Here is a 110,974-nt window from a genome sequence, read left to right on the forward strand (position 1 = left end):
CCCGCGGACACCTCGCCCCGCGGACACCTCGCCCCGCGGACACCTCGCCCCGCGGACACCTCGCCCCGCGGACACCTCGCCCCGCGGACACCTCGCCCCGCGGACACCTCGGCCCATGGCGGCGGGAGGCAGCATTCTTGGGCCGACGCCCCGGCGCAGCCCGCCAACGCTCCGCACCTGGCAACGCCCGCTGGGCACGCCAACCGCGCCCCGGCCGACATGCCGTGCATCCCGCGCCGCATGCCGGGCCTGCCTGCATGATGGGGCGCTCGCCCGGTCCCCGGTCAGGGTGCACAAGCAGCCGATCCCGCCGGCTGGCGCACGTACCCGGCAAGGCGAACGCACCGGGGCTGTGCGCATCCCCCTGCCGGTGCGCGTGTCCGGTCTGATGTGCGCCGGGGCGGCTACCTGACTTCAGCGGAACGGACCCCGCCGTGAGCGCCCAGCCCGGCGTGCCGCACCTCAACACCGCGCCCAGCCAGCCACACGCGGCCAGTCCAGCGCGCATTGCCGGTCCGGCGCGCATGGCCACCGGCGGAGCCAGCGGGTACGCGTCGAAGCAGGTGTCCAGCGTGGTGCACGTGGCCGGGCGGCGTGGGTGAGCGGGGGCAGTGCACCGTCGGCGGGTGGACCGGCACGGGGGTGGGCGGGCGGAGGCAGGCGGCAGGGCGAAGGCAGGATGCGGCAGGGCTCGATGTGGGTGCGGGCGTGTCCCGAGAAGTGCTCCGATCGGCATGCTTCGTTGACAGAGTGTTCTTGACCTGTCGCAGGGGGTGGATGGTGACGGTGGAGGATGTGTCAGAGCTGGAGCGGAAGCGGGCGGGATAGCCGCAGCCGCAACTGGCGCCGCGATCGGAGAGGAAGCGGCGGTAGCGACGAGAACGGCGGCAGGCACCGGAGCCAGATCTATCAGCGTGGGTGCAGGCGCCGGCGTCAACGCCGTGGTCGAAGCTGTGGTCGAAGGTGGCACTTCGGCGGCGGGAGCCGTGATCGGAGCTGCGGCGGGAGCAGGCGTCCCGGCTGTGCCCTGCGGCACGGCCCGAGTCGCTGCCGGGCACGGAACGGGAGCCGCAGCAGCACGCGGCACCGGCGCAGCCGTCGGACGTGAGACCGGTGGGGCGGCAGCACGCGGTACCGACGCAGCAGCAGGATGAGAGCGCGGCGGCGGACGGGGGTGGGGCCGTGGTTGTGGAGGGCGGGGGTACTGGGGCGGCGAGGGGCGGGAGCGGGACAAGGCGTCGAAGGGTGGGCTCGCCGGCGAGGATGCGGGCGTTGCGGAGGCGGGTCAGTTTCGTGGCGTGGCGGGCGGCCAGGCCGCGGGCGCGGGCTTCGGCGAACTCCGCCCTGGCGCGGGAGCGGGCCTCGCGGCGGCGGGCGAACTCGGCCGCGGTGGCGGCGCGGCGGGCGGCGCCGTCGAGCTCGGCGATGGGTGTGGGTGGGCGTGGATCTGGTGCGGACAACGAGAAGTACGGGCGTGGCATTGGCGGCCTCCCCCCGGCCGGCGCTCGCCTCAATTTTCCCGGCCCGACAACCCTGCGTCCAGCGCCCACCGTCGCCATCCACTCCCTGCGACAGGTCAAGCACCCTCTGTCAATGGAGGCGGCGGGAGCGGAGGCGGCGGAGCATGCGGGCGTCTTCGAAGCCGGCGGCGCGGGCGGCGGATTCGACGGTGGCGCCGTGGCCGATGAGGTGTTCGGCGCGTTCGACCCGGAGGAGCTGCTGGTAGCGCAGCGGGGTGAGGCCGGTGGCGTCGCCGAAGAGGCGGGTGAGGGTGCGTTCGCTGACGCCGGCGGTGGAGGCGAGGTCGCGGAGCGGGAGGCGGTCGGTGAAGTGGGCGTCGATGACGTCCTGGACGCGGTGGACGACGTCGGAGAGGTGGGCGCGGTGGCGGAGCATGGCGCTGTCCTGCGGGTCGTCGCCGTTGCGCCGCGCGTACACGACCATCTCGCGGGCGATCTGTGCGGCGAGGCCCGGGCCGTGGCGGGTGGCGACCAGGTGGAGCGCGAGGTCGATGCCGCTCGCGATGCCGGCCGAGGTGACGACGCGGTCGTCGATGACGAAGAGGACGTCCTTGAGGACTTTGGCTCGTGGGTACCGCGTAGCCAGCCGATCCTGCAGCACATGGTGCGTGGTGCACCGGCGGCCGTCCAGGAGGCCGGCCTGACCGAGCGCGTCCGCGCCCGAGCACACGCTGGCGCAGGTGCCGCCGGCCGCGTGGTGCGCCGCGAGCCACGCGCGGGTGGAAGGACTGAGCCGGCCGTTGGAAGGGAAGCCGTGGCTGCGCCACCCGGCGACCACGATGAGGTCCGACGGTGTGAGCGGCGAAAGGCCCGTGGTCCGGCGGACCGGCAGGCCCTGCGCGGAGGGGATGTCGTCCCGCTCGGCCGCGTACTGCAGCTCGTAGTCCAGGCCGAGGTCACGGGCCGTGGAGAAGACCTGGGCGGGGCCCGCCAGGTCGAGCAGGTGCAGCTGCGGCACGAGCAGGAAGACGACCTTCATCAGCCGATGAGCTCCTTCACCGTCGCGATCGTGGCGAAGCGGCCGGCGAGGGCGTACTCGGTGCGGGCGATGACCTCGTCGGTCGACAGGGTGCGGGGGCTGGCGAGGATCTCGTCGTAGGGCAGGTGGCGCTCGTCGCGGTGCGGGATCGGGAACGTGGCGGTGGCCTCGGTGACGAACGTGACGTCGTAGCCCAGGTCGCCGGCGACGCGGGTGGTGGTCTCGCAGCACAGCTCGGTCTGGATGCCGGTGACGATGAGGTGGCGGATGCCTTCGGTGGTGAGCAGCTGCTGCAGGCCGGTGGTGGTGAACGCGTTCGCGGAGGTCTTGGTGAGGACCGGCTCGTCCGGCAGCGGCTGCAGGCCCTCGATGGGGCGGACGTGCCCGTTGCGCGGGTCGAACACGGTGTCGACCTCGTGGTGCAGCACCCAGACGACGAGGTCGCCGCGGGTACGGGCGGCGTCGATCAACGGGTTGACCGTCGCGACGATGTCGGGGTTGGAGACGGCGGCCCAGCTGGGGCGCTGGCGGAAGGACTCCTGGATGTCGATGACGAGCAGCGCGCTTCTCATGACGACGATCCTGCGCCGTCCGGTGCCTCCCCGACAGGCACGGCCGTGCCGGGCACCGGACCGATCTGGTCACGGGAAGGGCCTGCCGACATGCGCAGGGTCAGCCAGTACAACATGAGCAGCAGCAACGCGAGGGCCAGCAGCGCCGACCCGAGGACGTTGACCCCGGCCCGCGCGAGCAGGACGCCGATCGCGGTCGGGACGAGGGCGCCACCGAGGCCGGCGCCGGCGATCTGCAGCCCGATCGCCCGATCGGCGTGCGCGGCCCCGACGCGGGCGGCGGTGGTGAGCGTGAGCAGCGGGAACACGGGCGCCGCGGCGAACCCGATGATGCCGAGGCCGGTCGCGGCAAGCCAGCCGGGGCCGGGCAGCGCGACCAGGAACGCGCCGGCCGCCATGCCGGTCATGCACCCCACGATGACGCGGTTGACGCCGATGCGGTCGGCGACGGCGCCCTGCACGACGCGGCCGAGGAAGAGCATCGCCCAGTAGCCCGACACGCACACACCGGCGACCGCGTCGCTCACCCCGCGACCCTCGGTGAGCAGCAGGAACGCCCACAGGCCGGCGCCGGCCTCGACCGCCACGTAGACCCCGAACGCGACCACCTGGACCCACACCACGGGCAGCTTGAGGGTGTCCCGTCCGCGTTGTGGCGTCTCGTGTACGGGCGCCGGGGCCCTCCCCCAGCTGCGTGCCCTGACGACGAACGAGATCGACAGTGCCAGCTGGGCGGTGGCGACCAGGACGTACCCGAGGCGCCACGGCGAACCGCCGCTGATCACGGACGTCATGATGAGCGGTCCGATCGCGACACCGAGTCCGAAGCAGGCGTGCAGCCAGTTCATGTGCCGGGCGTTGAAGTTCGCGGCCGCGTACGCGTTGAGCCCGGCGTCGATCGCGCCGCCGCCGAACCCGCCGAGCAGCGCGCACGGCACGACGAACCAGAGGCTGGGCGCGAGGGCGTACCCGGCGAGGGCGAGGCTCGTCGCGGCGGTGCTGCCGGCGAGGAGCCAGCCGACGCCGACCCGCCCGAGCAGGAACCCGGCGGCGACGCTGGAGGTGAGGTAGCCGGTGGTCGCGGCGACGAGCAGGTAGCCGACCGACTCGGTCGGCACGTCGAAGGTGCCGGCCATGAACGGCCAGCCGACGCCCAGGAGGCCGTCGGGGAGCCCGAGGCTGATGAACGCGAAGTAGGCCAGCACGAGCAGCGACGTTCTCACTTCGGCGATCTTAGTCGTTTCACTATGCGGGAACGCTCTCCCAATATTAGAGACGCGAATATTAGAGTCTGGGACATGGCCAACAACGTCTACACCCACGGACATCACGAGTCGGTCCTGCGCTCCCACCGCTGGCGCACCGCTGCCAACTCCGCCGCGTACCTGCTGCCGGTGCTCCGGCCGGGCATGTCCCTGCTGGACGTCGGCGCCGGACCCGGCACGATCACCGCCGACCTGGCCGCCGCTGTCGCACCCGGACCGGTCACCGCCCTGGAGGCGACCGCCGAGGCCCTGGAGGTCACGAAGGCCGGGGTGCAGGGCGTCGCGTACGTCGTCGGCGACGTCCACGCGCTGGACTTCCCCGACGACAGCTTCGACGTCGTGCACGCCCACCAGGTGCTGCAGCACGTCGCGGACCCCGTGCAGGCACTGCGCGAGATGCGCCGGGTCTGCAAGCCGGGCGGTTACGTGGCGGCCCGGGACAGCGACTACGCGGCGTTCACCTGGTTTCCGCAGCTGCCGGAGCTGGACGACTGGCTGGCGCTGTACCAGCGGATGGCTCGCTCGAACGGAGGCGAGCCGGACGCCGGCCGCCGCCTGCTGTCCTGGGCGCGCGCCGCGGGCTTCACCGACGTGACGGCTACGGCGAGCACGTGGTGCTTCGCCGACGACGAGGACCGCTCATGGTGGGGCGGCATGTGGGCGGACCGGGTCCGCGCCTCGGCGATGGCGACGCAGGCCCTGGCGAGCGGCTCGAGCCCGTCGGATCTGCAGCGCCTGTCCGACGGCTGGCGCGCCTGGGCCGCCTCCCCCGACGGCTGGCTGTCCATCCTGCACGGCGAGATCCTGGCCCGGCCGTAAGCTCTACGGGTGGATCGCCCCCTCGTCACCGTGTGCCGCGACTGCTGCTGCGGCTCGCCGCGCAAGCACCCGGACGTCGACCACGCGGGTCAGGTCGCGCGGCTCCGCCAGGCGCTCGGGGCGGCGGGAGTGCGGGTCAGCGGGTGCCTGGACGCGTGCGCCCGGTCCAACATCGTCGTCGTGCACCCGACCCCGTCCGCCCGGCGGGCGGGTGCCCGGCCGGTGTGGCTCGGCTACCTGCTCGACGACGCCGTCATCGACGACCTGACCGCCTGGGTCGACGCCGGCGGCCCAGGGGTGGCCCCGCTGCCCGCGATCCTGGAGCTGTACCTGACGAAGGCACCCGCGGGAGGCCTGTAGCATGGACCCGTTGCGTGGGGTAACCGGGTGACCACGGGTTTGAAGATCGATTAGGAACGTTGAGGTACGGTGGAAGACAAGCGGAGCCGCCGCCGAGAACGTCAGCGCCGCCCCCGCCGCCACACAACGAACGCCTGAACGACAGCACTGCCACGAACCGACCTGCGACGCCACCACGCGCGCGTTGGTGCGGTGGTGGCTCGATCGAACCGGCGACACCCTGGTGTCCCACACGATCGAGCACCCGCCGGCCATCCTGACGCGGCCGTCCACCGGTCACCGCTGACGGCAGGAACCACTGCGGGCGTCTCCTACTCGACACCGGTGAGCTCAGGCCGGCGAATCACGAGGGTGATGACGACGAACGCGTGGGGCAACCGGGGACCGCTGGGCGGCCAGCGAGTGTGGGCGGCCAGCGAGTGTGGGCGGGCGGGGAGCGCTGGGCGGGCGGGGACGCCGAGCGGTCAGCGGGCGTGGGCAGCGGGTGTGGCGAGAAGGCCGGACGGACGGCCAGCAGACTCGGACCGGCCAGCGAGCGCGGAACGGCCAGCGGGCTTGGGTAGCGGGGACGCCGGACGTACGGTCAGCAGACTCGGGACGGCCAGCGAGCGCAGGCGGCAGGCGCGGCGGGGGCGCCGGGCGGGCGGTCAGTGTGCGCGGGGCGGTCAGTGGGCGTGGGCAGCGGGTGTGGCGGGGACGCCGGACGAACGACCAGCGGGTCGGGGCAGTCAGCAGGCGCAGACCGGCCAGCAGGCGCGGGGCGGCCAGCAGGCGCGGACCGGCCAGCAGGCGCGGACCGGCCAGCAGACGCGGACCGGCCAGCAGACGCGGACCGGCCAGCAGACGCGGGCGGCAGGCGCGGGCGGCAGACGCGGACCGGCCAGCAGGCGCGGGCGGCAAGCGCGGCAGGGACGCCGGACGGGCGATCAGCAGGCGTGGGGCGGTTGGGGATGCCGGGCGGTCAGGAGCCTAGGGCAGGTGGCGACGCCGGGCGGCGGTCAAGGGTAGCGGCGGGGGGTGAAGACGACGGGGGCGCCGTCGCCGCGGGTCAGGGAGCGGGTCTGGGACGAGCCGACGATGAGCAGGGTCCGCATGTCCACCTCGGACGGGTCCAGGTCGGCGAGGCGCACCACGCGCACGCGCTCCTGCGGGCCGCCGACGTCGCGGCCCAGGACGACCGGGGTGTCCGGGGAGCGGTGGCGCAGCAGCAGGTCGCGGGCGGCCTCGACCTGCCAGGTGCGGCTCTTCGAGCCCGGGTTGTAGATGGCGATGACGAGGTCGGCGCCGGCCGCGGCCTCGATGCGGGCGGCGATGACGTCCCACGGCTTCAGGCGATCGGACAGCGACAGCACGCAGAAGTCGTGGCCGAGGGGCGCGCCCGCGCGGCTCGCCACCGCCTGGGCGGCGGTCAGGCCGGGCAGGACACGGACCGGAACGTCCTTCCAGCGGGGTTCGGCGGCGACCTCCAGTACCGCTGCCGCCATCGCGAACACGCCCGGATCGCCGGACGACACGACGGCGACGCGGCGGCCGTCCTTGGCGAGGGACAGGGCGAACTCGGCGCGCTCCGACTCCACCTTGTTGTCGGAGGCGTGCCGGCGCTGCCGCGGGTTGGCCGGGATCCGGGCCAGGTACGGGGCGTAGCCGACCAGGTCGGAGGCGGCCTCGACCGCGGCCGCCGCCTCGGGGGTGAGCCAGTCCCGGCCGGCGGGGCCGAGCCCGACGACGACGACCTCGCCGGCGGCGACCGCGGGCGGCGCGGACCGCAGCGCCGACGCCGTCTCCGAGTGCACGCGGCTCGGCAGCAGGGCGAGCGAGAAGTACGGCACATCCAAAGGGTCCACAGTGGACAAGGGGGCGACGCGCTCGCGGGCGGTGGTGGCGCGCTCGACGTACCAGGCGTCGTCGAGGCGGCCGGCGCGCTCCAGGGCGTCCCGTACGGCCCCGAACGTGCGGCCGAGCTTCATGACGGCGGCGGAGTCGGTGCCGGCGAGCCGCGCGGCGAGGTCGTCGGCGGGCAGCGTGCCGGGCAGCACGGTGAGCACCTCGTCGCGTTCGACGAGCGGCCGGCCGAGCACCGCGGACGCGCCCGAAACGGAGGTGACGCCGGGCACGACCTCGGTCACGTAAGCGTGCGAGAGCCGCTTGTGCATGTGCATGTACGACCCGTAGAAGAACGGGTCGCCCTCGCAGAGCACGACCACGTCACGGCCGGCGTCGAGGTGCGCGGCGAGCCGGGCCGCCCACGCGTCGTAGTGCTCCTCGATGACGGCCCGGTAGTCGGGGACCTCCTCGGTGGTGACCGGATAGACGAGCGCCTCTTCGATCTGGCCCTCGCGAAGGTACGGCGCAGCGATCGAACGAGCGATGCTCCGCCCATGGCGGGCGCTGTGGAACGCGACGACGGGTGCGGCGCCGATCAGCCGGGCCGCCTTCATCGTCACGAGCTCCGGGTCGCCGGGGCCGAGTCCTACGCCGTACAACCGACCGGTGTCCACTGTGGTCATTCCTTCTCGTCCGCGATGGCGTTGACGGCGGCGGCCGTCATCGCGCTGCCGCCCCGGCGGCCGTGCACGACCAGATGCGGCAGGTCGGACGCCGCGAGCGCGGCCTTCGACTCGGCCGCGCCGATGAACCCGACGGGGATGCCCAGCACGGCCGCGGGCCGGGGCGCGCCGGCCGCGATCATCTCCAGGAGCCGGAACAGCGCCGTCGGCGCGTTGCCGATGGCGACGACCGCGCCGTCGAGCCGCGGACCCCACAGGTCCAGGGCGGCGGCGCTACGGGTGGTGCCCAGCTCGCGCGCGAGCGCCGGGACCCGCGGGTCGCGCAGCGTGCACAGGACCTCGTTGTCGCGGGGCAGCCTGGCGCGGGTCACGCCGGAGGCGACCATCTCCGCGTCGCACAGGATCGGGGCGCCGTCGCGCAGGGCCGCGCGGGCGACGCGCACCACGTCGGCGCTGTACCCGATGTCGGAGGCGAGGTCGACCATGCCGCACGCGTGGATCATGCGGACGGTGACCTGGGCGACGTCGGCGGGCAGCGCGGACAGGTCGGCCTCGGCGCGGATCGTCGCGAACGACTGACGGTAGATCTCGGCGCCGTCCTTGACATAGTCGTACGCCGTCATGACTGAAGACGGTAGCCGTCGGCGGTCGCGAGCATCTCCACGTGCCTTCCCTTCGGTGCGCCGCAGCGCCGTTCGCAGCCGACCCAGTGCACCGGCAACGCATGGTCAAGGCCGCTGAGGACGGCGGCGCGGGCGTCGGCGCGCACGTCGGCGAGGGCCTTGGCGCAGCCGGGCCGGCCGGCGCACGCGGTGACCCCGGCCCACGGCGACGCGGGATCGGTGACGAGGCCGGCGGCCGTCAGCAGTGACTCGAGAGGTCCAGCTTCTTCGACCGGCACGTCGGGCACGACGACGGTCCGCCACGGCGTGACGATGATCTCTCCCGGCGCGGCCGCGACGAGCGCCGCCGACTGCTCCGGTGTCAGCAGCCCCAGCGGTACGACCACCGTCAGCGCGACCAGTCCCCCGACCTGCGGGGTCGATCCGATCGCCGGCCCCGGCGAGCCCGCGAGCCGGCCGGCGCCCGAGCTGAGGGCGCACCCCAGGCGGGCGGCCACCCGCGCCGGGCCGTCGGTCAGCTCGGCCAGGCGCCACGCGGTGCCGCCCTGCGCCGCGCGCTCGTCGAGGAACGCCCGGGACGCCCGGAGCAGCAGCTCAGCGGAGTTGTCGCCGGCCCGGCACTCTGTCGGGGCCCCGGCGAGGAGGAGGCGGTCGCCGTGCAGGCCGACGTCGCCGCCGAGCGGGGACACGTCGCCGCGCCCGTCGTCGACGGTCACCAGGAACCGGCCGGGCAGCGCCGCCAACGCGGGGTCGGCGCACAGGCCGGCGTCGAACGCGGCCACCACCGGCCGCACGTCCAGCTCGCCGCGGCCGTCGCGGCCGCTGAGCGGGCTGGCGACGATGTTGCGGACCCGCTCGTGGGTGTCCGACGGCAGCAGCCCCGCGGCGGTGAGCCTGGCCGCCAGCTCCGGCGATGCGTCCGGCCGCAGCGCCCTGACCTGCACATTTCCGCGTGAGGTGAGCTCCAGGGCGGGGTCGCCGAGGTCCGCGGCGGCGGCACGGAGGACCGCGAGGGCGGCGACGGTCAGCCGCCCGCCGGGCAGCCGGACGCGGGCCAGCCCGCCGTCGGCCGCCGCGTGGACCTGCACGGCGCCCGGGCACCGGTCCGGAGCGTCGCGTCCACTGGCAGCCTGCACGGGCCGGATACTACTGCGCAGCGCCCCACCCGGCCCACGAAAGCCGACCGAGCGAGCCGCCCAACAGGTCACAGAGGGCCAGCTTGACTCAAGGAAGCGGGGAACGGCAGAGTTGGCGGTGCTGTACGGCGACGTGTGGAGGAAGCCGGTGTGAATCCGGCGCGGTCCCGCCACTGTGACCGGGGAGTGGACCTCCGACGACGGCCACCGGGCCCAGCGCCCCGGCGGCCGGAGACGACGGCCACCGGGTGCGAGCCCGGGAAGGCCGGAGGCGAGCGCCGATCCGGGAGCCAGGACACTCTCCGCCGCCGGACCTTTCCCGACCGACTTGGGGCGCGGACCCCGAGGGAGGACCCCGGCGTGATCCTGCTGCTGTCGACGTCCGACACCGACCTGCTCAGCGCCCGTGCGAGCGGCGCGGCGTTCCGGCTGGCCAACCCGTCCCGCCTCACCGTGGAGGAGCTGCCGGCCCTGGCCGACGGCGCCGACCTGGTCGTGGTCCGGTTCCTGGGCGGCTACCGCGACTGGCAGGAAGGGTTCGACACGCTGCTGCGCCTGTCACTTCCGGTGGTGCTGCTCGGCGGTGAGGCGCTGCCCGACGCGGAGCTGATGCGCCACTCGACGGTGCCCGCCGGCGTCGCCGCGGAGGCCCACGCCTACTTCACCGAGGGTGGCCCCGCCAACCTCGCCGAGCTGCACAACTTCCTCTCCGACACGGTCCTGCTGACCGGTCACGGGTTCGCGCCGCCGGTGAAGACCCCCGCGTGGGGACCGCTGGACCGGGATTCCAAGGCTGAGGGCCCGACCGTCGGGATCATCTACTACCGGGCGCACCACCTGGCGGGGAACACCGCGTTCGTGGAGACGCTCTGCGAGGCGGTCGAGGACGCGGGCGGGCGGGCGCTGCCGGTGTTCGCCTCGTCGCTGCGGGCCGCCCCGGCGGAGCTGCTCGACACGCTGCGGCAGGCCGACGCGCTCGTCGTCACGGTCCTCGCGGCGGGCGGCACCCGGCCCGCCGACGCGCAGGCCGGCGGCGAGGACGGGGCATGGGACGTCGGCGCCCTGGCCGCGCTCGACGTGCCGATCCTGCAGGGGCTGTGCCTCACGAGCTCCCGCGACACCTGGGACGCCAACGACGACGGGCTGTCGCCGCTGGACACCGCGACGCAGGTCGCGATCCCGGAGTTCGACGGGCGGATCATCACGGTGCCGTTCTCGTTCAAGGAGATCGACGCCGACGGGCTCACCGTCTACGTCGCCGACCGGGAGCGGGCCGGCCGGGTCGCCGGGACCGCGGTCGCGCACGCCCGGCTGCGGCACCTGCGGCCCGAGGACCGCAAGATCGTGCTGATGCTCAGCGCGTACCCCACGAAGCACGCGCGGATCGGCAACGCGGTCGGCCTGGACACGCCCGCGAGCGTCGTGCGGCTGCTCGAGGCGATGCACGCGCAGGGGTACGTCGGCGCCGACGGCTTCCCGAAGGACGGCGACGCGCTGATGCACACGCTCATCGCCGCCGGCGGGCAGGACGTGAACTGGCTCACCGAGGACCAGCTGCGCGGCAACCCGATCCGGATCTCCGCCGCCCGGTACCGGAGCTGGTTCGACACGCTCCCCGCCGACCTGCGGGAGGGGATGGAGCGGCACTGGGGACCGGCGCCCGGTGAGCTGTTCGTCGACACGTCCCGCGACCCCGGCGGCGAGATCGTCCTGGCGGCGCTGCGCGAGGGCAACGTCGTGGTGATGGTGCAGCCGCCGCGCGGGTTCGGGGAGAACCCCGTCGCGATCTACCACGACCCCGACCTGCCGCCGAGCCACCACTACCTGGCCGCGTACCGGTGGCTCGCCGACGAGTTCGGCGCGCACGCGGTCGTGCACGTCGGCAAGCACGGCAACCTCGAGTGGCTGCCGGGCAAGACCGTCGGGATGTCCGCCTCGTGCGGTGCCGACGCGGCGCTCGGCAACCTGCCGCTCATCTACCCGTTCCTGGTCAACGACCCCGGTGAGGGCACCCAGGCGAAGCGGCGGGCGCACGCCACCCTGGTCGACCACCTGATCCCGCCGATGGCGCGCGCGGAGTCGTACGGTGACATCGCCCGCCTCGAGCAGCTCCTCGACGAGCACTCGACGATCGCGGCCCTCGACCCCGCGAAGCTGCCGGCGATCCGCGGGCAGATCTGGACGCTGCTGCAGGCCGCGCGGCTCGACCACGACCTGGGCCTGGCGGACCGGCCGGGCGACGACGGGTTCGACGAGCTGATCCTGCACATCGACGGCTGGCTGTGCGAGATCAAGGACGTCCAGATCCGCGACGGGCTGCACGTCCTCGGTGTCGCGCCGTCGGGCGAGGCGCGGATCGACCTGGTCCTGGCGATGCTGCGGGCCCGGCAGCTGTGGGGTGGCACGGTCGCGCTGCCCGGCCTGCGCGAGGCGCTCGGCCTGACCGAGGGCTCGACCGCCCGCGTCTCGGTCGACGAGGCCGAGTCGCAGGCCCGCGCCCTGGTGGCGGAGATGGAGTCCAGGGGCTGGCCCACATCCGACATCACCGACATTTCGGATTCGCCGGATGTGGTACGGGTGCTGGAGTTCGCGGCACGGGAGATCGTGCCACGGCTGGCCCGTACCGGCGACGAACTGACGATGGTCCTGCACGCCCTGGACGGTGGTTATGTGCCGGCGGGGCCGAGCGGGTCGCCGCTGCGCGGGCTGATCAACGTGCTGCCGACCGGGCGCAACTTCTACTCCGTCGACCCGAAGGCCATCCCGAGCCGGCTCGCGTGGGAGACGGGGCAGGCGATGGCCGACTCGCTGCTCGCCCGCTACAAGGCCGACCACGGCTCGTGGCCGCGCTCCGTCGGCCTGTCGATGTGGGGCACCAGCGCCATGCGCACCGCCGGCGACGACATCGCCGAGGCGCTCGCGCTGCTCGGCGTCCGGCCCGTCTGGGACGAAGCGTCCCGCCGGGTGGTCAGCCTCGCCCCCATCGACCTCGCCGAGCTGGGCCGCCCCCGCATCGACGTCACGATGCGCATCAGCGGCTTCTTCCGCGACGCGTTCCCGCACGTGGTCGCGCTGCTCGACGACGCGGTGCAGCTGGTCGCGGCGCTGGACGAGTCCCCTTCCGACAACTTCGTCCGCGCCCACGTCGCCGCCGATGTGGCCGCGCACGGCGACGAGCGCCGCGCCACGCTGCGCGTCTTCGGGTCCAAGCCGGGCGCGTACGGCGCCGGCATCCTCCCCCTCATCGACAGCCGCAACTGGCGCGACGACGCCGACCTGGCCGAGGTGTACGCGGTGTGGGGCGGCTACGCGTACGGCCGCGGCCTGGACGGCCTGCCCGCCCGCGGCGACATGGAGGGCGCGTACAAGCGGATCAGCGTGGCGGTCAAGAACACCGACACCCGCGAGCACGACATCGCCGACTCCGACGACTACTTCCAGTACCACGGCGGCATGATCGCCACCGTCCGGGCGCTGACGGGCCGCGCCCCCGCCGCCTACGTCGGCGACAGCACCAACCCCGACGCCGTGCGCACCCGTACCCTGAGCGAGGAGACCGCCCGTGTCTTCCGCGCCCGCGTCGTCAACCCCCGCTGGCTCGCCGCCATGCGCCGCCACGGCTACAAGGGCGCCTTCGAGCTCGCCGCCACCGTCGACTACCTGTTCGGCTTCGACGCCACCGCCGGCGTCGTCGCGGACTGGATGTACGAGAAGCTCGCCGAGTCCTACGTCTTCGACCCCGAGAACCGCAAGTTCCTCGACGAGTCCAACCCGTGGGCCCTGCACGGCATCACCGAACGCCTCCTGGAAGCCGCCGACCGCAACCTCTGGGAACACCCGGAACAGTCCACGCTCGACGCCCTGCGCCAGGTGTACCTCGAAACCGAAGGCGACCTCGAAGACAACCACTGAGCTGCGCTGCGCTGCCGCCCCACCGCCGCCGCGGCGGGTCCCGGCGGTGATGCTCACCCGCACCCCGATGCGCCGCTCCGCGGCGTGATGCGACTGCTGCGTGCGTCCTGACCCGGGGGTAGGCCGTGCCCTCCCCGGGTCGTGTGATCGAAGTTGTCGGGGTGGCCGTCTTCGTCCTTCGAGCATCATCGCGGCGGCCCGCGCCGGCGCCGCCTGGTCAGGAGGCGGCGAGGCGGAGGATCACCTCGGCGGCGCGGTCGATGTCCGACTCGTCGGTGGAGTGGTTGCTGACGGAGAAGCGCATGGCGGGCTGGCCCTGCCAGGTGGTGCCGCTGACCCAGCAGGTGCCCTCCTCGCGGACATGGTGGATGAGGGCCGGGGTCTGCGGGCCGAAGGTGAGCAGGACCTGGTTGAGGACGACCTCGTTGAGGACGGCGTCGCCCATGTGGGTGGCGAAGCGGGTGGCGAGCGCACAGGAGCGGTCGACGAGGGCCTCGACGCCGGTCCGGCCGAGGGTGCGCAGGGCCGCGTACACGGGGAAACCGCGCGCACGGCGGGAGAACTCCGGGTTGTGGTCGAGGGCGTCGCGTTCGTTGCCGCCCGCGTGGACGAGGTACGCGGCGCGGACCCCCATGGCGGCGCGGTGGGCCTGGGGGTGGGCGCAGAAGACGAGGCCGGAGTCGTAAGGGACGTTGAGCCACTTGTGGGCGTCGGTCGTCCAGGAGTCGGCCCGGTCGACGCCCGTCACGAGGTGCCGGTGGCGGGCGCTGGCCGCGGCCCACAGGCCGAAGGCGCCGTCGACGTGGACCCAGGCGCCGCGCGCGTGGGCCATGTCGCAGATGGCGGCGATCGGGTCGCACGCGCCGGTGTTGACGTTGCCCAGCTGGGCGCAGACGATGACCGGGCCGTCGATGTCGTCGAGCGCGGTGTGCAGCGCGTCCGGCCGCATGCGGCCCTGGTCGTCGACGCCCACCGGCACCAGCGCGGCGGTGCCGATGCCGAGGAACCGCAGCGCGCGGTCGATGGTCGAGTGCCGGTCGGCGCCGGCGACGACCGTGATGCGCGGGGCGCCGTGCAGGCCGCCGGTCTCGACGTCCCAGCCGACGCGGCGCAGGACCTCGTGACGGGCCGCGGCGAGCGCGGTCACGTGGCTCATCTGCGCGCCGGTGACGAAGCCGACCGAGGTGTGCCCCGGCAGGCCGAACAGGTCGCGGAGCCAGCCGCCGGCGACCTCCTCGACGATCGCGGCGGACGGGCCGGCGGTGTAGAGGCCCGCGTTCTGGTCCCAGGTGGCGGTGAGCCAGTCCGCGGCGAGCGCGGCCGGCGTCGCGCCGCCGATGACGAACCCGAAGAAGCGGCCGCTCGGCGACGCGACGATCCCGGCGTCGGCCGCGGCGGCGAGCCGGGCGATCACCTCACGCGCGTCGGTGCCCGCGTCGGGCAGCGGCCCGCCGAGCGCCGCCCGCAGCTCATCCGGGCCGGCGCTGCTGCCGACCGGGCGGGAGGGGAGGCCGGTCAGGAAGCGGGTCGCCTGTTCGTACGCCTCGGTGAGCGGGCCGTGCCAGTCGGGTTGCTCCATGCGTCCCATACTGTCCGGCCCGCCGGTCGAGAGCCAGAGAATGCGGAGGATCGTGCTGTGCCCGCAGACGTCGGCCGGGATTTTCTGTCGTACCCCTGTGCTTGAGTGTCGGTATGCCTCGACGACGCGCTGGTGACGCTGTCCGGGTGGTGCATCGCACCACCCGTGGGGACAGCTGGCGGGCTGAGGCCGATCAGCAGCGGTTCGGCCATCGCCGCGGCCGGCTCACCCCTCCGTCGGGGGCCGCCGGACCGCACACCGCGACGAGGAACCACACCACCGTCAGCCCGGTGAACGTTCCTGATCACAACGAGACTCGTCCTTCGATCACACCCACCAGCGGAGGGGATCGCCCCGGCGCTCAAACGTCGGGAATGGCTGCGAGCCGCACGCGCGAGCGGCATTCCGCTGCGATCACGGCCACCAGCGGACGGATCGGCCCGCGCCCGAACGCCGAAGCCGCCGCGGGAGGTACGCGCGAGCGGCATCCCGCCACACGCGCACACACGGACAGATCAGCCCGCGCCCGAACGCCGAAGCCGCCACGGGAGGTACACGCGAGCGGCATCCCGCCACACGCACACACACGGACAGATCAGCCCGCGCCCGAACACCGAAGCCGCCACGGGAGGTACACGCGAGCGGCATCCCGCCACACGCACACGCGGACGGATCGGCCCGCGCCCGAACACCGAAGTCACCGCGGAACACACGCAAGCGGCATCCCGCCACGCACACACACGGACAGATCAGCCCGCGCCCGAACACCGAAGCCGCCACGGAGGTACGCGCGAGCGGCATCCCGCCACACGCGCACATGCGGACGGATCGGCCCGCGCCCCGAACGCCGAAGCGGCCGCGGGACACACGCGCAAGCAGCACCCCGCGTCAATCACACACACCAGCAGACAGCTCGGCCCACTCTCGAACACCGAAGTCACCGCGGAACACACGCAAGCGGCATCCCGCCACACGCGCACACGGACAGATCAGCCCGTTCTCGAACGTCGAAGTCGCCGCGGGACACACGCGCAAGCAGCACCCCGCGTCAATCACACACACCAGCAGACAGCTCGGCCCGCTCCCGAACGTCGAAGCGGCCGCGGGACGCGCGCGCGAGCGGCATCCCGCCGCGCACGCGCAGGCGGTGCGCCGCGGAGCGGCGCATTGGGGTGCGGGTGAGAATCCCCGCCGGGACCCGCCGCGACAGCGGTGGGGCGGAAGCACAGCGGTCGGGTGAGAATCCCCGCCGGGACCCGCCGCGCCAGCGGTGGGGCGGAAGCGCAGTGCGGCACGACAGTGAGGTGGGACACGATGGTTGTCGGGTGGCATACATCCGGGATTCAACGGGGCGGTGGGGTGCGTAGGTTCATGGGCGTCGCAAGGAACGAACCCCAAACACCTTCCGTGCCACCACATATAAGGAATCGAATCCCCATGAAGCGTCTGCTGATCGCGTCCGTTGTCGCCGGTGCCACCCTGCTGCTGACCGCCGCCTGCGGGGGTGATGACAAGAAGGCCGACGACAAGAAGGCCGAGCCCGCCGCCGCTGCCTCGACGGCCGCCAGCGCCGCGCCCGCCGCGAGTGGGCAGCCGTCCGGGAGTGCCAGCGCGAAGGCGAGCGGTGCGGCCGGGAAGGGCCTGCAGTACCAGACGGTGGCGAAGCTGACCGGTGACCTGTTCACCAAGGACCCGCTGTGCCCGGTCGGCCAGTGGGACACGAACTCGACGGGCGTGCCCTCGAAGTACCGGTCCGCGGTGGCGAACTTCAAGCAGTTCGACTGCTACAAGAAGAAGGGCGACTTCATGCCGTCGCGCGGGCAGCAGGCGATCTTCGTGGAGTTCAAGGCGGCCAACGCGGCCAAGGCCTACGCGCAGGACGAGGCGAAGCTCTACCCGACGCTCATCGTGGGCAACACGGTCGTCGTGGCGGGCACGGGCCTGGAGAACACGGACATGAAGGCCTACCTGGAGGCCGTGAACGAGACGGTCGGCGGCGCGGGCGAGATCCTCGCGAAGGCCTGAGTTCGCAGGCCAACACCTTAATTCGGGTCGCGTATTGACTAGGGCACCGGGGCGGGAATAGCCTCCGATGGATCTGTAAGGCAACTTCACAGATCTCGGCCTCCGTCGTCACCCACCGGCGTCGGAGGGCGGCTCCCCGCCCGCCCCGGACCTACCCCCGACATGGGTCTCGGAGGCGGGCGAACCGCCCAGAAGGGACCCCCGTGACCCGCATCTCACGACGCAGGATCGGTCTCGCCATCGGCGCGACCGTCCTTGCCGTCACCGGCACCACCGTGGTCGCCATGACCACCGCCTCGGCCGCCGCCACCGGCCAGATCACCGGCTACGGCGGCAAATGCGTCGACGTCGCCGCCGCCAGCTCCGCCAACGGCACCCAGGTCCAGCTGTACACCTGCAACGGCACCGGCGCCCAGCAGTGGACCGTCGGTGACGACGGCACCATCCGCGCGCTCGGCAAGTGCCTCGACGTCAACGCCGCCAGCACCGCCAACGGCACGAAGATTCAGATCTGGGACTGCAACGGGACCGCCGCGCAGCAGTGGTCCAAGCAGAGCGACGGCACGCTGCGGTCGCTCGGCAAGTGCCTGGACGCGACCGGCCCCAGCTCCGCCGACGGGACCAAGCTGCAGCTGTGGGACTGCTTCGCGAGCGCCAACCAGCAGTGGACGCTCCCGGGAGGCACCACGAACCCGCCGACCAGCACGCCCCCGAACAACCCGAACAACCCCGACCTCGGCCCGAACGTGTCGGTGTTCGACCCGTCGATGTCGCAGGCGACGATCCAGAACCGGCTCAACACCGTGTTCAACCAGCAGGTGACGAACCAGTTCGGCAACGCCCGGTTCGCGCTGCTGTTCAAGCCCGGCACGTACAACGTCAACGCCAACGTCGGGTTCTTCACCCAGGTCGCCGGCCTCGGCCTGAGCCCGGACTCGGTGGTCATCAACGGCGCCGTGCACGCCGAGGCCGACTGGTGGCCGGACGGCTCGCAGAACGCGACGCAGAACTTCTGGCGCTCCGCGGAGAACCTGTCCGTCACCCCGACCGGCGGGCTCGACCGGTGGGCGGTGTCGCAGGCCGCGCCGTACCGGCGGATGCACGTGCGCGGGAACCTGGCGCTGTCCGACGGCGGCTGGTCCAGCGGCGGCTGGATCTCCGACAGCAAGATCGACGGCCAGATCCAGTCCGGCAGCCAGCAGCAGTGGATCACCCGCAACTCGCAGATCGGCAGCTGGTCCGGCTCGAACTGGAACCAGGTCTTCGTCGGTACCAGCGGCGCACCGGCCAACAGCTTCCCGAACCCGCCCTACACCACGGTCGGCGCCGCGCCGGTCGTGCGGGAGAAGCCGTTCCTGTACGTCGACGGCGCCGGCGCCTACCAGGTGTTCGTGCCGTCGCTGCGGACCAACGCCAGCGGCAACAGCTGGTCCAGCGGCAGCACCGCGGGCTCCAGCCTGCCGATCAGCCAGTTCTACATCGTGAAGGCCGGCGCGACCGCCGCGTCCATCAACGCGGCCCTGGCCGCCGGGCAGAACCTGCTGTTCACGCCCGGCGTGTACAACGTCGACGACACGATCCGGATCACCCGCGCGAACACGGTCGTGCTCGGCCTCGGCCTGGCCACGATCGTGCCGCAGAACGGCGTCACCGCGATGACCGTCGCCGACGTCGACGGCGTGAAGGTCGCCGGCATCCTCTTCGACGCCGGCACCACCAACTCGCAGGTCCTCATGGAGGTCGGCCCGAACGGCTCGGCCGCCGACCACGCGGCGAACCCGACGTCGCTGCACGACGTGTTCTTCCGCGTCGGCGGCTCGATCGCCGGCAAGGCGACCGTCAGCCTGCGGGTCAACAGCAACAACGTGATCGGCGACCACATGTGGATCTGGCGCGCCGACCACGGCAACGGCGGCACCGTCGGCTGGAACATCAACACCGGCGCGAACGGCCTCGTCGTCAACGGCAACAACGTCACCATGTACGGCCTGTTCGTCGAGCACTACCAGCAGTACCAGACGATCTGGAACGGCAACGGCGGCCGGACGTACTTCTACCAGAACGAGATCCCGTACGACGTGCCGAACCAGGCCGGCTGGTCCAGCGGCGGCGGGGCGCAGGGCTGGGCCGCGTACAAGGTCGGCGCGAACGTCACCAGCCACGAGGCGTGGGGGCTGGGCAGCTACTGCTACTTCAGCACCAACCCGAGCGTCGTGCTGGGCCACTCGTTCGAGGTCCCGCAGACCGCGGGCGTGAAGTTCCACAACATGGTCACCGTCTCCCTCGGTGGGACCGGCACCATCGCGCACATCATCAACAACACGGGCGGTCCGTCGAACTCCTCGACGAACGTCGCGAACTGGGTCAACTACCCGTAACCGCTGCCGAGCAGACCGGCGACGCTGTTCGTCGCCGGTCTGCTCGCGGTCTGCGCCGCGGCCCAGGTCGCGGTGGTCCTGGCGCCCACGGCCGGCACGATCGCGACCGTGGGCGCCCTCACCACGCTGCTCGCCCTCGCCACGAACATCCGGCTCTTCTCGCGAAGGCGGCCGGGAAGGGACGCGTCGAGCTGCACGCCGCCGCGTGACGACCCATGACATCCTTGCCCCCGTGCGCACTGTGCTCATCCTCGGCGGGACCGGTGAGGCGAGACGGCTCGCGGAGGCGCTGACCGGCGGCTCCCGGGTGATCAGCTCCCTCGCCGGGCGGGTCGCGGACCCTTCCCTGCCGCCCGGCGAGGTCCGCGTCGGCGGGTTCGGCGGCCCCGCGGGGCTGGCCTCCTACGTGCGGGCCGAGGCGGTCGACGTGGTCGTCGACGCGACCCACCCGTTCGCGGCGGGGATCAGCGCGTCGGCGGCGGCGGCGGGTGTACCGCTGGTGGTGCTGCGCCGCCCGGGGTGGGTCGCCGGCGACGGCGACGAGTGGCACCGGGTGCCGTCCCTCGACGCCGCGGCGGCGTACATCGCGGCGTCCCCCTACGAGCGGGTGTTCCTCACCACCGGCAGGCAGGGGCTCGGCGCGTTCGCCTCCCTGGAGGACCGCTGGTTCCTCGTGCGCAGCGTCGACCCGGTGGCGCCGCCGCACCCGCCGCGGCTGGAGTCGATCCTCGACCGGGGGCCGTTCACCGTCGGCGGGGAGACGGCGCTGCTCACCTCGTACGACATCCAGCTCCTCGTGACGAAGGACAGCGGCGGGTCGATGACGGCCGCGAAGCTGGCGGCGGCCCGCTCGCTGCGGCTGCCGGTGCTCATGGTCGACCGGCCCCCCGTCACGCCCGGCGTGCCCGTGGTGGCGAGCGTCACCGACGCCCTCACACACCTGCGGGGCCTCGGCATCTCCTGACACGATCACCGGCATGCTCCCCGCGGACCTGCACACGCACACCGAGTTCTCCTGGGACACCGCGACCGGCGACATGGAGGGCTCGTGCGCGCGGGCCGTGGAGCTCGGGCTGCCGGCGATCGCGTTCACCGAGCACACCGACTTCATCGTCTGGGACGTCGACGCCGTCCCGGGGCGCCAGTTCTCGCACATGGCCGACGACAGGAACCTCGCCCCGCCGCCGCTGGACGTGTCCGGCTACCTGGCGGCGATCGACCGCTGCCGGTCGAAGTTCCCGACGCTGAAGATCATCACCGGGGTCGAGCTGGGCGAGCCGCACTGGTTCCCGGCGCAGGCGGCCTCGCTGCTGGCCTCGGCGCCGTTCGAGCGGGTCATCGGCTCGCTGCACTCGCTGCGGGTGGACGGCCGGTTCCGCCTCGTCGAGGACGAGTACCCGCTGCGGGGCGTCGCGGACGTGCTGCGCGACTACTTCGCCGAGGCGATCCGCATGATCGAGTCGGGCCCGCCGTTCTCGGCCCTGACCCACCTCGACTACCCGGTCCGCTACCTGCCGCCCGGCGTCACGTTCACGATCGCGGACTTCGAGGAGGAGATCCGGGCGGTGCTGCGCGCCCTCGCCGGCACCGGCCGTGCCCTGGAGGTCAACACCCGCCGCGGCCCGGAGCCCGAGTTCGTCACCTGGTGGCGCGACTGCGGCGGGCGCGTCGTGTGCTTCGGCAGCGACGCGCACCGGCCCGACCTGGTCGCGACCGGCTTCGCCGAGGCGGCCGCGATGGTGGAGGCCGCCGGCTTCCGCCCGGGCCGCCACCCGCACGACCACTGGCTGCTCTAGGGTCTGCGGATGGGTTGGAACACGTCGGCGCTGTTCGTGCGGGGCGTCCCGGCGGCGGACGCTGTCAAGCTGCTCGGGTCCCCCGCGGTCGCGGAAGGCGCCCCGGTCCCCGTCGACGAGGCCACGAGCGGGCTCGCCGGAGGGGTGCTGTTCGCCGCGGAGACGGGCGGCTGGGCGCAGGTGTGGGACCCGTCGATGACGCTCGCCCCGGCGTGCGACCCGCCCGGCGACGCGCTGAGCGTCATGTTCTCCAGCGTCGCCAGCACCTACGCGTACACGCTGTCCAGCGGCGGCGAGGTCGTGCGGCAGCTCGTCCACGCCGACGGGGAGGCGGTGGTCGACGTGGGCGAGCCGCTGCCCGTGGAGGCGACCGTGGAGATCCCGTCCTGGGGCCCCGACGAGGACTTCCTGTGGGCCGTCATCGAGGCCGTGACCGGCACCGGCTACCCGTCGTCGCTGGAGTTCCAGCCGTACCGGCTCGGCTGAGGCCTCCGTCGGCCCGCCGGCCGGGCTCGGCGTCCTGCGGCAGCAGACGGCCGGCGTCAATCCTGTACCGGCACACGAAGCCACGCCCACACGCCCTCCGGGTCGGCCGCAGGAGGCATGGCCTTGACGTCAAGGGCGTGCGGGTTGCGAGGCTGGGGTGGTCGTCTGGTGGCGGCGGGACACGAGGTGCTGGGTGGCGGCGATCGCGGGGTACAGGAGGACGGCGAGCGGGAAGGCCAGCAGGGTCCAGTCGTCGAGGGCGTCGAGGGCGTCGGTGGTGGAGACGACGAGGAACAGGGCCGAGCCGAGCAGGGTGCCGCCGAGGGCGACGGTCGTGCCGCGGCGGCGGGGGCCGGGGCGGGGTGGGCCGGCGTGGCGGTCCAGGGCGGCGGCGAGGGCGGCGGCGCCGAGGAGGGCCGGGGCGGCGAAGAAGAGCGCGGGAAGAGCGCCGAGGAAGACGTACAGCGCCAGGCCCGGGACGGTCACGACGACGGTGAGGGCGGCGCCGAGCAGCAGGGCGAGCCACAGGTGCAGGCGGCGGCTGCCGGGCGGGGGCGGGGCGGGGACGGCGTCGCGGCGCAGCCAGGTCGTGGCGAGGAGTGCGGCGCCGGCCAGTACCGCCGCGGCCGACACGGCCAGGAGGACGGTGCCGGTCAGGGTGGTGGTCGAGGAGAGGTATTCGAAGGTCTGTCCGTCGTCGCGGACGCAGGTGACCTGGGGCGGGAAGGAACGCTCGACGGCCGTGAACGTGCGGGTCTCGTCGAAGCGGTAGTGGCACGAGCGCGCCGGGTCGAACTTGGACGGGCCGACGGCCCAGAGGGTGAGGGTGGTGCCGAGTCCGAGCAGGGCGCCCGTGCCGGTGAGCGCCCATCCGCCTGCCAAGGTCTTCATGCGGGACATGATGGCAAGGGACCGCGACGCGAACTGTATCGATCTTCGCAGGTCGCGACACGACTTTCCGCAAACGGCGGTCAGAATTGCGACACGGGGCTCAGGGGCGGGACGCGCGGCGCAGCAGCTCGGCCATCGGCAGGGTCGCCGCGCCGAACGCGACGGCGTCGGGGCCGAGCTCGCACAGCTCGATCGACACCTGGCCGAACGGGTGCTCCAGGGCCTGCTCCCCCGCCGCCGCGCGGATCTGCGGCAGGAAACGGGCGCCGAGGGCGAGGCCGGCCCAGCCGCCGAGGACGACGCGCTCGGGGTTAAACAGGTTGACCAGGTTGCCGATGCCGGCGCCGAGCATGCCGGCGGTCTCGGCGAGGATGTCCTCGGCCTCGGGCGTGCCGGCCGCGATGAGGGCGGCGACGTCGGCGAGCTCGTCGGCGCTGCGGACCAGGCCGGGGTTGACCTGCTGGTACCGGTCGAGGATGCCCTCCGCGCCGACATAGGCCTCCAGGCAGCCGCGGGCACCGCACCGGCACTGCCGGCCGCCGTAGACGACCGTGGTGTGGCCCCACTCGCCGGCGCTGCTGCTCGCGCCGCGGTAGAGGGTGCCGTTGGTGATGACGGCGGCGCCGACGCCGGAGCCGACGAGGACGATGACGGCGTTGGCGGCGCCGCGACCCGCGCCGAACCACATCTCGGCCTGGCCGAGGGACTTCGCGCCGTTCTCGATGAAGAGCGGCGCGGTGACGCCGCCGTCGCGCAGCAGCCCGTCGAGGGACGTGCCGCGCCATCCGATGGTCGGGGCGTGCACCCGGACCGGGTCGGACTGCTCGACGGTGCCGGGCACGCCGATGCCGACGCCGATGACGTCGGCGGGGTCGGTGTCGCCGAGGACCTCGCGGATGCCGGCGAGCAGCTGCCCGGCGACGGCCTCCGGAGCGGGCCGCGACGACGGCAGCGGCTCGTCGACGGTCGCGAGGCGGGTCATGGACAGGTCGAACAGCTCGACCTTGACGCCGGTCTCGCCGACGTCGGCGCCGACGAGCCGGCCGAAGTCGGGGTTGACGCGCAGCAGCACGCGCGGGCGGCCGCCGTCGGACTCGATCTGGCCGGCCTCGACGATGAGGTGCTCCTGGAGCAGCTCGCCGGTGACGCTGCTGGCGGTCGCGGCGCTCAGGCCGGTGATGCGGCTCAGGTCGTGGCGGCTCAGCGGCCCCCGGAAGAACAGCTCCGACAGCAGCGTTGACCGGTTGCGCCGACGCATGTCACGGGTCGTGGCCCGCTCGACCTCGATGCGCACCACCGCCGCGTGCCCCTCCCCCGACTGCTGCTTGTCGGTGAATCGTGTCATGTGAGCGCTCCAGCGTCGACACCGTGGGTGCTCATCGTCGCCTGGCGCGTCGTGCTACGGCCGCGACCAGCATCAACGCGACCACCGTGAAGGCGCCCAGCAGCAGCGGGGCGCGGGCGGACCGCTTCGGCTCCGGTGCCGTCCGGGTCTGCGCCTGAGCCTGCGCCTGGGCCGGCGGGGATGGTGCGGCACTGGTCGGCGGGGTGGCTTTCAGGCCGCTCGGATACCGGAGGATCACGGCCGGACCGTCCTGGTCGGAGACGGTCAGCAGGCTCGCGCCGTCGGCGGTGTAGGCGATCGCCTCCCCCTGCGGCTCGTCGGGCAGGGCGGTGACGGTGGCCTTGCCGGAGGTGATCGCCGCGGCGACGTCGCCGCCCTTGACCTCGAACTCGTAGGCGTCGGCGTAGGTGCGCACCACCGCCTTGGTGCCGTCGGCGGACACTGCGGCGCCGGTGACCCAGGCGATGCCGAGGAACCCGAGCGGGTTGGACGTGCCGGTGCGCTGCGGCTCGAACGCGCCGACCCTGGTGAGCTTCGCGCCGGCGGTGTTGTCGGTCGGCAGCGGCGTGTCGAGGCGGAACACCTCGCCGTTGGGGTCCTTGGTGACGATCACCGGCCGGCCCTTCCCGTCGATGAGCAGCGCCTCGGCGTCGCGGGGCACCCCGTCCGGATACACCAGGCGGTGGATCTTCAGCTCCTTCGAGCCGGCGGCCATGGTCCACAGCGCGATCGTGCTGCGGCGGGTGCCGGAGCCGCCGGTCATGGGGCCGTTGTCGCCGATGTCGGCGATCCACAGCGTGCCCTTCCTGTCGACGGCGAGGTCTTCGGGGTCCCGGGCGGTCGTGGGGTACTGGACGCTGCCGGTCACCCGGCACGCCTTGTCGAGCGTGAAGACGCGGGTCTTGGCCGGGTCGGGGTTGCTGTCGTTCTCCACGAGGTAGCCGGTGGGGGTGACCGCGAGCCCGGACACCTCGGTCACGCCCGGGTCGGTGATCCGGCACATCTCGGTGGGCGCCGCAGGCGCCCGTGCCGGCAAGGGCGCCTGCGGAGCCCGCGCCGGCACGGCGGCGTGACCGGTGGAGGGCATCAGCACGATCAGCACAGCAACCACCGCCGCCCACCGCATGGTTCAAGCTTCCCAGAACCGCGCGGATCATGTCCGGGCATCCAGTTTGGGTGACCGTGCGTCAACCGTTCGGTTACGGAATGCGGCCGACACGTTGGGGGAAATGCTCGAAGGTTACGGCGTCAATATGACACATTTCGGGCATGAAGACATGGGGGAACACGTATGGCGGACGGATGAGCGTCATCCGGCCGGCGGCGCTGGCGGCCGCGGCGCTCGGCACAGCACTCTGCACGCTCGGCGGGGCCGGCCCCGCGTCCGCCGCCCCGGGCCGGCCCGCGCCCGAGCCGGCCGCCACCGCCGCCGAAGCGGCCGCGCCGGTCATCGTCGCCCGGTACAGCTTCGACACCGCCAGCAAGGGGGCCGGCGGCGCCACCGTCGTGGACGACTCCGGGCACGGACACACGCTCACCTCGTCGGCCGGTCACGGTGGCAAGGTCCGCCTCACGGCGCTGCCCGGGAAGCTGACCACCGGCCTGGCGGCGGACTTCCCGTCCCGGTGCGCCGGCAAGAGGTGCCCGCACGCGGTGCTGCAGACGCCCGACTCGCCGGAGCTGAACCCCGGCACCGGCCCGATCCGCTACGGCGCGACCGTGCGCCTGCCGAAGAAGGAGGCCGGCTCCGGCCAGAACATCCTGCAGAAGGGCTACTCGGCGTCCGGCACGCAGTACAAGCTGCAGATCGACGGCGCGGCGGGCAGGCCGAGCTGTGTGTTCGCCGACGCGGCCGGGCCCGCGATCCACGTGGCGCTGTCGGACGTGTCGGTGTCCGACGGCGCCTGGCACCGCCTGGAGTGCCGCCGCGAGGGCACATCCCTGACCCTGCTCGTCGACGACGTGGTCCGCGGCTCGGCGACCCTGCCGGCGACGCTGTCGGTCGTCAACACCGTGCCGCTCAGCATCGGCGGCAAGGGCAACGGCAAGGACAACGACCAGTTCCACGGCACGCTCGACGACGTCTGGATCGCCCGCGGCTGAACCGCTCCCCCGGTCCCTCAGGCCTTCCGGGCCCGGGGGACCAGGGTCGCGATCACCGCGGCGGTGGCGAGCATCGCGGTCAGCACCGCGAAGGCGTACGTGTAGCCCGTCTCCAGCGGCAGGCCCGCGGGCGTCTCGTGGGCCGTGATCACGGCGCTGGCCACGGCCGCGCCGACGGAGCCGCCGATGGTGCGGATGTTGGCGTTCATGCCGCTGGCCACGGCCGTCTGCCCGGCGGGGACCGTCGCCACGATGAGGTTGACCATCGCCGTGAACGTCAGCCCGAGCCCCACCCCGAACGCTCCCGTCGCGACGGCGACCTGCCAGTACGCGTCGTGGAACAGCGTCAGCCCCGCGCACGACACCGCCGCGGTCGCGGTGCCGATCAGCAGCTGGACCTTCGACGACACGAATGCGGTCAGCGGGCCGCTCACGGACCCGGCGACCGCCATCGTGACCAGCATCGGCAGCATGGCGAGGCCCGCCCCGGTGACCGTGGTGCCGAACCCGTAACCGGTCGACCGCGGCGTCTGCAGGAACTGGGGCAGGAACGCGTAGGTCGCGAACATCCCGGCACCGAACAGCAGCGACACCAGGTTCGTCGTCCACACCGCGGGCAGCCGCATCATCTGCATGTCGATCAGCGGCTCGGCCGAGCGCAGCTCCACCAGTACCCATGCGGCGGCGAGGGCGAGGGCGAGCAGCAGCGGTCCGACGACCCGCGCGGAGGTCCACCCCCACGCCGGGGCCTTGCTCAGCGGCAGGATCAGGGCGACCAGCCACGCGGACAGCAGCACCCCGGCCGGCCAGTTGATCCGGCCCCGGCCTCGCTCCCGGCCGTGGACCGGCGACTCACGCACGAACCGCAGCGTCAGCAGCGCGGTGCCCGCCACGACGACGGCGGGGATCCAGAACAGCGCCCGCCAGTCCAGCGCGCCGGCGACCGGGCCGGCGAGGACCACGCCGAGGCCGCCGCCGACGGCGATCACCGCGGACAGCCCGCCGATCGCGGACGGGACCCTGGCCGGCGGCAGCTCGTCGCGGAGGATGCCGAACGAGATCGGGAACACCGCCCCGCCGAGGCCCTGCACGACCCGCCCGACGATCAGGACGCCGACGCTGGGCGCCGCGGCGGCTATCAGGCACCCGGCCGCGATGGCGGCGAGCGCGACGAGGAGGGTGCGGCGCTTGCCGTACATGTCGCCGATGCGGCCCATGATCGGCGTCGCCACGGCGGCCGACAGCAGCCACGCGGTGAGCACCCAGGTGACCGTGCCCTGGCTGGTGTGCAGGTCGTGCTGGATCTTCGGCAGCACCGGCGTGACCAGCGACTGCAGCAGGGAGAACGACGCGGCCGCGGTGGCCAGCGCGACGAAGAGGAACCGGCTCGCCCGCGGCGGCGCGGTGGCGAGCGGCGACGGGCTGAGGGTGAGTGCGCGTGTCATCGGTGTTTCCCCCGGACGCGGTACAGTAGTGGAGGTACGCCTCCACATTAGCGGAGGGGTGCCTCCGCTTCTACCTGATTCCACTTTGCGTGCTGGAGATCACCCATGTCGGCCGAGTCCCCCGTCGCCGTCCGGCGCCCGCAGCGCGCCGACGCCCGGCGCAACTTCGACGCGCTCCTCGCCGCGGCCCGTGACGCGTTCGCCGAGCACGGCACCGACGCGTCCCTGGAGGACATCGCCCGGCGCGCCGGCGTCGGGATCGGGACGCTGTACCGCAACTTCCCCACCCGCCAGGACCTCTTCGAGACCGTCTACATCGGCGAGATCGAGCAGCTGTGCCAGACCGCCGACGACGTCGCCGGCCTCCCGCCGTGGGAGGCGCTGGAGTCCTGGCTGCACAGGTTCGTGGCGTACGCGGCGACGAAGCGCGCCATCTACGAGGCCCTCAACCGTGACTCGGCGATGTTCCGCAGCTGCCGCGAGGAGATCTACCGCGTCGGCGAGCCCCTGATGGCCCGCGCCCAGTCCGCCGGCGCCGTCCGGCCCGACGTCACGTTCGACGACACCGTCCGCATGCTCAGCGGCCTCACCTCGGCCGGCTTCCGCGACGACACCCAGCGCGACCGGGTGCTGCGGATCGCCCTGGACGGCCTGCGCACCCGCTGACCGGGCCCGGCCTCGGCGGCGCAGCAGCGGGCCGGGGAGGTCCGGGTCGTCCAGGTGGGCCGCCAGGTGCAGCAGCGTGCGGCCCCGGTCGTCGCGGACGTGCGGGTCGACGCCCGCGTCCAGCAACGCGGTCACCCCTTCCGCGGCGCCGTGCGGCGCCCGCCGCATCAGCTCGCGGCGCGGCTCCCGCGACCGCCGCGGAAGCCGGCCCGCGCCGGTGCGGGTCAGCCGGAGACGAGCATCTCACCGGCCTCAGGTACGGCTACCAGTACGACTTCCGGAAGCTCATGCGCATCGACGCCTGACATCCCCCGACTGTCCACTGTAGATGTCCGCAAGCCGACAACCACGCGGCCCTCGGAGACGACAGGATTCCGCGTGTGATGACACGAGCGTTGCTCCCGATCGCCGTCGCGGCGATCGCCCTCACCGGCTGCTCCTCGGAGGACCCGGCCGGCACCACCGCGGCACCCGCCGCCACCACCGGCACCGCTCCCGCCGCCGGCACCTCCAGCGCGGCGGCACCGTCCAGCGCGGCACCGGCCGCATCCAGCGCGACGGCGGCCGGCGGGGGCTGCCCCGTCGACGCGGCCACGCTGCAGAAGGCGTTCCAGGCCAACGCCGAGGTCGCCGGGGCGATCATCCTCGGCAAGGGCTTCAAGGACATCAGCTGCTACCAGGGGTACGCGACGGCCCTGACGCAGCCGGAGGCGATGGACACCGCCGTCGTCGTGTTCAAGTACGACGGCACGAACAAGGTCTGGAAGGCGCTCATCGGCGGCACCGACAACGTCTGCGAGGACACGGTGCCGGCGTCGATCCGCCCGAAGCTCAAGCACTGCACCTGATTCCATTCCGGGACAGGCATTCGGGGCAGGCATCCGGACAGGCACAGAACGGGCCGGCCGCGCCTCAGCCGGCCCGTTCGCGGGCCGCGCCTCAGCCGGCCCGTTCGCGGGCCGCGTAGACGCCCGGGGTCTGGCCGGTCGCGCGGCGGAACGTGTCGACGAAGCTGCTCGGCGTCGCGAACCCGCACCGGTGCGCGACCGCTGTGACCGGCAGGCCGCCCGCGAGCAGGATCATCGCGTGGTACACGCGGACGTTGGTGCGCCACTGCGGGTACGTCATCCCGAACTCGGCACGGAACAGCCGGGCCAGCGTCCGCTCGCTCGCGCCGGCCTCCCGGGCCAGGGACGCCAGGGTCCGCGGCTCGTCGAGACGGTCCGCGGCGGCCGCGCACGCCGCGGCGAGCCTCCCGTCGCGGGCGGTGGGCAGCGCGACCGGCTCCTGCGGCGCGCGGTGCAGCCGGTCCCGGATCACCGCCCTCAGCCGCGTCTCCTCGTCGTCCGGCAGTTCCGCGTCGGTACAGGCGACGAGCAGCTCTCGAAGCAGCGGCCCGACCGCGACGACGGTCGGCGCGCCGGCTGGCAGCGGCGGGTCCTCCTCGTCGGCGAACCCGACGGTGTGGAACGCGCTCGCGCCGTGGAACCGGTGCTCGTGCCAGCAGCCGGCCGGGATCCACACCGCCCGGTCCGCCGCCGCGACCCACCCGCCGGCCTCCGTCTGCACGGCGATGACCCCGCGGCTCACGTACACCAGCTGATGCTGATCGTGGCGGTGCCGGTCGATGTGCGTGCCGGAGCCGTGCTCGGTGGCTGTCGTCGGCGCGACCGGCATGTGGCGGATGTTCGACATCGATCGGCAGAATACCGGAAGCCCGCACCGTACACCCGCTGCGATCTTGAACGGGTGACTGTTGCTACTGCTGCCACCGCGATCCCCTCCCCGTGGCGGCGCATGCGGGTGTGGGCGGCGGCGCACGCCGTCGACGACTTCTACCAGGGGCTGGTGCCGGCCGCGGTGCCGTACTTCGTCCTCGACCGCCACTACGGCTACGTCGCCGCCGCGGGGCTCGCCATGGCCGCCGCGCTCGGCAGCTCCCTGCCGCAGCTCGTCTTCGGCGTGCTCGCCGACCGGCGCCGCCTGCCGTGGATGTCGCCGGTGGGGGTGGCCCTGGCCGGCACCGGCGCGGGCCTCGCCGGGGTGGCGCCGTCGTACCCCATGGTCTGGACCCTCCTGCTGCTGTCCGGGCTCGGCGTGGCGATGTTCCACCCGGCGGCGGGGCGCGACGCGCGGCTCGCGGCGGGGTCGAGCGCCACCGCGATGAGCTACTTCGCCGCGGGCGGCAGCGTCGGCTTCTTCGTCGCCCCCGCCCTGGCGACCCCGGCCCTGGACGCGTGGGGCGTCGGCGCCACCGCCCTGTTCATCCCGCCGGCCGTGCTCATGGGCTTCGTCCTGCTCCGCCACCAGCGCCGCGCCACTGGCCAGGCCGCCGCCCGGGCGGCGGCGACGGGCCGGGACCGGCCCGCGCAGTTCGCCGTGCTGGCGTCGGTGGAGATCGTCCGCTCGGCGGTGTCGTTCGGCGTCAACACGTTCGTCGCCCTCTACTGGATCAACACCCTCGGCGCCTCCCCCGCCCTCGGCGGCACCGCCCTGGCCCTGCAGCTCGGCGGCGGCGTCCTCGGCACCCTCGCCGGCGGCCGCATCGCCGACCGGATCGGCCTCGTGCGCACCGTACGCCTGGGGAACCTGCTGCTCGGCCCGGCGATCGCCGGCATGCTCCTGTGCCCGTCGCCCTACCTGGCGCTACCGCTGGTGCTGCTCGTCGGCCTGGTCACCAACATCCCGTTCGCCGTGCTGGTCAAGCTGGGCCAGGACTACCTGCCGACCCGCCCGGGCACCGCCGCCGGCGTCACCCTCGGCCTGGCCGTCAGCGCGGGCGGCCTGGCGATGCCGCTGCTCGGCCTGATCGCCGACCACCACGGCCCTCGCGGCGCCTTCATCGCCCTCGCCGTCGTGCCCCTGCTGGCCGTCGCCCTGTCCGCCGCGCTCCGCGAACCGGCGCACCCGGAGGTGCCGTAGGTCAGCGGCCGCTCAGGGTGCCGGGCAGGCCCGCGGTACGCAGCGCGAGGATGTCGGTGGTGGCGCGCAGTGCGGCCAGCACGCCCGGGTCGGGGGTAGCGAAGACGGGCTCGTAGTCGCGCTCCCCCGCCGCCGGGTCGATGGTGAAGGCCAGCCGCGGGCCGTCGAGCGAGAACCGCGCGTCGACGCCCGGCTTGTTGCCGCGCGGGTCCTGCCGGTGCCACCGGCCGTCGAGGTGCACCGCGACGAGGCCGTGCAGCACGAACCCGCCGCCGGCGAGGTAAGGGTCGAGGCTCATGGGCGGTGGCGGGTGGTGGAGTACAGGTGGCTGTCGGGGAACTCGGCGGCGGTGAGGACGCGGCCGACGACGATGACGGCGGTGCGCTGGATGCCCGCCTCCCGGACCTGGTGGGCGATGTCGGCGAGGGTGCCGCGGAGGATCAGCTCGTCGGGGCGGCTGGCGCGGGCGACGACGGCGGCGGGGCAGTCCTCGCCGTACCAGGGGATCAGCTCCTCCACCAGCCCGGCGATGCGCTGCACGGCCAGGTGGAGCACGATGGTGGCGCGGCTGGCGGCCAGTGTGGACAGTTCCTCGCCCGGGGGCATCGGGGTGGCGCGGGCGGCGGTGCGGGTGAGGATGAGGGTCTGCGCGACGCCCGGCACGGTCAGCTCGCGACCCAGGGAGGCGGCCGCGGCGGCGAACGCGGGGACGCCCGGCACGATCTCGTAGGGCACGCCCGCGGCGTCGAGGCGGCGCAGCTGCTCCGCCATCGCGCTGAAGACGGACGGGTCGCCGGAGTGCAGGCGGGCGACGTCGAGGCCGGCGGCGTGCGCGGTGGTCAGCTCGGCGAGGATCTGGTCGAGGTCGAGGTTCGCGGTGTCGACGAGCCGGGCGCCGGGCGGGCACACGTCGAGGAGCTCGACCGGCACGAGGCTGCCCGCGTACAGGCAGACCGGGGTCCGGGCGAGGACGTCGCGGCCGCGGACCGTGATGAGGTCCGCGGCGCCCGGTCCGGCACCGATGAAGTACACCGTCATTTCCACACCACCCATTGCGTCACCGGCATCATCGGCCGCCAGGCGAGGAACCCGCCGACGGGTGCGGCACGCTGGACCGCGATCCGGGTCAGGGAGCCACCGTGCGTCTCGTGGAGCTCGGCGACGAGCCGCTCCGAGGCGATGGTGACCGCGTTGACGACGAGCCTGCCGCCCGGGCGCAGCGCCGACCAGCAGCGCTCGAACACCCCTGCCGCGGTGAAGCCGCCGCCGATGAAGACGGCGTCCGGTGCCGCCTCGGACGGGGGCAGGCCGTCGAGCGCGCCGGGCGCGGCACCGACCACTGTGGACAGATGCGGGACGCCGAGGGTGCGGGCGTTGGCGGTGACCCGTCCGGCGCGGACGGGGTCGCGTTCGACGGCGACGGCGCGGCACGAGCGGTGCGCGCGCAGCCACTCGATCGCGATGCTGCCCGAGCCGGCGCCGACGTCCCACAGCAGCTCGCCGGGGCGGGGGCCGAGCGCGGCGAGGGTGACGGCACGGATCTCGCGCTTGGTGAGCTGGCCGTCGCTGCTGTACGAGTCGTCCGCGAGACCCGGAGCCACGGAGACACCGCTGCCCCGGCAGTCGACGGCGACGATGTTCAGCGGACCGGCGGCCGTGACGTCGTGGTGGATCCGCTCGTCCGGGCCGCCGAGCGACTCCAGGACGGTGACGGTGCTGTCGCCGAACCCGGTCTCGGCGAGGATCCCGGCCACCGACGGCGGGGTGGCGGCGCCGGAGCTGAGGACGAGCACCCGGCGTCCATTGTGGAGGACCCGGCGCAGCGCGTCGACGGACCGGCCGACGGCGCTGACGACCTCGATGTCGTCCTGGGCCCAGCCGAGCCGCGCGCACGCCAGGGACACCGCCGACGGGTGCGGCACCACGTGCACGTGCGCCGCGCCGAGCAGCCTGACGAGGGTGCTGCCGATGCCGTAGTACATGGGGTCGCCGCTGGCGAGGACCACGACCCGGTCGGCGTGGTGCTCGGCGAGCAGCCGCGGCAGCGCCGGCACGAGCGGCGACGGCCACTCGACCCGCTTCGCGGTGACGGCGGCGAGATCGAGCTGCCGCCCGCTGCCGAACACGACGGTGGCCCCGGCGATCGCGGCACGCCCCGCCGCCGGGACGGAGTCCAGGCCGTCGGCGCCGACGCCGACGACGGTCACCTCGGGCGCGACCGCCGCGACGGCGAGGGTCGCGACCGCGGAGGACTGCCTGGCGACGACGAGCACCGCCGGGCCGTCGAACGGAGTCGTGGTGGCCGACGTCCGTGCGGGGGCGGTGCGGGCGGTGAGCAGCGCGGCGGCCTCGGCGACGCTCGGCGTGCCGGTGTGGGCGGCGACCCGTGGCGACGGGTTCGGCACGGCCACGGCGGCGAGCGCGGACGCCGGGTGGGTGACGACGTCCCAGCCGTGGCGGGACGCGAGCTCCTTCGCCAGATCCGCCCTGGTGTCCACAGTGGACAGGGCGATCACCACGTCGCCGGCGAAGGCGGGCAGGAGGGCCTCGACGTCAGCGGCGGTGGCGGTGGCGCGGGCGCCGAACCCGAGCACTACGCGCATGCCGAGACCAGCCGGTGCGCGAGGTGCGGGGCGCCGGCCCAGTGCAGGTGCAGGTACGACGCGTGCACCGACCCCGCCGTGAACCCCTCCCGGACCGTCCCGCCCTCGCCGTGCCACGCCCACGCGGGCCCTCCCACGGAGCCGGCGCCGAAGGACGGGGTGACGGCGGTGCGGTGGAACTCGTGGCCGCTGACCCGGGTGCCGGCGGGGGCGAGGACGCTGTCGCCGACCGCGACGGCGTCGCGGTAGCCGAGGGTCAGCTTCGGGGTCATGGCGGCGTCGACGGGCAGCACCCCGCACATCGGCCGGCCGTCCAGGGTCCGCGCCAGCCACAGCAGCCCGGCGCACTCGGCCGCGATCGGGGCGCCGCCGGCGGCGAGCCGGGCGACCGCCTCGCGGAGCGGCGCGTTGTCCGACAGCTGCTGCGCGTACACCTCGGGGAATCCGCCACCGACGACGAGCCCGCGCGTGCCGGGCGGCAGCGCCTCGTCCCGCAGCGGGTCCACGATGGACACCGCGGCGCCGGCGGCGGTCAGCAGCTCGACGGTCTCGGCGTAGCTGAACGAGAACGCGGGCCCGCCGGCGACCGCGACGACGGGCCGTCCCGCGACGGGCTCACCCACCGACGGCGTCCACGGCGAAGCGGCGAACGAGGGCGCCGATCGGGCGACGGCGAGCAGCGCGTCCAGGTCCACGCCGAGCGTGACCACGGACGCGAGGGCCCGCACGGACTCGACGGCCTCGGCGTGGCGTTCGACGACGGGGACGAGGCCGAGGTGCCGGGACGGGGCGGCGACCGCGTCGTGGCGGCGCAGCACCCCGAGGACGGGCGTGCCGACCTCGGCGCACGCGTCGCGGAGGATCTGCTCGTGCCGGTCGGAGCCGACCCGGTTGAGCACCACCCCGGCGATGCGCACGCCGGACCCGAACGACCGGAACCCGTGCACGACCGCGGCGATCGACCGGGCCTGCGCGGTCGCGTCGACCACGAGGACGACGGGCGCGTCGAGGAGCTTCGCGACGTGCGCGGTGGAGCCGAACTCGCCCGCGCCGGTGCGCCCGTCGAACAGGCCCATGACCCCCTCGACGACGGCGACGTCGGCGCCGGCCGAGCCGTGCGCGAACAGCGGCCCGATGCGCTCCTCGCCGACGAGGACCGGGTCGAGGTTGCGGCCGGGGCGGCCGGCGGCGAGCGCGTGGTAGCCGGGGTCGATGTAGTCGGGGCCGACCTTGAACGGCGCCACGCGCAGGCCCCGGGCCGCGAACGCCGCGAGGAGCCCGGTCGCGACGGTCGTCTTGCCGTGGCCGGAGGCGGGTGCCGCGACGACGATCCGGGCTACCACTCGATGCCCTGCTGGCCCTTGCGCCCCGCGTCCATGGGGTGTTTGACCTTCGTCATGTCGGTGACGAGGTCGGCGATGGCGACGAGGTCGGGGTGCGCGTCCCGGCCGGTGATGACGACGTGCTGGTTGCCCGGCCGGTCCCGCAGGGTGGCGACGACGTCGGCGACGTCGACCCAGCCCCACTTCATCGGGTAGGTGAACTCGTCGAGCACGTAGAACCGGTGCGCCTCCGCGGCCAGGTCGCGCTTGATCTGCTCCCAGCCCTCGGCGGCCTCGGCGGCGTGGTCGCGTTCGGTGCCGGGGCGCTGGATCCAGGACCAGCCCTCGCCCATCTTCTGCCACACGACGGTGCCGCCCTTGCCCGTCTCGCCGAGGGCCTTGAGGGCGGTCTCCTCGCCGACGCGCCACTTGGGGCTCTTCACGAACTGGTAGACGGCGATCGGCCAGCCGGCGCTCCAGGCGCGCAGCGCCATCCCGAACGCGGCCGTCGACTTGCCCTTGCCCTGTCCCGTGTGGACGGCCAGGATGTGCTGCCGGCGGCGCTGGCGGGTGGTGAGCCCGTCGTCCGGCACGCTCTCGACCTTGCCCTGCGGCATGTTCAGCTCCCCGTGTGGATCGCGGCGGTGGACAGTGCCGACAGCGGCAGGCAGTCGGCGGACAGGGCCCGCGCGAGGCGTCCGGCGAGGCCGAGCCGCACCGGGCCGGACTCGCAGTCGACGACGACGGCGGGGATGCCGGCGAGCGCGGGCGCGACGGTCATCGGGTCGGGGCCGCTGGTCGCGCGGCCGTCGGTGACGACGACGAGCAGCGGGCGGCGGCGGGCGTCGCGGCGCTTCTCACCGTGCAGCGTGCGGGCGGCCTGGCGCAGTCCCGCCGCAAGGGGGGTCCGGCCGCCGGTGCGCAGCTCGGCCAGGCGGAGCACGCCGACCTCGTGGCTGGCGGTCGGCTCGAGGACCGTCGTGGCCTCCGCGCCCCGGAAGGTGATCATGCCGACCTTGTCCCGGCGCTGGTACGCGTCGCGCAGCAGCGACAGCACGGCCGTCTTCACGACGGTCATCCGCTGCCGGGCCGCCATCGACCCGGACGCGTCGACGACGAACAGCACGAGGTTCGCCTCCCGGCCGACCTTGACCGCCTCGCGCAGGTCGCGGGCGTGGACGCTGCGGGACCCGCGCAGCGCCGCGGCGCGCACGCTGTCGGGCAGGTGCAGGCTGACGAGCTTGCCGCTGGGCTGCCGGGACCGCACGACCCGCCCGTGCCGTCCGTGCGCGGGTGAGCGCCGGCCGGCGTGGGCGCCCTGCTGCCGGTTGGCCCTCCCACCGATCTTCAACAGCCGCGTCTTGTACGGCGCCTGCGCGAACGCGAGCTCGCCGGCCGGCTGCGTGCCGGGGCCGGCATCCGGCGGGACGGAGGAGTCACCGCCGCGAGGGTCGCGACCATCGGCACCGGCACCGTCGGACAAATCCGAAGAATCGGAAATATCGGGAATGCTCGGCAAGGGAGGAGAGCTGGGAGGGGTTGCCGCGGGCGGGGCACCGCCAGCAGGGCCGCCGTCCGGAGCGTCACCGTCGGGGCCGCCGCCAGGACCGCCGCCGGAGTCAGGACCACCGCCGGAGTCAGGGTCACCGCCGGAGTCGGGGTCCCCGTCAGGACCGCCGCCGGTGTCGGGGTCGTCGTCGGGGCCGTTGAGCTCCTGGTCGAGGATCTCCTCCAGGCGCTCCTGGTCCGCGCCCGGCGGGTCCAGGGGGTCGCGGCGGCGCCGGTGCGGCAGCGCGAGCCGGGCCGCGTCCCGCAGGTCGTCCTTCGTCACGACGGTCCGGCCGTGCCAGGCGGCGACGGCGACCGCCGTGCGGGCCACGACGATGTCGGCGCGCAGGCCGTCCACGCGGTACGCGATGCAGATCCGCGCGATCCGGTCCAGCTGCGCGTCCGGCAGCGTGACCCGGGGCAGGAACTGCCTGGCGGCGGCGATCCTGCCGGCCAGGGCCGCGTCCTGCTCGACGTAGCGGGCGGCGAACCCGGCGGGGTCGTTCTCGTACTGCAGCCGCCGCCGCACCACCTCGGCCCGCGGCTCCACCGTGGCGGGCGCGGCGACGCCGACGACCAGGCCGAACCGGTCGACGAGCTGCGGCCGCGGCTCGCCCTCCTCCGGGTTCATGGTGCCGACGAGCAGGAAGCGGGCGGCGTGCTTGACGGAGACCCCGTCGCGCTCGACGTGGGCGCGGCCCATCGCGGCGGCGTCGAGGAGCAGGTCGACGAGGTGGTCGGGCAGCAGGTTGACCTCGTCGACGTAGAGGACGCCCCGGTGCGCGGCGGCGAGCAGGCCGGGCTCGTATGCCTTCACGCCCTCGCCGAGGGCCCGCTGCAGGTCGAGGGTGCCGACGACCCGGTCCTCGGTGGCGCCGACGGGCAGCTCGACCAGCGCGGCCCGGCGCCGGGCGGCGGGCGTGTCCACGGTGTGCGGACCGTCGGGGCACGACGGGTCGGGAGACGAAGGGTCGCAGGCGAAGCGGCAGCCGGCGACGACGTCGACCTCCGGCAGGAGCGCGGCGAGGCCACGCACGACGGTCGACTTGGCGGTGCCCTTCTCACCCCGGACGAGCACCCCGCCGATCGCGGGCGACACGGCGGTGAGCAGCAGGGCCAGGCGCAGGTCGGGCAGGCCGACCACGGCCGAGAACGGATACGGCGACGTCACGGGCACATCCTCCTCGAGCGGGTCCGCGCCCGCTGGGTCATGGAGCACGAGCGGCTGGAGTCTCCTGACTCCCGGATCGCCGCCATCCCCCGACCTTCCGGCTTGCGGCCGTGGCCCTTGCGCTGGAGGGTGACTCCCCGGTCACAGTGGCGGGACCGTCCCAGATTCGCACTGGGTTCCTCCCTATGACCGCTCGGGGTTCATCGTGTCCCACCGCTCCCAGTGACGTCAACGTGACCCAAATCCTTCGGGCCGGGCACGACCGGCCGAACAGATGACATGTGGAGGAGCGCCGCGCACGCCGCCCTGTGCGTCGTGCTGACCCTGGGCCTGCTCGTGGCGTCCGTACGGCCGCGCCTGCCGCCCCTGGCGCCGGAGACGAGCGTGGCGCCGCCGGGCACCCGGGCCATGTGGCTGTGGGGGCGCGAGCCGCCGGAGGCCGTCGTCGGCTGGGCGAAGGCACGCTCGGTGACGACGATCTTCGCGTACTACGACCCTCGCGCCGACGTGACGGAGCTGACCCGGCTGCGAGCGCTGTGCGACGACGCCGGGATCACCCTGGACGCGCTCGGCGGCGAGCCGGCCTGGACGACCGACCACGCGACCGCGCTCGACTGGGCCCGGGCCGCCGCGGCGTCCGGCCTGTTCCGGGGGCTGCACGTCGACGTCGAGCCGTACCTGTTGCCGACCTGGGAAGAGCGGCACGCGGCGCTCGCACCGCAGCTGCTGCGACTGCTGGACGAGCTGTCGCGGATCGGCCCGCCGGTCGAGCTCGACGTGCCCTTCTGGCTGCCGACGGTGCAGGTCGGCGGGGAGAACCTGGCCGACGCCGTGCTCGCCCGGGTCGACGGCGTCACGGTGATGAGCTACCGCAACACCGCGACCGGCGGCAACTCGATGCTCGGCGTCGCCGACGACCTGCTGCGGCGGGCCGGGAAGGCGGCGAAACCGGCCCGGCTCGGCGCGGAGACGCAGGCGCTCGGTGACTGCCCGCACTGCACGTTCCACGGCGGCACGGACAGCGCCATGCGGGCCACGCTCAGTGACGTCGACCGGGCCGCGCAGCGCTACGCCGCGTTCGAGGGAATCGCGGTGCACCAGTACGACACCTGGACAGCGCTCACCGGCTAGCTCAACCGGCCGCCGGCCCGGCCGATCTGGACTGCGTCATCAGGCAGCCATCATCAACAGAGAAGGACCTCTCCGATGCGCCGTTCAGCCTCGATCGCCCTGGCCTGTGCCGCCGGCGCGGCCGCCATCCTGCCCGCCGCGTCGCCCGCCAGCGCCGCGACCCCGGACCTGGGCCTGGTGGTGCCGCTGCTTGCGCCGATGCTGCCGGGGCAGTCGGGCTGGGTGGGCACCCTGTGGGGCGCCGCCGACGACGTCTGCGACGTGCGGGTCACCGCCTCCGGCGCGGGTCTCACCATCACGTACCCGTCGAACACGCAGAGCTACTCGTCGCTGTCGAAGGGCGACTCGCTCGCCGCCGGGCACGTGGACTACGTCGCGTTCAACATCAGCGTCGCCACGAACAAGCTCGTGTCGCTGAACCCGGTGACGCTGAACTACTCGTACACCGAGAAGGCCGGCGGCGCGACCACCTGCACCGGCACGAAGCGCACCGGCTCGCAGGTCGCGACGCTGCCGGTCGTGTCGGTCACCGGGGACGCCGTCACCCAGAAGACCTCGTCGGTGACCGTGCCGAAGAAGACCCCGGTCTGGACGCAGCTGGTGTTCCAGGCGCGCAAGGGCGGCGTCGACGACCTGCGCGTCACCGTCTCCGGCGGCCCGGCTGGCCTGGTCGTGAGCTACCCGCAGGAGCGCGCGTACACCCAGCCCAACCAGGCCGCGGCGCTGCCCGTCGGCACCGACGACTTCGCCGCCGTGAAGTTCGACGCCACGAACGTGGCCGTGGGCACCTACAAGCTGACGGTCAAGCAGACGTACGCCGGCATCACCGACACCAACGACCTCACGCTGGTCGTCGTCTGACGGAGGGACCTGCCATGATCCGCTCGAGAGCGCTGCTCACCATCGCCACCCTCGCGGTCACCGCCGGCCTGGCCGGCTGCGGCGACGAGGGCGCGAAGACCCCGGCGAAGATCACCGCACCGTCGGCCGGACCGTCCGCCAGTGCGCCGTTGGCACCCGAACGGATGGAGGCGATCTTCCTGGACACGACGGCGGCGCACCTGTGCTCGGTCCAGTCGCGGGTCTACACCGACCCGGCGGCGATGGCCGAGGCGTACGCTAGCAAGCCCCTCTACACCGGGCTCGCCGACGCGCAGGTCGAGCAGTACCAGCAGCGGGTCATCGCCGACCCCGCGTTCGCCGGGCGGCTCACCGCGCAGATCCAGGCGACCTGCGGCACCTCCGGCTGACCGGGTCCCGTCGCGGCCGTCCTCCTCACCGGAGGGCGGCCTTGCGGCGTTTCTTCTCCGGCTGCACCGGCGCGCGCCTGGCCGCGAGCCCGACCATGAGGCCGACACCCACGATGAGCAGGGCCGGGATCAGCCAGTCGGTGAGCACGAACGGCGTCTTCACCGGCGCAGGCACCGGCGGCTGGGCCTGCTGCGGGCCCTGCGTCGGTCCCTGTGTCGGCGCGGCCGTCGGTGGGGCGCCCTCCTTGTTGAGCGCGCGGGTCAGCGCCTCGGACGGGCCGGTGGCCGGCGCGGTCCAGCCCGCCGGCGCCGGCGTCACCGGACCGCTGTAGGTGAACCGCAGCTGCCCCTTCACGGCCTCGCCGTCGGAGGCGACCGTCTGGTAGGCGGCCGTGTAGAGGCCCTGCTCCGGCCAGTGCGACACCGGCACGAGCGCGGGGAAGCCGGTGTTGTACGACCTGGGCTCGAACTTCCCGTCGACCATGAAGTACTCCTGGACGGGCTTGTCGAGCCGCTTCGGCTCCCCGGTCCGCCAGCCGCCCTCGACCCGCAGCCCGGACGGCGCGGTGACCGTGAACCAGGCGAACGACGCCGGCTGCTCCGTGAAGTACAGCGCCACCTCGGCGCGCGGCTTGTCGACGGTGCTGTCCTGCACCGGGTCGGACATGGCCAGCTGCCCGTGGGCCGAGGCCGGGTGTGCGGGCAGGACGACGCCGAGCACGGCGACGAGCGCCAGCACCGCGATCTTCGACGCGCTGACAACCGATCGCATCGGCACATGATGCCGGGTTCCCCCATGAGCGACAAGACGCTAAATTCACAGCCCTGACAAACCCCCCGTCACCTCGGGAGCCTCTCCGTGCCTGCAGCTCGTGCCACCGTCCTCGCCGCCGCGCTCGTCCTGGCCCTCGCGGGGTGCTCCGCCGACCCTGAAGCACCTGCTCCGGCGCCGTCCACCACGACCGCGACGGCCGCCGCCGGCACCGACGCGCCGTCGCCGACCACGGGCACCTCCTCGGCACCGCCGTCGCCCGTCGCGACCGTCGCCACCGTCGACAAGGAGATCGTCGTCACCGTCGCGAAGAAGAAGGTGACGCCGCCGACCGGCCGGGTCGAGGTCGCCAAGGGCAACCTGGTGCGGATCACCGTCACCTCCGACGTCGCCGACGAGCTGCACGTCCACGGCTACGACAAGAGCCTGGCGTTGCCGGCCGGGGCGCCCGCGTCGCTCGAGCTGCGGGTCGACCGGACCGGGCTGTTCGAGGTGGAGACGCACGCGTCGCATCTGGTGCTCTTCCAGCTCGTGGTCCGTTGAGCACGGACCTCGCGCCGGTCCTGGCCCACGGTGTCGGCGGCCGCCAGGACCTGCCGCTCACGCTGGGCCAGCTGCTGGCCGGCGCCGCCGCCGCGCTGATCGTGTCGTTCCTGGTGCTCGGCGTCGCGTGGCGCACCCCGCGGCTCGACCCCGCCGCCGGCCGGCCCGTCCCGGCCCTCCGGGTGCCCGCCGTCCTCCCCCGGCTCCTGGGCATCCTGCTGCTGGCCGTCCTGGCGTGGACGTTCACGCTGCCCGACACGGCCGACAACCCGGCGGCCGGCATCGTGTACGTGCTGTTCTGGGTCGGACTGGTGCCGCTGTCGCTCCTGCTCGGCCCCGTCTGGCGGGCCCTGAACCCGCTGCGCACGTTGTCGCTGGGCTTCGCCGCCCGCCGCCCGCTGCCCGACGGCCTCGGCTACTGGCCCGCCGCCGCGGGGCTCTTCGCGTTCGCGTGGCTGGAGCTCGTCGCCCCGGACCGGGCCACCCTGCCCGTCCTCGGCACCTGGCTGGCCGTGTACGCCGTGGCCATGCTCGCCGGCGCGTTCGTCTACGGCCCCGACTGGCACACCCGCGGCGACGCGTTCGAGGTGCTCAGCGACCTGGCCGGCCGGCTCGCCGTGATCGGCCGCCGCCCCGACGGCACGCTCGCCTGGCGCAACCCCCTCGACGGCATCGCCGGCCTGCGCCCCGCACCCGGGCTCGTCGCCGTCGCCGTCGTCCTGCTCGGCGCCACCTTCTACGACGCGATGTCCGGCGCGCTCTTCTGGCTGCGGTTCACCCAGGAGAACGGGCTGCCCGCCCCCGTCACCGGCACCCTCGGCCTGCTGGCCGTCATGGGGGCGGTGGCGCTCGCGTACACCGTGGCGACCCGCACCGCGGGCCGGCGCGGCCACACGTCGGCGGACCGCATGCCGGGCGAGCTGGCCCACTCGATCGTGCCGATCGTCGTCGGCTACGTCGTGGCGCACTACTACTCGCTGTTCGTCCTGGAGGGCCAGCGCACCGTAGCGCTCCTGTTCGACCGGCCGGACTTTGACCCGTGGACCGGCGTGATCACCCCGACGGGCGTCGCCAACGTCCAGATCACCGCGATCATCCTCGGCCACCTCGTCGGCACCGTCCTCGCCCACGACCGGGCCCTGAAGCTCTTCCCCCGCGCCCAGGCCATGACCGGCCAGCTGCCGCTGCTGGGGCTGATGGTCGCCTACACCGTCGCGGGCCTGCTGCTGCTCTTCACCGGCTGAACCGCTGCCGGAATGCTTGACGGAATGCTTGGTAGAGCGGCGCGAGGGAGGAGCGCCGCTCTACCGGTCCAGCGATATATGTGTATCGAAGGGAGGCCTTCGAGCTAGTCCGTGCGAGGGTCCCGGGGGGTGAGACCCTTTCGGTTGCCGCTGAGAAGAGCATGCAGGTCGCCACTTGGCGCGGACTTGGCGAACACTTGCGCTGATCTGTCACCCACCCGACACAGCTGACCGGTATCGCCCACCTTGATCCACCCCTCCGCGGAGGGTTCAGACGGCCTCCGCTGTCGAGGGGACTCCGGGGTCGGACCCGGTGGGCTCGGCGACACCGGTGGTGACGAGCAGGACGACGGCGGCGACGGCCATCGCGGTCAGGCCGGCGGTGACGAGGGCGCCGCCGCCGCCGAGCCAGGCGACCAGCGGGGCCGCGGCCGCGGTGCCGCCGCCGATCGCGGTCTGGTTGACGGCGCCGACGGTGGCGAAGAGACGGCCGTGGCGCTCGGCCGGCGTACGGGCGGTGATCAGGGCGTTCTGGGCGACGTTGAGGATGCCGTTGCCGACGCCGCCGGCGGCCGCGGCGGCGTAGGCGACCAGCAGGCCGGGGGCGACGCCGATGCCCGCGATGCCGGCGCCCATGGCGAGACAGGCGACGGCGACCGCGACCCGGTGGCTGAGGCGCAGCAGCGGCAGCAGCTGCGAGCCCACGAGGGCGCCGGCGCCCCAGACGGTGAGGTACATGCCGTACTGCGCGGAGGAGGCGCCGAGCTGGTCGACGAACCGGAACGGCGCCGCGACGTTGTCGACGACGGCGGCGCCGATGCTGACCGCGACGCCGACCACCGCGACGGCCAGGACCCGGTCGGCGAGCAGCAGCCGCAGGCCACCGGACCGGTCACCGGCCGCGGCCGACGGGTCCGGGCGGCGGCGGACGGTGAGCAGCGCGCACGCGCCGGCGAGCACCGCGAACGTGGCCGCGTCGGCGAGCACCGCGGCCCGCACGCCGAGCCAGCCGGTGAGCAGCCCGCCGGCGGCGGGGCCGGCGATCCAGCCGAGGCCGAAGCCCAGCGACAGCCGGGCGTACCCGCGCTCCCGCCCGACCGGCCCGGTGATGGCCGGCACCAGCGCGCTCGTCGCCGGCCGGACGAACGCCGCCAGCCCCGCGAGCACCGCGAACAGCAGCACCGTCGGCAGCGGACCGTCCAGCAGCCCGAGCGGCACGGCGACCAGCGCCTGGCCGAGCAGCGCGACGATCAGCACGCCACGCGTCTCGAGCCGGTCGACGACGCGGCCCACCACCGGTGCCAGCACCACGACCGGCACCAGCTCCGCGGCGAGCAGCGCGGCGACCCACCCGCTGCCGTGCGGCTGGAGGCGCAGCAGCAGCGCGATGAACGCGGCGGCGTCGCCGGCCACCGACACGGCGAGCCCGGCCGTGAGGATCCAGAGGTCCGCACGCCCGCGCCGCGAATCGACGGTCCTCACGGTCGTCATGTCCGCCACCGTACCGCCGCCGCATCCGCCGGAAGTGCCCCTGATCCCGTATCCTGCGCGGGTCCAAGGGTGGTGACGCGGGGGGTCGGTCGCTGTGGTGGTGCCGGAGTCCGGGCACGGCTGGTGACCGGGCAGGCCGGCGCGCGCTTCACGCGGGACGGCCCGCAGGCGGCGGTCGACGCGTGGCTCGCGGCGCAGGACCCGGCCCGCGCGCAGACCACGCTGTGGGCCGAGGAGATGGTGCGGCGCGCCCCGCTCGCGATCGGCGGCGTCGCGCTGTGCCGGAACTCCGTCGGGCTCCCCACGCCCGAGGCCTGGTGCGCGTGGGCGTCCGACGGCGTGGTGGTCGAGTTCGTGTTCGTCCGGGTGCCGGCGCCGGTGGCGTGGGACCGGATGGCGGAGATGCTGCCGGCCATCGCCACCTACTCCTGACGTCCGGCTCCCCCCGAACCGCGGAACGCCGGCCGGCCCGAAGGCCGACCGGCGTTCCTAGCGCAGTCGAGACGCACCCGGCGGGTGGTCAGGCGCTGCTGTCGGAGATCTCGTAGTTCGGGCCGTCCATGACGTTCCCGAGGAAGCTCTCGAAGCGCTCCGTGAGCGACATGACGTGCGCGTCCGAAGCCTCGGCACCCTCGATCTCGGCCGCACCGAAGCCGGCGGAGCCCTCCTGGCCGTACGCGGCGAAGGTGTGCTCCTGCTCGATCTCGGTGTGCTCGTAGTGCGTGTACTCGGTCACCTCGTAGTGGTTGCCCGCGGCGTCCGTGTACTCGATGTGCTTGACGTTCTCGTACTCGGTGTGCTCGATGCTCTGGTGCTCGGTCTCGAGGATGCCGTACTGCGAGTTGTAGTCCTGCTCGCTGCCGCTGGCCTCGTGCGCCTCCGCGAGGCTGCCGTGGCCCTCGCTGGTCTCGATCTCGCCGTACTCGCTCATGGGGGTGGTCCTCTCGGATGCGTTTTCTCGGTGTTGCGCTGTTGGACCTAACGGTACGGGCGTCCGCCAGACCCAAAATCCCGGAAACGTGCCACCCGCACATCCCCGGATCGGCCCGTTTCTGGGCTCGACGTGCCGCGATCGATTTCTTGCATTCCTCCAATTATTTGTTGCATGTGCGGGTTCGTTCCGGTTCTGGCACACTGCCGGACCATGCTGGAGGAACTGGTGCAGCCGAACGAGACCGCCGTGCCGTTGCTGCCGTGTGTGGCCCCCGAGGAGACCGTGGTGTTCTGGCGTTCCCTGGGGTTCGCGGTCACGTACGAGCAGCGCCGGCCCTACCTGTACCTGGCCTTCCAGTGGCGCGGGGTGGGGTTGCACTACAAGCAGCCACCGGCCGGCATCGACGCGGCGCGGGAGGACATCGGCGGCTGTCTGGTGATGGTCGACCTGGTCGCGCCGTACCATGCCGCGTTCACGGAGGCGATGCGCCGCTCGTACGGCAAGGTGCTCGCGAACGGGCTGCCCCGCATCACCAGGTTCCGCTCCGGCGCGTCGCGCTTCACGGTCATGGACCCGTCCGGCAACTCGGTCATCTTCATCCAGCGCGACGAGCCGGCCGAGCTCGAGTACGGCGGCGCCAAGCACCTGCAGGGCCTGGCCAAGGTCCTCGACAACGCCCGGATCCTGCGCGAGTTCAAGCACGACGACCGGGCCGCGTTCCGCGCCCTGAACTCCGGCCTGCGCCGCCACGCCGACGGCGCCACCGCCCTCGAACGCGCGGTGGCCCTGGCCTCGCTCATCGAACTGTCGGCCGCCCTGGACGACCCCGGCCGCGTCCCGGAGTGGGGCGCCCAGCTGCAGGGCCTGCCGCTCACCACCGAGGAACGCACCACCGTCCGCGCCGCCGTGGCCGACCCTCTCATGCTCGACCCCTGGCTGCCCATGACCCCGGAAGGCTGACGCCCGCGACGAGCTCTCCCGCCCACTGCTGATGCTCCTGGGCCGGGCAACTCGCGTGCCGTCCGAATCCCGAGGCCAGAAGACGGAGACCGGTAGACGGAGACCGAACGCCCGGGGCCGGAAGACGGAGGCCGGACGACCGGGACCAGACGACCGGGGCCGGAAGACGCGGCAACCCGGTGGATCGACGGATCCACCGGGTTGCTGAGTTGCTGGGTCAGCGCGTCGGGGTGGTCACCTTCTCCGAAGCCGGATCCGTCGCCGACGGGGCGGGGGCGGCCAGGTCCAGGGTGCTGCGCAGCGCGGTCGGGCGCATCAGGGCCGCGGCCACGACGCCGACGAGCGCGATGCCGGCCGAGATGAGGAAGATGTGGCCGGTCGCGTCGCCGTAAGCGGCCCGGACGATGTGCTGCATCGCGGGCGGGAGGGCGTTGAGGTTGAGGTTGCTGGTGCCGCCGCCGGAGCCGGCCGGGACACCCGCCGCGGCCAGGGAGTGCGTGATGTTGTCGGTGACGCGGCGGGCGAGGACGGCGCCGAGGACGGAGACGCCGATGGTGCCGCCGAGCGAGCGAAAGAAGGCGATCGTCGAGCTCGCCGCGCCGATGTCCTTCAGGGGCACGGTGTTCTGCACGGCGAGGACGAGGTTCTGCATGGAGGAGCCGACGCCGACGCCGACCAGCAGCATGGCCGCGCCGACGAAGACGAGCGACGTCTCGTGGTCGATGGTGGCCAGGGCGGCGAAGCCGAGCACGAGGATGACGGTGCCGGCCACGATGTACGGCTTGATGTTGCCCGAGCGGGTGATCAGCCGGCCGACGATGATCGAGGCGGCCAGGACGCCGGCCATCATCGGGATGGTGAGCAGGCCGGCCTCGGTCGGGGTGTAGCCGCGGCCGATCTGGAAGTACTGGCCGAGGAAGACGGCACCGCCGAACATGGCCATACCGACGGCGAGGCTCGCGACGATCGACAGGGCGGTGGTGCGCTGCTTGACGATGTCCAGCGGCACCACCGGCTCCGCCGCGCGGGCTTCCACCAGTACCGCGGCGGCAAGGAGGACGAGTCCGGCGCCGACCATCGCGAAGGTCTGCCACGACAGCCACGCGAACGAGCCGTCGACGAACGAGACCCAGATGAGCAGGATGCTGACGCCCGCGGCGATGAGCGAGGCGCCCAGGTAGTCGATCTTGACGGGGCGCTTGACCGTGACCAGGTGCAGGGTCTTCTGCAGCACGAACAGCGCGATCACGGCGACCGGCACGCCGACGAAGAAGCACCAGCGCCAGCCGAGCCACGACGTGTCCACGATGACGCCGCCGAGGAGGGGGCCACCGACGGTCGCGACGGCCATCACGCCGCCGAGATAGCCGTTGTACCGTCCGCGCTCCCGCGGCGGGATCATCGCCGCGATGACGACCTGGACGAGCGCCTGCAGGCCGCCCACGCCGATGCCCTGGAAGGCGCGCGCGGCGATCAGCTCACCGGCGTTCTGCGACAGGCCGGACAGGATCGAGCCCACGACGAAGATGACGATGGAGATCTGGACGAGCAGCTTCTTGCTGTACAGGTCGGACAGCTTGCCCCAGATGGGGGTGGAGGCGGTCGCGGTGAGCAGGGTGGCGGTGACGACCCACGTGTACTGGCCCTGGGTGCCGTTGAGCGCCCCGATGATCTTCGGCAGGGCGGTGGAGACGATGGTGGAGCTCACCAGCGCCACGAACAGCACGAGCAACAGCCCGCTCAACGCTTCGAGAATCTGCCGATGCGACATCGGCTTGGTGTGACTCATCGTGTTGCCTCCAGGTGCAGGTCGTTCGTGAAGCGGCGCAGGTAGCCGCTGAAGTGCTCGAGGTCCGCCGGGCTCCAGTCGCGCAGCGCGCCGGCGAGCAGGTCGTCGTACCAGGCGACCGCGTCGGCGAGGGTCTGCCGGCCGGCGGGCGTGAGCTCGAGGAGGGTGGCCCGGCCGTCGTGCGGGTCAGGGACGCGCCGGACGAGGCCGGCCTGCGAGACCGCGCTGACCGCCCGGCTCGTCGTCGACTGGTCGAGCGCGCACCGCGCGGCGACCTCCTTCAGGTGCCGGCCGCCGTCCGAGCGGTCGATCGCCTGCAGCAGCCCGACCGTGCCGGAGGGCAGGACCGGGTGCCGGCGCCGGTGCTTGAGCACGCGGAGGACCTTCATCAGCTCGTACAGATCGTCGCGCAGCTCCATCGGACACCTCCTCCAATTACTTGCCTTCTACAAGCATCAGAAAAAGTTGCCCAGTGCGCAAGTTTTCTCAGTGAGAAGTGGGTAACATTCGGGGCGTGAGCACCGGGCTGCGGGAACGCAAGAAGACCGCCACCCGGCAGGCCCTGCACGAGGCCGCCGTCAGGCTGGCGATCGAGCACGGCCTCGACCGGGTCACCGTCGAGGCGATCGCCGACGCGGCGGACGTGTCCAGGCGGACGTTCTCCAACTACTTCGCCAGCAAGGAGGAGGCGTTCCTCTACGGCGACCACGCCCGCATGTGCCTGCTCATCGACGCGGTGCGGGCCCGGCCCGCCGGCGAGGCGCCGTGGCAGGTGCTGACCGCCGCCGCCATCGAGGTGTTCCAGGTGCTCGGCGCCCGCGACCCGCGCTGGATCGCCCAGGTGCGGCTCGTCCGCCGGCACCCGGCGCTCGCGGCGCAGCAGGTCACCACGTACACCTCGATGGAGGACGGCCTCACCGCCGAGCTGGTCGCCCGCGGGGTCGGGGCGCCGATCCGCGCCCGTCTGATGGCCGCGGCGTTCATGGCGTCGCTGCGGGTCGCGATCCAGGCCTACCCGGACCACACCGAGGGCGCCGCACTGATCGACGTCATGCGAGAAGCCCTCGCCGTGACGGGCGAGGGCTTCCGCGGATAGGGAACGGTCAGCGACTTCAGCGCGGCGGGGGTCAGCGGGCGCCGGTCAGCTGCGGGCGCAGCATCAGCAGCACGCCGAGCGTCATGTAGCCGATGAGCAGGTGGGCGCCGCCGACGTAGTCCGCGATCGGCGAGCCGAAGATGCCGAAGATCGGGACGGTGACGACGGCCCAGCTCTCCGCGACCACCGGCCACACCCGCACGACGCCCTTCCACCGGCCGGTGATCGCCAGCTTCACGCCGATGACCGCCATGCCGAGCATCGACAGCGGCCAGAAGATGTCCATCGGGACGAGGAACGCCTGGTCGCGCAGCGCCGGGATGGCGTGCAGGACGCTCCACAGCGTGGCGATCGCCAGCAGCACGTGCTCGACCACGAGCATGCCGCGGGCCACCTTCGTGAGGCCCGTGGCGCGGGTCCGGACCTGAATGGCGAGCAGCGCGAACAGCCCCAGCTGGAACAGCCCGCCGGTGGCGTCGGTGATGGTGAGGCCGAGGGAGTCGGTCGGGTTGTTGCCGACGGTGAACATGCTGGCCGCCCAGGCCGCCGTGCCGGCGGCCAGGGCCAGGCCCAGCTTGCGGACACCACCCACGGTGATGGCGACGGGGGGCTGCTGGCCGGTGAGGTCGTCGGTGCGGGCGGGGACGGGCTCGGTGCGGATCGTCATGGCAGGTTCCTTTATGTGAGGCGGCGGGGTCGCCGGGTATGCCGAGAATCCTGCGTCCTGCCGCGACCCGGGCGGCAGGGCCGGGCGCCCCCGATGGCGTCCCTTCCCGAGTCCCGGCCGGCACGGGACTCCGGTCCCCGGGACCGCGGGACTGCCGGGCTGACACGATGGCCGCATGCGCACGCGGCTCCCCACCCTCGCCGGCGGGCTCTTCGTCCTGCTGGCGCTCGCCTCGACGGTCATCTCGATCGTCCTGGACGCCGCGATCAGCGCCGAGCGCCGCGCCACCGACGGCATCGAGGCGGGCTGGATCTCCGGCCTCGCCGGCCTGGCCCTCGCCGTGCCGGGCGCGCTGCTGGCCCGCAAGGTCCCCCGCAACGCGGTCGCCTGGATCCTGTGCGTCACCGGCCTGCACTGGTCCAGCGACGGCACGTTCGCGTCGTGGGTCGCGTACGCCACCGCCCACGACCCCTGGCTGCCCGGCGTCACCATCTCCTGGTGGCTCTACCAGCGGCTCGGCGCGGCGCTGCTGTTCTCGCTGCCGCTGCTGCTGATCTTCTACCCGGACGGCCGGCCGCCGGAGGGGCGCTGGCGCTGGGCCTCGTTCGTCAGCCTCGGGTTCACCGCGGTCCTGCCGGTCACGCTGCTGTTCGTCCCGACCCGGCTCGCCGAGGCGCAGGGCGGCGGCGACGACCCCTCCGCGGCGCTGCACCTGTCGATCGACCTGCTCACCCTCCCGCTGCCCGACAGCGTCTGGGTCGTCCTGCTCCGCCTCGGCTACGCGGCGCTGCCGTTGAGCCTGCTGGTGCCCTTCGCGGTGGTGTTCCGCCGGTACCGGCAGGCAAAGGGCCTCGCCAAGACCCGCATGCGCTGGCTGGTCTGGGCCGGCGTCGTCGACCTGCTGGTCATGCTCTCCGCGCTGCTGCTGCCCCAGTCGGCGCTGTCGGCGGGCCTGTTCGTGGCGATCGTCGTCACCGGCGGTGCGATCGCGGTCGGCATCCTGCGCCCGCGTCTCGTGGACATCGACCGGCTCCTCGGCGGGACCGTCCTCTACGGCGCCCTGGCCACGCTCGTCGTCGCCGTCGACGCGGTCCTGCTCGCCGCGGCGACGACCCTGCTCGGCGAACAGGGTGCGGCCCTCGCCGGACTGCTCGTCGTGATGCTGGTGTACGGTCCGCTGCGCCACCGCCTCTGGCTGCTGGTCCAGCGGGTGGTGCTCGGGCGGCGGCACGACCCGTACCGCGTCGTCTCCGGCCTCGCGGAGCAGCTCGAACGCACCGACAGCCCCGAGGACCAGCTGCTCGCCGTCGCGCGCAGCGTCGCCGAGGCGTTCAACGCCCCCTATGTCGCGGTCGAGGTCCACCGCGGCGGCGACTCGACCCTCCTCGCCGAGCACGGGCAGCCGGTCCCGGACTGTTCTACGCTGCCCATCACGTACCGCGGCGAAACCGTCGGCAGGCTGATCCTGCCCGCCGGCGGGCCCCGCACCGACCTCTCCCCGCGCGACGAGCGGCTCCTCGCGGACGTGGTCCGGCAGGCGGCGGCCGCGGCGCGCTCCAGTCACCTCGCCGCCGAGCTGCAGCTGAGCCGGGAACGCCTGGTCGGGGCCCGCGAGGAGGAGCGCCGCCGGGTGCGCCGCGACCTGCACGACGGGCTCGGCCCGGCGCTCGGCGGGGTGGCGCTGCGCATCGACACCGCCCGCAACCTGCTGAAGTCCTCGCCGTCCAGGGCCGACGACATCCTGCGGCAGGCCCGGGAGGACGTGTCGACCGCGCTCGCCGACGTACGGCGCCTCGTGCACGACCTGCGCCCGCCGGCCCTCGACGACGTGGGCCTGATCGGCGCCGTCGACCAGGTCGCCGACCGCCTCCGCACGCCGGCCCTGACGATCCACGTCTCGGGCGACCTGCCTGCGGGCCTGCCCGCCGCCGTCGAGGTCGCGGCCTACCGGATCGCCTCGGAGGCCCTGACCAACGTGTCGAAGCACGCGCGGGCCTCGGCGGCCTCCGCCGACTTCTCCGTCGTCTCGGACAAGCTGGTCGTGACGGTGACGGACGACGGCGCGGGGATCTCCGCCGGCACGCCGTCCGGCGTCGGGCTCATCTCGCTGCGGGAACGCGCCTCGGAGCTCGGCGGCCACTGCGAGATCTCCTGCCCGCCGTCCGGCGGCACGACGGTACGCGCCACACTGCCGCTAGGATCTTCACCGCAGGAGGTGGCCGATGGCCGATGAACCGGTCCGGGTCCTGGTCGCCGACGACCACCCGATCTTCCGCGACGGCCTCGCCGTGCTCCTCGGCTCGGTGGAGGGCATCGACGTCGTCGGCACCGCCGCCACCGGCGCGGAGGCCGTCACCCTCGCCGTCGACCTGCTCCCCGACGTCGTCGTCATGGACGTGCAGATGCCCGGCCTGAACGGCATCGAGGCCACCCGCCGCCTCGCCGCCGAGGCCCCCTCCGTCGGCGTCGTCGTGCTCACCATGTCCGAGGACGACGGCACGGTCTTCAGCGCCGTCCGGGCGGGCGCCCGCGGGTACCTCGTGAAAGGCGCCGAACAGGAGGAGATCGTCCGCGCCATCAACACCGTCGCCTCCGGCGGCGCGGTCTTCGGCGCCACCCTCGCCCGCCGCATCGCCGAGTTCTTCGCCGCCGGCCCCCCGACGGCGACGACGGCCTTCCCCGAGCTCACCGCCCGCGAACGCGAGATCCTCGAGCTCCTGGCCGCGGGCCGCTCCAACGCACAGATCGCCCAGGCCCTCTACCTGTCCCAGAAGACCGTCCGCAACAACGTCTCCAACGTCTTCGCCAAGCTGCAGGTCGCGGACCGTTCCGAAGCCATCGTCCGCGCCCGCGAGGCAGGCCTCGGCCGCCCCCAGTAGCCCCACCGCCATCGCGAACCGCCGGCCGGGCGGACCCGCCACGCGCGGCGGCCGGGTCAGCGGGAGGTGATCGAGGAGATCAGCCCGTACCCGACGGCCTCCTCGGCGGACAGGACACGGCCGGTGGACAGGTCGTCCTCGATGCGGGATCGGGGCTGGCCGGTCGCGGCGGCGATGCGCAGGACCAGGTCCTCCAGGTCGCGCAGGTAACGCCCGGCCTCGGCGACGACCTGGTCGGCGGTGCCGCCCGGGCTGGTCACCTTCGGCTCCGACAGGCGGAACCTGGCGTGCGCGAACGCGGTGCGGGTCGCCGCGGCGCAGAACACCCCGATGGCGGCGCCGCCGACCTGGCCGACGGCGGTCGCGTGGACCGGGGCGTGCACGGCGTCGAGCGCGTCGACGAGCGTGAACACCGCCGCGAGCTGCCCCTCCTCCGCCGACAGGTGCAGCGTGATCTGCTCGGTGCCGAGCGCGTCGAGCGCGAGGAGCGTCGCCGCGGCCCTGCCCGCCATCTCCGGCTCGATCATCCCGCGCAGAAACACCATGCGCCGGCCGAACAGCTGCTCGTCGAGCCACGGCGCGTGCTGCGTCTGCGGCGGCTGCGGGTCGTCGTCGGGCCGCCACTCGGGCCGGAACCGCAAACTGTGCTCCATACGCCGACCCTAGGCGACCCCACCCGCACCCGCCGCACCCCGAGCCCCCATTCCGCTGCGGGCAGAAGCCGAAGCCGCGGTCGAGGAGGAAGCCGAAGCCGAGGACGAAGCTGCCGGGCCGGGCATGTTACGAGTGACGCCCGCGGGGGCGGTCGAGGCCGAGGTGGTCGAGCCAGTCGTCGACGGGGTGGCCGAGGTCCTCGGCGGTGTCGAGCCAGTGGGCGGCGGTGCCGGCGTCCTCGGGGACGCCCTCGCCGGTGAGGTGCATGTAGCCGAGCATCGCCGCGGCGCGGGGGTTGCCGGCGTCGGCGGCGCGGCGGTAGTAGGCGGCGGCGAGGGTCAGGTCGGCGGGGAAGCCGGATCCGGTGGCGTGGGCGGCGCCGAGGTTGTACAGCGCCCGCGGCTGGCCGAGGTCGGCGGCGCGGATCAGCCAGCGGCGGCCGAGGTCCTCGTCGCGGGGGACGCCCTCGCCGGTCGAGTGCAGCACGTACAGCTCGAAGGCGGCATCGGCGTCGCCCCGCTCGGCGGCCCACTCGTGGTGCGGCACGGCGGCGGCCGGATCGCCGAGCCACTGCTCCAGCAGGCCCAGCCGGTAGCGGGCGGCGGGGTCGGTGGCGGCGTGCGGGCGCAGGTGCTCGCGGGCCGCCCGCTGCGCGTCGGCCGGGCCGTCGGCGCACGAGCGGGCGAAGAGCAGCGCCCCGTCCCGGTCGCCGAGCGCGGCGGCCTCGGCGAAGCACTGCCGGGCCTGGTCCAGCGTGGTCTCGCCGGAGGGGAAGGCGGGGGCGAGCACGTCGCCGCTCGCGCCGAGGTAGCAGCTGCCGAGCTCGATCCAGGCGCGGGCGCTGCCCGACCGGCCGGCGGCGCGAAGCCCCGCGACGACCTCCTCGGCCACCGAGAGCGGCAGGATGCCGATCATCAGGTCGCCACGGTTGATGCGGCCCGCGAGGGCGATGCAGCGGGACTCGTCGAACTCCACCCGCGCAACCTAGCAGCCGCCGGGCCGCGACCGTCCGCGATCGTCTCAGAGTGATTTTCCCGTTTCCGCCGGGCTGCCACTTTCGGCTGCCACCATGCGGGTGACGGGTACAGCTTCGACAGACCTCTGGAGTGCGCATGGTGGACGCCTCGTTCAACGAGTCCGGCCTCGCCGACAAGGACCTCGTCGAGATCGTCAACGAGGTCTGGGACGCGTACCTGCAGCAGCCGGACGCCCAGCCGACCGATCACGAGCCGGTGCTGGACATGCGCCCGATCACCGCCGCCGTCTCGATCACCGGTGCCTGGGAGGGGCATGTGCGGGTGCTCGTACCGGCGGCGGCGGCGAACGACATCACCGGCCTGATGCTCGCCATGGAGCCCGACGAGGTCACGGACCAGGACGTCACCGACGCCATGGGTGAGCTGATCAACGTCGTCGGCGGCAACCTGAAGAACCGCGGCGCCCAGCCGGCGAAGCTGGGGCTACCCGTCGTCGCGACCGGCAAGATGCTGTTCCCGTCGACCCGCGAGACGCACCGGCTCGCCGTCGGCTGGCAGGGCAAGCCGGACGAGCCGATCACGTTCAGCGTGCTGCACGTGCACCGGGAGCGGCCGGTCACCAACCGCATGGCGTGACCGTGACGGTCACCAGGTTCGCTGCCGCACCAGGGCGGCCTCGATGCGTTCCGCCGGTGCCGGCGTGCCGTAGTAGTGGCCCTGGCCGTAGCGGCAGCCCGCGGTCCGCACGACCTCCAGGTGCCGCTCCACCTCCAGACCGTGGGCGACGACCGTCACGTTGAGCCGCTGCGCGAGCTTCACGACGACGTCCATGATCGGCGCCGCTCCCCCGCCGGCCGCCGGCTGCGACACGAAGAGGGCACCGTCGACCTTCAGCACGTCCGTCGGCAGCCGCCGCAGGTGCGCCAGCGACGTGGCGCCCGTGCCGAAGCCGTCCAGCGCGGTCCGCACACCGACGGCCCGCACCGTGGCGAGGGGCTCGACGGCCCGGTCGAGGTCCGCGCCGATCTCCCGCTCCGACAGCTCCACCACCAGGTCCGGCGGGTCGATCTGGTGGCTGTCGAGGGTGAGGCTGAGCCGGCCGGCGAACCCTTCCGCGACGAGGTCGTCGATCTCGACGTTGACCGACATCCACAGCCGGTACCCCTCGTGCTGCCACGACGACAGCTGCCGGCACGCCCGGTTGAGCACCCAGTCGTGGATCTCGCCGGTGATCCCGAGCTCCCGCGCCACCTCCAGGGTCTCCTTCGGCGGGACCGTGCCGAGGGTGGGATGCCGCCAGCGCAGCAGCGCCTCCACGCCGACCGGGTGCCCCTCGACGAGGTCGTAGACCGGGTGGTACGCGAGGTCGAGCTCGCCGCGCTCCGCCGCCTGCGGCAGGTGCTGCTCGAGCGTGGCCCGCCGCACGTAGGCGTCCTCGACGGCGGCGTCGTGCCACTCGACCTTGCCGCGCCCGCCGCGTTTCGCCCGGCGCAGCGCCAGCCCGGCCCGGCGCAGCGACTCCTCGGCGCCGCCGCCGGCCGGGGCGAGCCCGATCCCGGCGGACAGCTGCAGGTCGGCGCCGGGCAGCCGGTACGGCTCGCCGAGGTCGCCGAGCAGCCGCGTCGCGAGCGTGAACGCGTGGACCTTGTCGACCTCGGTGTACACCGCGAACTCGTCGCCGTTGAGCCGTGCCGCGACGTCGCCCGTGCCGATCGCGCCGCGGATGCGGGCGGCGGCCTCGACCAGCATCGCGTCGCCGACGTCGGCCCCGTGCAGGTCGTTGACGCCCGCGAAGCCGTCCAGGCCGATCATCACCAGGTGGCCGGTCCTGCCCTCGAGGTGGGCCAGCAGCGTCCCGCGGTTGGCCAGGCCGGTCAGCGGGTCGGTCCGCTGCGTGCGCTGCAGGCTGTGCTCCAGGTCCTGCTGCGCGGTGACGTCCCGCAGGTGCACGACGACGCCGTCGACCTCTGGGTTGCCGCGTTCGTCGGTGACGCTGACCTCGACCGGCCGCCACGCGCCGAACCCGTCCTGGAGCCTGGCCCGCACCGGCTGCGGCGACGTCCGGTCCAGAACGACCGCGGCGGCGTCGCCGGGGTGCAGCAGCTGCCGGAGCGGCCGGCCGACCACGTCCTGGTCCGACAGCCCGAACTGCCGCGCCGCGGCCGCCGACTGCCACCGCACCGACAGGTCCCGGTCCAGCACCACGATGACGTCGGAGGAGCCCGCGACGAGCGTGCGGAAGGTCGCCTCCTGCGCGTCGAGCCGGCCGCTGTACCGCCGCAGCGCGACCGCCTCCAGCAGCTCGCGTACCGCGACGGCCAGCACGGCAAGCGTGCCGACGGCCATCGCGGGCGTGCCGATCTGCCCGCGGCTGACGAGCGCGTACAGCACCGCCGCGGCGCCGGCGAGGACGGGCGCGACGAGCAGCGGGTCGCCGATCAGGATGCCGTCGGTGGCGGGCCGGCCGGGCTGGCGGTCGACGTACACCGACCGGCACGCGCCGGCCCAGACCAGCACCGACCCGAGGACGAGCAGGCCGCCCGCGACGAGCAGCCAGGTGCCGTTGCCGGCGGGCCGCAGCCGCAGCACCGCCAGGCCGAGGACCAGGAGCGCGACGCCTCCGGCGGCGGTGACGGCGGCCCAGCGCGGCAACGGCGCCCGTACGCCGCTGACCACCGCGACCGTGATGCCGACGACCGCGAGCAGGCAGGTGGTGAAGACGGTGGGGCCCGGCTCGCCCTGCTGTTCGAGCACGAGGACGAGCAGGGTCAGGAACTTCCACAGCGCGACGCAGACCCCGTCGAGCGCCCGCCGGATCGCGCCGGGCGTGTCGACGGTGACCCCGGGCAGCTTCAGCAGGCCGGCCACGAGCGCCGCCCCCGCGACCGGCGCCAGGTACCCGGCGAGGGGCGTGGCCACGGCGGAGACCCCGGCGCCGAAGACCCCGGCGGCGAGCGCCGCGAGACTGAACACGGTGCCGCGGGGCAGCGGCTTCGGCGTGACCGCGCCGGCTCCCTCCGCGCCGGGCCCGTCCGGGTGCCGCCGGCCGGCGCCGGCCGCGAGGCGCAGCAGCCAGGCGGCGTGCAGGGTCGCCGCGGCCGCGGCGGCGACGAGGACGGCGACCCCGGCCGGCAGCCCGAGCGGCGGCCCGCCGACGAGGACGGCCGCCGCGACGGTCAACGTGAGCGGTGCCGAGGCCATGAGCGTCCGGCCTCGTGATCTGTGCGCGCCACCGATACCCGGTTTCATCGCATCGGTCCGTTCGCTCGCTCGGCAGGGGGTCCTAGCTGCCCCCAGCAACGACGAGCACCGCCGGGGGTGACGTCAAGGTCACCCGATCGGACGATATTGCGTCCATTTTGCGGTAGTTTATGGGCATCGATCGGGAAGGCGATGTGCGTGGCGCCCAGGGACGGGTACAGGGACCGGTTGACCCGCCGGTCGCGGGGGCCCTGCCGGGCCGGCCCGGCGTGCCAGGATGAGCCGATGGGGAGCGTCGACGAGGTACGCGCGGTGGCGCTGAGCCTGCCGCGGACGACGGAGCACCTGATCCGCGACCGGGTCAAGTTCCGGGTGGGCAGCATCGTCTATCTGGCGCTGTCGCAGGACGAGACGGCGCTGGGGTTCGCGTTCCCGAAGGAGGAGCGCGACGCCCTCGTCGCGGCCGACCCCGGCCGGTTCTTCCTGCCGCCACTGTCGGACCTGCGGTTCAACTGGGTCTGCGGCCACCTCGCCGGGCTCGGTGGCGAGGAGCTGCGCGACCTGATCGTCGACGCGTGGCGGATGGTCGTGCCGAAGCGCGTCCACGCCGCCTGGCACCAGAGCCTGTCGTGAGCTTGTCATGAGCCTTGCCGAGCCGCCGCTGTTCGCGGCCCTCGCCGGCGCGCGCAGCGTCCTGGTCGCCGGGGCGGGCGGCGGCTTCGACGTGTACGCCGGGCTGCCCCTCGCCCTCGCCCTGCGCGCGCAGGGCAAGGTCGTGCACCTGGCGAACCTGTCGTTCACGGCCCTGGAGACGCTCGACCTCGACGTGTGGCTCGCGCCCGGCGTCGCGCTGGTGACGGCGCGGACGGAAGGGCTCGAGGACTACTTCCCGGAGCGGGCGCTCGCGCGGTGGCTGCGGGGGCAGCGGGAGCCGGACGTCGTGTACGCGTTCCCCCGCACCGGGGTGCGGCCGCTGCGGGAGGCGTACGCGACGCTCGCCGAACAACTCGGCCTCGACGCGGTCGTGCTCGTCGACGGCGGCACCGACATCCTCATGCGCGGCGACGAGGCCGGGCTCGGCACCCCCGCGGAGGACATGACCAGCCTCGCCGCGGTCGCGGGTCTCGACGTGCCGGTGAAGCTGGTGACGTGCGTGGGGTTCGGGATCGACGCGTACCACGGCGTCCGGCACACCCAGGTGCTGGAGAACATCGCCGCGCTCGACCGCGACGGCGCCTACCTCGGCGCGCTGTCCATCCCGTCGGCGAGCCGGGAGGCCGCCCTGTACCGGGACGCCGTCGCGCACGCGCAGGCCGCGACGCCGCTGCGGCCGAGCATCGTCAACGGGCAGATCGCGGCGGCGAGCCGGGGCGAGTGCGGCGACGTGCGGTTCACCAGCCGCACCGGCGGCAGCACCCTGTTCGTGAACCCGCTGATGACCATCTACTTCAGCTTCACCGTCGACGGCCTGGTGAGCCGGGTGCTGTACCTGGACACGCTGGAGGACACGGTCCGCATGGAGCAGGTGGTGGCCCGCATCGGACGGTTCCGCGCCGGCATCACACCCCGGACCGCGCGCCCCTACCCGCATTAGCAGGTAAACTCGGGGATTCGACGAGCGGGCGGAGGTGAGGCGTGAGGACTGCGTTGCGCACGACCGCCGTCAGCCTCGCGCTCAGCATCTGCGCCATGCTGCTCGGCCTGACCCAGGCCCACCACACGCTGCCCGGCGACACGTTCCAGGTCGCGCGGACCGGCAGCGTCATGTCGGCGGTGCCGGGCGCTGACGCGCCACAGGGGCGCAAGCTTCCCCGTACCGGCGAAACCACCGCCGACGGAGCGCACTGGCTCGTCGTGCTGCCCGCCGCGCTCGACGTCACACCGCCGGCGGCCGTCTGGTCCGCGGCGGCCGGCACCGCGCAGGTCCATCGTGGACGGTGCGGCGCCACCCCGGGCTGCCGGGGCCCGCCCACCTCCTGAAGTTCACGTTCTCCGCAGCCGTGGCCCCGCCGGGGTCGACGGTTTCGTCGCGTTGCCCTTCAGGAGGTTTCCGTCATGTACCGCATACCGCCACGCCCACGTCAGCTCGTCACGCCGCACGGCCCGCCGGGCCGCCGGTGAGCGCCGTCGCCGCGATCGTCATCTTCACGGTCGCGTTCGCCCTCATCGCCACCGAGAAGGTCCACCGGGTCGCCGTCGCCCTGTTCGCCGCCGGCATGATGGCCCTGCTGGGCCTGGTGCCCGGCAAGGACGTGTTCTTCTCCGAGCACGCCGGCATCGACTGGAACGTCATCTTCCTGCTGCTCGGCATGATGATCATCGTCGGGGTCATCAAGCAGACCGGCATCTTCGAGTTCCTCGCCGTCTGGGCGGCGAAGCGCTCCGGCGGCCGGCCGTACAAGCTCCTCGTGATGCTCATGGTCATCACCGCGGTCGCGTCGCCGTTCCTCGACAACGTCACCACGATCATGCTGGTCGCGCCGGTGACCGTGCTGGTGTGCGGCAAGCTGGGCATCCCGGCCGCGCCGTACCTGATCGCGGAGGCCCTCGCCTCCAACATCGGCGGCGCCGCCACGCTCATCGGCGACCCGCCGAACATCATCATCGGCAGCCGCGCCGGCCTGACGTTCAACGACTTCGTCGTGCACATGGCGCCGATCGTCGCGATCCTGTTCGTGCTGTTCGTACTGCTGGCCTGGGTCATGTTCCGCAAGCGCTTCGAGTACCACCCGGAGCGCGTCGCCGAGGTCATGGCCCTGGACGAGCGCGCGTCGATCACCGACCGGCGGCTGCTCGCCCGGTGCCTGGCGGTCCTCGCGCTGGTCGTCACCGGCTTCGCGCTGCACGCCGTCATCCACGTCGAGCCGGCCATCATCGCGCTGCTCGGCGCCGGGCTGATGGTGCTCGTGTCCCGGGTCCCCACCGCCGCCTACCTGGAGGAGGTGGAGTGGTCGACGCTGGTGTTCTTCATGGGCCTGTTCGTGATGGTCGGCGGCCTCGTCGAGACCGGCGTCATCCACCGCATCGGCACCTGGGCGACCGGCCAGGTCGGCGACGACTACTTCCTCGCCGCGACCGGGCTGCTGTTCGGCTCCGCGGTGCTCGGCGCGTTCTTCGACAACATCCCGTACGTGGCGACGATGGCCCCGATCGTCGAGGACATCGTCGCGACCACCCCCGACCCGGCCACCGGCCAGTCGCTGTGGTGGGCGTTCGCCCTCGGCGCCGACTTCGGCGGCAACGGCACCGCCGTCGCCGCCAGCGCCAACGTTGTCGTGCTCGGCATCGCCGCGCGCGCCGGCCAGCCGATCAGCTTCTGGCAGTTCACCCGCTACGGCATCGTCACCACCGTGATGACCACCGTCATCGCCTGGGGCTACGTCTGGCTGCGCTACTTCGCCTGACCCGCACAGGAGCCCGTCCAGGGACCCGCACAGGGGTGACCGCACCGGCCTGCCGGGGCGGTCACCCCGCGGCGCGACCAGGCCCGGTGTCGTCCACGGGCGCCGCACATCGCCGGGTTGGCCGGAGCGGCGGATGGGGCGAAACGGTGAGATATTCGACGGGTGGAGCATTTCACAACGGTTGCGGGGTCGCTGTCACAGGCCCTTAACATCCGTTCATGAGTGAGGCTGACGGGCTGCGGCTGGGTGCCGATTTCCCCGGTGGCGACCTGGAGCAGTGGCAGCGGCTGGCCCTGGCGGTGCTGCGCAGGACCGGCGCCGCCGATGACGGCACGCCGCCGGAGGCTGTCGCGGAGCTGCTGGGCAGCGTGACCTACGACGGGATCGCGGTGGCGCCGCTGTTCACCGCCGCCGACGCGCAGGGGCTGCCCGCGACCGGGTGGCCGGGGCAGTCGCCGTTCATCCGCGGCGGCAGCGCGCAGCCGCGGGCGTGGGACGTGCGGCAGCGGCATGCGGACCCCGACGCGAAGGCGACCCGCGAGGCGATCCTCGCCGACCTCGAGAACGGGGCGACGTCGATCTGGCTCGACGGGATCGCGCCGGGCAGCATCCCCGACGTCCTCGACGGCGTGTACCTCGACCTCGCCCCCGTCGTGCTCGACTGCGGCGCCGCGACGGAGGACGCCGCGCGCGTGTTCCTCGGGCTGCCGGGCGACGACAAGCGCGGCAACCTCGGCGCCGACCCGCTCGGGTGGCAGGCGAAGACCGGGGAGCCCGCCGACCTCGGCATGCTGGGCCGGCTCGCGAAGCAGGCGCCGCGGCACGTACCGGTGGCGACGGTCGACGCGACGCCCTACCACGAGGCCGGTGGCAGCGACGCCGAGGAGCTCGGCTTCGCCGCCGCGACCGGGGTCGCGTACCTGCGGGCGCTGGTCGACGCGGGGATGAGCGCCGGCATGGCGCTGCGCCAGCTGGAGTTCCGCTACGCGGCCGGCCAGGACCAGTTCGCGACGATCGCGAAGCTGCGGGCGGCGCGGCGGATCTGGTCGAGGATCGCGACGGTCTGCGACGTGCCGCACCTCGGCGCGCAGGTGCAGCACGCGGTGACGAGCGCGGCGATGATGACGGCCCGCGACCCGTGGGTGAACCTGCTGCGCACCACCGTCGCCTGTTTCGCCGCCGGGGTCGGCGGCGCCGACGCGGTGACGGTGCTGCCGTTCGACGCGCGGCTCGGGCTGCCCGACGGCTTCTCCCGGCGGATCGCGCGCAACACCTCGACGCTGCTGGTCGAGGAGGCGCAGGTGGCACGGGTCGTCGACCCGGCGGGCGGCTCGTGGTTCGTGGAGTCGCTGACCGACGCGCTCGCGCACGCCGCCTGGGACGTGTTCGTCGACGTGGAGCGGGCCGGCGGGATGGGCGCCGCGCTCGGCAGCGGGCTCGTCGCCGACCGGGTCGCCGCGACCTGGCAGCGTCGCGCCGACCGGCTCGCGCACCGCCTCGACCCGATCACCGGCGTCAGCGAGTTCGCGTCCCTGGAGGAGCGGCGGCCGGTCCGCTCCCCCGCGCCGCAGGCACCCTCGGGTGGGCTGCCGCGGCACCGGTACGCCGAGGCGTTCGAGTCCCTGCGGGACGCCGCCGAAGGCTCGGACCAGGTCGTCAGCCTGGTCACGCTCGGCCCGGTCGCGTCGCACACCGCGCGGGCGTCGTTCGCGGCCAACCTGTTCGCCGCCGGCGGCATCCGGACAGTCCACAATGGACCTTCCCCGGCCGTCGCGTGCATCTGCGGCTCCGACCGTTCCTACGCCGAGGAGGCCGAGGACACCGCCCGCCGGCTGAAGGCCGAGGGCGTCAAGACCGTCTGGCTGGCGGGGAGACCCGCCGGCTACGAGCACGTCGACGACTACCTGTACACCGGCTGCGACGCACTCGCCGTGCTCCGCCGCACACATCTGGACCTGGGACTGGTGACGCCGTGATCCCCGACTTCACCGAGGTCGCCCTCGGCACCCCCCGCGTCGACGCCACCCCGCCGGAGCCGGCCGAGGCGTGGCAGACCCCGGAAGGCATCGACGTCGCCGGTGTCCACGGCGCATCCGACCTCGACGGGCTCGACTTCCTCGACACGTACCCGGGGATCGCCCCGTTCCTGCGCGGGCCCTACCCGACGATGTACACCACGCAGCCGTGGACGGTCCGCCAGTACGCCGGGTTCTCCACCGCCGAGGAGTCCAACGCCTTCTACCGGCGCAACCTCGCCGGCGGACAGAAGGGCCTGTCCGTCGCCTTCGACCTCGCCACCCACCGCGGCTACGACTCCGACCACCCGCGGGTCGCCGGCGACGTCGGCATGGCCGGCGTCGCGATCGACTCCATCCTCGACATGCGGCAGCTCTTCGACGGCATCCCCCTGGACAAGATGAGCGTGTCGATGACGATGAACGGGGCCGTGCTCCCCGTCCTCGCGCTCTACATCGTCGCCGCCGAGGAGCAGGGCGTCGCGCCGGAGCTGCTGTCCGGCACGATCCAGAACGACATCCTCAAAGAGTTCATGGTCCGCAACACCTACATCTACCCGCCCGCGCCGTCGATGCGGATCATCAGCGACATCTTCCGGTACACCTCGGAGAAGATGCCGAAGTTCAACTCGATCTCCATCTCCGGCTACCACATCCAGGAGGCCGGGGCGACCGCCGACCTGGAGCTCGCCTACACCCTGGCCGACGGCGTCGAGTACCTGCGCGCCGGGCGCGACGCCGGCCTCGACGTCGACGTGTTCGCGCCGCGGCTGTCGTTCTTCTGGGCCATCGGCATGAACTTCTTCATGGAGGTCGCGAAGCTGCGCGCCGGCCGGCTGCTGTGGGCGAAGCTCGTCCGCGAGTTCGGCGCGAAGAACCCCAAGTCGCTGAGCCTGCGCACGCACTGCCAGACGTCCGGCTGGTCGCTGACCGCGCAGGACGTGTTCAACAACGTGGTCCGCACCTGCGTCGAGGCGATGGCCGCCACCCAGGGCCACACCCAGTCGCTGCACACCAACGCCCTCGACGAGGCGCTGGCGCTGCCGACCGACTTCTCCGCCCGCATCGCCCGCAACACGCAGCTGCTGCTGCAGCAGGAGTCCGGCACGACCAGGGTCATCGACCCGTGGGGCGGCAGCGCGTACGTGGAGCGCCTCACCCACGACCTCGCGGCCCGCGCCTGGCAGCACATCCAGGAGGTGGAGGCCGCCGGCGGCATGGCCCGCGCCATCGACGAGGGCATCCCGAAGCTGCGCATCGAGGAGGCGGCGGCCCGCACCCAGGCCCGCATCGACTCCGGCCGGCAGCCGGTGATCGGGGTCAACAAGTACCGCCCCGACGCCGACGAGCCGATCGAGGTCCTGAAGGTCGACAACTCCTCCGTCCGCGCCCAGCAGCTGGCGAAGCTGCAGCGCCTGCGCGCGGAACGCGACCCGGACCGCGTCGCCGAAGCGCTGGCGGCGCTGTCGGCCGGCGCCGCCTCGGACGGCAACCTCCTCGAACTGTCGGTCGTGGCTGCCCGCGCGCACGCCACCGTCGGCGAGATCTCCGACGCCCTGGAGCGGGTGTTCGGGCGGCACACGGCGCAGATCCGTACCATCTCCGGGGTGTACCGCGACGAAGCCGGCAACGACGAGCTCATCGACCGGGTGCGCGCCGCCACCGCCGAGTTCGCCGAGGAGGAGGGGCGCCGGCCCCGAATCCTCGTCGCCAAGATGGGCCAGGACGGCCACGACCGCGGCCAGAAGGTCGTCGCGACCGCGTTCGCCGACCTCGGCTTCGACGTCGACGTCGGCCCGCTCTTCCAGACGCCGGACGAGGTGGCCCGCCAGGCGGTCGAGGCCGACGTGCACATCGTCGGCGTCAACTCCCTCGCCGCCGGGCACCTCACCCTCGTCCCCGCGCTGCGCGACGCCCTCGCCGCCCTCGGCCGCGACGACATCCTCGTCATCGTCGGTGGCGTCATCCCCCCGCAGGACTTCGACGAACTGCGCGCCGCCGGCGCCGCCGCGATCTTCCCGCCCGGCACGGTGATCGCCTCGGCGGCCCTGGACCTGCTCGCACAACTCCGCCGGTGACCGCCCTCCTCGAGGGGGTGCTCGCCGGGCACCGCGCGTCGATCGGGCGGGCGATCACCCTCGTGGAGTCGACCCGCCCCGACCACCGGGCCCAGGCGCAGGACCTGCTCGTCGCGCTGACCCCGCACGCCGGCCGGGCCCGCCGCATCGGCGTCACGGGCGTCCCCGGCGTCGGCAAGTCCACGTTCATCGACGCGCTCGGCACGTTCCTCACCGGCGCCGGGCACAGGGTCGCGGTCCTCGCCGTCGACCCGTCGTCGACCCGCACCGGCGGCAGCATCCTCGGCGACAAGACCAGGATGGCCCGCCTCGCCGTCGACGACGCCGCCTTTGTACGGCCGTCGCCCACGTCGGGCACCCTCGGCGGCGTGGCCCGCGCGACCCGCGAGGCGATGACCGTCGTCGAGGCCGCCGGCTACGACGTCGTCCTCGTCGAGACCGTCGGCGTCGGCCAGTCCGAGACCGCCGTCGCCGGGATGGTCGACACGTTCCTGTTGCTGGCGCTCGCCCGCACCGGCGACCAACTGCAAGGCATCAAGAAGGGCGTCCTGGAGCTCGCCGACGTCATCGCCGTCAACAAGGCCGACGGCCCGCACGAGCCCGACGCCCGCAAGGCCGCCCGCGAGCTCGCCGGCGCGCTGCGCCTCCTGCACACGTCCGGCGCCCGCGACTGGCAGGTGCCGGTCGTCACCTGCAGCGGCCTCACCGGCGCCGGACTGCCCGACCTGTGGTCCCGCCTCGAGGCCCACCACGACCACCTGTCGTCGTCGGGCGCCCTCGACCGCCGCCGCGAGGCGCAGCGGGTCGCGTGGATCTGGGAGACCGCCCGCGCCACCCTCCTGGACCGGCTGCGCGCCGACCCCGCCGTCCGCGCCCTCGCCCCCGACCTGGAGGACCAGGTCCGCGCCGGCACGATGACCCCGGGCCAGGCCGCCGACGCCATCCTCGCCGCCTTCCACCGCACGACGTAGCGGGACCCCGGACGCTGCCCTCCCAGCGGAAGGCACGGCGGGACTCAGACGGTGCCCTTCCGCCGGAAGGCACGGCGGGACTCAGACGGTGCCGATGAGGCCACCGTCGATGACGAAGCCGGCCCCGTGTCCAACCGGGTCCCACGGCGGTCAGATCTCGACGGGTCTGCCGGTGGTGAGGTCGACGACGCTGATCGCCTCCATCGGGCAGGAGGCCACCGCGTCGAGGACGGCCTCGTCGTCGGGGGCCACGTCCTGGTTGACCGGGTGGGCCCGGCCCTCGACGTCGTCCAGCTCGAAGCGGTCCGGGGCGATGCCCTGACAGCTGCCCGAGCCGATGCACGTGTGGTCCACGGTGATCCGCCACATGCGCACCAACCTATCGAACTCCGCCATTGTTTGCCGACCTGAGCCAGGTTGGCAAGATTCGTACGGACGATTGAAAAACTTCAACGTCGGCCGTAGCTTTTAGGCGCTCACCCCCTGACCCGGTCCGGCCTCGGCGGAAGGTGACTCCATGCCCGCGTACCCCACCAGCGTGCACTTCAGCACCGGCCGCGCCGCTGAGGGCCCGCTCATCTGGGCCCAGGTCGCGATCTGGGACGTGCTCCGCTGGCTGCCACCGCACGACTCGACCCTCAACCTGCTCACCCGCTGCCCCGTCCCGCCGCACAACGACCTCGGCCGCGTCCTCACGGCCGTGCGGCGGCTCGTCGAGCGGCACGACTCGCTGCACACCCTGTACGTCGACACCCCCGAAGGCCCCCGCCAGCGGGTCGTCGGCGAGGGCGACATCCCGCTGCGGATCCACGACATCGGCGACCGCGGCACCGACGAGGCGGCCGCAGAGCTCGGCGAGGCACTGCGCGCCCCGTGGTTCGACATCGGCGCCGACCTGCCGCTGCGGGTCGCGATCCTGGTCCGCGACGACGCCCCGGTCGTGGTCCTGCTCGCCGCCAGCCACATGGCCGTCGACGGCGGGAGCTTCGCGATCGTCCGCGGGGACCTGCTCAACCTGCTGCAGGACCCGCCGGTCGCCGTCGAGCCGGGCCAGCAGCCGTTGCAGCGCGCCGGGTACGAGACCTCCGCCGTCGGGCTGCGCCGGGAGGCGAAGGCGCTCGCCTACTGGGCGAAACACCTCACCGGCGTCCCCACCCGCATGATCGAGAGCGTCCGCGACGGCCGGCCGCCCAACCTCGACTGGGGGCTGATCCAGTCCCCCGCCCTGGCGCTCGCCACGAACGGGCTCGCCGCCCGGTTCGGCGTCCCACCGGCGACGGTGCTGCTGGCCGGGACCGCGCTGCAGCTCGCCGCGTACACCGGCGAGACCGAGGCCCTGCTCCGCATGATCGTGGCGACCCGCTTCCGGCCGGCGAGCCGCGCGCTGGTCGGCGCCTTCAACCAGAACGCGCTCTTCCGGCTCGACTTCACCGGCCGCCCCGCCGAGACCGTCGGCGACCTGCTGCACCGCGCCTCGGACGCCGCCCTCCTGGCGTACGCCCACTGCGAGTACGACCCACGCCGGCTCGAGGCGCTGTTCGCCGACGTCGCCGCCGGCCGCGGGATCACGCCCGACGGCTACTGCTTCTTCAACGACACCCGCTTCGCCCCGCCGGACCAGCCCCCGCCCACGCCGCCGGCCGACCTCGCCGACGCGATCCACGCGGCGCCCGCGACGAAGCTGCGTGCCCCCGTCATCGACCGCCTGCCCAAGGGCGCCAACTTCTTCATGTTCCTCACCGACCTGAGCGACACCGCCGAACTGATGCTGTGCGCCGAGCACGGCTTCCTCGGCGAACGCGGCCCCCTCGGCTTCCTCGACGGCCTGGAGCGCCTCGTCGTGAAGGCCGCGCTCGACGAGCACGTCACGACCGGCACCCTGTACCGCGACGCCACCGGCCCATGACGCGCCGATGACGGCGGCGGCCCGGTCACCGGAAGCCGGTGGCCGGGCCGCGCGACACCGCGCGCTCAGGTGCTGGGGCGCGGGATCAGCTCGGGAGAGATGACGTCGGCGATCGTGCTCTCGCGGAGGTGACGGTTGTGGCGCGGCACCTGCCTGGTCTTCACCTCGGCCAGGCGGCGGCGCAGGTCGTCGCGGACCTCCAGGATGGCGGCGTGCAGGTCTTCCTCCGTCGATGTGGTCACCGCCTTCGGGTGGCCGGGGGTCCAGCACTCGAGGGTGACCTTCTGGCCGCGGGCGTTGCGATCCTTCACCGACACCTCGATCTCCGTCGCGTCGACCGGGAACGCGGCCAGCTGGGTGTCGAGCGTGGCGAACTGCTCGGCGATCCAGGCCCTGTCGCCCTGGGAGAAGCCGGCGCCGACGCGCAGGCAGTCCTCGACGGTGGCCGGTGTGCTCGTAGCACTTCTCGACATGTCCGAGACCCCTTCCGTTGCTTGCCTTGACTTTGTCCGCTTACCCCTCAATGACCCGGTTCATGTCCCCCAATCCTTCCTAGGAGGCTAGCCCACCACCCTGGACGATGATTCCGGCCCGAATCCGTCAGCTCACCCGGCAGGCGGCCGATGGGGAGGACAGTATGTCCAGACCTCCGTGGATCGTCGCCGTCGTGACGGCGCTCGCGCTCCTCCTGGCCCCGGCCGTGGTGCTCGGCACGGCCTCACCCGCGAACGCCGGCGAGGGGGGCGACCCTGCCCTGATCAAGAAGCTCGACGAGGCGAACCGCGCGTACATCGACGCGCAGAACGCCCTGGCGGCGTCCCTGCAGCAGCAGAAGGCCCTCGAGGAGCAGCAGCAGAAGCTGGAGACGGAGTACGCGAAGCTGCGCGACGAGACCCAGACGATGTCGGTCGCCGCGTACCAGAACGGCGGCGGGCTGCGCAGCGCGGCGACACTGCTGGACAGCCCGACGCCAGGGGTGTTCGCCGACCGGGTGAGCACGCTGGAGGTCATCGCCCGGCGCAAAGCCGCCCAGCTCACCCGGCTGACGGCGACGCGGACCGAGCTGACCAGGACGAGGTCGGCCATCGACGCCGAGGTCGGCAAGCAGCAGGCGAGCACGGCGGTGATGGCGCAGCAGAAGGCCGGCCTGGAGGAGGCCCTCGCCGAGTCGATGGCCGCCGTCGACGTGTCCACCACGTGGAGCGAGAAGACCACGACCAGGACCGCCGAGCCCGCGCCCCGGCGGGCCGACGGCTCGTGGCCGGCGGAGTCGTGCGGCACGGACGACCCGACGACCGGCGGCTGCCTCACGCCGCGGACCCTGCACGCGCTGCAGGAGGTGCGCAAGGCCGGGTTCATGCGCTTCGTGTCGTGCTGGCGGCAGCCGCCCGAGCCATACGAGCACCCGAAGGGCCGGGCCTGCGACTTCGCCGCCGACGTGAAGGGCTTCGGCGGGGTGGCGGCCGGCGCGTCCAAGGAGTACGGCACCCAGCTCGCCGCGTGGCTGATCAAGAACGCGCAGGCGCTGGGCGTGATGTACGTGATCTGGTACAAGCAGATCTGGACGCCGGCGGGCGGCTGGCACGCCTACAACAGCGGTCAGGGCGACCCGAGCAGCGACCACACCAACCACGTGCACCTGTCAATCTACTAGGACCGACAGCAGCGCGGTCACCGCCGGAAGGGCCGCCCTACCCGCGGTGACCAGCGCGTCCAGCCGCCGGGCACCCGCGACGGGCAGGTCGGTCACCCGTACACCCGCCGCCAGCGCGTCACGAAGCGCCAGGTCCGGCGCGATGGTGGCGCCGTGCCCCGCGGCGACGAGCGCGAGCACGACCGGGTAGTCGACGCACGCGTGCACCCGCCGCGGGGTGAAGCCGCGCTCGCGGCCGAGCCGGTCCAGGACCTGCCCGGTCGTCGACGTCGGCGGGCCGGCGATCCACGGGCGGTCGGCGAGGTCGGCGTAGGAGAGCACGGGCGGCCAGCCGGCGGGAACCACGACGCGGTACGGGTCCTCGCCGAGTGGCACCACACTGACCTGCCTGCGTGACTCCAGGCCCAGCGAGGCGTCGCGCTCGGTGATGGTCACGTCGAGGCCGCCGAGGCGCAGCTCGCGCAGCGCCGGCGGGCCGTCGAGCTCGGTGATCGAGCAGGTCACGTCGGGGTGGTCGCGGGCGAGGCGGGCCATCGCGGGGATCAGCAGATGCCGGATCACGGTCGCGAACGCGCCGACGCGGACGAGCCCGGCGGCGTGGCCCGACATGGCGACCAGCTCCCGCTCCGCCTCGGCGAGCTCGCGTTCGATCGCCTCGGCGCGCACGGCGAGGACCCGGCCGGCGGCGGTGAGCACGGCGCGCCGCCCCGACCGGTCCACCAGCGGCCGGCCGACGGTGTGCTCCAGCTGCGCGAGCTGCTGCGACACCGCCGACGGGGTGACGTGCAGCGCGGCGGCGGCGCCGGCGAGGGTCCCGCGGCGGGCGATGGCGGCGAGCACCGCGAGGCGGCGCGGGTCCAGGTTCATGCAGCCCCGCTTCAGTGCAACTGTAGGAATTCTCGCTCACACGTTAGCTGCGCTGTCTGCCACGATCTCAGGTGTGCCACGCTTCATCGAACTGAGCCACCCCGTCCACGCCGGCCTGATCACCTATCCGGGCATGCCCGGGCCCGTGATCAGCGACTACCTGTCCCGGGAGGACGCCCGCGGCAGGTACGCGCCCGGGACCGACTTCCAGATCGGCCGCATCGACCTGATCGCCAACACCGGCACCTACCTGGACACGCCCGCGCACCGCTTCGAGGGCCGCGGCGATCTCACCGACGTCCCCCTCGACCGGGTCGCGGACCTGCCCGGCGTCCTCGTCGACGCGACCGGGGTCCGCGCGGTCGACGCGGCGCTGCTGGAGCGGCAGACCGACACGCACGGGGACGTCACGGACTGCGCCGTCCTCGTGTGTACCGGCTGGTCGAAGCACTTCGGCAAGCCCGCCTACGGCGACCCGGACGCGCCGTTCCTGACCCGCGACGCCGTCGACTGGCTGGTGCGGAGGGGCCCGGCGCTCGTCGGCATCGACTCGGTCAACATCGACGACGTCGCCGACCTGACGCGCCCCGCGCACACCGGCCTGCTCGACGCCGGCATCTACATCGTGGAGCACCTCAACGACCTGGACCGGTTGCCCGTCGACGGGTTCCGGTTCACGGCGGTGCCGCCGCGGATCGCGGGCATGGGCACGTTCACCGTCCGCGCCTACGCGGTGCTGTCGTGATCGCCCTCATCGGCTGGGCGGGCGCGGCGGGGCTGCTCGCCGCGTACGCCCTCGTCTCCACGAAACGGATCACCGGCGACGGCGCCGTGTTCCAGGGCCTCAACATCGCCGGCGGCGCGGCCCTCGCCTTCAACTCGGCGGTGAACGGCGCGTGGCCGTCCGCGGTGCTCAACATCGTGTGGGTGGCGATCGGCGCGGTCGCGATCTTCCGGCTGGCGCGGCGCCGGTCCGTCAGAGCCGCCCCGAGTACCAGGGTGTCCTGACTCGGTAGAAGACGAACCGTCCGGGCGCCGCCGCGCAGGCCAGGTACGTGTGGCTCCACGTGCACGTGTCGACCGGCACGTCCAGGGCGCCGAGGTCACGGGTCGCGCCGTCGTCGGCCTGCACGCCGAGCCAGGTGTACGGGCCGGCCGGCACGTCGACCGGCAGCAGCAGGTAGCTGCCGTCGTCGAGGCGGGCGGCGCGCCGGCCGGGCCAGCGCCGCACGACCCGGCCCTCGTCGTCGAGCAGCACCGCGCCGCCGGCGTCGCGGAGCATGAGCCGCTCGCCGACCGGCAGCAGGGTGCGGGGCGCGTCGACGTCGACGCGGAACTCGACCTCGCCGGTGCGGATGTCCAGCGCGGTCACCCGGTGCTCCTCGACCGCGCAGATCCGCCGCTCCCCGCAGGCGGCCAGCGCCCGCACCCGCGCCTGCGGGTCCGGTGACGTCCACGTCCACTGCACCTTGCCGAGCTTCACCCGGTCGCGGGCCTGAATCCGGTAGCCGTGGCCGGGCCCGGCGACGAAGACCTGCTCCTCGTACGGGTACACGAGGTCGTCGGGGGCGGCGACGGCCGGCGCGGCGCCGTCCGGCTTGCCGCTGGACAGGCTGATCACCTCGATGCCGCCGCCGGCGACGGCGCGGACCAGGTGCGGGTCGACGGTCAGCGGCTCGTCGAGCGCGGCACCGTCCGGCGACGTCGGGACCTGCTGGTGGCTCCAGTTGTCGGTCAGCCAGAAGCTGCCGGCGCCACCCGGCTGGTCGAGGGTCGCGATCTCCTTCTGCGTGCTGACGTCGGTGACGACGAGCCGGTGGTCGGCGCCGCGGTATCGCACGAAGTACTTGCCGACGAGCTCCCACCGGTCCCCGGCGACGACGTCGAACCTGACGAACGGCACCCCGTTGTTCGCGTTGAGCAGCGTGATCGTGCGCCGGCCGGCGCTGTCGGGGGCGCCGGTGACGATCACGGAGCCGCGGGCGAAGCTGAACGACTCGACTCCGGTAAGGGCCGTGTTGGTCCAGATCGCGGGTTCCCCGGGCTTGTCGACGTCGACGGCGCGCAGGTGGAAGCGCCCCTCACCGGCCTGGTAGCCGACGAACGCCCGGCCGCTGTCCAGGAACGCGCGCAGGCCGGGCCCCTCGACGGCGCCGGGGAACGTGGCCTCGCCGGTGCGGCTGAGCCGGTCGAACGCATACGGCCGCTGGTTGAGCCGGTAGACGAACGCGCCGGCGAGCACGGCGGCGACGAGGACCGCGACGACCGCGGCGGACCAGCGGGCGCGCCGCGAGAGCCACAGCGACCGACGCGGCGTCTGCACCCGCCGACCTTATCGTGACGGTTCTACGAGAAGCTGTTGGGGCCGAGCAGCGCTTTCAGGTCGCCCTTCAGGGCGGTGGTCGGCTCGACCCGGTACGGGCCGAGGCGCAGCAGGGTGATCCGCGAGCCGTGGCTGAGCTTCACGTGCACCTCGGCCTTGCCCGGGTGGTTGAGCAGGATCTCCTTGAGCCGGTCGACCAGCGGCGGCGTGCACCGGTTCGCCGGCAGCGACAGCACCACCGGCCGGTTCTCGTCCGCGGTGGTGACGTCGGGCATGGACAGGTCCATCGCCATGAGCCGCGGCGTCTCGTCGCGCCGGTCGACGCGGCCCTTCACCACGACGATCGCGTCCTCGGCGATGTACTGGCCGACCAGCTCGTACGTGTTGGGGAAGAACAGCGCCTCGACGGCACCGCCGAGGTCCTCCAGGCTCGCCGACGCCCACGGCTTGCCCTGCTTGGTGATGCGCCGCTGCACGCCGGTCAGCATCCCGGCGAGGGTGATGACGGCGCCGTCCGGCACCGAGCCCTCCTCCGACAGGCTGCTGATCGCCGTGTCCGCGGCCTTGGCGAGCACCGACTCGAGGCCGAACAGGGGGTGGTCGGACACGTACAGGCCGAGCATCTCCCGCTCGAACGTGAGCAGCTCCCGCTTGTCCCACTCGATCTGCGGGATCGCCGCGGTCATGGCGGGGGTGCCGCCGCCGGTGTCGTCGCCGCCGAACGCGTCGCCGAAGAGGTCGAACTGGCCGATCGCCTCGTTCTTCTTGATGTCGGCGTAGGCGTCGATCGCGTCGGCGTGGATCGCCAGGAGCCCGCGGCGCGGGTGCCCCATCGAGTCGAACGCGCCGGCTTTGATGAGCGACTCGATCGTCTTCTTGTTGCAGGCGACGGCGTCGACCTTCGACAGGAAGTCGTGGAAGTCCTTGTACGGCGCGGCCTGCCGGCACCGCACGATCGCGTCGACGACGTTGTGGCCGACGTTGCGCACGGCGGCGAGGCCGAAGCGGATGTCCTTGCCGACCGGCGTGAACGGGCCCGCGGACGTGTTGACGTCCGGCGGCAGCACGTCGATGCCCATCCGCCGGCACTCCGACAGGTACAGGGCCATCTTGTCCTTGTCGTCGCCGACGCTGGTCAGCAGCCCGGCCATGTACTCCGCCGGGTAGTTCGCCTTGAGGTACGCCGTCCAGTACGAGACGAGCCCGTAGCCGGCCGTGTGCGCCTTGTTGAAGGCGTAGTCGGCGAACGGGACGAGCACGTCCCACAGCTTCTTGATCGCCTCGTCGCTGTAGCCGTTGGCCTTCATGCCGTCGCTGAACGGCACGAACTCCTTCTCCAGGACCTCTTTCTTCTTCTTGCCCATGGCCCGGCGCAGCAGGTCGGCCTGGCCGAGCGTGTAGCCGGCGAGCTTCTGCGCGGCGCGCTGCACCTGCTCCTGGTAGACGATCAGCCCGTACGTGGGGCCCAGGATCTCCTGGAGCGGCTCCTCCAGCTCCGGGTGGATCGGCGTCATCTCCTGCTGCCCGTTCTTGCGCAGCGCGTAGTTGGTGTGCGAGTTCGCACCCATCGGGCCCGGGCGGTACAGCGCCAGGACCGCGGAGATGTCCTCGAAGTTGTCGGGCTTCATCAGCCGCAGCAGCGAACGCATCGGCCCGCCGTCGAGCTGGAACACGCCGAGGGTGTCGCCGCGGGCGAGCAGCTCGTAGGCGGCCTTGTCGTCCAGCGGCAGGCTGAGCAGGTCGAGCTTGATGCCGTGGTTGCGCTCGATGTTCTTGACCGCGTCATCGATGATCGTCAGGTTGCGCAGGCCGAGGAAGTCCATCTTCAGCAGCCCGAGCGTCTCGCACGTCGGGTAGTCGAACTGCGTGATGATCGCGCCGTCGGCGTCGCGGCGCATCAGCGGCACGTGCTCGATCAGCGGCTCGGCGGACATGATGACGCCGGCGGCGTGGACACCCGTCTGGCGGATCAGCCCCTCGATGCCCTTCGCCGTGTCGACGACCTTCTTGACGTCGGGGTCGCTGTCGTACAGCGCGCGGAACTCGACCGCCTCGGAGTAGCGCGGGTGGTTCGGGTCGAAGATGCCCGTGAGCGGGATGTCCTTGCCCATCACGGCGGGCGGCATCGCCTTGGTGATCCGGTCGCCGACCGCGAACGGGTAGCCCAGGACCCGCGCCGAGTCCTTGATGGCGGCCTTGGCCTTGATCGTGCCGAACGTGGCGATCTGCGCGACCCGGTCCTCGCCCCACTTGTCGGTCACGTACCGGATGACGTCGCCGCGCCGGCGCTCGTCGAAGTCGATGTCGATGTCGGGCATCGAGATGCGGTCGGGGTTCAGGAACCGTTCGAAGATCAGGCCGTGCGGCAGCGGGTCGAGGTCGGTGATGCCCATCGCGTACGCCACCAGGCTGCCGGCGGCCGAGCCACGGCCCGGACCGACGGCGATGCCCTGGTTCTTCGCCCACAGGATGAAGTCGGACACGACGAGGAAGTAGGCCGGGAAGCCCATCTTCACGATCATGTCGGTCTCGTAGTCGGCCTGCCGCTGGTGCTCCTCGTCGATGCCGCCGGGGAACCGGCGCGCCATCCCCCGGGCGACCTCGGCCCGGAAGAACGACTCCTCGGTCTCCCCCTCCGGCACCGGGAAGCGCGGCATCAGGTTGCGCTCCTTGAACATGCCGTCGGTGTCGACCTTCTCGGCGACCAGCAGCGTGTTGCGGCAGCCCTGCTGCCACAGGTCGGAGCTGTCGACGGCGCGCATCTCGTCGGCGGACTTCAGGTAGTAGCCCGACCCGCCGAACCGGAACCGGTTCGGGTCGTTGATGTTGGATGCCGTCTGCACGCACAGCAGCACGTCGTGCGCCTCGGCCTGGGCCTGGTGCGTGTAGTGCGAGTCGTTGGTGACGACCGGCGGGATGTCGAGCCGCTTGCTGATCTCGGTCAGGCCGTCGCGCACGCGCCGCTCGATGTCGAGGCCGTGGTCCATGACCTCGAGGAAGTAGTTGTCCTTGCCGAAGATGTCCTGGTACTTGGCGGCGGCCTTCAGCGCCTCGTCGAACTGGTCGAGCCGCAGCCGCGTCTGGACCTCGCCGGACGGGCAGCCGGTCGTGGCCATCAGGCCCTCGGAGTGCTCGGCGATGATCTCCGTGTCCATCCGGGGCCACTTCACGAAGTGCCCCTCGATCGACGCCCGCGAGTTGAGCCGGAACAGGTTGTGCAGGCCGGTCTTGTTCTTCGCCCAGATCGTCTTGTGCGTGTACCCGCCGGAGCCGGACACGTCGTCGTCCTTCTGGTCGGGACGGCCCCACTTGACGCGCTGCTTGTGCAGCCGCGACTCGGGCGCGACGTAGGCCTCGACGCCGAGGATCGGGGTGACGCCGGCGGCGGTCGCCTGCTTGTAGAAGTCGTACGCGCCGTGCATGTTGCCGTGGTCGGTGATCGCGACGGCGGGCATGCCGAGACGGTTCGCCTCCTTGAACATGTCCTTCAGTCGCGCCGCTCCGTCGAGCATGGAGTACTCGGTGTGCACGTGGAGATGCACGAACGAGTCGGCCATGCTGCGCCCCCCTGTTGAGATGTCCTTCACTTCCGGCGCGTCAGCCTAGCCACGGTTCATGATCGACACGCCGTCGGGCGGATGTGATCCCTCTTCCGCTGTGAATTTTGGCGCTCGCAGACCGGGCAAATCGCCTGGGTCTCGACGGTCCGTCACGGCCGGGTCACTGCAGTTCGGCGGTGACGAGGAGCCGCACGTACGCATCCACCCACAGGCGCACGGTGGTGTCGTCCGGGTCGGGCCCCAGGCCTTCCCGCAGCGCGCCGACCGAGGCGGCGGCGCGGCGCAGCCCGACCCGTGACAGGGTGTGTTCCGCGTCTCGCAACCGGCCGGTGAACGTGGGCGGCAGCATCCGCAGGCCCCGGTGGGGCACCTCGGCGAGCAGTGCCGCCGCCGTGCCGACCGCGTGCCGGAGCGGGTCCTCGTCGGGCACCGGCCCGCCGCCGATCCGGAACCCGCCCGCCGGCGCCAGGTCTGGGACCACGACGGCGTCGTCGCCGACCGCGAACCCGAGCGGCTCGACGGTGATCACACCGCGGGACCTGCCGACCGTGCCGGCGACGGCCCGGACCGGGCCGTCCAGCGCCGCGGCGATCGCGTCGAGGGCGCCGGGCGCGGCCGCGGTGTGGGTCGCGGTGATCGTCGCCACCCCGCCGGCCGGGTCCGCGACGACGGCGTCGAGCCGCTGGGCGCCCGGGGAGTAGTGCACGGACCGGACCTCCGCGACCTGCACGACACGCACCAGCTCCGCCTCCACCCTGGGCCGCACCACCCGCGGCGGGAGCCGGTCGAGGTACGCGGCGAGCTCCCGCAGGTCCCGCACGACGAGCGCGTCCGGCAGCGCCGTCCACATGCCCTGCGACGGCGTCACGGTGGTCTTGGCGACGCGGCTGGTGGCGAGGCGCACGGTGCGGCTGGCGCTGCGGATCGCCGACTCGGTCACGACGGTGCCGCCGGCGAGCTGGGCGACGGTGGCCCCGGCGACGCGCCCGCCTTCCCGGTACGCCCGGCGCAGCACCAGGACGGTGGCGCTGTCCGCGTGCGCGAAGTAGATCTCGACCTGTGTCTCGTCGCCGACGGTCCTGAGCCGGCAGCCGAGGCCGTCGAGCCGGGCGCGGCGCATCGGGGTCTCCGCGGCCTCCCGCGTGCCGAGGATCCTGGCCCGCAGGCCGGCGCCGCCGGGAGCTGCCGGAAGGGCGTGACGCCGGTTGGTGACCGCGCGGTGCCTGGCGTGCAGCTCGGCGACCAGCCCGGCGAGCCGGTCGTGACTGTAGGAGGTGGCGCGCCGCTCGTACGCCGCGAGCTGCTCCTCGAGGTCACCGACGGCGAGCAGCGGCCAGCGCAGACCGGCCCGCTCCAGGCGCTGCCGCACCTCGGCGACCGTGGCCGCCAGTCCGGGGCCGACGTGGGTGGCGCCCGTGAGCAGGATCTCGCCGGCCAGGTGTACCGCGGCGTCGAGGGACGCGTCGGTCCCGGCGTCGGCGGTGGCGGGTGGTCCTCCGACGTCGACCTGCACGTCCTGCTCATCGGCCTTGCCGCCGGCTGTCGCGTCTTTTGTATCGGCCGCTACAGCGTCGGCGGCTTGTGCGTCGGCGGCTTTGGCGTCGGCGGCTTTGGCGTCGGCGGCTTTGGCGTCGGCGGCTTTGGCGTCGGCGGCTTTGGCGTCGGCGGCTTTGGCGTCGGCCGCTCGGAACGCCCATACGGCGAGGGCGATGACGTCGTCGCGGGCCCCGGCGACGGCGTCCGTGTGCACGAACCCGAGATCGCCGGGCACCAGGAACCGGACCGTCGCCGACCCGAGCTCCACCCGCGGCGCCGGGTCCGCCGCGGAGGGCCGGTGCACGCGGGCGACGTAGCCGGCCCGGTACGCCCGCCGCGCGGCGTTGAGCTGTCGCGCCCCGATCCTCGCCTCGATCTGCTCGTCGGTGAACGCCCCCGGCGACCATTGCGTGACGACATCCGTTGTCTCGTGCTCGCTCTGGTACGCGATGACGAGGCCCACGATGTGCCGGCAGATGCCGGTGGCGCCGCAGGTGCAGCTGCCCGTCTCCAGGCCGCCCTGCGGAAGCTGCGTCTCGGGGCCGTCCGGGTAGGTGCCGCGGACCGTGCCGCCCGGGTCTTCGGTGATCGCCGGCGGGGCCTGCTCGACCTCCCTCGTGGCGCGCTTGACCAGTCCCCGGTTGGTGAGTGCGGCAAGCGACTCCTGGGTCAGCGCGAGGAGGTCCGCTCTCATCGGGCCACCTGCTCCGCCACGTACGCCGCCAGTTCACCCGGGGTCATGGCGCCGACGGAGGCACCGGCGTCGGCGAGTCGGGCGCCCATGTCCCGGTCGAACGCCGGGTCGGCGTCCTCGTCCAGCGCCGCCAGGCACAGCACCTTCGTCCCCTGCCCCGCGACGTCCCTGACGAGCCGGACGAGCCGTTCGCCGCCCCCGGGCCCCTCGTACAGGTCGCTGATCACGACCAGGATCGTGCGGCGCGGCTGCTCGATCAGCCCGGTGCCGTACTCGACCGCCCGCGCGATGTCGGTGCCGCCGCCGAGCTGGACCTTCATCAGCAGCTCCACCGGGTCGTCGACGTCCGCGGTCAGGTCCACCACCGCCGTGTCGAACGCGACGAGGTGCGTCTTCACGCCCGGCAGCCCCCACAGGCACGCCGCGGTGACGGCCGAGTGGATGACGCTGCCCGTCATCGACCCCGACTGGTCGACGAGCAGGATCACCTGCCACCGGTCCAGGTGCCGGCGTGTCCGCGCGATGAAGTACGCGGACTCCACGTACACCTTCCGCTCCTGCGGGCGGTAGCGCCCGAGGTTCGCCCGCAGGGTGCGTTTCACGTCGAAGTTCCTGGCGACCTTGAACCGGCTCGCGCTGCGGGACCGCGCCCCGGAGAACGCGTGCCGCACCTGCGTCGCGAGCTTCTCCACCAGCTGCCGCACAACCTTGTCGACGATCCTTCGCGCCAGCACCAGCACGTCGGGGTTCATCAGGTGCTTGGTGCGCAGCACGGCTCTCAGCAGCGTCGGGTTCGGCTCGACCCGGGCGAGGACCGCCGGGTCGGTGACGACGTCGTGGATCTCGTACCGCTCCACGGCATCGCGCTGCAGCCGCTCGATCGTCTCCTTCGGGAACAGCGTCGTGATGTCGTCGAGCCAGTCGACCGTGGTGACCACCGACCCACCGTCCCCGCCGTGCCGCGTCTGCCGGACGCCCCGGCGTTCGAGGTCCTCGTCGCGCCCGTACAGCCAGTCGAGGGCCGCGTCGCGCCCCAGGCCGTCGGCGCTGAGCCGGCCGCCGTTCAGGACCGACTGCCCGGCCTCGCCGAGCACCAGCCGCCACCGCTCCAGCTCCTGCGCGGTGCGGTCCAGCTCCTGCGCGGTGCGGTGCTGGTCCTGCGCGGTGCGGTGCTGGTCCTGCGCGGTGCTGTGCTGGTCCTGCGCGGTGCGGTGCTGGTCCGTGTGGGGCTGGTCGGTGCGGTGCTGGTCGGGCGTGCTCATGGCAGGAGCCCTTCGTGGGTGAGGGCCGCGTCGACCCGGGCCTCGAGCTCCGCGGCGGCCGCGACGAGCACCGGGTCGACCTCGCGCGCCCGCAGCAGCGACCGGCCGCTTCCCCCGAGCCCGCGCCTGGCGAGCAGGTGCCCTGCGACGGTCTCCCGTTCCCTGGGCGGGAAGTACGTGAACGCCTGCCGCAGCGCCGGCAGCGCGATCAGGAACTCCGCCTCGCCCATCCCGCTGATCAGGTCGTCGAGCACGTCGAGCACCCGGGGCGCGTGCAGCACCTCTTCGCGCGCCACCGCGAACAGCCCCGCCAGCCAGTCGCCGACCGTGCCCGGAGCCGCCGCGCCGCGGACCGCCCGCACCGGGTCCTCCCAGGCCCTGCCGCCGTCCTTCCCCTGCCCCTTCGCTTCGGGGCGGGTGGTGTCCGCTCCTTCGGAGGCGGTGGCATCCGTCCCTTCGGGGCTGGTGGCGTCCGCCCCTTCGGAGCCGGTGGCATCCGTCCCTTCGGGGCTGGTGGCGTCCGCTGCTTCGGGGCTGGTGGCATCCGTCGCTTGGGGGCCGGTGGTTTCCGCGGACCAGCAGAAGCCGAAGGCGGCGCCGCGGAGGTCAGGCGGGGATTCCCTGTCCTCGGCGACACGGCGCATCACGGCGAGGGCGGCGTCGCGGTCGAGGGCGAGGCGCGGCCCGGCGTGCACCGTGGTGTCCCGGACGGCGACGACCGCTGCGATGCGGGCGGGGTCGGCCGGGGAGGTGCTGCCCCGTACGCCTTCCGCGAGCCACAACGCCCGCTGGTGGGCGGCGGTGATCACCGTGCCGAGGGGGGCGCTGCCGGCCGTGCCGAGGAGCCGGTCGTGCCGCCACAGGGTCAGCACGACCGCGAGGAGCCGGCCGAGGTCGCCGAGGTCACCGGCGGTCCCGACGGCCGCGCCCAGGTCGTGCAGCACCTGGTCCGACAGGCGGACCGTGCCGCACAGCGCCGCGTCGAACAGGGCATCGGCGAGACCGGCCACGTCCGCCCCGCGGATCCGTTCGGCGAGGACGGCCGCGGCGGCTTCGCCGAGGGTCACGCCGTACGCGCCGGCCTCGATCAACGCGACCAGCCGATGCTCATGGACGGTGACGTCCCACTGCTCCTCCAGCACCGGATCGACCCCGGTCCGCGGCCCCCGCCGCCGGTCGAACCCCGGGATCCGCAGCACCCGCAGCCGGTGCAGCAGCCGGCTGCGCCGCAGGCCGTCGTCCTCGGTGAGCGCGACGGTGACCGTACCGCCGACGCCGAACCCTTCCCGCTCGAGCTCGGCATCCGCGTGGTGCACGAGCGGCGGCAGCGGCGTCGAGGGGTGCAGCCGGCCGACCCGGGTGCCGCTGAGCGCCGCGACCATCTCGACGACGACCGGGTGGGTGCCGGCCCGCAGCCGCCCGCGGGTCGCCCACGGCAGCGGCTCGTCGAGCGCGTCGTGCACGAGCGCCCCGGCGAGCCCGTCGAGGATGTCGGTCCTGCCCGGGTGCTGGTGCCCCCGGACGAGCGCCAGCCCGGCCGCCGACGCCCGCGCCGCGATCAGGTCCGCGGTCGACGCCCGCTGCTTCCGCTCCCGCAGCCGCCCGACGACGGCGCCGGCCAGGTGATCGGCGGCGTGCCGCGCCCCGCCGTCCCACACCTGCTGGTAGTACTCCGGCGACGGCATCCCCGACTGGTACCCGTCGAACGCGTCCAACCGCCGGAACGAGTACGGCACCAGATAGCTCCCCCCGACCGCCCCCTCGGGCAGCCCCGGCACCTCAGGCCACGCCGCGCCGTCCTCCACGCCCCCGGCACCCACCAGCACCTCAGCCGCCGCGCCACCCCCATCCACGCCTTCCCGCGGCACCGGCACGTCAGACCACGCGGTGACGCCGTCCGGTTCCTTAGACGACCCACTGCCCCCGGCACCCACCCGCGGCGCCGGCACGTCGGACCGCCCGGCGCCCACCGGCATCCCAGGCGACGCGCCACCCCCGTCCGTGCCCTCCCGCGGCACCGGCACGTCGGACCGCCCGGCGCCCACCGGCATCCCAGGCGACGCGCCACCCCCGTCCGTGCCCTCTCGCGGCACCGGCACGTCGGGCCATGCGGCGTCCCCGTCCGCGCCTGGCGGTGGCATCTTCGCGGCAGGCCGAGCGGTGACGCCGGCCGTCAGGCGGATCAGCGCCGGCCGGTGGAATCCGCCGGTGACCACGACGACGGGACGGTCCCCCGCGTCGGCGGCGGCCGCGCGGATCCAGCGGGCCATGTACGCCTCCCGCCTGGTGTCGCCCTCGCTCGCCGGGGTCTCCCCGCGCAGCAGGTCGAAGTAGGCGGCGAGCCGCTCGGCGATCCCGTCGTCGGGCGGGATCTCGAACAGGTGGTCCCACAACGCGTCCACGTTGTCGACGGCGAACTCCGTGCACAGCCGGTCGACGACCTCGGCGTAGCGCTGCTCGGCGTCGGCGTACCGGTTCTCCCGCTGCGCGAGGGCAGGGTCCCACGCCGGCAGGTCGATGAAGCGCACGGTCGCACCGGCCCGGTGGCCTTCCTGCAGCGCGACCCACTCCGGCGAGTACGCGCAGAACGGCGCCCACGAGGCGCAGTGCCGCTCGTCGTCGCGGTAGCTGCTGAACACCGCGACCGGCAGCTCGTGCCCGAGAAGCAGCTCGCCGATGCGGTCGTTCATGTCGGCTGGCCCCTCGACGAGCACGTGCGCGGGCCGCAGCGCCGCGATCGTGCCGGCGACGAGCCTGGCGCAGGCCGGGCTGTGGTGCCGCACGCCGATGAACGTGGTGGCCATCGCCGCTACCCCGGCAGCTGGTGCCGGGCGGCGTGCAGCGCCTTCCACTGCGCGCCCGACCGCCAGGTCAGCTGCTGCTCCAGGTACCGCCGCAACTTGGCCAGATCCTCGGTGTTGTCCTTCGCGGCGGTGCCGGCGAGGCACGACACCAGGTCCTCGGCGGTGCCGGCCTCGCGGCGCAGGAACCAGCCGCGTAACCCGACGGCGTGCGCGACGGAAACGGCCTCGGCGGTGCTCATGACGGCCGACAGCCGCTCCATCGTGTCGCCGCGCGCCGACTGCCCCGTCCGCAGCTCCCGGAACGTCGTCACGAGCACCTCGAGCACGTCGCGGCGCGGCGCGGCGGTGACCCCGGACCGGCGCAGCAGCGCGCCCGCCTCCGCCTCGACGAGCGCGAGCTCCGTGTCGAAGTCGGCGATCGGGAACACGGTCTCGAAGTTGAACCGCCGCTTCAGCGCCGCGCTCATCTCGTTGACGCCCCGGTCGCGGGTGTTGGCGGTCGCGATCACGTTGAACCCGTCGCGCGCGAACACCATCGCCTCCGGCCCGGTCAGCTCGGGAATCGCGAGCACCCGGTCCGACAGCGGCGACAGCAGGCAGTCCTGGACCTCGAGCGGGCAGCGGGTGATCTCCTCGAACCGCACGACCTTGCCCTCGGCCATCCCCCGCAGCAGCGGCGCCCGCACGAGCGACCGCTGGTTGGGCCCTTCCGCCACGAGGAGTGCGTAGTTCCACGAGTACTTGATCTGGTCCTCGGTCGTCGCCGCCCCGCCCTGTACGGTCAGCGTCGACTCCCCGCTGACAGCCGCCGCCAGCAGCTCGGACAGCAGCGACTTCGCGGTGCCGGGCTCACCGACCAGCATCAGCCCCCGGCTGGTCGCCAGCGACACGAGGGCCCGGTCGATCAGCGACGGGTCACCCACGAACTTGCGGCTGATCCCCGCCGACGGATCCCCCACGATGAACCGCCGCGCGGCCGTGAGGCTCAGCGCCCACCCCGGCGGCCGCTCCCCGCTGTCGGTGTCGCGAAGCTTCGCCAGCTCATCGGCATACCGGGCCTCGGCCGGCGGCCGCTGCACGGCGGTGCCCTCCTGCAGCAACTCGTGCGCAGCGCTCACAGCGTGACCTCCCGCAGGTCTCTGATGATCTCGGACACCGTAACGGGGCCGGGCCCGCCGAACCTCTGCGGCCTGCCCGGCGCCCACCTGGCCGCACCCAGCTCCGCGACACCGCCCGAACCCACTCGGCCGGCCACCCCCGCGCCGCCCACCGCACCCATTCCCCCGACGCCGCCTACGCCCGCCCCGCCCACGTTGCCGACGCCGCCCGCCCCCGCTCCGCCCATCGCACCCACGTCGCCGACGCCGGCCGAACCCGCTCCGCCGGCCACTCCCGCTACCTCAGCCGCACCCGCTCCGGCTCCTCCAACGCCGAGCGTGAGCGTGCCGGCGACGTCGAGGCCGAGGTCGGGGACGAGGCCGAGGTCGAGGGCGAGCCGATCGGCGAGCTGGTCCGGGGACAGGCCGAGGGACGCGGCGACCTCCGCGAGCCGCTCCTCGGCGCGGACACGGATCGGCTTGGCGCGGACGGTCGTGGCAAGGCGGTGCAGGTGAACGAGTGCGCCCCCGGTGCCGATCCTGGCGATGACGTCGACGGCCGAGGCGGCCCTGGCCATGGCACCCTCGCCGGGCCAGGCGCGGACGTGCCCGGCGAGGTGGCGGGTGGTGTCGTCGTCGCCGAGCAGGGCCTGGGCCTCGAGGACCCAGCCGGCGCGCGGCGGGGCCCCGGCTTCGACCCACCGGTCCAGCAGCGACACCGCGAACGCGGCGAGCGACGCCGGGGTGCACGCCTCGGCCACGACGGCCAGGCCCGCATACGGCTCGCCCTGCTTCGACATGGCGAGCATCGTCAGCACGTGCCGCGCGGCGTCCGGCGGGACCGTGCCGACGCCGCCGCGCAGCTCGATCGGGGTGAGGGCGGCCGGGTCGGCCCAGTCGGGCAGCGCCGGCACGCGCGCGGGCAACACCAGCAGGGGGTCGGTGTCGAGGAGGTCGGTGACCGCGGCGGCGGCGCCGGCACCGTAGGACCGGGCGGCGGCCTCGACCGTGTCGCGATGGTCAAGGTCGGCGAGGACGCGCAGCGCCTGGCCGGCGAGGCGACGCGCGGACCCGGCCGGGCCGGCCGCGGCGGGGATGAGCGCCCGGGCGGCGGACGCGGGGTGCCTGCGCAGCCAGTCGGTGGCGCGCTGCCGTGCGGCGCGACCGCCGTCGAGCCCGCGGGCGACGGCGGCGGCGACCTCAGGCCCGGTGAACGGCATCAGCAGCGGGCTCGCGCCCGACCGGTCGACCTCGAGGACGAGCGGCAGCACCAGCACCCCGAACCTCGCGATGAGCGGGGGCGCCCAGCGCTCATGGTCCCAGCGTCGGGTGGGGCGCCAGCGGGCGGCGACCGGCGCGGCGATGTCCATGGGCGCGCGCAGGAAGAACCCGAACGTGTCGAACCAGGCGCACCGCCCCGCTTCGATGTCGCGGGCGAGCGCGGTCCAGTCGGACCGCAGCGGCCCCCACTGGCCGGCGGTGCCGGCCCGGTTGAGCCATGCTGCCTGCTCCCCCGGCTCCCAGACGATCGCCGGCTCGTCGGCGCAGCGCAGCCCGGTGACCACGGCGGCCTTGCGGCCGGGCCGCCGGGCCGAGGCCCACGGTGGGGCGACGAGCAGCGGCGGCAGCGCCTTGGGCGGCGCGACGACGCGGCGGTCGAGCGCGTCGAGCTCGGCGGCGACCCTGGTGGCGGCGGCGCCGGCGAGCGCCGGCAGGACGTCCTCAGCGGCGGCACGGTGCCGGGCGACGTGGGTGCGCAGCCGCTGGGCGATCCGCGGGCGGGACGCCCCCTCGGCGAGCAGCCGCACCGCCCGCTGCGGGAACCGGTCGCACGCCTCGGTCAGCGCGGCCGGGACGTCGCGCCTGTCGGCCCGGTCGACGAGGGCCTGAAGCGCCTCGTCGGCCGGCATCACGGCGAGGACCGACAGCATGGCCCGCCGGGCATCGGCGGACGACGACCCGAACCGGTCCAGCCACACCACGAGCGGTGGCACGACGGCGACACCGAGCCCGTCGGCGATCGTGTGCAGCAGCGCGGTGTCGGCGAACAGCCCCCACGGCGGATAGGACCCGACAAGGGTCTCGGCGTGCTCCGCGGTCGTCACCGACGCGAGGGTCAGCCGGGTGCGCCAGTCGTCGCCGACGACGTGACCGCGCACCTCCTCCTCGACCCAGGCCGCCTCCGTCGGCGCGAGGAACGCCGTCACCACCCGATGCGTCGCCGACCGCTCCCGCCAGCGGGCCAGCCGCTCCACGACCGGCAGATACTCCTCCTCGGGCGCCGCGGCGACGGCTGCCCGCACCCGTGCCAGGACGGGGAACGCGCCCTCGGAACCCCGCAGGTAACGGACCACGGGCTGCCCGGCCAGGGTGGTGCCGGCGCCATAGCTGCCATAGCCGAGGCCTTGCAGCTCCATGGCGGCCTCGACGGCGAAGGCCAGCCCGCGGCCGGCGACCCACCCGTCGGCGAACACCGCGGCGGCGGCCCGGCTGCGCTCGTCGGGCGGCCCGGCATACGCGGCGACGACCGCGGCCGCGCCGAGCGGGGTGCTGGCGGTGTCGCCGTCGAGGTGGGCAAGGCCTTCGGCGCTCACGTCGGCGGGGGTGCCGGCGCTGGTGAGCGCGGAGCGCAGGCTGGGGCGCTGGTCGAGCAGCGCGGCGATGTCGGCGGCCCAGGTCGCGCTCGGGCTGAACCCTGCGGGAGCCCCGCCGCGCCGCGGCAGGATGTCGCGCAGCCAGGAGGATGGAACGCCGAACGTGCCCATGTGCCGCCTCCCCGTGGTCCGTTTCGGATGGCGGTCACCATAGCGACGCCCACCGACAATTTCGGGTGGGACGGCCGCACGCTGCGACAATGTCTTCGATCATGAAAATTGAGCAAATGGGGAAAATCGGATCCTCGGAAAAGTGTCAGACCCTCCTGTTACACCTACAGACATGGGAATCCGAACCAGCCGCGGGGTGAGCGTCGACGAGGCGCTCCGGATGGTCCTGACGCTGCCCGAGGTGGAGCAGCGCCAGCACGGCAACCATCTCGGCTTCCGGGTGCGTGACCGGGGGTTCGCCTACCTGTGCGAGGACGACTGGACCATGCTGGTCAAGACGTCCCGTGAGGAGCAGGCGGCGCTCGTCGAGGACGACCCGCGGGCCTACAAGAAGTCACACGTGTCCGGCCGGTTCGGCTGGGTGCAGGTGCGCTTACGCAAGGCGCACGAGGACGAGCTCGCCGACCTGATCACGGAAGCGTGGAGGATGACCGCACCAAGGCCGATCGTGGCGCGGCTGGATCTCGCTTTGAGTTGACGGGTGATGTACGAGGTGAGCCCCGCCGCCCGGTCCGGGCTAACGCAGCGCCGACACCACCATCATGACGAGCCCGGCACTCAGCACGGCGAGGAAGGCGACCGCGAGGACGATGCGCGACGTCAGACGAGCGACCGGGGCGACGTTGGCCATGATTTTCATACGCCGGAGGAAACCATGACGGCCTGAAGCCTGCCTGTGGCTTGGCTGAAGCGAAGCCCGCCGAGCCGGGCACACCACGCCGGCAGACGGGCCCTGTCGGCGGAGGGCGAACGCGCTCGGCGGAGCGGGACTGGCTCGAAGGGAGCGGAACCGGTCCGGCGGAGGTCGAACTGGTCCGGTGAAGTCGAACCGGTCGCGACGGAAGCGGAGGTGCGCCCAGCTGACACGAACTCGCCCCCGGCTGAACGAGGTCATCCCGCGACAGGCATCGGCTGGCCTGCACGAACCGTCGGTGCGGGGAAGCCGCCCCGGCACGAACCGTCGGTGCGGGAAAGCCGGTCCGCACGAACCATCGGTGCAGGGAAGCCAGTCCGCACGAACCGTCGGTGCAGGGAAGCCAGTCGGCACGAACCGGCGGTGCAGGGACAGCCAGTCCGCACGAACCGGCGGGGCGGGGAAACGACGCCGCCGGAGACGATCGTCCATCGAGAGAACGTGCCGGCCGAGGAGAGCCTGCCGGGTGGAGGGGTGCGGGCAGGTGGGCGGAACCGCTCAAGGTGTGGCGGGGGCTGCCGATTGCGGCGGCTGTGGACGTGCGGGTGCTGGGGCAGATCGAGATCATTGACGGTGACGGCCGGCGGATGACCGGGGACGACCTGCCGCGGCGGGCCCGGCAGGTGCTGGGGGTCCTCGCGGCGCGGCATGACCGGGTGCAGTCCAAGGATGCCCTTGCGGACGCGGTCTGGGGGGCGGACCTGCCCGGCAACGCGACGGCGGCGCTGGAGCACTACGTGTCGGTGCTGCGGCGGGCGTTGCAGCCGGGGGTGCCGACGGCCCGGTCGTTCATCGTGACGAGGGCCGGCGGGTACGTGTTCGCCACCGATCGGGCCCGGCTCGACCTCGCCGAGCTGCGGGCGGCGGCGAAGATCGCGGAGCGGCGGCCGGGGCAGCTGGACGTGCGGGAGCGGATCGTCGAGCTGGCGCCGGAGCTGCCGTTCGTGGAGGACGAGTACGCCGACTGGGCCGCGCCCGCGCGTGCCGAGGTCAAGGCGGTGCTCGTCGCGGCGCTGCTCGACCTGGCCGAACCGGCGGCGGCAGGGGACCCGGCCAGGGTGCTGCGGCTGGCGCGGGAGGCGACGGAGCTGGAGCCGTTCACCGAGCGTGGATACCGGCTGGCGATGGTCGCCGGTGCGGCGCTGGGCTGGGCCGACGAGGTCGTGCGTTGGTTCGACCTGTGCCGGCGGGCGCTCGCCGACGACCTGGGGATCGCCCCGTCCGCCGACACGACGTCGCTGCGGGACCGTCTCCTGGCGGAGCTCGACACCGCCACGCCGGCCGCCGCCACCGCCGGGGGCGGCCCGGTGAACGGCGACCGCCGCCGGGGTGGGGACCGGCGCAAGGCCGACCGGCGTGCCGCGGCGCCCGCCGGTCCGGCCGCGGACGAGGTCGGGGAGGGCGGCGTCCAGCGGCGGCTCGCCGTCGTCAGGGAAGACAGGAACGTCAGGAACGTCAGGAACGTCAGGAACGTCAGGAAAGCGGAGGCGGCGGGCGGGCCGGAGGACACCGCGGGGTTCGTGGGGCGGCAAGGTGAGCTGGCCGCGCTGCGGGACGGGCCAGGGGTCGTGCACGTGGCCGGGCCGGCCGGGGCCGGGAAGTCGGCGCTGCTCGGGCGGCTGCGGGACGAGGCGCCGGAGCGGGTCGGGCTGGGGCGGGGGCCCGGGCCCGGCGGGGCGCTGCGGCTCGGCTGGTTGCGCACGGCGTTGCACCAGCTGGGGCAGCCCGCGGATCGTACCCTCGACGCGGCGATGCACGAGCGGCGCACGCTGCGCCCCGGCGAGCTGGACGCGATCGCCGCGGAGCTGGGTGGGTGCATCATCGCTGTCGACGACGCGGAGCATCTCGACGCGGACTCGGTCAGCGAGCTGCGGTGGCTGCGGGAGCGCGGGGTGCGGGTCGTGGTGTCGTACCGCTACCCGTCGGCGATCGCGGACCGGCCCCTGCACGCGCTGGACGCGGACCTCGTCCTCCGGTTGGACCCGCTCGGGGAGCAGGACCTGCCGGTCGACGTGCTCGAGGCCAGCGGCGGCGTCCCGGCGCTCGTCGCGGCCGCGGGCGGGGATCCGGCGATCGCGGAGGCGGTCGCGATGCACCTCGCCAGGCAGCGGACCAGGTGGATGCCGCCGGCGGCGTGGGAGATCCTGCGGCTGACCGCGGCGCTGGGGACGCTGCGGGTGGAGCAGCTGGCCGCGGCCGGTGGGCTGGACCTCGACGAGGTCCTCGGCGCGGTCGACCGCCTCGTGCACGCGCACCTGCTGGTGGAGGAGCCCGGCGGGAGCGTCCGGCACCGCAGCGACCTGATCCGGTCCGCGGTGGCGGCCCAGATCTCCGCCGCGCACGGCCACCACCTCCGCGACCGGCTCGCCACCGCGTAACCAGAAAGCCGGACAAACCGCAACAGCCGCAACAAAGCAGCAGCCGCAACAAAGCAGCAGCCGCAACAAAAGGGGCAAACACGACGAAGCGGCAGCCGCGACAGAGCGGCGCGCCGCCGCCCGTACATCGGCCGGAAACGCGACAGGAAAACCTCGTTGCGGCGCGGCGCCGCGCGTCGTATGTTGTTCTCAGATCGAGAAATACTCTATCTGAGAAGGACTCATCGTGAACGACGCCGACTTCCTCGCCAGCTACGACCCGCGCGCCTACCCGCCGGTGGCGGTGACCGTGGACATCGTGGCGTTCACGATCCGCAACGGCACGCTCAACGTGCTGCTCGTGCGCCGCGCCTGCCCGCCCAGCGAGGGCATGTGGGCGCTGCCGGGCGGGTTCGTCGGGCAGTGGGAGGACCTGCCGACCGCCGCCGCGCGGGAGCTGGCCGAGGAGACCGGCGTCGCCACCGCGCACCGCAGGCTGCACCTGGAGCAGCTCGGCACCTACGGGGCACCGGACCGCGACCCGCGCATGCGGGTGTTCTCGGTGGCGTACGTCGCGTTCGCGCCGGACCTGCCCGACCCCGTGTCCGGCTCCGACGCCCGCGAGGCGGCCTGGGTGCCGATGGACGAGCGGCCCGCTGAGCTCGCGTTCGACCACGGCACGATCGTCGCCGACGGCCTGGAGCGCGCCAGGTCGAAGCTGGAGTACACGCCCCTGGCGACGAAGTTCGTCGGCGAGGAGTTCACGATCGCCGAGCTGCGCGCGGTGTACGAGACGGTCTGGGGCGAGCCGCTGCACGCCGGCAACTTCCACCGCAAGGTGCTGTCCGTCCCCGGGTTCGTCGAGAGCACCAACACGACCACGGAGCGCGGCGGCGCCCGCGGCGGGCCGCGCGCCAAGCTCTACCGCGCCGGCGACGCCCGCCTGCTGCACCCCGCGCTGCTCATGCCCAGCCGAGAGGAGACGGTGCGATGACCACCACCGCCGAGGCGATCGCACTGATCGAGTCCGCCGGCGGCAGCCTGTTCGACGGCGACGACCCGGCCGGCACCTACCGGCGGCTCGCCCGCCTCACCCACCCCGACACGGCCGGGCCGCAGGGCGCCGCGGCGTTCGCCCGGCTCGCCGAGCTGTGGCGCAACCACGGCACCATCCGCAGCGCCAAGGGCGCCTACCCGACCGCGACGCTCGCCTTCGAGGGCGATCTGGCCAATCTGTACGCCGTGCCGGAGGGCCACCTGAAGCTCGTCCGCGACCCGGCGTGCAACGACCTCATGGCGCGGGAGGCGGCCGCGCTGCGGCGGATCGCGGACCGCGGCGACCCGCGCTACCTGCCCTACGTGCCGCGGCTCGTGGACTCGTTCCGCCACAAGGAGGACACCACGACCAGGCGCGGGAACGTCGTTGCGACCTCCGCAACGGGGTTGCACAGCCTCGCCGAGGTGGCGCGGCGCCGCCCGGACGGGCTCGACCCCCGCGACGCGGCGTGGATGTGGCGGCGGCTGCTGGTGGCGCTCGGCCTCGCGCACCGCGCCGGCGTCGTGCACGGCGCGATCGTGCCCGAGCACGTCCTCATCCAGCCGGAGGACCACGGCGTCGTGCTTGTCGACTGGTGCTACAGCGTCACCGAGCCCGGCGACCGGATCCCGGCGATCGTGCCGCACCGGCGCGACCACTACCCGGCCGAGGTGCTCGCCCGCGAGACCCCCGGCCCGTACACCGACCTGGCCATGGCCGCCCGGCTGATGGCCGACCTGATGGGCGACCGCGCCCCGCAGGCGCTGCGGCGCTTCGCCGACGGCTGCCGGCTCGCGTCACCGAGGCAGCGCCCCGACGACGCCTGGAAGCTGCTCGGCGAGCTCGACGACCTGCTGCACCGCCTGTACGGCCCCCGCAAGTTCCGACCGTTCACCCTCTGAAGGGAGACTCCCATGGGAAGTGGGATCTGGTCGACCGACGTCTACGACGCCGCAGACCGCTACCGTCGCGCCACCGGCGCCAGCGCGTTCGCCTACAGCGACTCCGGCGCCCGCACCGTCCACAGTGCACTCGACCCGAAGGGTGTCGGCAAGCGCGAGAGCCGGGACTCCGACGAGCACCCCGACTCGGTCGCCATCGCCGTCATGTTCGACGTGACCGGCTCGATGGGCTCCGTGCCCCGGGTGCTGCAGCAGAAGCTGCCGCAGCTGCTCGGTCTGCTGCTGCGCAAGGGGTACGTGAAGGACCCGCAGATCCTGTTCGGCGCGATCGGCGACGCCACCTGCGACCGGGTGCCGCTGCAGGTCGGGCAGTTCGAGTCGGACAACCGGCTCGACGAGGACCTCGGCCGCTTCGTGCTCGAAGGTGGCGGCGGCGGGCAGATGACCGAGTCCTACGAGCTCGCCATGTACTTCATGGCCCGGCACACCAGCATCGACTGCTACGAGAAGCGCGGCAAGCGCGGCTACCTCTTCATCATCGGCGACGAGCAGGCCTACTCGCGGGTGAAGCCCGGCGAGGTCCGCGACGTCATCGGCGACAGGCTCGGCGAGGCGATCGGCTTGCGGGCGATCGTCGACGAGGTCCGCCGCATGTACGACACGTACTACATCCTGCCCGCCGGCTCGTCGTACGCCGGGAACACCACCATCCTCGACTTCTGGAAGGACCTCCTCGGGCAGAACGTCATCGCCCTCGACGACCCGGACGCGGTGTGCGAGACGATCGCGCTCACGGTCGGCCTCGGGGAGGACTCCATCGACCTGGACGAGGGCCTCGAGGACCTGCGCGAGGTCGGCTCGGCGGCGACCGCGACCGTCGGCAAGGCCCTCGCGCGCATCGGTGGCGGCCGCGCGCCCGTCGCGACCGGCACGGCGCCCACCATGTCCGGCACCACCAGCGTGGAACGGTTGTAGGTCATGCGGCACGTCATCGTGGTGGACCTCGGATACGGGGACTGCGGCAAGGGGACCGTCGTCGACCACCTCTGCGCCACCCGTGACGTGCACACCGTGGTGCGCTTCAACGGCGGCGCCCAGGCCGCGCACACCGTCGTGCTCGGCGACGGCCGCAAGCACACGTTCGCACAGTTCGGGTCGGGCACGTTCCGGCCCGGCGTGCGGACCCACCTGTCGCGGTTCATGGTCGTCGACCCCCTGGCCCTCGCCGCCGAGGCCGACCATCTGGTGGGGCTCGGCGTCCACGACGTGTGGTCCCGGCTCACGGTCGACCGGGCGGCGCTGCTGTCCACGCCGTATCACCGCGAGGCGAACCGGGCGAAGGAGATCGCCCGGGGCGCCGACCGGCACGGTTCGTGCGGGATGGGCGTCGGGGAGGCCATGGCGTACGCGCTGCGCCACCCCGACGACGCCCCGCGGGCCGGCGACTGCGCGGATCCGCCGCTGCTGCGGGCGAAGCTCCGCCGGCTGCGAGAAGCGCTCGGCGTCGACGGCCCGCCGGTCGACGCGTGCGTCGAGGCGTACACGGCGTTCGCGGCCACCGTGTCCATTGTGGACGGACTGCGGATCGAGGGGCCGTGCGTCTTCGAGGGCGCGCAGGGGGTGCTGCTCGACGAGTGGCACGGGTTCCACCCGTACACCACCTGGAGCACGACGACGTTCGCCAACGCCGAGACGCTCCTGGCCGGTGAGCCCGCCTACCGGCTCGGGGTCCTGCGGACGTTCACGACCCGCCACGGCGCGGGCCCGCTCGTCACCGAGGACCCGTCGCTGCCCGTCACCGACCCCAACAACCCCGCGAACCCGTGGCAGGGCGCGTTCCGCGTCGGCCACTTCGACGCGGTCGCGCACCGGTACGCCCTGGACGTCTGCGGCGGCGTCGACGGGCTCGCCCTCACCCACCTCGACACCGCCGCGTCCACCCCGGACCTGCGGATGTGCGTCGACTACGACGGCGTCAAGCCCACCCGCGGCCCGACCGGCGACCTGGACCGGCAGGAGCGCCTCACCCGCGCGATGTCGTCGAGCCGGCCGCGCCTCGTCACGGTGGACGACTGGACCGCCGCGGTCGAGGAGCAGCTGTCGGCGCCCGTGGTGCTGGAGTCGCACGGCCCCCGCGCGGAGGACAAGACGTCCACCGATTCGGCACCGCCGGTGGCCGCCCGGGTGACATGCTGAAGCCCGCACCTCAGTCGCACCACAGTCGAACCTCAGCCGGTCGTGTGACGCTGCTGCCCACACGGTTCAAGGGGGTCAGACGGATGGGACTCGGTCGCGGCACGCTCAACGCGGTCCTGCTCGCCACCACGGCGGGCCTGGCGATCGGCGGCGTCGCCGGCGTCGTGTCCCCCACGTTCGCTGAGGCCGGCCCTTCGGCGCCGCACCGGGCCGCCCCCGCGACGGTGGTCACGGACGTCGACGTGCTCACCGGCGACCACATGAGCATCACGGTCCGCTTCAGCAACCCGGGCCGCGCGCCGCGTCACGTCGCCGCGACGGACGTCAGCGTGTCCGCCGGTGCCGTCGTCCTTCGCCCCCGTACGACCGGCGCCTTCGACGTCCGCCCGGGCGCCACGGCCACCTCGACGTTCGACTTCGACGCCCCGCCCGCCGGCGCGTCCCTCACGCTCAACCTGCCGGGTGAGGCGCTCCCCCTCTGACGCCCTTCTCCGTCGCCCTTCCCTGTCGCCCGGCGCGCGAGCAGCACCAGCCCGGCCGCGCCGGCGGCGAGCACCGCGCCCGCGGTGCGGGCGGACGGGTCGAGCAGCGGCGGCACGAACGCCGCGGCGAGCTCCATGCCCAGCACCGCGTCCAGCGCCGCCCCGTGCGGGTGGCAGTCGTTCGGGTCGGCACACCGCGGCACGCCGGCCAGGTCGAGCCGCCGCTGCACGGTGGCGGCCGCGGACCAGACGTATCCGGTCACCACGGCGGCGACGATCAGGTACGGGCGGAGCGGCCGCAGCGCGAGCCACGTCATCCGGCGGTCACCTCCGTGCCCGGTAGCGGCGCCTCCAGGGCAGGCCGCCACCCTCACCACGGCCCGACGGCCGCCCATCCAGCGCCGAGGCCGGCGCGAGTGCCGCGGGCCGGCCGGGGGCGCGGGCCGGCCGGAGACGCGGCCCGACCGGAGACGCGGGCCGGCCGGAGACGCGGGCCGGCCGGAGACGCGGGCCGGCCGGAGACGCGGGCCGGCCGGAGACGCGGGCCGGCCGGGGACGCGGGCGTCCCGGGTGATGGGGTGCCGGTCCCGGGGAGCAGGCGCCGCTGCCGGTCCGGCGGCGGTCCTGCGGATCGGGGTGGCGGGAGGTCAGGGGGTGAAGCGCTCGCGGCGGACGACGGGGCGGCGGCCCTTCAGGGTGGTGCGGCGCAGCGTGTCGATGACCTCGTCGACGGCGCCGTCGGGGACCTCGACGAGGGAGAAGCGGTCGGTGATCTCGATGGCGCCGATGTCGCGGCCGCTCAGGCTCGACTCGCCGGTGATGGCGCCGACGAGGTCCTGGGGGCGGATGCCTGCGGCCCGGCCCGCGCCGACGAACAGCCTGGTCATGCCGCCGGCCGGCACGCGTCGGCCGCCCGCGTCGCGGCCCCGGCCGCGACCGTCGGCGTCGCGGACCGCGACCCGGCGGCCAGGACCCGGCCGGTCGCCCGAGCCCGACCCGGCACCGGACCGGCCGCCACCGACGCCCGAGCCGGAGCGGTCGAAGGGCTCGCGGGGCGCGCGGAGGGTGATGTCGGGAATCTCCTCCTGGTCGCCCTCGCCGATGCCGGCGGCGTCGTGAGCGATCTTGACCGCGGCCATCGCGATCTCCATCAGGTCGAACTCGTCGCTGAGGGTCTCCACGACGACGCGGAACTGCGAGATGGCCTCACCGTCGGCGGCAAGGAGCTCGTGGAGTGCGGCGCGGGTGAGCTCGAGGCGCCGGGCGCGCAGGTCGGCGACGGTCGGGACCTTCTCGATGAGGATGCGCTGCTTGGTGATCCGCTCGATGGTCTTCAGCATGCGGTGCTCGCGGGGCTCGGCGAGGGTGATCGCGATGCCCTCGCGGCCGGCGCGGCCCACGCGGCCGATGCGGTGGACGTAGGACTCGGGGGCCGAGGGCACGTCGTAGTTGACGACGTGGGTGAGGTGCTCGACGTCCAGGCCGCGGGCGGCGACGTCGGTGGCGACGAGCAGGTCGGCGGTGCCGTTGCGCAGGCGTGCCATGACCCGGTCGCGCTGCTCCTGGCCCATGCCGCCGTGCAGGGCCTCGGCGCGGTACCCGCGGCCGTTGAGCGTCTCGGTGAGCTGGTCGACCTCGTCGCGGGTGCGGCAGAAGACCAGCGCGGCGCCGGGCGCCTCCACGTCGAGGATGCGGCCGAGGGCGGCGGACTTGTGGGCGCGGCTGACGACGTACGCCACCTGCCGCACCAGCGGGGCCTCGCCGGCGGGGGTCGGCGCGCGGCCGATCTGGATGCGGACGGGGTCGTTGAGGTGGCTGCGGGCGAGCCCGTCGATGCGCGGGGGCATCGTGGCGGAGAAGAGCACCGTCTGCCGGTCCTCGGGGGTCTCCTGCAGGATCGCCTCGATGTCCTCGGCGAAGCCCATGTCGAGCATCTCGTCGGCCTCGTCGAGCACGACGACGTGCAGGTCGTGCAGGCGCAGCGTGCCACGGCTGATGTGGTCGAGGGCCCGGCCGGGGGTGGCGACGACGACGTCGACGCCCTGCTCCAGGGCGCGCAGCTGACGGCCGATCGGCTGACCGCCGTAGATCGGCACGACGCGGGTGCCGAGGTCCTTGCCGTAGCGGTGGATCGCCTCGGACACCTGGACGGCCAGCTCGCGGGTGGGCACGAGGATGAGCGCCGAAGGGTTGTCGCCGCCGGGCGCGGGGATCGTCTGCAGCAGCGGCAGCGAGAAGGCGGCGGTCTTGCCGGTGCCGGTGGCCGCCTGGCCGAGCAGGTCACGGCCCTGCAGCATCGGCGGGATCGCCTCCCGCTGGATCGGGGTGGGCTCCTCGTAGCCCAGGTTGGTCAGCGCCTTGAGCAGCTCGTCCCGCAAGCCCAGTTCGGCGAAGCCGGTGTCTTCGGTCACGGTGGGGCTCCTCAATCGCGGTCTTCCGTGGCTGTCGCGGCGTATACCAGCATCCCAGGCCCGGCGTCCCGCCGCCTGAGCGGACCGCCTGGATGTGACCTGGAACTAGCCGACTGGTACAACGAGCGAGTGGCCGACGACGACTGGCAGGCGCAGCGAGCCCGTGCGGTGGCGCACCACGGGGCCGAACTCGACCGGCGGCGCGCCGCGGAGACCGAGCAGGCGACGGCGCTGATCGAGCGGTTCGTGGCGGACGCGCTCGCGGCGGGACTGCCGGCCGAGCCCCTGCGGGCCCGATCGTACGGCGGCCGCTCCTACCGTACGCCATTGCGCGGCTGGTACCTCAACAGTGAGCACACCATCGCGGTGGGTGACGACGGCCGGTACTACTCGCTGCTGGTGCCGTCGAGCGCGACGGCGTGGCTGACCGGGGTGACACCGCAGCCGCACGCGCCGAGGCTCATCGTCGGCGAGGGCAGCCGCGACGGCGAGTCGATCCCCCTGCAGAAGCTCCTGGACAGCAGGCTCAGAGGCGGATGAAACAGCAGGCTCGGAGGCGGACGAAACAGCAGGCTCAGAGGCGGATGAAGGCGGGCGGCACCTCGTCGGTGAGCCACACGCCGTTGCCGGAGACGTAGAACACGTGGCCGGCGCGGGCCATCTCCCCCGCGAGGACGGTGAGGACGGCGACGGCGCCGCCGCGGCGGGTGCCGACCCGGCGGGCGGTCGCGGTGTCGGGTGACAGGTGCACGTGGTGGCGGCCGCCGCGGTTGAGGCCGGTCGCCCGGATCGACGGCACGGCGGCGGCGCCGGTGCCGTGGAAGAGCACCTCCGGCGGGTCCTGCGGGGTGAGCCCCAGGTCGACCGGCACGGAGTGCCCCTGGTTGGCGCGGATCCGCTCGACGCCGCCGGGCCCCGCCTCGACCGCGTACCGCTGCTTGTCGTTGCCAGCGACGACCTCGTCCAGGTCGGCCCGGGTGATGCCCATGGCGTCCAGGAACGTCTCGACGGGCACCCAGCCGCCCGGGTCGAGGGTCAGGCCGACCCGCGCGGGGTCGTGGCGCAGCGCCTTCGACATCCGCTTACTGAGCTTGACCAGCTGCTGGTATTCCATGGCCGTTCCATTGTCGGCCCCGCCGCAACCGGATAACGACGCGATCCGGCCGGATCAGCACCGCGCGGCGCCGGCCCATCCAGCGCCGCAGCGCACCGGACGGGTCGAGCTCGGGCGTCACCGCGATCACCGTGGCGCCACCGTGCTGCATGACGACACCGGGCCGGGTGAGGACCGCCCAGCCGTCGCCGAGCACCTCGTCGAGCCGGACCGTCCGGCCGGAGCGCACCACGAACGGCTGCGGGGCGAGCGGGCCGGCCCCGCGAAGCGGCGGGCTGGTGGAGCGCAGCGCGAGGCCCTTCAGGCCGGGCAGCCGCCACACCGCGCCGAGCACCACCCGCCGCACCGCCGCCGCACGGTCCTGGCCCCCGGTCATCGCCCACCCGGCCACGATCGCGAGCCGGATCTGCGCCTTCGCGTGCGGTTTGCGTTCGCGCTGGTACGAGTCGAGCACCGACGGGTCGCCCGAGTCGCGCCAGGCCGCCAGCTTCCACGCCAGGTTGTACGCGTCGCGCAGGCCGGCGCCGAGTCCCTGGCCGATGAACGGCGGCGTCTGGTGGGCCGCGTCGCCGAGCAGGAACACCGTGCCGCGCCGCCACGTGGTGGCGATCCTGGCCCGGAACGTGTACTGCGCCTCACGGACCACCGTGACCGCAGCATCGGCCTGCCAGGGTGCGAGCACGTCGTTCACGTCGAGCGTCGGCTCGCCCTCGTGCATCCGGAACTCCCACCGGTACCGGCGAAACCCCAGCTGCATGAAGGTGGCGGCGCGACGCGGGTCGCAGATCTGGTGGACGCCGCCCCACGCGTCGAGGTCCCGGTCGGTGACGCCGTCGACCACCAGCCACCGCTCCTCGAACCCGAGGTCCTCGAGGCCGGCGCCGATCAGCTCGCGGACCGTGCTGTTGGCGCCGTCGCAGCCGAGCACCGCCGACGCCGGCAGCGAGGAGCCGTCGGCGAGCGTGACCGACGTGGACGTGACCCCGGTGACGGTGACCCCGCCGCGGAACTCGATCAGCGGCAGCTCGGCGATCCGCGCGCGCAGCAGCCGCTCCAGGTCGGGCTGGTCGAACATGTTGGCCTGCGGCCAGCCGTGCGGGCCGGGCCCGGGGTCGCGGCGGAACTCGGCCATCACCCGGTGCCTGCCGTCGAGCAGCCGCAGCCCCAGCCCAGGCCGGCTGACCGCGGCGAACGCGTCGGCGACGCCGAGCTCCTGCAGGATGCGCATCACCTCGTCGTCGACGTGAACGGCCCGGGGCAGCGGATACGGCTCGGGGTAACGGTCCAGCAGCAGGCACGGCACGCCGCGCTGGGCGAGCAGGATCGCGGAGGCGGCACCGACCGGTCCCGCCCCCACGATCACCACAGGGTCCACGCTGGTGAGGCTACGTCAGGCCGCCGCCTCCGCCGCGCTGCGGCGTCAGCCTGCGCCGGAACCGCGTCCATGATGAGCGGCCGCTCATGCGCAGCGCGTCCCGTTGAGCGTGAACGCGGCCGGCGCGGTGTTCGTGCCGTTCCAGTTGGAGAGGAACCCGAACGTCACGCTGCCGCCGGCGGGGATGCCCGCCGTGTAGCTCGCGCTGGTCCAGGTGACCGCCGCGCCGGACTGGGCGTAGGTGGCGCCCCACGACTGGGTGACGACCTGGCCGTTCGCGAAGCTCCAGGTCAGCGTCCAGCCGTTGATCGCGCCTGTACCGGTGTTCGTCACCTTCACGTCGCCCTGGAACCCGCCCTGCCACTGATTGGTGACGCTGTACGCGACCTTGCACGCGCCGGCCGGCGGCGGTGACGACGACCGCGACGGCGACGGCGACACCGAACGGGACGGTGACGGTGACACCGAGCGGGACGGCGACACCGAGGACGTCGGCGACGTCACCCCGCCGTAGACGGTGGCCTCCTTGGCGGTGGCCTTGATGCCGTTGGCGCCGTTGAAGATCCGCTCGCCCCAGCTGGTGAGCTGCGCGGGGTTGAAGCCGGTCGCCATGTCGAGGTACTCGACGCCGCCGCCGTTGCCGCTCCACGACCAGCCCAGGTAGCCGATCCGCAGCGACTGCGCGGTCGCCATGATGGTGTCCTCGTCGGGGTTGCCGTCGGAGTGGTTGAAGCCGAACTCGCCGACGACGATCGGCAGCTTCGCGGTGACGAACCGGTTCAGGTAGTCGTTGATCTCCGCGGCGGTGTCGAACACGCCGTACATGTGGATCGAGAACACCGTGTTCTTCAGCGGGTCGGCGGCGAAGACGGTCGACGCGTTGTCGCGCATCGTGAACGACCAGTCCTGGCCCCAGTTGGGCGCGTCGACCATGATGGTGTGCTCGAACCCGTTGCTGCGCAGGCGCTTGACCGCGTTGGCGGTGTCGGTGGCCCAGTTGGCGACGGTGGCGGCGTTGTTGCCGTAGGGCTCGTTGCCGATGTTCACGATGACGTACTTCTCCTGGCCGGCGAGGGCGCTCTTCACGCTCAGCCAGTAGTCGACCGCCCGGTCCAGGGTGATGGCGCCGCTCTGCTCGCCGTAGCCGGTGGTGTCGTGCGCCTCCAGGACGCAGATGAGCCGGTTGGCCTTGCACAGCGACACGACGTTGGCGACGTCGGCGGTGTCGTTCTTCGTCCAGCGGTCGCCGGTGGCGAGCACGACCCGGACGCTGTTCGCGCCGAGCGCCTTGATGTTGGCGAACGAACTGGTCTGCGTCGGGTACCAGGTGTGCGCGTGGCTGACGCCGCGCATGACGAACTCGGCGCCGTTGGCGTCGTAGAGCCTGCCGTTGCTGACGGTGAAGCCGGTCGCCGCCGACGCCGGCTGCACGGCGACGAGCACCGACACCACCACCGCCGCCGCCAGCGTCGCGGCCGCCGCAAGGGTGATCCGCGTTCTCATGTTGGTCCTCCTCAGGGGGTCGGACGCAACATATGAAGCGCTTCAGTTACGGTCAACGATGTCCGCCCCGGCCGCAGGTCGGCCGCCGCGGCGGTGTGAAACTTGCAGCGCCGGGTAGCTGGGGCCGCATGACCATCGACAATCCGTCCGACCTGTTCCTCTACGAGCTGTCCGGCATGTACGACGCCGAGCGCAAGAGCAACCATCTCGTCGGCGAGATGCTCGGCCAGGCCGAGCACAGCCCCCTGGCCCAGATCCTGCGCGCCCAGCAGCAGCAGGGGCAGCAGAAGATCCAGAACATCGAGACGTGCTTCGCGATGATGGAGATGGAGCCGGCCGAGGTGCCGTGCTCGACGCTCGACGGGATGCGGGCGGAGTTCCAGGCGTTCGCCGGCCAGCGGCCCTCCACGGAGGCGATGGAGATCTTCGCCGTGGACGCGGAGATGAAACTGGCGCACTTCGGCATCGCCGGCTATCGCGGGCTGATCGACAAGGCGCTGCTCATGGGCGAGATGCAGTGCGCGCAGATCCTGCAGACCAACCTGGTGCAGAAGCAGGAGAACGCGGGCACGTTCGAGCGGATCAGCCACGAGCTCGGCCAGCGGGTGGCCATGCAGATCTGATCCGAGGCCGGAGGGGGCCCCGACATCGGGCCCCCTCCGGTCCCTCCGGGGTCAGCCCCCGAGACTGGCCGCGGCGGAGGCGATCGCCGAGGCGAACGTGCTCACCTGCGTGTAGACGCCCGGGTAGTTCGGGCGGGCGCAGCCGTTGCCCCAGCTGACGATGCCGACCTGGATCCATGCGTTGGCGGCGTCGCGGCGGAACATCGGGCCGCCCGAGTCACCCTGGCAGGTGTCGGTGCCGCCGGCGGCGTACCCGGCGCAGATCTCGTCGTTCGGGATCAGGTCCGGGTAGGAGTTGTCGCAGGTGGCGTCCGCCACGTACGGCACGGTCGCCTTGAGCAGGTAGCGCTGCTGCGCGCCGCCCTCCCGCGCCGCACCCCAGCCCGCGACGGTGAAGGTGCCGGTGTCGTACGTCGTGTTCGTCGCGATCGGCAGCGTGGCCAGGCCACTGACGGGCGACGCGAGCCGGATCAGCGCCCAGTCCTTGCCGTTGCCGTTGTACCCGGGTGCCCGGTACACGTAGTTGGACCTCACCTGGATGCGGCTGGACGACTGCAGGTCGACCACGCCCAGCGTCGCGGTGATACTGGTGTTGGTGCCGGTGCCGCCGACGCAGTGCGCCGCGGTGAGCACCAGCCGCGGGCTGTACAGCGCGCCGCCGCAGCCCATCGAGAGCCGCACCATGAACGGGAACTCGCCCTGCGCCGCGCGGGTGCCGCCGACGACGTCCTGCTGCGCGTGCGCGATGCCCGGCAGCACGCCGACGGCGGCGATGACGGCGGCCAGGACCGCCAGGAACCTTCGAACCATCCGGAGCCTCCCCTGCGTTGGATGATGGGGAGGATGGTATCCATCGAATCGATATCTACGGATATATCGTCCGGCTCATACTGCCGACCACGACGCTGGTCTCGGTCTCCGGGTCGGTGACGGTCGAGGGCGTCAGGCCGCTCCCGGCGAGGACCGCGTGGACCGCGTCCAGCTGGGCGTCGCCGGCCTCGGTCAGCAGGCGCCCTCCGCCGGTCAGCCAGCGCGGGGCCTCGGCCGCGACGCGGCGCAGGACGTGCAGGCCGTCGTCGCCGCCGTCGAGCGCGGCCCGCCGCTCGTGCACCCGGAACTCCTCGGGCAGGAACGCGATCTGCGCCGTCGGCACGTACGGCACGTTCGCGAGGAGCACGTCGACCCGCCCGCGCAGGTCCTCCGGGAGCGGGTCGAAGAGGTCACCCTCGTACACCTCGGCGTGCGGCAGGTTCCGTCGCGCGCAGGCCACCGCGGCCGGGTCGACGTCGGCCGCCACCAGCCTGACGCGCTCCTTGCCGCGGGTCGCGGTCGCGCCGAGGGCCCCCGTGCCGCAGCACAGGTCCAGCACCGTGTGTCCACTGTGGATGTACGCCCGCGCGGTGGCCGCCAGGAGCTCGGTGCGGTGGCGCGGGATGAACACCCCCTCCCCGATGGCGAACCGTTCGCCTGCGAACGACGCCCACCCGACGAGGTACTCGATCGGGTGCCCCAGCACCCGCCGCTCGACGAGGGTCGCCAGCCGCTGTTCGTCGCCGGCGGCCGCCTCGGTCAGCAGCGCCGCCTCGTCCTCGGCGAACACGCACCCGGCGGCGCGCAGCCGGTCGATAACCTTGAGCACGCCGCACTGTAGCGTTGCTAGGCTGATCTGTGCGCGCGGTTATGCTGTCCGGCCCCGGTCCCGTGTCCAACCTCAGCGTGGTCGAGGTGCCGACCCCTTCGCCGCCGCCGGGCTGGGTCAGGATCCGTGTGAAGGCGTTCGGGCTCAACCGGTCGGAGCTGCACACCCGCCTCGGCCTCGCGGAGGGCGTGGTCTTCCCGCGCGTCCCGGGCATCGAGGCGGCGGGCGTGGTGGACGACCCGGGTGACTCGTCGTTCGCAGCCGGCCAGCAGGTCGCCACGATGATGGGCGGGATGGGCCGCACCTTCGACGGCGGCTACGCCGAGTACACGGTCGTGCCCGCCGCGCAGGTCATCCCGTTCGTGTCGGAGCTGCCGTGGGCCGCGATCGGGGCCGTCCCGGAGACGCTGCAGACGGCGTACGGCTCCCTCACCACCGCCCTGGACCTGCGCCCCGGCCAGACGCTGCTGATCCGCGGCGGCACGTCGTCGGTCGGCCTGGCCGCCGCCGCCCTCGCCCGCGACCTCGGCGCGACCGTGCTGGCGACGACCCGCTCCCCCGGCCGCCTCGCGTTCCTGTCCGACGTCGGCGTCACCCACGGGCTCGTCGACGACGGCTCGGTCGCCGCGCAGGTCAGGGCGCTGTTCCCGGACGGCGTCGACGCGGCCCTGGAGCTCGTCGGCACCCCCACCCTGCCCGACACCCTGGCCGCGACCCGAGTCCGGGGCACGGTCTGCTTCACCGGCATGCTGTCCAACGAGTGGCTGGTCCGCGACTTCTACCCCATCGGCTACCTGCCGACCGGCGTCCGCCTGACCGCCTACGGCGGCGAGGCGAGCGACCTGCCACCCGTTGTGCTGCAACGGTTCCTCGACCGGATCGCCGCCGGCGGGCTGACGCTCGGCCCGGTCCACACGTACGCGCTGGACGACATCCGCACCGCCCACACCGACCTGGAGCTGGGCACGCACGTCGGCAAGCTCGTCGGGCTGCCCTGATGTCGCCCCTGATGTCGCCGTTCCCGGTCGCCGCGCACACCCACCGCTTCCTGATCCACGCGGTGCGGTAGCCGTGGAGTACCCGCTCCCCATGCGCGACATCGGCTGGCTGGCAACGCACCACCGACCGCGCCGACCCGTGACATCGGACCCGAATGGCAGGTACAGCCTCATGGGCACAGCAGAGGCTCGCATCGAGGATGCGGGCAACATCCTGGTCGCGCCGGCGGCCCTGCACGACGACGAGCTGATCAGGGACTTCCACGGGTCCGTGTGCACGCCGCAGGATCTCCCCTCCGTGCGTGGCAGGTCCGTCTACCTGTGCGGCGACGTGTCCGGGATCGGCGCGCACGGGCTCGACGGGGCCGCGCGGGTGCTCGTCGTCAAGGAGCTCTCGCGCGAGCTCGACGGCGCCGCGCCGTGGCCGGTCGTCGACCTCGGGCAGGTGCCCGTCCGCGTGCACGGCGCCGGCGTGTACTACCGGCGCTTCTTCGACCCCGGCGCCGACCACTTCGCCCGGATCAGCTCGGAGCACGCGTTCCAGTCCCTGACGGAGTCGACCAAGCCCGGGACCGCGCACCGCACCGGGATCTACCTGACCCCCGTCACCCGGGACGGCGACGAGCTGCACTTCCGCCTGCTCCGGTGCTCCACGAACCTGTCGGGGCCGACCGAGAACTTCTCGGCGACCGACACGGAGATCGTCGAGGCCCTGAACCGCGAGGCCGCCCACGTGTTCCGGGACCACGCCCCGCTGAACCACGTCCTCGCGCAGATCTACCACAACACCCCGGGCACCGAGGAGCGCAAGCAGTCCAAGGCCAAGATCTCCGCGCACGCCGACAAGACCAAGGACATGCCCGGCAACGGCATCATGGCCTTCTGCACCTTCTACGACGGGCTCGACAGGCTGCGCCCGCTGGGCCCCTTCGACCACGGTCTGGACGGTGTCAGCGGGCTCACCAGGCTGCACTTCCGGCTCAAGGCGCCGGCTGGGCTGCCCGAGCAGTTCACCGTGACCCTCCATCCCGGCTCCGTGTTCTTCATGCCGCTGTCCACCAACCGGCTGTACACGCACGAGGTCCGGCCACCGGCGCTGGACGCCGGGCTGCTGCCGACCCGCCTGGGGTACGTGGTGCGCTGTTCGAGCGCCGAGGCCGTGCACAGGAACGGGCAGACGTTCCTCAAGACGGACAGCGGTCCGGTCGAGCTCGGGCCGCCCACGCCCGAGGGCATGGCCGAGCTGCGCAGGCTGTACGCCGAGGAGAACCGGACCCAGTCGTTCGTCGACTACGGCGACGAGCCGCGCTTCAGCATGAACTCGGGGGACTACCTTGCGCCCCGGGAGTGAGATCCGCTCGTACGCCCTGCCCACCGACGGGAACCCCTTCGAGCAGCTGTTCGCGGCGGTGCGGTTCGAACCGGTCGGCAAGGGCAGGCTGGGCGCCGTCCTGGTCCGCCCCGACGGGACGGGTGACGTGCCGATCGTGCGCACCACCACCCGGTACAGCAGTCCCGCGCAGCGTTTTCCGCCGGTGTACGAGCGGCTGGCGCGACAGGTCCAGGCACGTGCGGCGCTCCCCGCCGGCTTCAACAACGCGCTCGTGGAGAGCTACACGAACACGTACACCACCATGGGCGGCCACAGCGACCAGGCTCTCGACCTGGCGGACGGGTCGTCCATCGCGGTCTTCTCCTGCTACGAACGACCCGACGCCCCGCCGAGGAAGCTGGTCGTCGAGTCGAAGGAGCACGGCGACGAGTTCGAGATCCCGATGCCCCACAGCAGCGTCATCGTGTTCTCCGTCGACACCAACCGGCGGCACAGGCACAGGATCGTGCTGGACAGACCCGCCCAGCCGGCCGAGAACCGATGGCTGGGCGTGACCTTCCGGACGTCGAAGACCTTCATCCGGTACCACGGCGGCCATGCGAACCTGCGGAACGGCGCGCGCCTGACCCCTGCCGACGACGACCAGCGGCGCGAGTTCTACCTGCTGCGGCGCCGCGAGAACACCGAGACGGACTTCACCTACCCTCCGCTGACGTACACCGTCAGCGCCGGCGACCTGCTGCCGCCGGTTTCCGTTCCGCCCCGGTGACCTCGGCGGGCTGTCAGGCGTAGAGGCCGCGGCTGTAGCGGTCCTCGGCGTAGTACTCCTCGAGCTGCTCGAGCGATTCGGTGGTGTTCTGCACGCTCTTGACGAGCTTCGCGTGGGACGGCAGAGCCTCGGGGGTCCAGGTCTCGGGCTTCCACAGGTTGGAGCGCATGAACGCCTTCTGGCAGTGGAAGAAGATGGTGTCGATGTCGACGACGAGGGCGAGGACCGGCCGGTGTCCCTCGACGACCAGCGAGGAGAACCACGGGGCGTCGGTGAGCAGGCGGGCGCGGCCGTTGATGCGCAGCGTCTCGCGGCGGCCCGGGACCATGAAGATCAGGCCGACGTGAGGGTTGGCGAGGATGTTGTGGAAGCCGTCGGCGCGCCGGTTGCCGGGGCGCTCCGGCAGGGCGATGGTGCGCTCGTCGATGACGTGGGTGAAGCCGGGCGGGTCGCCCTTCGGGGAGACGTCACAGTTGCCGTCGGCGTCGGACGTGCCGACGAGGACGAACGGCGACAGCGCCAGCCAGTCCCGGTCGGTCGGTGACAGGGTGTCGCGTTCCTTGCTCACGGCCCGGGGCATCGGCGACCCGAGCAGGTCCTCCAGTTCAGCGGTCGAGGTGATCTGCATGGTCCTCAGCATAGGGCGCGTAACAACCTGTAACGATGAAGATATTGTACGGCCGGACGTGTGCGATTAGCGTCGGCTCATGACCGGACACATCTCCGACGCGGACGCCTACCGTGACGACCGCGCGCACGTCTTCCACTCCTGGTCGGCGCAGCGGGCGCTGGACCCGGTCGTCGTCACCGGCGGCCTCGGCAGCACGTTCTGGGACGCCGCCGGCACCAGGTACCTCGACTTCTCCTCGCAGCTGGTGAACCTGAACCTCGGGCATCAGCACCCGCGGGTCGTCGCCGCGATCCAGGAGCAGGCGGCGCAGCTGTGCACGATCGCGCCGAGCTTCGCCAACCCCGCGCGCAGCGAGGCCGCGCGGCTCATCGCGGAGGTGGCGCCCGGGGACCTGTCGCACGTGTTCTTCACCAACGGCGGCACCGAGGCCAACGAGCACGCCGTCAAGATGGCGCGGCTGACGACCGGCAGGCACAAGGTCCTGGCCGCGTACCGGTCGTACCATGGCGCCACGACCGGATCGATCACGCTCACGGGCGATCCGCGCCGCTGGGCCAACGAACCCGCGATGCCGGGGGTCGTGCGGTTCTTCGGGCCGTACCCCTACCGCTCGTCCTTCCACGCCGACAGCGCGGAGCAGGAGACGGAGCGGGCGCTGCGGCACCTCGAGGAGGTGTTCATGTTCGAGGGGCCGGCCACGATCGCCGCCGTCGTGCTGGAGACGGTCGTCGGGACCAACGGGATCCTCGTGCCGCCGCCCGGGTACCTCGCCGGGGTGCGGGAGCTGTGCGACCGGCACGGGGCGCTGCTCATCTGCGACGAGGTGATGAGCGGGTTCGGCCGGTGCGGGGAGTGGTTCGCCGTCGACCGGTGGGGTGTGGTGCCGGACCTGATCACGTTCGCGAAGGGCGTCAACTCCGGTTACGTGCCGCTGGGCGGGGTCGTGCTCGGCGACAAGGTGTACGAGACGTTCGCGGAGCGCCCGTTCCCCGGTGGCCTCACGTACTCGGGCCACCCCCTCGCCTGCGCGGCGGCCGTCGCGACCATCGAGGTGATGCGTGACGAGCGGATCCCCGAGCGGGTCAAGGATCTCGGCGAGCGGGTCGTCGGGCCGCGGCTGGAGAAGCTGCGCGACCGGCACCCGTCGGTCGGTGAGGTGCGCGGCCTGGGCCTGTTCTGGGCGATCGAACTGGTCCGCGACCGGGACACCCGCGAGATGCTGGTGCCCTACAACGCGTCCGGCGCCGCGGCCAAGCCGATGGCCGACGTCGCCGCCGCCTGCAAGGCCCGCGGCGTGTGGCCGTTCACGCACTTCAACCGCCTGCACGTGGTGCCGCCGCTGGTCGTCACCGAGGAGGAGCTGCTGCAGGGCCTCGACGCGATCGACGACGCCCTCGACGCGGCCGACGCGCACGTGGCGTAAGCGGGCGCGGCGGGCGTCAGTCCTGCCTGGGACGGCGCCGCCCGCCGCGTCCCCCCATGCGCGATCCGACGCCTCACACCTTGCGGCGCCGGGCGAGCAGGACGCCGAGCGCCGTCATGAGCAGGGCGAGCGTCGCCATGAGATCGACCGGCAGCCCTGTCACCGGCAGCCGGCCACCGGCGAGGCCGGTCGTCGTGCCGTCCGCGCCGCCGTTCGCCGTTGTTCCGCCGGTACCGCCGGCGCCCGCACCCGTGGCGCCGCCCCCTTGCGCCGGTCCTCCGGCGGCGGGAACCCCCGCCCCTGTACCGGTGCCACCGCTACCGCCGGTGCCGCTACCGCCGGTGCCGCCTCCGGTGCTGGTGCCGCTACCGCCGGTGCCGCTACCGCTGGTGCTGGTACTGGTGCCGAGGCTGGTGGAGGCTCCGATGGTGACGGCTGTGCCAGTCGGCGCGGTGGCGCCGTCGCCGGCGAGCGTTGCGGCGCCTGCTGTCACCGCCACGGCAGCGTCGACGGATCCGGGCAGGCCCGGCGCGCCGACCGCCGCGACGACGGTGAGGCCGCCCGTGCCGCTCGCACCCGCGCCGCCGCCCGCACCCGCGCCCGCACCTGGGCCGGTGTTCGGGCACGTGCTGCCGGTACCCGTACTCCCGCCGGAACCCGGAGCGCGGGAACCGGTGCCGACCTGGACCGCGACACCGATCGACGCGCCGCCGGAGCCGCTGCTCGACCCGCTCGACCCGCTCGACCCGCCGACGCCGACGTCGGCGGAGATGCCACCGACGGTCACCGGCAACAGGTTGCCACCACCCGGCGCCGGCCCGCCGCCGAGCCCGAGGTCGCTCTCGGACGCGGCGGCAGGACCCGACCCGAGCAGCCACAGCCCGCCCGCGAACCCGGCGGTCACCAGGACCCGCTGCACCCATGTGTTCATGTCGACGTACCCCCATCCGGCCCCGCCTCGCCGCGGGACCAACCAAACGGATGACGCGCTCCGCAGTTGAGCGAGCACTAAGAGTGATTGCGATCACGGTTGCGCGCAAGGGGCCGGCCGGTTGCAAACCGCCCGCGCGTCAGGGAGCGAACGGGTACGCCCGCAGCGTCGCCTGCTCCAGCCCTTCGGCCGTGGCCCGCAGCGACACCCAGCCCTTCCCGCCCGGCTCCGGTGGCACCTCGAACACCCCTGCCGCGGCGTCGGCCTCGGCGACGAGCACGCCGTCGCGGTGCACGGCCGTCCGGGCCCTCGCGTACTCCGCGCTCCCCGGATGCCCGGCGCCGTCACTGTGCGGCCAGGCCGCGACGACGAGCGTGTCACCGTCGCGCGACACCCACTGCTCGGGCAGCTCCTGCACCTCGACGCTCGGCGCCGCGACCCCCTCGTTCCACGCCGGGCCGGCCGGCCCTTCGAGAAGCACGCCGGCGGCCGGCTCCTCGAACGCGGTCCGCCACGTCACGCCGCCCGCGTCGAGGTTGTAGTGGTCGTCGCGGCGCGCCGGGAGCGTCTGGAGCGGCAGCGCCGCGGCGAACACCCCGCCGCCGCCCGGCATCCGCGGCCTCGTGCAGGTGACGCCCGTGCCGCCGCCGACCCTCGCCCCGAACCGGCTGCTGACGGTGCCCACCTGCCCGGCGGTCAGGGTGCGGGCCGGTCCGGCGGGCAGCCGCCCGTACACCATCCAGGCCAGGAAGAAGGCGGCACCGGCGGCGGTCATGGTGACCGCGACCATCACCCGGAACCCGTCGACCGGCCGCTCCCCGCCCAGCGCCCCGAAGTACACGCCGCGCAGGGCACCGCGAAGCGGTTCTCCCACGTCTCACCGTCGGTGACCGGCATCCGGTACCTGACCTCGAGCAGCTCCGGCACCGCGTCCTTCCGCGGCACGGCGATCGCCACGGGCCGCCCGGCGCGCGCGTCGGCGGTCACGGTCACCGGCCCGTCGACCCGGACCTCTGGCTGCACGAGCCAGGTCCTCCTGCACCTCCACCGACACCAGGTATGTCCCCGGTCCAGCGGCACCCGCACCGTCCCGTCGAACGCCAGGCCGATCGGCTCCGCCGGCCGGTCGGTGCGGGCCACCTCCAGGAACGCCTTCGCCGCCCCGCCCCACGGCAAGCTCGGTCAGCTCGCCCGTCCCGGCCGCCACCGCGACCCCGGGCGCGAGCACGGTGCCGGCGGCGGTCGCCCCGGCCACAAGGATGGTTCGTCTGCGAATCGTCACACCTGTACACGCGGCGACCTCCGCCGCGGTTCCCCGTTCTCCCGGCCGACACTGCGACCTCCGCCGCGGCTCCGCTACTTCCGGCCGACACGCGACGACCTCCGCCCCGACTCCCCTACCTCCGGCCGACACGCGACGACCTCCGCCCCGACTCCCCTACCTCCGGCCGACACGCTGCGGCGTCCGCCCCGGCTCCCCACTTCCCACCGACACACGACGACCTCCACCTCGGCTCCCCGTTCATTCGGCCGACACACGACGACCTCCGCCCCGACTCCCCTAACTCCGGCCAGCGCATGACGACCTCCACCTCGGCTCCCCTTCTTTCGGCCGGTGTGCGGGGGGTGTGGGTGGGGCAGGATGGGTGGTGAGCGGTTCTGGGGGGAGGTCGCTCATGCCACGGCCATACTTTTCGTTGTCAGCACCGCTTTCCGGCCCAGCGCCGTGCGTTGCGGAAGTCGACTGGGCCGCGGTCGGCGCCGCCCGGTGCGCCGCCGCCGCGGAGGAGTTCCGCCGCCGGCGCGAGGCCAGGTCGCGCGCCAAGGCGGAGTTCGCCGAGGCCCGCACGCACGGCCTCGCCGCCCGCCACGCCACCAAGCTGGCCCGCCTCCGCAACGCCCGCACCCTCACCGGCGAACACCAGCCACACCCCCCGGCAACCCGTCCGACCACACCCACGGGGGCCCGCCCCGCGACCCCGGCAACCCGTCCGACCACA

97 protein-coding genes and 2 riboswitches are annotated in these 110,974 nt (G+C 73.4%); of the genes, 48 read left to right on the plus strand and 49 right to left on the minus strand.

From position 1 onward, the window contains the following. Positions 1 to 1,590: 1,590 nt before the first annotated feature. Genes ACFY3L_RS32375 through ACFY3L_RS32385 form a run of 3 tightly spaced genes read right to left on the minus strand, consistent with a single transcriptional unit; the run spans position 1,591 to position 4,294 of the window. Complete coding sequence (locus ACFY3L_RS32375) at positions 1,591 to 2,499, minus strand: GlxA family transcriptional regulator (protein WP_389332584.1); 909 nt, start codon at positions 2,497 to 2,499, stop codon at positions 1,591 to 1,593. Beyond that, the gene (locus ACFY3L_RS32380) at positions 2,499 to 3,071 is read right to left on the minus strand and encodes an isochorismatase family protein (protein ID WP_389332587.1); all 573 of its coding nucleotides are present in this window, start codon (positions 3,069 to 3,071) and stop codon (positions 2,499 to 2,501) included. Before ACFY3L_RS32380 ends, ACFY3L_RS32375 begins: the two co-directional genes overlap by 1 nt. Further along, on the minus strand, positions 3,068 to 4,294 hold the full coding sequence (locus tag ACFY3L_RS32385; RefSeq protein WP_389332590.1) for an MFS transporter: 1,227 nt from the start codon (positions 4,292 to 4,294) through the stop codon (positions 3,068 to 3,070). The genes ACFY3L_RS32380 and ACFY3L_RS32385 overlap by 4 nt, the downstream gene beginning before the upstream one ends. Positions 4,295 to 4,369: 75 nt before the next feature. Between ACFY3L_RS32385 and ACFY3L_RS32390 the strand changes: the two genes are divergently transcribed. Further along, positions 4,370 to 5,155, plus strand: coding sequence for a class I SAM-dependent methyltransferase (locus tag ACFY3L_RS32390; RefSeq protein ID WP_389332593.1), 786 nt, complete (start codon positions 4,370 to 4,372; stop codon positions 5,153 to 5,155). Positions 5,156 to 5,164: 9 nt separating this feature from the next. After that, positions 5,165 to 5,515: a hypothetical protein gene (locus ACFY3L_RS32395; RefSeq protein WP_389332596.1), complete on the plus strand. Its 351-nt coding sequence runs from the start codon at positions 5,165 to 5,167 to the stop codon at positions 5,513 to 5,515. A 998-nt stretch (positions 5,516 to 6,513) separates the two neighbouring features. Here the strand turns inward: ACFY3L_RS32395 and ACFY3L_RS32400 are convergent. The 3 genes from ACFY3L_RS32400 to ACFY3L_RS32410 are packed head-to-tail and all read right to left on the minus strand — an operon-like array spanning position 6,514 to position 9,781. Then, positions 6,514 to 8,022 carry a precorrin-2 C(20)-methyltransferase gene (locus tag ACFY3L_RS32400; RefSeq protein WP_389332599.1) on the minus strand — a complete coding sequence of 503 codons (1,509 nt, stop codon included), beginning with the start codon at positions 8,020 to 8,022 and terminating at the stop codon, positions 6,514 to 6,516. Next, positions 8,019 to 8,645 carry a precorrin-8X methylmutase gene (locus ACFY3L_RS32405; RefSeq protein WP_389332601.1) on the minus strand — a complete coding sequence of 209 codons (627 nt, stop codon included), beginning with the start codon at positions 8,643 to 8,645 and terminating at the stop codon, positions 8,019 to 8,021. Before ACFY3L_RS32405 ends, ACFY3L_RS32400 begins: the two co-directional genes overlap by 4 nt. Continuing rightward, positions 8,642 to 9,781 (minus strand): precorrin-3B synthase, encoded by a 1,140-nt coding sequence (locus ACFY3L_RS32410; RefSeq protein ID WP_389332604.1) that lies wholly within the window; start codon positions 9,779 to 9,781, stop codon positions 8,642 to 8,644. Before ACFY3L_RS32410 ends, ACFY3L_RS32405 begins: the two co-directional genes overlap by 4 nt. A 99-nt stretch (positions 9,782 to 9,880) precedes the next feature. After that, positions 9,881 to 10,103: riboswitch (cobalamin riboswitch) on the plus strand. A 38-nt stretch (positions 10,104 to 10,141) separates the two neighbouring features. On the opposite strand from ACFY3L_RS32410, the gene cobN reads away from it, so the two are divergent. Further along, a complete protein-coding gene (gene cobN, locus ACFY3L_RS32415; RefSeq protein WP_389332607.1) occupies positions 10,142 to 13,693 on the plus strand; it encodes a cobaltochelatase subunit CobN in 3,552 nt (1,183 codons plus the stop codon). Between the two features lie 217 nt (positions 13,694 to 13,910). On the opposite strand, the gene ACFY3L_RS32420 is transcribed toward cobN, so the two are convergent. Next, positions 13,911 to 15,272 carry a pyridoxal phosphate-dependent decarboxylase family protein gene (locus ACFY3L_RS32420; RefSeq protein ID WP_389332610.1) on the minus strand — a complete coding sequence of 454 codons (1,362 nt, stop codon included), beginning with the start codon at positions 15,270 to 15,272 and terminating at the stop codon, positions 13,911 to 13,913. Between the two features lie 1,437 nt (positions 15,273 to 16,709). Here ACFY3L_RS32420 and ACFY3L_RS32425 point away from each other — a divergent pair. Both ACFY3L_RS32425 and ACFY3L_RS32430 read left to right on the plus strand, forming a co-directional pair. Then, on the plus strand, positions 16,710 to 17,297 hold the full coding sequence (locus ACFY3L_RS32425; RefSeq protein ID WP_389332613.1) for a hypothetical protein: 588 nt from the start codon (positions 16,710 to 16,712) through the stop codon (positions 17,295 to 17,297). Positions 17,298 to 17,500: 203 nt separating this feature from the next. Next, positions 17,501 to 19,675 (plus strand): ricin-type beta-trefoil lectin domain protein, encoded by a 2,175-nt coding sequence (locus ACFY3L_RS32430; protein ID WP_389332616.1) that lies wholly within the window; start codon positions 17,501 to 17,503, stop codon positions 19,673 to 19,675. On the opposite strand, the gene ACFY3L_RS32435 is transcribed toward ACFY3L_RS32430, so the two are convergent. After that, positions 19,666 to 19,824 carry a hypothetical protein gene (locus tag ACFY3L_RS32435; protein WP_389332619.1) on the minus strand — a complete coding sequence of 53 codons (159 nt, stop codon included), beginning with the start codon at positions 19,822 to 19,824 and terminating at the stop codon, positions 19,666 to 19,668. The two genes, ACFY3L_RS32430 and ACFY3L_RS32435, sit on opposite strands and share 10 nt — an antisense overlap. A gap of 83 nt (positions 19,825 to 19,907) precedes the next feature. On the opposite strand from ACFY3L_RS32435, the gene ACFY3L_RS32440 reads away from it, so the two are divergent. Genes ACFY3L_RS32440 through ACFY3L_RS32450 form a run of 3 tightly spaced genes read left to right on the plus strand, consistent with a single transcriptional unit; the run spans position 19,908 to position 21,957 of the window. Then, the gene (locus tag ACFY3L_RS32440; RefSeq protein ID WP_389332623.1) at positions 19,908 to 20,639 is read left to right on the plus strand and encodes a cobalt-precorrin-6A reductase; all 732 of its coding nucleotides are present in this window, start codon (positions 19,908 to 19,910) and stop codon (positions 20,637 to 20,639) included. Positions 20,640 to 20,652: 13 nt separating this feature from the next. Beyond that, positions 20,653 to 21,471 (plus strand): PHP domain-containing protein, encoded by an 819-nt coding sequence (locus tag ACFY3L_RS32445; protein WP_389332626.1) that lies wholly within the window; start codon positions 20,653 to 20,655, stop codon positions 21,469 to 21,471. 9 nt (positions 21,472 to 21,480) lie between these two features. Next, on the plus strand, positions 21,481 to 21,957 hold the full coding sequence (locus ACFY3L_RS32450) for a hypothetical protein (RefSeq protein WP_389332629.1): 477 nt from the start codon (positions 21,481 to 21,483) through the stop codon (positions 21,955 to 21,957). A gap of 129 nt (positions 21,958 to 22,086) precedes the next feature. Here the strand turns inward: ACFY3L_RS32450 and ACFY3L_RS32455 are convergent, their stop codons facing one another. From ACFY3L_RS32455 to ACFY3L_RS32465, 3 genes are all read right to left on the minus strand, one after another. Next, a complete protein-coding gene (locus tag ACFY3L_RS32455; protein WP_389332632.1) occupies positions 22,087 to 22,848 on the minus strand; it encodes a hypothetical protein in 762 nt (253 codons plus the stop codon). Positions 22,849 to 22,948: 100 nt separating this feature from the next. Continuing rightward, complete coding sequence (locus tag ACFY3L_RS32460) at positions 22,949 to 24,193, minus strand: ROK family protein (protein ID WP_389332635.1); 1,245 nt, start codon at positions 24,191 to 24,193, stop codon at positions 22,949 to 22,951. A 31-nt stretch (positions 24,194 to 24,224) separates the two neighbouring features. Beyond that, positions 24,225 to 25,304, minus strand: coding sequence for a hypothetical protein (locus ACFY3L_RS32465; protein ID WP_389332638.1), 1,080 nt, complete (start codon positions 25,302 to 25,304; stop codon positions 24,225 to 24,227). Positions 25,305 to 25,462: 158 nt separating this feature from the next. Between ACFY3L_RS32465 and ACFY3L_RS32470 the strand changes: the two genes are divergently transcribed. Beyond that, positions 25,463 to 26,296 (plus strand): LamG-like jellyroll fold domain-containing protein, encoded by an 834-nt coding sequence (locus ACFY3L_RS32470; protein WP_389332640.1) that lies wholly within the window; start codon positions 25,463 to 25,465, stop codon positions 26,294 to 26,296. A 17-nt stretch (positions 26,297 to 26,313) separates the two neighbouring features. Here the strand turns inward: ACFY3L_RS32470 and ACFY3L_RS32475 are convergent, their stop codons facing one another. Then, positions 26,314 to 27,741: an MFS transporter gene (locus tag ACFY3L_RS32475; protein ID WP_389332643.1), complete on the minus strand. Its 1,428-nt coding sequence runs from the start codon at positions 27,739 to 27,741 to the stop codon at positions 26,314 to 26,316. Positions 27,742 to 27,846: 105 nt separating this feature from the next. Here ACFY3L_RS32475 and ACFY3L_RS32480 point away from each other — a divergent pair, with 105 nt between their 5' ends. Next, entirely contained in the window at positions 27,847 to 28,407 is a 561-nt protein-coding gene (locus tag ACFY3L_RS32480) for a TetR/AcrR family transcriptional regulator (RefSeq protein WP_389332646.1), read from the plus strand. Positions 28,408 to 28,790: 383 nt separating this feature from the next. Next, positions 28,791 to 29,255 (plus strand): hypothetical protein, encoded by a 465-nt coding sequence (locus ACFY3L_RS32485; protein ID WP_389332649.1) that lies wholly within the window; start codon positions 28,791 to 28,793, stop codon positions 29,253 to 29,255. 91 nt (positions 29,256 to 29,346) lie between these two features. Here ACFY3L_RS32485 and ACFY3L_RS32490 read toward each other — a convergent pair whose 3' ends face one another. After that, entirely contained in the window at positions 29,347 to 30,102 is a 756-nt protein-coding gene (locus ACFY3L_RS32490; protein ID WP_389332652.1) for an AraC family transcriptional regulator, read from the minus strand. A gap of 54 nt (positions 30,103 to 30,156) precedes the next feature. Between ACFY3L_RS32490 and ACFY3L_RS32495 the strand changes: the two genes are divergently transcribed. Continuing rightward, positions 30,157 to 31,329: an MFS transporter gene (locus ACFY3L_RS32495; protein WP_389332655.1), complete on the plus strand. Its 1,173-nt coding sequence runs from the start codon at positions 30,157 to 30,159 to the stop codon at positions 31,327 to 31,329. Between the two features lies 1 nt (position 31,330). On the opposite strand, the gene ACFY3L_RS32500 is transcribed toward ACFY3L_RS32495, so the two are convergent. The 6 genes from ACFY3L_RS32500 to ACFY3L_RS32525 are packed head-to-tail and all read right to left on the minus strand — an operon-like array spanning position 31,331 to position 37,973. Beyond that, the gene (locus ACFY3L_RS32500) at positions 31,331 to 31,627 is read right to left on the minus strand and encodes a hypothetical protein (RefSeq protein WP_389332658.1); all 297 of its coding nucleotides are present in this window, start codon (positions 31,625 to 31,627) and stop codon (positions 31,331 to 31,333) included. After that, the gene (gene cobM / locus ACFY3L_RS32505; RefSeq protein ID WP_389332662.1) at positions 31,624 to 32,367 is read right to left on the minus strand and encodes a precorrin-4 C(11)-methyltransferase; all 744 of its coding nucleotides are present in this window, start codon (positions 32,365 to 32,367) and stop codon (positions 31,624 to 31,626) included. Before cobM ends, ACFY3L_RS32500 begins: the two co-directional genes overlap by 4 nt. Then, a complete protein-coding gene (cbiE, locus tag ACFY3L_RS32510) occupies positions 32,364 to 33,932 on the minus strand; it encodes a precorrin-6y C5,15-methyltransferase (decarboxylating) subunit CbiE (protein WP_389332665.1) in 1,569 nt (522 codons plus the stop codon). Before cbiE ends, cobM begins: the two co-directional genes overlap by 4 nt. Further along, on the minus strand, positions 33,923 to 35,275 hold the full coding sequence (locus tag ACFY3L_RS32515) for a cobyrinate a,c-diamide synthase (RefSeq protein WP_389332668.1): 1,353 nt from the start codon (positions 35,273 to 35,275) through the stop codon (positions 33,923 to 33,925). The genes cbiE and ACFY3L_RS32515 overlap by 10 nt, the downstream gene beginning before the upstream one ends. Next, positions 35,269 to 35,871 (minus strand): cob(I)yrinic acid a,c-diamide adenosyltransferase, encoded by a 603-nt coding sequence (cobO, locus tag ACFY3L_RS32520; protein ID WP_389332671.1) that lies wholly within the window; start codon positions 35,869 to 35,871, stop codon positions 35,269 to 35,271. Before cobO ends, ACFY3L_RS32515 begins: the two co-directional genes overlap by 7 nt. Positions 35,872 to 35,873: 2 nt before the next feature. Beyond that, positions 35,874 to 37,973 (minus strand): VWA domain-containing protein, encoded by a 2,100-nt coding sequence (locus ACFY3L_RS32525; RefSeq protein ID WP_389332674.1) that lies wholly within the window; start codon positions 37,971 to 37,973, stop codon positions 35,874 to 35,876. A gap of 34 nt (positions 37,974 to 38,007) precedes the next feature. Then, positions 38,008 to 38,206: riboswitch (cobalamin riboswitch) on the minus strand. A gap of 46 nt (positions 38,207 to 38,252) precedes the next feature. Between ACFY3L_RS32525 and ACFY3L_RS32530 the strand changes: the two genes are divergently transcribed. From ACFY3L_RS32530 to ACFY3L_RS32540, 3 genes are all read left to right on the plus strand, one after another. Further along, positions 38,253 to 39,104 (plus strand): hypothetical protein, encoded by an 852-nt coding sequence (locus ACFY3L_RS32530; RefSeq protein ID WP_389332677.1) that lies wholly within the window; start codon positions 38,253 to 38,255, stop codon positions 39,102 to 39,104. 75 nt (positions 39,105 to 39,179) lie between these two features. Further along, complete coding sequence (locus ACFY3L_RS32535) at positions 39,180 to 39,965, plus strand: hypothetical protein (protein ID WP_389332680.1); 786 nt, start codon at positions 39,180 to 39,182, stop codon at positions 39,963 to 39,965. Between the two features lie 14 nt (positions 39,966 to 39,979). Further along, on the plus strand, positions 39,980 to 40,354 hold the full coding sequence (locus ACFY3L_RS32540) for a hypothetical protein (RefSeq protein WP_389332683.1): 375 nt from the start codon (positions 39,980 to 39,982) through the stop codon (positions 40,352 to 40,354). Positions 40,355 to 40,379: 25 nt separating this feature from the next. Here ACFY3L_RS32540 and ACFY3L_RS32545 read toward each other — a convergent pair whose 3' ends face one another. Continuing rightward, complete coding sequence (locus tag ACFY3L_RS32545) at positions 40,380 to 41,126, minus strand: copper resistance protein CopC (protein ID WP_389332686.1); 747 nt, start codon at positions 41,124 to 41,126, stop codon at positions 40,380 to 40,382. An 87-nt stretch (positions 41,127 to 41,213) separates the two neighbouring features. Between ACFY3L_RS32545 and ACFY3L_RS32550 the strand changes: the two genes are divergently transcribed. Together ACFY3L_RS32550 and ACFY3L_RS32555 are read left to right on the plus strand one after the other, a co-directional pair. Further along, complete coding sequence (locus ACFY3L_RS32550) at positions 41,214 to 41,669, plus strand: hypothetical protein (protein WP_389332689.1); 456 nt, start codon at positions 41,214 to 41,216, stop codon at positions 41,667 to 41,669. Further along, positions 41,666 to 42,913, plus strand: coding sequence for a hypothetical protein (locus tag ACFY3L_RS32555; protein ID WP_389332692.1), 1,248 nt, complete (start codon positions 41,666 to 41,668; stop codon positions 42,911 to 42,913). Before ACFY3L_RS32550 ends, ACFY3L_RS32555 begins: the two co-directional genes overlap by 4 nt. A 270-nt stretch (positions 42,914 to 43,183) precedes the next feature. Here the strand turns inward: ACFY3L_RS32555 and ACFY3L_RS32560 are convergent, their stop codons facing one another. Further along, complete coding sequence (locus tag ACFY3L_RS32560) at positions 43,184 to 44,404, minus strand: MFS transporter (RefSeq protein ID WP_389332694.1); 1,221 nt, start codon at positions 44,402 to 44,404, stop codon at positions 43,184 to 43,186. Positions 44,405 to 44,527: 123 nt separating this feature from the next. On the opposite strand from ACFY3L_RS32560, the gene ACFY3L_RS32565 reads away from it, so the two are divergent. Then, positions 44,528 to 44,836: a hypothetical protein gene (locus ACFY3L_RS32565; protein ID WP_389332697.1), complete on the plus strand. Its 309-nt coding sequence runs from the start codon at positions 44,528 to 44,530 to the stop codon at positions 44,834 to 44,836. Positions 44,837 to 44,924: 88 nt separating this feature from the next. Here the strand turns inward: ACFY3L_RS32565 and ACFY3L_RS32570 are convergent, their stop codons facing one another. Further along, positions 44,925 to 45,335, minus strand: a complete 411-nt coding sequence (locus ACFY3L_RS32570) for a hypothetical protein (protein ID WP_389332700.1) — start codon at positions 45,333 to 45,335, stop codon at positions 44,925 to 44,927. Positions 45,336 to 45,548: 213 nt separating this feature from the next. Between ACFY3L_RS32570 and ACFY3L_RS32575 the strand changes: the two genes are divergently transcribed. Then, positions 45,549 to 46,298, plus strand: a complete 750-nt coding sequence (locus ACFY3L_RS32575; RefSeq protein ID WP_389332704.1) for a glyoxalase — start codon at positions 45,549 to 45,551, stop codon at positions 46,296 to 46,298. Between the two features lie 217 nt (positions 46,299 to 46,515). On the opposite strand, the gene ACFY3L_RS32580 is transcribed toward ACFY3L_RS32575, so the two are convergent. Together ACFY3L_RS32580 and ACFY3L_RS32585 are read right to left on the minus strand one after the other, a co-directional pair. Beyond that, positions 46,516 to 48,069 carry an MDR family MFS transporter gene (locus ACFY3L_RS32580; protein ID WP_389333504.1) on the minus strand — a complete coding sequence of 518 codons (1,554 nt, stop codon included), beginning with the start codon at positions 48,067 to 48,069 and terminating at the stop codon, positions 46,516 to 46,518. 14 nt (positions 48,070 to 48,083) lie between these two features. After that, entirely contained in the window at positions 48,084 to 48,506 is a 423-nt protein-coding gene (locus ACFY3L_RS32585; protein ID WP_389332707.1) for a MarR family winged helix-turn-helix transcriptional regulator, read from the minus strand. 95 nt (positions 48,507 to 48,601) lie between these two features. Between ACFY3L_RS32585 and ACFY3L_RS32590 the strand changes: the two genes are divergently transcribed. Further along, positions 48,602 to 49,183 (plus strand): TetR/AcrR family transcriptional regulator, encoded by a 582-nt coding sequence (locus ACFY3L_RS32590; RefSeq protein WP_389332710.1) that lies wholly within the window; start codon positions 48,602 to 48,604, stop codon positions 49,181 to 49,183. Positions 49,184 to 49,214: 31 nt separating this feature from the next. Here the strand turns inward: ACFY3L_RS32590 and ACFY3L_RS32595 are convergent, their stop codons facing one another. After that, positions 49,215 to 49,850, minus strand: a complete 636-nt coding sequence (locus ACFY3L_RS32595; RefSeq protein ID WP_389332713.1) for a hypothetical protein — start codon at positions 49,848 to 49,850, stop codon at positions 49,215 to 49,217. Between the two features lie 175 nt (positions 49,851 to 50,025). Here ACFY3L_RS32595 and ACFY3L_RS32600 point away from each other — a divergent pair, with 175 nt between their 5' ends. Further along, positions 50,026 to 52,083: a sensor histidine kinase gene (locus tag ACFY3L_RS32600; protein WP_389332716.1), complete on the plus strand. Its 2,058-nt coding sequence runs from the start codon at positions 50,026 to 50,028 to the stop codon at positions 52,081 to 52,083. After that, a complete protein-coding gene (locus ACFY3L_RS32605) occupies positions 52,073 to 52,729 on the plus strand; it encodes a response regulator (protein ID WP_389332719.1) in 657 nt (218 codons plus the stop codon). Before ACFY3L_RS32600 ends, ACFY3L_RS32605 begins: the two co-directional genes overlap by 11 nt. Before the next feature lie 56 nt (positions 52,730 to 52,785). On the opposite strand, the gene ACFY3L_RS32610 is transcribed toward ACFY3L_RS32605, so the two are convergent. Both ACFY3L_RS32610 and ACFY3L_RS32615 read right to left on the minus strand, forming a co-directional pair. Then, entirely contained in the window at positions 52,786 to 53,382 is a 597-nt protein-coding gene (locus ACFY3L_RS32610; protein WP_389332722.1) for an ATP-dependent Clp protease proteolytic subunit, read from the minus strand. 127 nt (positions 53,383 to 53,509) lie between these two features. Further along, positions 53,510 to 54,358 (minus strand): tetratricopeptide repeat protein, encoded by an 849-nt coding sequence (locus ACFY3L_RS32615; RefSeq protein WP_389332725.1) that lies wholly within the window; start codon positions 54,356 to 54,358, stop codon positions 53,510 to 53,512. 137 nt (positions 54,359 to 54,495) lie between these two features. Between ACFY3L_RS32615 and ACFY3L_RS32620 the strand changes: the two genes are divergently transcribed. Continuing rightward, complete coding sequence (locus tag ACFY3L_RS32620; RefSeq protein WP_389332728.1) at positions 54,496 to 54,996, plus strand: chemotaxis protein CheX; 501 nt, start codon at positions 54,496 to 54,498, stop codon at positions 54,994 to 54,996. Positions 54,997 to 55,005: 9 nt separating this feature from the next. Here the strand turns inward: ACFY3L_RS32620 and ACFY3L_RS32625 are convergent, their stop codons facing one another. Then, positions 55,006 to 57,561 (minus strand): putative bifunctional diguanylate cyclase/phosphodiesterase, encoded by a 2,556-nt coding sequence (locus ACFY3L_RS32625; RefSeq protein WP_389332731.1) that lies wholly within the window; start codon positions 57,559 to 57,561, stop codon positions 55,006 to 55,008. A gap of 285 nt (positions 57,562 to 57,846) precedes the next feature. Between ACFY3L_RS32625 and ACFY3L_RS32630 the strand changes: the two genes are divergently transcribed. The 7 genes from ACFY3L_RS32630 (at position 57,847) to meaB (ending at position 66,029) form a co-directional block, all read left to right on the plus strand. After that, entirely contained in the window at positions 57,847 to 58,194 is a 348-nt protein-coding gene (locus ACFY3L_RS32630; protein WP_389332734.1) for an MmcQ/YjbR family DNA-binding protein, read from the plus strand. A 7-nt stretch (positions 58,195 to 58,201) separates the two neighbouring features. Then, positions 58,202 to 59,155 (plus strand): DUF1152 domain-containing protein, encoded by a 954-nt coding sequence (locus ACFY3L_RS32635; RefSeq protein WP_389332737.1) that lies wholly within the window; start codon positions 58,202 to 58,204, stop codon positions 59,153 to 59,155. 41 nt (positions 59,156 to 59,196) lie between these two features. After that, complete coding sequence (locus tag ACFY3L_RS32640) at positions 59,197 to 59,541, plus strand: hypothetical protein (protein ID WP_389332740.1); 345 nt, start codon at positions 59,197 to 59,199, stop codon at positions 59,539 to 59,541. A gap of 137 nt (positions 59,542 to 59,678) precedes the next feature. Next, positions 59,679 to 60,965, plus strand: a complete 1,287-nt coding sequence (locus ACFY3L_RS32645) for an SLC13 family permease (RefSeq protein WP_389332743.1) — start codon at positions 59,679 to 59,681, stop codon at positions 60,963 to 60,965. A gap of 218 nt (positions 60,966 to 61,183) precedes the next feature. Further along, a complete protein-coding gene (locus ACFY3L_RS32650; RefSeq protein WP_389332746.1) occupies positions 61,184 to 62,941 on the plus strand; it encodes a methylmalonyl-CoA mutase family protein in 1,758 nt (585 codons plus the stop codon). After that, complete coding sequence (scpA, locus tag ACFY3L_RS32655; RefSeq protein WP_389332749.1) at positions 62,938 to 65,058, plus strand: methylmalonyl-CoA mutase; 2,121 nt, start codon at positions 62,938 to 62,940, stop codon at positions 65,056 to 65,058. The genes ACFY3L_RS32650 and scpA overlap by 4 nt, the downstream gene beginning before the upstream one ends. Continuing rightward, a complete protein-coding gene (gene meaB / locus ACFY3L_RS32660) occupies positions 65,055 to 66,029 on the plus strand; it encodes a methylmalonyl Co-A mutase-associated GTPase MeaB (RefSeq protein ID WP_389332752.1) in 975 nt (324 codons plus the stop codon). Before scpA ends, meaB begins: the two co-directional genes overlap by 4 nt. Positions 66,030 to 66,179: 150 nt before the next feature. Here meaB and ACFY3L_RS32665 read toward each other — a convergent pair whose 3' ends face one another. Then, the gene (locus tag ACFY3L_RS32665) at positions 66,180 to 66,398 is read right to left on the minus strand and encodes a ferredoxin (protein ID WP_389332755.1); all 219 of its coding nucleotides are present in this window, start codon (positions 66,396 to 66,398) and stop codon (positions 66,180 to 66,182) included. Positions 66,399 to 66,546: 148 nt separating this feature from the next. Here ACFY3L_RS32665 and ACFY3L_RS32670 point away from each other — a divergent pair, with 148 nt between their 5' ends. Further along, positions 66,547 to 67,935, plus strand: coding sequence for a condensation domain-containing protein (locus ACFY3L_RS32670; RefSeq protein WP_389332758.1), 1,389 nt, complete (start codon positions 66,547 to 66,549; stop codon positions 67,933 to 67,935). A 65-nt stretch (positions 67,936 to 68,000) separates the two neighbouring features. Here ACFY3L_RS32670 and ACFY3L_RS32675 read toward each other — a convergent pair whose 3' ends face one another. Beyond that, the gene (locus ACFY3L_RS32675; RefSeq protein WP_389332761.1) at positions 68,001 to 68,408 is read right to left on the minus strand and encodes an HPF/RaiA family ribosome-associated protein; all 408 of its coding nucleotides are present in this window, start codon (positions 68,406 to 68,408) and stop codon (positions 68,001 to 68,003) included. Between the two features lie 164 nt (positions 68,409 to 68,572). On the opposite strand from ACFY3L_RS32675, the gene ACFY3L_RS32680 reads away from it, so the two are divergent. Next, positions 68,573 to 69,589: a coiled-coil domain-containing protein gene (locus tag ACFY3L_RS32680; protein WP_389332764.1), complete on the plus strand. Its 1,017-nt coding sequence runs from the start codon at positions 68,573 to 68,575 to the stop codon at positions 69,587 to 69,589. Here ACFY3L_RS32680 and ACFY3L_RS32685 read toward each other — a convergent pair. Then, a complete protein-coding gene (locus ACFY3L_RS32685) occupies positions 69,578 to 70,456 on the minus strand; it encodes a LysR family transcriptional regulator (RefSeq protein ID WP_389332767.1) in 879 nt (292 codons plus the stop codon). The genes ACFY3L_RS32680 and ACFY3L_RS32685 overlap by 12 nt on opposite strands. Before the next feature lie 73 nt (positions 70,457 to 70,529). On the opposite strand from ACFY3L_RS32685, the gene ACFY3L_RS32690 reads away from it, so the two are divergent. Both ACFY3L_RS32690 and ACFY3L_RS32695 read left to right on the plus strand, forming a co-directional pair. Beyond that, the gene (locus ACFY3L_RS32690) at positions 70,530 to 71,201 is read left to right on the plus strand and encodes a cyclase family protein (RefSeq protein ID WP_389332770.1); all 672 of its coding nucleotides are present in this window, start codon (positions 70,530 to 70,532) and stop codon (positions 71,199 to 71,201) included. After that, on the plus strand, positions 71,198 to 71,464 hold the full coding sequence (locus ACFY3L_RS32695; RefSeq protein ID WP_389332773.1) for a hypothetical protein: 267 nt from the start codon (positions 71,198 to 71,200) through the stop codon (positions 71,462 to 71,464). Before ACFY3L_RS32690 ends, ACFY3L_RS32695 begins: the two co-directional genes overlap by 4 nt. Here the strand turns inward: ACFY3L_RS32695 and ACFY3L_RS32700 are convergent. From ACFY3L_RS32700 to ACFY3L_RS32730, 7 genes are all read right to left on the minus strand, one after another. Then, positions 71,433 to 72,779: a hypothetical protein gene (locus tag ACFY3L_RS32700; RefSeq protein ID WP_389332776.1), complete on the minus strand. Its 1,347-nt coding sequence runs from the start codon at positions 72,777 to 72,779 to the stop codon at positions 71,433 to 71,435. The genes ACFY3L_RS32695 and ACFY3L_RS32700 overlap by 32 nt on opposite strands. Positions 72,780 to 72,802: 23 nt before the next feature. Then, positions 72,803 to 76,336, minus strand: coding sequence for a DNA polymerase III subunit alpha (dnaE, locus tag ACFY3L_RS32705; RefSeq protein WP_389332779.1), 3,534 nt, complete (start codon positions 76,334 to 76,336; stop codon positions 72,803 to 72,805). 163 nt (positions 76,337 to 76,499) lie between these two features. After that, positions 76,500 to 78,569: a hypothetical protein gene (locus tag ACFY3L_RS32710; RefSeq protein ID WP_389332782.1), complete on the minus strand. Its 2,070-nt coding sequence runs from the start codon at positions 78,567 to 78,569 to the stop codon at positions 76,500 to 76,502. Next, on the minus strand, positions 78,566 to 79,831 hold the full coding sequence (locus ACFY3L_RS32715; RefSeq protein ID WP_389332785.1) for a VWA domain-containing protein: 1,266 nt from the start codon (positions 79,829 to 79,831) through the stop codon (positions 78,566 to 78,568). The genes ACFY3L_RS32710 and ACFY3L_RS32715 overlap by 4 nt, the downstream gene beginning before the upstream one ends. Continuing rightward, positions 79,828 to 82,635, minus strand: coding sequence for a DUF5682 family protein (locus ACFY3L_RS32720; protein ID WP_389332788.1), 2,808 nt, complete (start codon positions 82,633 to 82,635; stop codon positions 79,828 to 79,830). Before ACFY3L_RS32720 ends, ACFY3L_RS32715 begins: the two co-directional genes overlap by 4 nt. A 5-nt stretch (positions 82,636 to 82,640) precedes the next feature. After that, positions 82,641 to 83,753 (minus strand): AAA family ATPase, encoded by a 1,113-nt coding sequence (locus ACFY3L_RS32725; RefSeq protein WP_389332791.1) that lies wholly within the window; start codon positions 83,751 to 83,753, stop codon positions 82,641 to 82,643. Beyond that, on the minus strand, positions 83,750 to 86,497 hold the full coding sequence (locus ACFY3L_RS32730) for a molybdate metabolism regulator (RefSeq protein ID WP_389332794.1): 2,748 nt from the start codon (positions 86,495 to 86,497) through the stop codon (positions 83,750 to 83,752). The genes ACFY3L_RS32725 and ACFY3L_RS32730 overlap by 4 nt, the downstream gene beginning before the upstream one ends. A gap of 172 nt (positions 86,498 to 86,669) precedes the next feature. Here ACFY3L_RS32730 and ACFY3L_RS32735 point away from each other — a divergent pair, with 172 nt between their 5' ends. Beyond that, positions 86,670 to 87,035, plus strand: a complete 366-nt coding sequence (locus ACFY3L_RS32735) for an MmcQ/YjbR family DNA-binding protein (RefSeq protein ID WP_344502548.1) — start codon at positions 86,670 to 86,672, stop codon at positions 87,033 to 87,035. A 39-nt stretch (positions 87,036 to 87,074) separates the two neighbouring features. On the opposite strand, the gene ACFY3L_RS32740 is transcribed toward ACFY3L_RS32735, so the two are convergent. After that, positions 87,075 to 87,197, minus strand: a complete 123-nt coding sequence (locus tag ACFY3L_RS32740; protein ID WP_389332798.1) for a hypothetical protein — start codon at positions 87,195 to 87,197, stop codon at positions 87,075 to 87,077. Positions 87,198 to 87,796: 599 nt separating this feature from the next. Here ACFY3L_RS32740 and ACFY3L_RS32745 point away from each other — a divergent pair. From ACFY3L_RS32745 to ACFY3L_RS32770, 6 genes are all read left to right on the plus strand, one after another. Next, entirely contained in the window at positions 87,797 to 89,629 is a 1,833-nt protein-coding gene (locus tag ACFY3L_RS32745; RefSeq protein WP_389332801.1) for a BTAD domain-containing putative transcriptional regulator, read from the plus strand. A gap of 226 nt (positions 89,630 to 89,855) precedes the next feature. After that, positions 89,856 to 90,602, plus strand: a complete 747-nt coding sequence (locus ACFY3L_RS32750) for an NUDIX domain-containing protein (protein WP_389332804.1) — start codon at positions 89,856 to 89,858, stop codon at positions 90,600 to 90,602. Further along, a complete protein-coding gene (locus ACFY3L_RS32755; RefSeq protein ID WP_389332807.1) occupies positions 90,599 to 91,546 on the plus strand; it encodes a lipopolysaccharide kinase InaA family protein in 948 nt (315 codons plus the stop codon). Before ACFY3L_RS32750 ends, ACFY3L_RS32755 begins: the two co-directional genes overlap by 4 nt. A gap of 12 nt (positions 91,547 to 91,558) precedes the next feature. Next, entirely contained in the window at positions 91,559 to 92,521 is a 963-nt protein-coding gene (locus tag ACFY3L_RS32760) for a hypothetical protein (RefSeq protein ID WP_389332810.1), read from the plus strand. 3 nt (positions 92,522 to 92,524) lie between these two features. Further along, complete coding sequence (locus tag ACFY3L_RS32765; RefSeq protein ID WP_389332813.1) at positions 92,525 to 93,742, plus strand: adenylosuccinate synthetase; 1,218 nt, start codon at positions 92,525 to 92,527, stop codon at positions 93,740 to 93,742. Positions 93,743 to 93,825: 83 nt separating this feature from the next. Further along, positions 93,826 to 94,224 (plus strand): hypothetical protein, encoded by a 399-nt coding sequence (locus ACFY3L_RS32770; protein ID WP_389332816.1) that lies wholly within the window; start codon positions 93,826 to 93,828, stop codon positions 94,222 to 94,224. A 647-nt stretch (positions 94,225 to 94,871) separates the two neighbouring features. On the opposite strand, the gene ACFY3L_RS32775 is transcribed toward ACFY3L_RS32770, so the two are convergent. Further along, positions 94,872 to 96,680 carry a DEAD/DEAH box helicase gene (locus ACFY3L_RS32775; RefSeq protein ID WP_389333507.1) on the minus strand — a complete coding sequence of 603 codons (1,809 nt, stop codon included), beginning with the start codon at positions 96,678 to 96,680 and terminating at the stop codon, positions 94,872 to 94,874. Positions 96,681 to 96,764: 84 nt separating this feature from the next. Here ACFY3L_RS32775 and ACFY3L_RS32780 point away from each other — a divergent pair, with 84 nt between their 5' ends. After that, positions 96,765 to 97,175, plus strand: coding sequence for a hypothetical protein (locus ACFY3L_RS32780; protein ID WP_389332819.1), 411 nt, complete (start codon positions 96,765 to 96,767; stop codon positions 97,173 to 97,175). Between the two features lie 34 nt (positions 97,176 to 97,209). On the opposite strand, the gene ACFY3L_RS32785 is transcribed toward ACFY3L_RS32780, so the two are convergent. The 3 genes from ACFY3L_RS32785 to ACFY3L_RS32795 all read right to left on the minus strand — a co-directional run bounded on the left by ACFY3L_RS32785 (position 97,210) and on the right by ACFY3L_RS32795 (position 100,627). Next, a complete protein-coding gene (locus ACFY3L_RS32785; RefSeq protein ID WP_389332822.1) occupies positions 97,210 to 97,749 on the minus strand; it encodes an RNA 2'-phosphotransferase in 540 nt (179 codons plus the stop codon). Continuing rightward, positions 97,718 to 99,124, minus strand: coding sequence for a bifunctional 3-(3-hydroxy-phenyl)propionate/3-hydroxycinnamic acid hydroxylase (locus ACFY3L_RS32790; RefSeq protein WP_389332825.1), 1,407 nt, complete (start codon positions 99,122 to 99,124; stop codon positions 97,718 to 97,720). The genes ACFY3L_RS32785 and ACFY3L_RS32790 overlap by 32 nt, the downstream gene beginning before the upstream one ends. Positions 99,125 to 99,208: 84 nt before the next feature. Continuing rightward, positions 99,209 to 100,627, minus strand: a complete 1,419-nt coding sequence (locus ACFY3L_RS32795) for a cellulase family glycosylhydrolase (protein WP_389332828.1) — start codon at positions 100,625 to 100,627, stop codon at positions 99,209 to 99,211. Between the two features lie 128 nt (positions 100,628 to 100,755). Here ACFY3L_RS32795 and ACFY3L_RS32800 point away from each other — a divergent pair, with 128 nt between their 5' ends. Beyond that, entirely contained in the window at positions 100,756 to 101,250 is a 495-nt protein-coding gene (locus ACFY3L_RS32800; protein ID WP_389332831.1) for a ferritin-like domain-containing protein, read from the plus strand. Positions 101,251 to 101,301: 51 nt separating this feature from the next. Here the strand turns inward: ACFY3L_RS32800 and ACFY3L_RS32805 are convergent, their stop codons facing one another. Then, complete coding sequence (locus ACFY3L_RS32805; RefSeq protein WP_389332834.1) at positions 101,302 to 102,060, minus strand: S1 family peptidase; 759 nt, start codon at positions 102,058 to 102,060, stop codon at positions 101,302 to 101,304. 55 nt (positions 102,061 to 102,115) lie between these two features. Continuing rightward, entirely contained in the window at positions 102,116 to 102,889 is a 774-nt protein-coding gene (locus tag ACFY3L_RS32810) for a putative protein N(5)-glutamine methyltransferase (RefSeq protein WP_389332837.1), read from the minus strand. A gap of 29 nt (positions 102,890 to 102,918) precedes the next feature. Here ACFY3L_RS32810 and ACFY3L_RS32815 point away from each other — a divergent pair, with 29 nt between their 5' ends. From ACFY3L_RS32815 to ACFY3L_RS32825, 3 genes are all read left to right on the plus strand, one after another. Continuing rightward, complete coding sequence (locus ACFY3L_RS32815; RefSeq protein WP_389332840.1) at positions 102,919 to 103,887, plus strand: zinc-binding dehydrogenase; 969 nt, start codon at positions 102,919 to 102,921, stop codon at positions 103,885 to 103,887. Between the two features lie 172 nt (positions 103,888 to 104,059). Continuing rightward, positions 104,060 to 105,238 (plus strand): hypothetical protein, encoded by a 1,179-nt coding sequence (locus ACFY3L_RS32820; protein ID WP_389332843.1) that lies wholly within the window; start codon positions 104,060 to 104,062, stop codon positions 105,236 to 105,238. Beyond that, positions 105,222 to 105,989, plus strand: coding sequence for an alpha-ketoglutarate-dependent dioxygenase AlkB (locus tag ACFY3L_RS32825; RefSeq protein WP_389332846.1), 768 nt, complete (start codon positions 105,222 to 105,224; stop codon positions 105,987 to 105,989). The genes ACFY3L_RS32820 and ACFY3L_RS32825 overlap by 17 nt, the downstream gene beginning before the upstream one ends. Before the next feature lie 13 nt (positions 105,990 to 106,002). Here the strand turns inward: ACFY3L_RS32825 and ACFY3L_RS32830 are convergent, their stop codons facing one another. Continuing rightward, a complete protein-coding gene (locus ACFY3L_RS32830) occupies positions 106,003 to 106,629 on the minus strand; it encodes a pyridoxamine 5'-phosphate oxidase family protein (protein WP_389332849.1) in 627 nt (208 codons plus the stop codon). 67 nt (positions 106,630 to 106,696) lie between these two features. Here ACFY3L_RS32830 and ACFY3L_RS32835 point away from each other — a divergent pair, with 67 nt between their 5' ends. After that, entirely contained in the window at positions 106,697 to 108,043 is a 1,347-nt protein-coding gene (locus tag ACFY3L_RS32835) for an aspartate aminotransferase family protein (protein ID WP_389332852.1), read from the plus strand. Between the two features lie 73 nt (positions 108,044 to 108,116). Here the strand turns inward: ACFY3L_RS32835 and ACFY3L_RS32840 are convergent, their stop codons facing one another. The 3 genes from ACFY3L_RS32840 to ACFY3L_RS32850 all read right to left on the minus strand — a co-directional run bounded on the left by ACFY3L_RS32840 (position 108,117) and on the right by ACFY3L_RS32850 (position 110,150). Then, complete coding sequence (locus ACFY3L_RS32840; RefSeq protein ID WP_389332855.1) at positions 108,117 to 108,974, minus strand: hypothetical protein; 858 nt, start codon at positions 108,972 to 108,974, stop codon at positions 108,117 to 108,119. Between the two features lie 139 nt (positions 108,975 to 109,113). After that, on the minus strand, positions 109,114 to 109,848 hold the full coding sequence (locus ACFY3L_RS32845) for a hypothetical protein (protein WP_389332858.1): 735 nt from the start codon (positions 109,846 to 109,848) through the stop codon (positions 109,114 to 109,116). Beyond that, on the minus strand, positions 109,764 to 110,150 hold the full coding sequence (locus tag ACFY3L_RS32850) for a hypothetical protein (RefSeq protein WP_389332861.1): 387 nt from the start codon (positions 110,148 to 110,150) through the stop codon (positions 109,764 to 109,766). The genes ACFY3L_RS32845 and ACFY3L_RS32850 overlap by 85 nt, the downstream gene beginning before the upstream one ends. Before the next feature lie 521 nt (positions 110,151 to 110,671). Between ACFY3L_RS32850 and ACFY3L_RS32855 the strand changes: the two genes are divergently transcribed. Beyond that, positions 110,672 to 110,974: hypothetical protein (locus ACFY3L_RS32855; RefSeq protein ID WP_389332864.1), on the plus strand; the 303-nt coding region annotated here is incomplete at its 3' end.

The organism is Dactylosporangium sp. NPDC000521, from assembly GCF_042898305.1.
Lineage (GTDB): Bacteria > Actinomycetota > Actinomycetes > Mycobacteriales > Micromonosporaceae > Dactylosporangium.

Excerpts from the sequence above, each read along its gene's own strand:
- ACFY3L_RS32500 (WP_389332658.1), bottom strand. The coding sequence starts at position 31,627 with ATGAGCCTCGACCCTTACCTCGCCGGCGGCGGGTTCGTGCTGCACGGC.
- ACFY3L_RS32475 (WP_389332643.1), bottom strand. The coding sequence starts at position 27,741 with ATGACACGCGCACTCACCCTCAGCCCGTCGCCGCTCGCCACCGCGCCG.
- ACFY3L_RS32665 (WP_389332755.1), bottom strand. The coding sequence starts at position 66,398 with ATGTGGCGGATCACCGTGGACCACACGTGCATCGGCTCGGGCAGCTGT.
- ACFY3L_RS32800 (WP_389332831.1), top strand. The coding sequence starts at position 100,756 with ATGACCATCGACAATCCGTCCGACCTGTTCCTCTACGAGCTGTCCGGC.
- ACFY3L_RS32835 (WP_389332852.1), top strand. The coding sequence starts at position 106,697 with ATGACCGGACACATCTCCGACGCGGACGCCTACCGTGACGACCGCGCG.
- ACFY3L_RS32730 (WP_389332794.1), bottom strand. The coding sequence starts at position 86,497 with ATGGGCACGTTCGGCGTTCCATCCTCCTGGCTGCGCGACATCCTGCCG.
- ACFY3L_RS32540 (WP_389332683.1), top strand. The coding sequence starts at position 39,980 with ATGATCCGCTCGAGAGCGCTGCTCACCATCGCCACCCTCGCGGTCACC.
- ACFY3L_RS32470 (WP_389332640.1), top strand. The coding sequence starts at position 25,463 with ATGAAGACATGGGGGAACACGTATGGCGGACGGATGAGCGTCATCCGG.
- ACFY3L_RS32830 (WP_389332849.1), bottom strand. The coding sequence starts at position 106,629 with ATGCTGAGGACCATGCAGATCACCTCGACCGCTGAACTGGAGGACCTG.
- ACFY3L_RS32405 (WP_389332601.1), bottom strand. The coding sequence starts at position 8,645 with ATGACGGCGTACGACTATGTCAAGGACGGCGCCGAGATCTACCGTCAG.
- ACFY3L_RS32375 (WP_389332584.1), bottom strand. The coding sequence starts at position 2,499 with ATGAAGGTCGTCTTCCTGCTCGTGCCGCAGCTGCACCTGCTCGACCTG.
- ACFY3L_RS32685 (WP_389332767.1), bottom strand. The coding sequence starts at position 70,456 with ATGAACCTGGACCCGCGCCGCCTCGCGGTGCTCGCCGCCATCGCCCGC.
- ACFY3L_RS32715 (WP_389332785.1), bottom strand. The coding sequence starts at position 79,831 with ATGAGCACGCCCGACCAGCACCGCACCGACCAGCCCCACACGGACCAG.
- ACFY3L_RS32435 (WP_389332619.1), bottom strand. The coding sequence starts at position 19,824 with ATGTTCGTGGCGAGGGCGAGCAGCGTGGTGAGGGCGCCCACGGTCGCG.
- ACFY3L_RS32760 (WP_389332810.1), top strand. The coding sequence starts at position 91,559 with ATGGGAAGTGGGATCTGGTCGACCGACGTCTACGACGCCGCAGACCGC.
- ACFY3L_RS32770 (WP_389332816.1), top strand. The coding sequence starts at position 93,826 with ATGGGACTCGGTCGCGGCACGCTCAACGCGGTCCTGCTCGCCACCACG.
- ACFY3L_RS32670 (WP_389332758.1), top strand. The coding sequence starts at position 66,547 with ATGCCCGCGTACCCCACCAGCGTGCACTTCAGCACCGGCCGCGCCGCT.
- cbiE (WP_389332665.1), bottom strand. The coding sequence starts at position 33,932 with ATGCGCGTAGTGCTCGGGTTCGGCGCCCGCGCCACCGCCACCGCCGCT.
- ACFY3L_RS32620 (WP_389332728.1), top strand. The coding sequence starts at position 54,496 with ATGGTGGACGCCTCGTTCAACGAGTCCGGCCTCGCCGACAAGGACCTC.
- ACFY3L_RS32535 (WP_389332680.1), top strand. The coding sequence starts at position 39,180 with ATGCGCCGTTCAGCCTCGATCGCCCTGGCCTGTGCCGCCGGCGCGGCC.
- ACFY3L_RS32735 (WP_344502548.1), top strand. The coding sequence starts at position 86,670 with ATGGGAATCCGAACCAGCCGCGGGGTGAGCGTCGACGAGGCGCTCCGG.
- ACFY3L_RS32460 (WP_389332635.1), bottom strand. The coding sequence starts at position 24,193 with ATGACACGATTCACCGACAAGCAGCAGTCGGGGGAGGGGCACGCGGCG.
- ACFY3L_RS32530 (WP_389332677.1), top strand. The coding sequence starts at position 38,253 with ATGTGGAGGAGCGCCGCGCACGCCGCCCTGTGCGTCGTGCTGACCCTG.
- ACFY3L_RS32570 (WP_389332700.1), bottom strand. The coding sequence starts at position 45,335 with ATGAGCGAGTACGGCGAGATCGAGACCAGCGAGGGCCACGGCAGCCTC.
- ACFY3L_RS32755 (WP_389332807.1), top strand. The coding sequence starts at position 90,599 with ATGACCACCACCGCCGAGGCGATCGCACTGATCGAGTCCGCCGGCGGC.
- ACFY3L_RS32445 (WP_389332626.1), top strand. The coding sequence starts at position 20,653 with ATGCTCCCCGCGGACCTGCACACGCACACCGAGTTCTCCTGGGACACC.
- ACFY3L_RS32560 (WP_389332694.1), bottom strand. The coding sequence starts at position 44,404 with ATGACGACCGTGAGGACCGTCGATTCGCGGCGCGGGCGTGCGGACCTC.
- cobM (WP_389332662.1), bottom strand. The coding sequence starts at position 32,367 with ATGACGGTGTACTTCATCGGTGCCGGACCGGGCGCCGCGGACCTCATC.
- ACFY3L_RS32630 (WP_389332734.1), top strand. The coding sequence starts at position 57,847 with ATGGGGAGCGTCGACGAGGTACGCGCGGTGGCGCTGAGCCTGCCGCGG.
- ACFY3L_RS32380 (WP_389332587.1), bottom strand. The coding sequence starts at position 3,071 with ATGAGAAGCGCGCTGCTCGTCATCGACATCCAGGAGTCCTTCCGCCAG.
- ACFY3L_RS32490 (WP_389332652.1), bottom strand. The coding sequence starts at position 30,102 with ATGTCGAACATCCGCCACATGCCGGTCGCGCCGACGACAGCCACCGAG.
- ACFY3L_RS32720 (WP_389332788.1), bottom strand. The coding sequence starts at position 82,635 with ATGGCCACCACGTTCATCGGCGTGCGGCACCACAGCCCGGCCTGCGCC.
- ACFY3L_RS32390 (WP_389332593.1), top strand. The coding sequence starts at position 4,370 with ATGGCCAACAACGTCTACACCCACGGACATCACGAGTCGGTCCTGCGC.
- ACFY3L_RS32400 (WP_389332599.1), bottom strand. The coding sequence starts at position 8,022 with ATGACCACAGTGGACACCGGTCGGTTGTACGGCGTAGGACTCGGCCCC.
- ACFY3L_RS32710 (WP_389332782.1), bottom strand. The coding sequence starts at position 78,569 with ATGAGAGCGGACCTCCTCGCGCTGACCCAGGAGTCGCTTGCCGCACTC.
- ACFY3L_RS32545 (WP_389332686.1), bottom strand. The coding sequence starts at position 41,126 with ATGCGATCGGTTGTCAGCGCGTCGAAGATCGCGGTGCTGGCGCTCGTC.
- dnaE (WP_389332779.1), bottom strand. The coding sequence starts at position 76,336 with ATGGCCGACTCGTTCGTGCATCTCCACGTGCACACCGAGTACTCCATG.
- ACFY3L_RS32675 (WP_389332761.1), bottom strand. The coding sequence starts at position 68,408 with ATGTCGAGAAGTGCTACGAGCACACCGGCCACCGTCGAGGACTGCCTG.
- ACFY3L_RS32605 (WP_389332719.1), top strand. The coding sequence starts at position 52,073 with ATGGCCGATGAACCGGTCCGGGTCCTGGTCGCCGACGACCACCCGATC.
- ACFY3L_RS32680 (WP_389332764.1), top strand. The coding sequence starts at position 68,573 with ATGTCCAGACCTCCGTGGATCGTCGCCGTCGTGACGGCGCTCGCGCTC.
- ACFY3L_RS32425 (WP_389332613.1), top strand. The coding sequence starts at position 16,710 with ATGAAGCGTCTGCTGATCGCGTCCGTTGTCGCCGGTGCCACCCTGCTG.
- ACFY3L_RS32455 (WP_389332632.1), bottom strand. The coding sequence starts at position 22,848 with ATGAAGACCTTGGCAGGCGGATGGGCGCTCACCGGCACGGGCGCCCTG.
- ACFY3L_RS32575 (WP_389332704.1), top strand. The coding sequence starts at position 45,549 with ATGCTGGAGGAACTGGTGCAGCCGAACGAGACCGCCGTGCCGTTGCTG.
- ACFY3L_RS32420 (WP_389332610.1), bottom strand. The coding sequence starts at position 15,272 with ATGGAGCAACCCGACTGGCACGGCCCGCTCACCGAGGCGTACGAACAG.
- ACFY3L_RS32585 (WP_389332707.1), bottom strand. The coding sequence starts at position 48,506 with ATGGAGCTGCGCGACGATCTGTACGAGCTGATGAAGGTCCTCCGCGTG.
- ACFY3L_RS32480 (WP_389332646.1), top strand. The coding sequence starts at position 27,847 with ATGTCGGCCGAGTCCCCCGTCGCCGTCCGGCGCCCGCAGCGCGCCGAC.
- ACFY3L_RS32580 (WP_389333504.1), bottom strand. The coding sequence starts at position 48,069 with ATGTCGCATCGGCAGATTCTCGAAGCGTTGAGCGGGCTGTTGCTCGTG.
- ACFY3L_RS32805 (WP_389332834.1), bottom strand. The coding sequence starts at position 102,060 with ATGGTTCGAAGGTTCCTGGCGGTCCTGGCCGCCGTCATCGCCGCCGTC.
- ACFY3L_RS32765 (WP_389332813.1), top strand. The coding sequence starts at position 92,525 with ATGCGGCACGTCATCGTGGTGGACCTCGGATACGGGGACTGCGGCAAG.
- ACFY3L_RS32625 (WP_389332731.1), bottom strand. The coding sequence starts at position 57,561 with ATGGCCTCGGCACCGCTCACGTTGACCGTCGCGGCGGCCGTCCTCGTC.
- ACFY3L_RS32450 (WP_389332629.1), top strand. The coding sequence starts at position 21,481 with ATGGGTTGGAACACGTCGGCGCTGTTCGTGCGGGGCGTCCCGGCGGCG.
- ACFY3L_RS32610 (WP_389332722.1), bottom strand. The coding sequence starts at position 53,382 with ATGGAGCACAGTTTGCGGTTCCGGCCCGAGTGGCGGCCCGACGACGAC.
- ACFY3L_RS32485 (WP_389332649.1), top strand. The coding sequence starts at position 28,791 with ATGACACGAGCGTTGCTCCCGATCGCCGTCGCGGCGATCGCCCTCACC.
- ACFY3L_RS32650 (WP_389332746.1), top strand. The coding sequence starts at position 61,184 with ATGAGTGAGGCTGACGGGCTGCGGCTGGGTGCCGATTTCCCCGGTGGC.
- ACFY3L_RS32820 (WP_389332843.1), top strand. The coding sequence starts at position 104,060 with ATGGGCACAGCAGAGGCTCGCATCGAGGATGCGGGCAACATCCTGGTC.
- ACFY3L_RS32635 (WP_389332737.1), top strand. The coding sequence starts at position 58,202 with ATGAGCCTTGCCGAGCCGCCGCTGTTCGCGGCCCTCGCCGGCGCGCGC.
- ACFY3L_RS32595 (WP_389332713.1), bottom strand. The coding sequence starts at position 49,850 with ATGACGATCCGCACCGAGCCCGTCCCCGCCCGCACCGACGACCTCACC.
- cobO (WP_389332671.1), bottom strand. The coding sequence starts at position 35,871 with ATGCCGCAGGGCAAGGTCGAGAGCGTGCCGGACGACGGGCTCACCACC.
- ACFY3L_RS32740 (WP_389332798.1), bottom strand. The coding sequence starts at position 87,197 with ATGAAAATCATGGCCAACGTCGCCCCGGTCGCTCGTCTGACGTCGCGC.
- ACFY3L_RS32785 (WP_389332822.1), bottom strand. The coding sequence starts at position 97,749 with ATGGAATACCAGCAGCTGGTCAAGCTCAGTAAGCGGATGTCGAAGGCG.
- ACFY3L_RS32600 (WP_389332716.1), top strand. The coding sequence starts at position 50,026 with ATGCGCACGCGGCTCCCCACCCTCGCCGGCGGGCTCTTCGTCCTGCTG.
- ACFY3L_RS32795 (WP_389332828.1), bottom strand. The coding sequence starts at position 100,627 with ATGAGAACGCGGATCACCCTTGCGGCGGCCGCGACGCTGGCGGCGGCG.
- ACFY3L_RS32840 (WP_389332855.1), bottom strand. The coding sequence starts at position 108,974 with ATGAACACATGGGTGCAGCGGGTCCTGGTGACCGCCGGGTTCGCGGGC.